We start from the raw sequence: 97,576 nt of genomic DNA on the forward strand, positions 1-97,576 counted from the left end.
CGAACGCTGTGCTTCGGCCTCCGGCGTCAGCTGAATTACCGCGCCTTTCAGCATCACCTGGCGAACCTGGAGCTGATGAGACAGCAGTGGGATCAGCGCCACGTCAAGGCGCATATTTTCCGCGCTCACCATCGGCTGGCTGGCGCCCGGCGCGGTCAATGACATACGGCCGGAAAGAATACTCAGCTGCGGCCAGACGTGCCAGCGCAGCGGCCCTTCGAGCTCAAGGTTATAGCCGCTACGGGCCTCAACCTGACGAACCATATAACCACGGAAGTCGTTAGGGTTAACCAACAACACAAGTGAGGTCAGGCCGGCTATCAGCACAACCAGCAGAATCATCAACGTGGTTAAAAGTCGTCTCATAGCATTCTCCATGTCGCTCGCCGCAGGGCGAGCAATGCACAACGATTTAGTCTTTATCGATACGGCTTGCTACCGCACCCTGCTGATCGCGGTACTTTGCGTCCTGCCGACGGTTATATGGCCGCGCGGCTGGCCCGGAAAGCGGCTCAAAGCTTAACGCCCCAATCATCATGCCCGGACGCAGCGCCAGCGGCAGCTTACCTGAATTGTAGAACTCAAGGACGATGCAGCCATGCCAGCCCGGATCGATTCGATGGGCGGTCACGTGCACCATCAGGCCAAGACGGGCTAACGACGAACGGCCATCGAGCCAGCCGACCAGATCGTCCGGCAGCGTGACGGACTCCAGCGTCACCGCCAGCGCCAGCTCACCCGGGTGTAAGAAGAAGGCTTCTCCTTCATCCAGCACGATCTCGTCGCTCATGACGCGTTCAAGCGCTTCGGAAACTTCATCCTTAGGGCCGCTGAGATCGATGAAAGCCGCGGTATGGCCGCTAAAGGTGCGGAATTTATTGCCAAGGCGGACGTCTACGGTTGCGCCGTTGATGCGTTCAACCGGAGGGCGAGGGGTAATCGCTAAACGGCCGTCATCCAGCCAGGCTTCGATATCACGATCGCAAAGGCGCATCGCAGATTCTCCTTATCAATCTCAATTTTACACACACTGCCACAGAGCGCCGACGATAGCCAATGAGCAATGGATGAGGGATTCAACGTAAAAGCGAGCGGCTTACGCGCGCTCGCAAAGAGTGTTATTCAAAGAACTGGCTGATTTTGGCTTTCAGGATATCGATGGCAATGCGGTTTTTCCCGCCGCGCGGCACGATAATGTCGGCATACTGCTTGGAAGGTTCAATAAACTGCAGGAACATCGGGCGTACCGTTTTCTGGTACTGTGCCATCACGGAATCCATTGAACGCCCGCGCTCGTTAACGTCGCGCTTCATGCGGCGCATCAGGCAGATGTCCAGCGGCGTATCAACGAAGATAGAAAAGTTCATTTCCTGGCGCAGGCGCGCATCGGTCAGCAGCAGAATGCCTTCCAGAATGATAACTTTCTTCGGCACCAGATGAACCGTCTGGCCGGTACGGGTATGCTCAACGTAGCTGTACACCGGCAGCTCAATAGCGTTACCTGATTTCAGCGTTTGTAGATGCTGGAAAAGCAGGTTGTGATCCATTGCGCTCGGGTGATCGTAGTTGGTTTTTACACGCTCTTCCATCGACAGATGGCTTTGATCTTTGTAATAACTGTCTTCTGGAATGACACCAATGTGTTCATCGCCGACTTGCTCGCGCAGTTCACGATACAACGTGCTGGCAATGAGGCTTTTCCCTGAAGCCGATGCGCCGGCTATCCCGATGATGACGCATTGATGAGACTGATCGGTCATATTATTTACGGCCTGAATACGAAAAGTGTTGGAAGGACGACGCGGAGGCGTCAAACGCCGCAATTATAGGGACAACCGCCGTTTGATTCCAGCCTCTTACCCGCTGCAATCGCGAAATTGCGCTGCGGGTGCGTGATAAAGTGGCAACGGCATGACCGAGCGTTATCCCCTGAAGCCCCGTTAAAGTGGAATTATTTAATTACGTGATTTGACTACGCAATTTCTGACGCTCTGTAGGTAAATTCTGACAAGCGAGCATAGGAATTGTAAATTGTTTGTACTAGCATAAACCGATTCTTTATTTATATGCATCCGGGCATTGCTCCTGGCGGCAGTGTCTAAGCGGATTTGCGGTAATGATTATAAAAAACAGACAAACAGAAACCGCCTTCCATTCGCTGATACTGCTGGTGGGCTTAGGGTTACTCAGCTTTATTTTTACCCTCTATTCCATGGAGTTGACGCTAAAGGGTACCGATTTGGTGCCTATCTGGTTTACCACCGCGTTAATCATGGCGGCGTTTTTCCGTACTCCCATTCGCCAATGGCCGTTAATTGCCGCAGCCTGTGCGCTGGGCAGCATTGCGGCAAGTTCCGCCCTTTTTCCCTTTAACTGGCTGAACGTCACGCTAACTGCGATAAACCTGGTTGAAGCGCTGCTGGGCGCGGTGCTTTTGCGCCGTTTTTTACCGCGAAAGAACCCCTTACAAAACCTCAATAACTGGGCAAAGCTGGCTATTTGCAGCGCAATCGTCCCGCCACTTGCCGGCGGCCTGCTGGTCACGATGTTGCCGGTACCGGTTGACTCGTCGGCGCTGAAAACCTTCTTAATATGGATGCTCTCGGAGTCCATCGGTGCGCTGGCGCTGATGCCGGCAGGGCTGTTGTTCAAGCCTTATTATTTGCTGCGGCACCGTAAAGCGTCCCTGCTGTTTGAAACCATCGCCACGTTTGCCGTAACCCTGGCGCTAAGCTATTTCTCATTAATTTATCTGCCGTGGCCGTTCACCTTTATCATCGTCATTCTGATGTGGAGCGCTATCAGGCTGCCGCGCCTGGAAGCCTTTATTATCTTCCTGGCCACGCTAATGATGGTGTCCGCGATGATAGCCATCGGTAAGTTCCCGATGGTGACCCCGCACCCGCGCGTGCTGGAATATGCGCCTTGGCTGCCGTTCCTGCTGATCCTGCTGCCGGCTAACGTGATTACGATGGTCATGTACTCCTCTCGTAAAGAGCGCAAGCACATCACCGAGAGCGAAACGCGTTTTCGTAACGCCATGGAATACTCGGCTATCGGGATGGCGCTGGTGTCAACCGAAGGCAACTGGCTGCAGGTGAATAAGTCCCTGTGTAAATTCCTGGGCTATTCCGGCGAAGAGTTGCGCAACCTCACCTTCCAGCAAATCACCTGGCCCGAGGATTTAAACCTTGATCTCCAGCACCTGAGCAAGCTGGCATCAGGCCGCATTAATAGCTATTCGATGGAAAAGCGCTACTACACCAGCGCGGGGAATGTCGTGTGGGCCATGCTCACCGTTTCCGTCGTGCGCCATACGGACGGTAGCCCGCTCTATTACATCGCCCAGATTGAAGACATTAACGACCTGAAACACACCGAGTGGATTAACAAGCGGCTGATGGAACGCATTACGCTTGCCAATGAGGCCGGCGGCATCGGTATCTGGGAGTGGGATCTGACCAACGATGTCATTAGCTGGGATAAGCGAATGTTCGAGCTTTATGACGTTCCGCCGCACACCAAACCCACCTACCAGCTGTGGCTGGACAGGCTGCTGAAAGAAGATCTGGCGCACTCGGAAGCGGTCATTCGCGAGTCGTTAAAAAATCGCCTCCCCTTCAAGCTTGAATTCCGTATCCACGTTAAGGACGGCATACGCCATATTCGCTCCCTGGCCAACCGCGTGCTGAATAAGAACGGCGACGTGGAAAGGCTGCTCGGCATTAATATGGACATGACCGAGGTCAAGCAGCTAAACGAAGCGCTGTACCAGGAGAAAGAGCGGCTGCACATCACGCTGGACTCTATCGGTGAAGCGGTTATCTGTACCGATGTCGACATGAACGTCAGCTTTATGAACCCGATTGCCGAGAAACTTAGCGGCTGGGCGCAGGAGGCGGCCATTGGGCAGCACATCCTGTCGATTCTGCGCATTACTTTCGGCGATAACGGCCCGGTAATGGAAAACATTCACAGCGGCGATTTCTCCCGCAGCGCCATTGAGCAAGATGTTGTACTGCACTGCCGCAACGGCGGCAGCTACGACATCCATTACACCATTACGCCGCTCACCACGCTCGACGGCCAGAGTATTGGCTCGGTGCTGGTTATTCAGGACGTAACTGAATCGCGGAAAATGCTCAAGCAGCTGAGCTACAGCGCCTCGCACGATAGCCTGACGCATCTGGCGAACCGGGTAAGCTTTGAAAATCACCTTAAGCGTCTGCTGCAGGGCGCGATTGAGCACCGTCAGCATCACGCGCTGGTGTTTATCGATCTCGATCGTTTTAAGGCCGTGAATGACTCTGCTGGCCATGCCGCAGGCGATGCTCTGCTGCGGGAGCTGGCGGCCATGATGCTGAGCATGCTGCGAACCGGTGATTTCCTTGCCCGCCTCGGCGGGGACGAGTTTGGCCTGCTGCTGCCGGATTGCTCCACCGAAAACGCGCGCTATATCTCTGAGCGAATCATTCGCAGCATCAACGACTATCACTTCATGTGGGACGGCCGCCTGCACCGCATCGGCGCGAGCGCGGGGATCACGCATATTGACGGCGATAATGCCATTGCCTCTGAAGTGCTCTCACAGGCCGATATTGCCTGCTACGCCTCTAAAAATAACGGCCGCGGCCAGGTCACCGTGTATGAACCGCACCGCCATTATATGGAACAAGGGCGCGATACCATGCCGCTCGACGAGCAGTGGCAGGTTATCAAAGACAACCCGATCCTGATGATAGCGATGGCCATTGCGCCGCCGCGTATCCCTGAGTCCACCTGTTTCTATCTGCTCACCCTGCGCTTCTGGGGCAGCGAAGGTGACGTCATCAACGAACCGGCGTTCCGTGCAGGCCTGGCCGACCCGTCGCTGCACCACGCGCTGGATCGCCGCGTATTTAGCGAGTTCTTTGATAAATTTGCCGGGCAAGTGGCGAGGAAAGGCTTTGGCGTGGCGCTGCCGGTGTCCGGCGCCGGGCTGGTCAGCGATACTTTTGTTAATGAGCTGCTAGACCAGCTTTCCACCAGCAGAATGCCGCCTCGCCTGCTGCATCTGACCATTCAAAGCAGCGACCTGCTGACTGAACCACAGCGTGTCTATGCCAACCTGAAGCGGCTGCGTAAAGCCGGTTGCCGCATGGTGCTGAGCCACGTGGGGCGCGATCTGGAACTGTTTAACACCCTGAGCCACCATCTGTTTGACTACGTGATGCTGGACCCTGATCTGATCCTCAACGTGCACTGCAATCTGATGGACGAAATGATGGTGACAATTGTTCACGGTCACGCCCAGCGTATGGCGCTGCAAACCATCGCTGGCCCGGCAGATATGCCGCTGGTCATGGATACGCTGTCGGGCATCGGGCTGGATCTTATCTATGGTGAAACTATCGTCCAGCCGCAGCCTCTGGAGCTGCTGCTGCACAACAGCTATTTCGGCATTAACTGACCGGAGTCCAGCCGTCACTGTACCAGATATGCAGCAGCGCATAAGAGCGCCACGGCTGCCAGCGCTCGGCATAACGGCGGATTTGTGCGGTAGTCATATCGGGAAAGCGCCGTTTAATCAGGTAGTCATCAGGCAGGAAAACATCGCTGGCCTGCCAGCCGCGCAGGGCGAAGTAGTTCGCCGTCCAGCGCCCGATTCCCGGTAGCGTAATCAAGGTTTTCACCCCCTGCTCCACGTCATCCGGTAACAGCAGCGGGAACTGTCCCTTCGTCACCTCTCCAGCCAGATGCACGATGGCCTCTGCCCGTTTGAGCGACATCCCCAGAGACTTCAGCCGTTGAATATCTCCGTTCGCCAACGTCCCGGCATCCGGGAACAGATACCAGCCGTCCTGCCCCTCAAGCTTCGTGCCGTAGGCTCTGGCCACTTTGCCCGTAAGCTTTGCCGCCATCGCCACGCTCACCAGTTGCCCGAGGATCGCCCGGATAGCCTGCTCAAAGGGATCCATACATCCCGGCAGACGCAGGCCCGGGCGCGCAGCCGCCAGCGCCCCGAGGCTGCTCAGAACCTGCTGCGGGTCTCTGTCCAGGTCCAGTAAGTTTCTCACGCGCTGCAAAACCGCCTCTGCCACAGGCAGCAGCCCGTCGCTCAGCGTCACGTTGAGGCAAAGGTTTTCTTCATCTGGCTCAAGCGTAACCAGCCCGGCATGCTCACCCAGCGCGAAGCTGCGCTGATAGCAATTCCCGGTGACAATTTCCACGCCCTCAACGGCACGCCCCTGTAAAAAACCGAGGATCCAGGGCCAGTCATAAGGCGGTTGATAGCTAAGGGTGTACATAAATAATCCTGAAGAGAATGAGGGCATTAGGCGAACAACGTTGCACATTTAGCATACCGCTAAATACAGATTTCTGCCTTGCTTTGATATTCAGTTGCCCGCGGCTCGTCATTGGGCTAAAGTCGCCCCCCTTCTCACTGGCATGGGGATAATTAAAGAAAATGAAAATCGGTTTTGACTACGGGACGGCGAACTGTTCTGTCGCCATTATGCGCGACGGTAAGCCACAGTTGTTAGAGATGGAAAACGGTTCATCGCTGCTGCCTTCTATGCTTTGCGCGCCTACGCGTGAAGCGGTGAGCGAGTGGCTTTTCCGCCACCATGAAGTCCCGGCTACGGGAAGTGAGACCCAGGCGCTGCTGCGCCGGGCGGTGAGCTATAACCGTGAAGAAGATATCGACGTGCTGCCCGGCAGCGTGAAGTTCGGTCTGAATTCGCTTAGCCAGTACATGGAAGACCCGGAAGAGGTTTACTTCGTTAAATCGCCGAAGTCCTTCCTGGGCGCCACCGGCCTGAAGCCGCAGCAGGTCGCGCTGTTTGAAGACCTGGTCTGCGCCATGATGCTGCACATTCGCAAGCAGGCAGAAAGCCAGCTTAACGGGACTATCGATCAGGCGGTGATTGGCCGGCCGATTAACTTCCAGGGGCTCGGCGGCGAAGAGGCCAACCAGCAGGCTCAGGGTATTCTGGAGCGCGCCGCGCACCGCGCTGGCTTCCGCGACGTTGTGTTCCAGTTTGAACCTGTTGCCGCAGGGCTTGATTTTGAAGCCACGCTGCAGGAAGAAAAACAGGTGCTGGTAGTCGATATCGGCGGCGGCACCACCGACTGCTCGGTGCTGCTGATGGGGCCAGAATGGCACCAGCGCCGTGACCGGGAGCAAAGCCTGCTCGGCCACAGCGGCTGCCGCGTGGGCGGTAACGACCTGGATATTATGCTGGCCTTCAAACAGCTGGCCCCGCTGCTCGGTATGGGCGGCCAGACGGAGAAAGGCATCGCGCTGCCGGTATTGCCCTGGTGGAACGCGGTGGCGATTAACGATGTTCCGGCGCAGAACGACTTCTACAGCACGGCTAACGGGCGCTCTCTTAACGAGCTTGTGCGCGACGCGCGTGAGCCGGAAAAAGTGGCTTACCTGCAAAAAGTCTGGCGTCAGCGCCTGAGCTATCGTCTCGTCCGTGCGGCAGAAGAGAGCAAAATTGCGCTGTCCAATAGCCAACAGGTTGCCACCATGCTGCCGTTTATTGCCCATGAAGTGGGCTGCGACATCAGCCAGCAGGCGCTGGAAACCGCCATCAGCCAGCCGCTGCATCGCATCATGGAGCAGGTCACGCTGGCAATGGAAAACAGCAACGCCAGGCCCGAGGTTATCTACCTGACCGGCGGCAGCGCACGTTCTCCGCTGCTGCGCCATGCTCTGGCCCAACAGTTGCCGAATATCCCGATTGCCGGAGGCGATGACTTCGGCTCTGTAACCCAGGGGCTTGCCCGCTGGGCAGACGTCGTGTTCAGATAATCATCTCAAAACTCAACTCATTAACTAAACCGCAGGTAACCTGCGGTTTTTTTATATCTGAAAACGCCTGTGCTTTTCCGGAAATTCCAGATGCAGCGAAAGTTTGCCGCCCAGGGCCTCAACGTAGCGCTTGAGGGTAAGAACCTTAAGATCGTTACCGCGTTGTTCGATGGCGGCTATCGCCGGCTGCGAAATACCCATTTTTTGCGCTACTTGCTTTTGAGAAAGTCCCTGCTCTTCACGCACCAGCTGCAGGCCAGTTTCCAGAATCAGGACTTCGGTCATTTTTCGGATCTCTGCCTGGTCTTCCGGCGAGAACCCGGCAATCACTTCAGTTAAGGTTTTCATATTCACTCTCCAGTTCTGCCAGGTGGTGCGCCAACTGCGTATCAGCCACTTTTATCAAAGTCTCATAAAACCGTTTGTTACCTGATTTATCTCCACCGCACAGCACAACGGCCCTGCGCCTTGGATCAAAAGCAAAAAATATTCGATACGGCTTCCCCCGCCACAGCAGGCGCAGCTCCTTCATATTGGGATAGCGGGAGCCTTTTACTGTATCAGCCTGCGGACGGCTCAACTCAGGCCCCCAGAACTCAAGATTTCCGAAGGCTGCCGCGAGCCGTTTGCGGAGATCCAAAGGCTGCGCCTGATACCAAAAATAGAAATAGTCGGTAAAAATTACGGTCCATGTCATCACTCACCTCATAAACTATAGGTTATATTTAATGCATAAACCACAGTTTATTTTTCATTTCGTGAGGCGGCTATCTTTTACGCAAGACTATGCGCAACACCTCGGAAAAAGTATCGAGGTGAACGAATTTATTTGGCCACGAAAACAGCAATTACCCGCGATATGTTGCTAATCTGACAGTACTTCATATTTCCTCCATCATTACGGGGCTATTGATTACTAAACTAGTAACATTAAGCCTAATCGTTTCAGGAAGAGAACACGTCATTTATGAAAGGCACACAGACTTCTCGCTGGTTGTGGATTGCAGCATTTATTTTGGTGGTAATTGCCGCCGCCTGGTTCTGGCGAAGCCATAATTCCTCCCCGGAGAACCAGCCACAGGCGAAAGCTGGCCAGACGCAAGCCCAGGGCGGCCGTCGCGGGATGCGAGGCGGTGCGCTGGCCCCGGTTCAGGCCGCAACTGCAACCAGTGAAGCCGTGCCGCATTACTTAACCGGCCTTGGTACCATCACCGCGGCCAATACCGTGACCGTGCGCAGCCGCGTTGACGGGCAGCTGCTTGCTATTCATTTCCAGGAAGGTCAGCAGGTAAAAGCCGGTGACCTGCTGGCTGAAATCGACCCTAGCCAGTTTAAAGTTGCCCTGGCGCAGGCGCAGGGGCAGCTCGCTAAGGATCAGGCCACGCTTGCTAACGCTCGTCGCGACCTGGCCCGTTATCAGCAGTTGGTGAAAACTAACCTGGTTTCCCGCCAGGATCTGGACACTCAGCAGTCGCTGGTTGAATCCTCGCTCGGCACGGTTAAGGCCGATGAAGCAAGCGTTGCCAGCGCCCAGCTGCAGCTAAACTGGAGCCGCGTTACCGCGCCAATAGACGGCCGCGTTGGCCTGAAGCAGGTCGATATTGGCAACCAGATTTCCACCGGCGACACCAACGGGATTGTCGTGCTGACGCAAACGCACCCGATAGACCTTATATTCACCCTGCCGGAAAACGACATTGCCACGGTGATTAAAGCGCAGAAGGCCGGTGAAACGCTGAGCGTTGAAGCCTGGGACCGCACCAACACCACAAAACTTAGCGCCGGCAAACTGCTTAGCCTTGATAACCAAATCGATACCACCACCGGCACCATCAAGCTCAAAGCCCGTTTTGATAATCAGGATGATGCCCTGTTCCCGAATCAGTTTGTGAACGCACGTATGCTGGTGGATACGCAGCAAAATGCGGTCGTGATCCCTGCTGGCGCGCTGCAAATGGGTAACGAAGGCCACTTCGTCTGGGTGTTGAACGCCGAGAATAAGGTCAGCAAACATCTGGTTACGCCGGGGATTCAGGACAGCCAGAAAGTGGTCATTACCGCCGGGGTTTCCGCTGGCGATCGCGTAGTTACCGACGGCATCGACCGCCTGACCGAAGGTGCGCAGGTTGAAGTGGTGGAGCCACACAACGCGGCTGCCGACGAGGTGAAACCGGAGGCGCAGGCGAAGTCCGGTCACAAACACAACGGAGCACGCTCCTGATGCAGGTGTTACCTCCTGGCTCAACCGGCGGCCCTTCCCGCCTGTTTATTCTCCGTCCGGTCGCCACCACGCTATTGATGGTGGCTATCCTGCTGGCGGGGATCATTGGCTATCGCTTTCTGCCTGTTTCGGCGCTACCGGAAGTAGACTATCCGACTATTCAGGTCGTCACTCTCTACCCTGGTGCAAGCCCGGATGTGATTACGTCAGCCATCACGGCGCCGCTCGAGCGCCAGTTTGGGCAAATGTCCGGCCTGAAGCAGATGTCATCGCAAAGCGCCGGTGGCGCGTCTGTCATCACCCTGCAATTCCAGCTCACGCTGGCGCTCGACGTTGCCGAGCAGGAAGTGCAGGCGGCAATTAACGCCGCCACAAACCTTCTGCCAACCGACCTGCCAAACCCGCCGGTTTACAGCAAAGTTAACCCGGCAGATCCGCCTATCATGACGCTCGCCGTGACTTCCAGCGCCCTGCCGATGACGCAGGTTGAAGATATGGTGGAAACGCGCGTGGCGCAGAAAATTTCCCAGGTGTCCGGCGTGGGACTGGTCACGCTTGCGGGCGGCCAGCGTCCTGCCGTTCGCGTTAAGCTGAACGCGCCTGCGATTGCCGCGCTTGGCCTGACCAGCGAAACCATTCGCACCGCCATCACCAGCGCCAACGTCAACTCGGCTAAAGGCAGCCTTGACGGCCCTGAGCGTGCGGTCACGCTCTCCGCCAACGATCAGATGAAGTCTGCCCAGGAGTACCGCGATTTAATCATCGCTTACCAGAACGGCGCGCCTATCCGCCTGGGCGAAATCGCCACCGTCGAACAAGGGGCAGAAAACAGCTGGCTTGGCGCATGGGCTAACAAGCAGCAGGCCATCGTGATGAACGTTCAGCGCCAGCCTGGCGCGAACATCATCGACACGGCGGACAGTATCCGCCAGATGCTGCCGACGCTGACCCAGAGCCTGCCGAAGTCGGTTGAAGTGAAGCTGCTGAGCGACCGCACCACCAACATTCGCGCCTCCGTGACGGACACCCAGCATGAGCTAATGCTGGCCATCGCGCTGGTGGTGATGATCATTTATCTGTTCCTGCGTAATGTCCCGGCAACCATCATCCCTGCCGTCGCCGTGCCACTCTCGCTGGTCGGCACCTTTGCGGTGATGGTCTTTCTCGATTTCTCCATCAACAACCTGACGCTGATGGCGCTGACCATCGCCACCGGGTTCGTGGTGGATGACGCCATCGTGGTTATCGAGAATATCTCGCGCTACATCGAAAAAGGCGAGAAGCCGCTGGCCGCCGCGCTAAAAGGCGCAGGGGAAATAGGCTTTACCATTATCTCCCTCACCTTCTCGCTGATTGCCGTGCTGATCCCGCTGCTGTTTATGGGCGATATCGTGGGGCGTCTGTTCCGCGAGTTTGCGGTCACGCTGGCGATTTCCATTTTGATCTCCGCCGTAGTTTCGCTGACGCTCACCCCGATGATGTGCGCCAGGATGCTGAGCCACGAGTCGCTGCGTAAGCAAAACCGCTTCTCACGCGCCAGCGAAAAGATGTTCGATAACATTATTGCCGCCTACGGTCGCCTGCTGAGCAAAGTGCTGAACCATCCGTGGCTGACGCTTGGCGTGGCGTTTGGCACGCTGGCGCTGACCGTTGTGCTGTGGGTGTTCATTCCCAAAGGCTTCTTCCCTGTTCAGGATAACGGCATTATTCAGGGCACCCTGCAGGCGCCGCAGTCCGTCTCCTTCGCCAGCATGGCCCAGCGCCAGCAGCAGGTGGCTGACGTGATCCTGAAGGATCCGGCGGTGGAAAGCCTGACCTCGTTTGTCGGCGTTGACGGCACCAACCCATCGCTGAACAGCGCCCGCCTGCAAATTAACCTTAAGCCGCTGAGCGAGCGTGACGACCGTATCCCGGTGGTTATCGACCGCCTGCAGCAAAATGTCGCCAGCGTACCGGGCGTGCAGCTCTATCTGCAGCCGATTCAGGATCTGACCATCGACACCACGGTGAGCCGCACCCAGTATCAGTTCACCTTACAGGCTACCTCGCTGGACGAGCTCAGCACCTGGGTGCCGCAATTAGAGAACAAGCTCAAAGAACTGCCGCAGCTCTCCGACATCAGCAGCGACTGGCAGGACCAGGGGCTGATGGCCTATGTCAACGTCGACCGCGACAGCGCCAGCCGCCTCGGCATCACCATGTCAGCGGTGGACAGCGCGCTGTATAACGCCTTCGGCCAGCGCCTGATTTCGACCATATACACCCAGGCAAACCAGTACCGCGTAGTGCTCGAGCATGACACCAGCACCACGCCGGGGCTGAGCGCGCTCGACAACATTCGCCTGACCAGCAGCGACGGCGGCAGCATTCCGCTCAGCTCAATCGCAAAGGTGGAGCAACGGTTCGCCCCGCTTTCTATCAACCACCTGGACCAGTTCCCGTCCACCACGTTCTCCTTTAACGTGCCGGAAGGGCAGTCGCTGGGCGACGCCGTGAACGCCATTACCTCAGCGGAAAAAGCGCTGGAGATGCCGTCCGATATCACTACTCAGTTCCAGGGCAGCACCCTCGCCTTCCAGGCCGCGTTGGGCAGCACCATCTGGCTGATTATTGCCTCAGTCGTGGCGATGTACATCGTACTTGGCGTGCTGTATGAGAGCTTTATTCACCCGGTGACGATCCTGTCAACGCTGCCCACGGCGGGCGTTGGGGCGTTGCTCGCGCTGATGCTGGCGGGTGCGGAGCTGGACGTTATCGCGATAATCGGCATCATTTTGCTTATCGGTATCGTGAAGAAGAACGCGATCATGATGATCGACTTTGCGCTGGCCGCCGAGCGCGAACAGGGTATGGCACCTTACGAAGCCATTTATCAGGCCTGCCTGCTGCGCTTCCGCCCGATTCTGATGACCACGCTAGCCGCGCTGCTCGGCGCGCTGCCGCTGATGCTTTCAACCGGGGTTGGCGCAGAACTTCGCCGCCCGCTGGGCATCGGCATGGTCGGCGGCCTGCTGGTCAGCCAGGTGTTAACGCTGTTTACCACGCCGGTGATTTACCTGCTGTTCGACCGCCTGTCTCATTACACGCGACGTCGTTTTGGCCGACAGCATGAGGAGGCGTAAGTGAAGTTCTTTGCCCTCTTCATTTATCGCCCGGTAGCGACGATTTTATTGACCGTTGCCATTACGCTGTGCGGCGTGCTGGGCTTTCGTTTGCTGCCGGTCGCACCGCTGCCGCAGGTGGATTTCCCGGTCATTATGGTCAGCGCCTCGCTGCCCGGTGCTTCGCCGGAAACCATGGCGTCGTCCGTGGCTACGCCGCTGGAACGCTCGCTGAGCCGCATTGCCGGGGTCAACGAAATGACCTCGTCCAGCTCGCTGGGCAGCACCCGCATTATTCTGGAGTTTAATTTTGACCGCGACATCAACGGGGCCGCGCGTGACGTACAGGCGGCAATAAATGCCGCCCAAAGCCTGCTGCCAAGCGGTATGCCGGGGCGCCCCACCTACCGCAAAGCCAACCCGTCCGATGCGCCAATCATGATCCTGACGCTCACCTCCGACACGCTGTCGCAGGGTGAGCTGTACGATTTCGCCTCTACCCAGCTGGCGCAAACCGTGTCGCAGATTGACGGCGTGGGCGATGTTGACGTCGGCGGGAGTTCGCTCCCGGCGGTACGCGTTGACCTCAATCCGCAGGCGCTGTTTAACCAGGGCGTGTCGCTTGACGCCGTCCGCACCGCCATCAGCAACGCCAACGTTCGTCGCCCTCAGGGCGCGGTAGAAGACGACACGCGTCGCTGGCAAATTCAGACCAACGATGAGCTGAAAAAAGCGGCGGAATATATGCCGCTCATCGTGCACTACAACAACGGGTCGGCGGTGCGGCTGAAGGATGTCGCTAACGTCACCGACAGCGTGCAGGACGTGCGTAACGCCGGGATGACCAACGCTAAACCGGCCATTTTGCTGATGATCCGCAAATCGCAGGAAGCGAACATCATCGAAACCGTCGACCGCATTCGCGCCAAAATTCCTGAATTAAGAGAGACCATTCCGGCCTCCATTGATCTCCAGGTGGCTCAGGACCGTTCACCGACCATTCGCGCCTCGCTGGAAGAAGTTGAGCAGTCGCTGATCATCTCCGTTTCACTGGTTATCCTGGTTGTCTTCCTGTTCCTCCGTTCAGGACGAGCCACCTTTATTCCCGCAGTGGCGGTGCCGGTTTCGCTGATCGGCACCTTTGCCGCCATGTACCTGTGCGGCTTCAGCCTGAATAACCTGTCGCTAATGGCGCTGACCATCGCCACCGGCTTCGTCGTCGATGACGCCATCGTGGTGCTGGAGAACATTTCACGCCACCTTGAAGCGGGCATAAAACCAATGCAGGCGGCGCTGCAGGGCGTGCGCGAGGTCGGCTTTACCGTGCTGTCCATGAGCCTGTCACTGGTCGCGGTCTTCCTGCCGCTGCTGCTGATGGGCGGGCTGCCGGGGCGCTTATTCCGCGAATTTGCGGTCACGCTTTCGGTGGCTATCGGCATTTCGCTGGTGGTTTCGCTCACGTTAACCCCGATGATGTGCGGCTGGCTGCTGAAAAACCGTCCGTCGGAAAAAAGAAACAAAAACCGGGGATTTGGCCGCCTGCTAATCGCCATGCAGGGCGGCTACGCGCGCTCGCTGAAATGGGTGCTAAACCATACGCGGCTGGTGGGCGTGGTGCTTTTAGGCACGATTGCGCTGAGCATTTGGCTCTATATCGCGATTCCAAAAACCTTCTTCCCGGAGCAGGATACCGGCAGGCTGATGGGCAATATTCAGGCCGATCAGAGCATCTCTTTCCAGGCGATGCGCGGCAAGCTGCAGGACTTTATGAAAATCATTCGTGAAGATCCGGCGGTAGACAACGTCACCGGCTTTACCGGCGGCTCCAGGGTGAATAGCGGCATGATGTTCATCTCCCTCAAACCGCTGAGCGAACGCAGCGAAACCGCCCAGCAGGTCATTGACCGGCTGCGGGGCAAGCTCGCGAAAGAGCCGGGGGCCAACCTCTACCTGATGGCGGTGCAGGATATTCGGGTCGGCGGCCGCCAGGCCAACGCCAGCTATCAGTACACCCTGCTTTCGGATGATTTAAGCGCCCTGCGCGAGTGGGAGCCCAAAATTCGTAAGGCGCTGGCGGCGCTGCCCGAGCTGGCGGACGTTAACTCCGACCAGCAGGATAATGGCTCGGAAATGGACCTGATTTACGACCGCGAAACCATGGCCCGGCTGGGCATCAGCGTCTCTGATGGCAATAACCTGCTGAACAACGCCTTTGGTCAGCGCCAGATTTCCACCATCTACCAGCCGCTAAACCAGTACAAAGTGGTGATGGAGGTAGACCCGCGCTACACCCAGGACATCAGTTCGCTTAACCAGATGTTCGTGATTAACGGCGAAGGCAAATCCATTCCCCTGTCCTACTTTGCCAAATGGCAGCCGGCAAACGCGCCGCTGTCGGTCAACCATCAGGGGCTGTCCGCCGCGTCGACCATCTCGTTCAACCTGCCGGACGGGGTTTCGCTTTCCGAAGCCAGTGACGCCATCGACAGGACGATGACCTCGCTGGGCGTGCCGTCCACCGTGCGTGGCAGCTACGCCGGGACGGCACAGGTGTTCCAGCAGACCATGAACTCGCAGGTGATCCTGATCCTGGCGGCGATTGCCACGGTGTATATCGTGCTCGGCATGCTGTATGAAAGCTACGTTCATCCGCTGACCATCCTCTCGACGCTGCCTTCCGCAGGCGTTGGGGCACTGCTGGCGCTGGAACTTTTCAGCGCCCCCTTCAGCCTGATTGCGCTAATCGGTATCATGCTGCTGATTGGCATCGTGAAGAAAAACGCCATCATGATGGTGGACTTCGCGATAGAGGCGCAGCGTAAGGGCGAATTAACGCCGGAAGAGGCTATTTTCCAGGCCTGCCTGCTGCGCTTCCGCCCGATTATGATGACCACGCTGGCCGCGCTGTTTGGGGCATTACCGCTGGTGCTGACCAGCGGCGACGGCGCAGAGTTGCGCCAGCCGTTGGGGATAACCATCGTCGGTGGACTGGTGGTGAGCCAGCTGCTGACGCTCTACACCACGCCGGTGGTTTACCTGTTCTTCGATCGACTGAGATTGCGCTTTAGCCGCAAGCCCCGTGAAAGTAAGGCTCTGTCCGTATGACTGATTTGCCCACCGCCGTCCGCTGGCAGTTATGGATTGTCGCTTTTGGCTTCTTTATGCAGGCGCTGGACACCACGATTGTTAACACCGCCCTCCCCTCGATGGCGCATAGCCTGGGCGTAAGCCCGCTGCATATGCACTCGGTGGTGGTGGCCTACGTTTTAACGGTCGCGGTGATGCTTCCGGCGAGCGGCTGGCTGGCGGACAGGGTGGGCGTGCGCAATATCTTCTTCACCGCGATTATTCTTTTCACCCTGGGCTCCCTGTTTTGCTCTAACGCCTCCACGCTTAACGAGCTGGTGCTGGCGCGCGTGGTTCAGGGGATTGGCGGCGCAATGATGGTGCCGGTGGGGCGGCTGACGGTGATGAAAATCGTGCCTCGTGCGCAATACATGGCGGCGATGACCTTCGTGACGATTCCGGGCCAGGTTGGTCCGCTGCTCGGCCCCGCGCTCGGCGGCGTGCTGGTGGAGTACGCTTCATGGCACTGGATTTTCCTGATCAATATTCCAGTCGGCATCGTCGGGGCGATTGCCACCCTGTGGCTGATGCCGAACTACACCATGCAAACCCGCCGCTTTGATATCTCCGGCTTCCTGATGCTGGCGTTCGGCATGGCGGCGCTGACGATTGCCCTCGACGGTCAAAAGGGTCTGGGCATTTCCAGCGAAATGCTCGGGCTGCTGATCCTCGGCGGCGTTATCGCCATCCTGCTTTACCTGTGGCATGCGCGAGGCAACGAAAACGCGCTGTTCAATCTCAATCTGTTCAGCACTAAAACCTTTTCTCTTGGCCTGCTAGGCAGCCTCTGCGGGCGCATAGGCAGCGGCATGTTACCGTTTATGACGCCGGTGTTTTTGCAGATTGGGCTGGGTTTCTCCCCGTTCCACGCAGGGCTGATGATGGTCCCGATGGTGCTCGGCAGCATGGGCATGAAGCGTATTGTGGTGCAGGTGGTCAACCGATTCGGCTACCGCAACGTGCTGGTCGCCGCCACGCTCGGCCTGGCGCTGATCACGCTGATGTTTATGGCCACCGCCCTGATGGGCTGGTTCTGGCTACTGCCGGTGGTGCTGTTTGTGCAGGGCATGGTCAACTCTATGCGCTTCTCTTCGATGAATACCCTGACGCTAAAAGATCTGCCGGATGACCTCGCCAGCGGCGGCAACAGCATGCTGTCGATGGTGATGCAGCTCTCAATGAGTATCGGCGTCACCGTAGCCGGGCTGCTGCTGGGCATGTTCGGCAACCAGCAGCTTCCGGTGGGCGGCGAACAGGCCCACGGCATCTTTATGTATACCTATTTCTGTATGGCGATGGTGATTGCGCTCCCGGCGCTGCTGTTTGCCCGCGTCCCTAATGAACGTTCGGAAAATGCGGTGATTAGCCGTCGCAAAAGGAGCGAAACATGAAACTCTGGCGCTCCGGTATTACCGGTAAGTTATTTTTAGCGATTTTCTCTACCTGCCTGCTGGTGCTGGCCATCATGCACTGGGGCGTGAGGTTAAGCTTTGAACGCGGCTTCATCGACTACATCAAGCGCGGTAATACCCAGCGTATTGAGATGCTGAGTGATGCCCTGGGCGAACAGTATGCGCTGCATGGAAACTGGCGCTTCCTGCGGCACAACGATAGGTTTGTCTTTCAGATTTTACGTTCGTTTGAGCGCGACGGTGATGAAGCACACGGCATGCCGCCCCAGGGTTGGCGCACCAAGTTTTGGGTGGTCGATCAAAACTCTCAGGTACTGGTTGGCCCACGAGAGAAACTCCCCCACGACGGGATGCGCAAAGCGATTAACGTCAACGGCCAGGACGTTGGCTGGGTGATAGCCTCCCCCGTTGAGAGGCTTACGCGCAACACCGATATTAACTTCGATCGCCAGCAGCGGCGCACCAGCTGGATAATCGTCGCGCTGTCCAGCCTGCTTGCCGCAGCGGCAACGTTCCTGCTCGCCCGAGGCCTGCTGGCGCCGGTAAAACGCCTGGTTGAGGGCACGCACAAGCTTGCCGCCGGTGACTTTACTACCCGGGTTACGGTCAGCAGTCAGGATGAGCTGGGGCGGCTGGCGCAGGACTTTAACCAGCTCGCCAGCACGCTGGAAAAGAACCATAAAATGCGCCGGGCCTATATGGCGGATATTTCCCACGAGCTGCGAACGCCGCTGGCCGTCCTGCGCGGCGAGCTGGAGGCGATTCAGGACGGCGTGCGACAGTTTACGCCGGACTCCGTGACCTCGCTGCAAATGGAGGTTGCCACCCTGACCAAGCTGGTCGACGACCTGCACCAGCTTTCCATGTCGGACGAAGGCGCGCTGGCCTACCAGAAGAAACCGCTGGATATTATTACGCTGCTGGAGGTCGTTGCCGGAGCATTCCGATCCCGTTTTGATTCGCGCGGGCTGACAATACGCCTCGATTTACCCGACTCGGCCGTGATTTTTGGTGACGGCGACCGCCTGATGCAGCTATTCAACAACCTGCTGGAAAACAGCCTGCGCTACACCGACAGCGGCGGACAGCTGGTCATCAGCGGCAAAGTCGTGAATCAGCAGTTTGTGATGAGCTTTGACGACAGCGGGCCCGGCGTCTCGGACGAGCAGCTAGGCCAGCTGTTTGACAGATTCTACCGCGCCGAAGGCTCCCGCAACCGCGCCAGCGGCGGCTCCGGCCTCGGCCTGTCTATCTGCCAGAATATCGTGACCGCCCACGGCGGAACGCTCACCGCCAATCATTCGCGCTTTGGCGGCGTTAGCATTACAGTTGAAATTCCTCTGGAAACAGAAACGTCGAGGACACTATGACCGAGCTACCGATTGACGAAAACACGCCGCGCATTCTGATCGTGGAAGATGAACCAAAGCTTGGGCAATTGCTCATCGACTACCTCCGCGCGGCAAGCTACGCCCCTATCCTGCTGAGCCACGGCGATGAAGTGCTGCCGTTTGTTCGCCATACGCCGCCAGACATGATTCTGCTGGACCTTATGCTGCCGGGCACCGACGGCCTGACGCTGTGTAAAGAGATTCGCCGCTTCTCCGAAGTCCCGATTGTAATGGTAACGGCGAAGATTGAAGAGATAGACCGCCTGCTGGGGCTGGAAATTGGCGCAGACGACTACATTTGTAAACCCTACAGCCCGCGTGAAGTGGTGGCCCGCGTCAAAACCATTTTGCGCCGCTGTAAACGCCAGGTCGCTATATCCTCAGGCTCGGAACAAAGCTCGCTGGTCATTGATGAAGGCCGTTTTCAGGCTATCTGGCGCGATAAGCTGCTGGATCTCACGCCCGCTGAGTTTCGCCTGCTCAAAACCCTTTCTCATGAGCCGGGAAAAGTGTTTTCACGCGAAATGCTGCTGAATCATCTGTATGACGATTACCGCGTGGTCACCGACCGCACCATCGACAGCCATATCAAAAACCTGCGCCGCAAGCTTGAGGCGCTGGATGCCGATCAGTCATTTATTCGCGCCGTTTACGGGGTGGGTTACCGCTGGGAAGCCGACGCGGGGCGGGTGATTTAACCTGCCGCCACGGAAGAGAAACAGCCGCTCATCGCCTGAATCCGCAAGACGGTTTACTCCCCCGTCTTGCGGCGCTACAATTCCCGCCCTTAAATTGTGGTAATCCACTCGACTTTAGCCGCTTCACCAGGTGGAGCGGTTCTGACCTGATATCAGACCGAGAACTTCATGTTTAAACCAGAACTCCTTTCCCCGGCGGGAACGCTGAAAAACATGCGTTACGCTTTCGCCTATGGCGCGGATGCCGTCTACGCGGGCCAGCCTCGCTACTCGCTGCGCGTGCGCAATAACGAATTCAACCACGAAAACCTCCAGCTCGGGATCAACGAAGCCCACGCGCTGGGTAAAAAATTCTACGTGGTGGTGAACATTGCCCCGCATAACGCCAAGCTGAAGACCTTTATTCGCGACCTCAAGCCGGTCATTGATATGGGCCCGGATGCGCTGATCATGTCCGATCCAGGCCTCATCATGATGGTGCGCGAGGCGTTCCCGGCAATGGACGTTCACCTTTCGGTGCAGGCTAACGCCGTTAACTGGGCGACCGTGAAGTTCTGGAAACAAATGGGGCTGACGCGTGTGATCCTTTCCCGCGAGCTGTCGCTGGAAGAAATCGCCGAAATCCGCGAGCAGGTTCCTGAAATGGAGCTGGAGATCTTCGTCCACGGCGCGCTGTGCATGGCGTATTCCGGCCGCTGCCTGCTGTCCGGCTACATCAACAAGCGCGACCCTAACCAGGGGACCTGCACCAACGCCTGCCGCTGGGAATATAAAGTTCAGGAAGGCAAAGAGGACGACATCGGCAACATCGTTCACGTGCACAAGCCTATTCCGGTGCAAAACCTCGAGCCTACGCTGGGCGTCGGCGCCCCGACTGACAAAGTGTTTATGGTGGAAGAAGCCAAACGTCCGGGCGAATACATGACCGCCTTTGAAGACGAGCACGGCACCTACATCATGAACTCGAAAGATTTGCGCGCCATCGAGCACGTAGAACGCCTGACCAAAATGGGCGTCCACTCGCTGAAAATCGAAGGCCGTACTAAGTCCTACTACTACTGTGCGCGTACCGCCCAGGTCTATCGCCGTGCGATTGACGACGCCGCAGCGGGCAAACCGTTTGACCCAACGCTGCTGCAAACGCTGGAAGGACTGGCGCACCGTGGCTATACCGAAGGTTTCCTGCGTCGCCATACTCACGACAGCCACCAGAATTATGAATACGGCCACTCCGTTTCCGAGAGCCAGCAGTTTGTGGGTGAGTTTACCGGCGAGCGTCGGGGTGACCTCGCGGCCGTGGCGGTGAAAAACAAATTCCTGCTGGGCGACAGCCTGGAGATGATGACCCCGCAGGGCAACATCTCCTTCACGCTGGACACGCTGGAAAACGGTAAGGCCCAGCCGATAGAGGTTGCTCCGGGCGACGGTCATACCGTATGGATGCCTGTCCCTCAGGAGATAGCGCTGGATTATGCTCTGCTAATGCGCAATCTCGCTGGTCAGACAACCCGTAAACCGCACGCAAACTAGTGAATCAGGGTTATTTTTCCGCGCTAAGACCATTCTTAGAAACCGATCACATTCGGTTACACAAGATAGCGTTATTATCCGCGAGCTGAAAAACATAACCCATAAATGCTAGCTGTACCAGGAACCACCTCCTTGGCCTGCGCAATCTCCCTTGCGCAGGCTTTCTTTTTTCTGCTGTTTCAGCCAGTTCTTACTCCCCCGGCCCCGCTTTGCTCTACACTTTGATAATGCTCATTTTTCTGAGGTAAGTCATGGAGACATCCCCGCTTTCATTTTTGATACTTAACGGCAAGGGTGCCGGTCATCCGCTGCTGCGTGAAGCCGTGCATACCCTGCGTGAGGAAGGTTACACGCTGCATATCCGCGTGACCTGGGAAAAAGGAGACGCGGAACGCTACATCAAGGAAGCCCTGAGCCTTGGCGTGGACACCGTAGTTGCCGGAGGTGGAGACGGCACGATCAATGAGATTGCCACCTGCCTGGTAAAACTTGCCCCCGCCAGCCGCCCGGCGTTGGGTATTTTGCCCTTAGGCACGGCCAACGACTTTGCCACCAGCGCGGGTATTCCGGAAGATTTTGAAAAAGCGCTGCGCCTGGCGCTGTTCGGCAAAGCCGCCAACATCGACCTGGTGCAGGTAAACGAAGATGCCTACTTCATCAACATGGCGACCGGTGGATTTGGCACACGCATCACCACCGAGACGCCGGAAAAACTCAAAGCCGCACTCGGCGGCGTCTCTTATTTTATTCATGGGCTGATGCGCATGGACATGCTGAAGCCGGACCGCTGTGATATTCGTGGGGAAGGTTTTAGCTGGCAGGGTGATGCGCTGGTGATAGGCATCGGCAACGGCCGCCAGGCCGGCGGCGGGCAGCAGCTTTGCCCGGAAGCCCTGATTAACGACGGGCTGCTCGAGCTAAGGATTTTTACCGGTGAAGACCTGCTTCCCGCGCTGTTAACTACGCTGACGCGCCCGGATGAAAACCCTAACATCATTGAAGGGAAGTCGGCCTGGTTCGAGATTTCCGCCCCGCACGATATTACTTTTAATCTGGACGGAGAACCGCTGAGCGGCCGGCATTTCCGGATTGAAATCCACCCTAATGCGCTGGCCTGTCGTTTGCCGCCTAATTGCCCGCTGCTGGGGTAGCTTGTTTCCCCCTCACCCTCCGAGGGGGTAAACAATGTCTGCTACTTTCTCCCCTCTGCGCACTCTAATAGCTACATTTTCCCTTCAAATCTTCCGGGAGATATATATCACTCCGCAGTTATTCCGTTCACCCGTAGATCTGTTTTCCCCTACACGTTCAGAGTACGGTGAACGTGTCCGGGGGTGACATGTGAAGCAGGACTGGAGGTGAACGGAACTTTAGCCGATCCTTCATGGAGCATATTTATAGCTAAGAGACGGCGCATGCAAGAAGAATACCGGGATGATGGCAATCACCCAACCGCAAAAAACTCCTATAAAAAAGTCCACCAATAGGGGCAGCCCATATCGGAGGACTTTTTTAGATTACGCGATAATTTACGCGATGGTCACTTTCTCATTCAGGTAAACATCCTGCACCGCGTTAATCAGCTTCACGCCGTCAACCATCGATTTCTTGAACGCCTTACGCCCCAGAATCAGCCCCATGCCGCCCGCTCGTTTGTTAATAACCGCCGTACGCACCGCATCCGCCAGGTCGTTTTCACCGCCTGCAGCACCGCCGGAGTTGATAAGGCCCGCGCGACCCATATAGCAGTTGGCCAGCTGGTAGCGCACCAGGTCGATGGGGTTATCGGTGGTCAGCTTGCTGTAAACTTTTTCATCGGTATAGCCAAAGTTCACCGCTTTATAGCCGCCGTTATTCTCCGCCATTTTCTGCTTCACGATATCGGCTCCGATAGTCGCCGCAAGGTGGTTCGCCTGGCCGGTTAAGTCGGCGCTGACGTGGTAATCCACCCCGTCCTTTTTGAAGGCAGAGTTACGCAGATAGGCCCAAAGCACGGTCACCAGACCGAGTTCGTGCGCACGCTCGAAGGCGGCGGAGATCTCTTCAATCTGACGGCGGGATTCAGGTGAGCCAAAATAAATGGTCGCGCCAACCGCCACAGCACCCATATTGAAGGCCTGCTCAACGCTGGCATACAGCGTCTGGTCGTAGGTGGTCGGGTAGCTCAGCGTTTCGTTGTGGTTCAGCTTCACCAGGAACGGAATGCGGTGGGCATAGCGGCGTGAAACCGAAGCCAGTACGCCATAGGTGGAGGCCACGCAGTTACAGCCCGCCTCGATGGCCAGCTCAACGATATTTTTGGGATCGAAGTACAGCGGATTCGTGGCAAACGACGCGCCCGCCGAGTGCTCAACGCCCTGATCCACGGGAAGAATAGAGAGGTAACCGGTACCGGCCAGACGCCCGGTATTGTAAAGCGTCTGCATGTTTCGCAGCACCGCAGGCGGGCGGTTATTGTCGACCATTACCCTGTCAACGTAGTCCGAGCCGGGCAGATAAAGCTGATCTGCCGGAATAGTCATACAACGATGCTGTAACAAGCCGTCGGCATCTTTGCCAAGCAACTGCGCAATATCAGTCATAATACGCTCCCGTAAGGGCAGCGAGCACCCTGCCCGCTGCGCATGAATAATCCTGTTCTGCCGGGTCAAAAAACCGGGCAGCACTAAGCCTGGTACCCAAGGCGCGGATTCGCCAGTTCAGGCGCACTTTTGCACCCTTTCCAGGAGTAAAGCCAGGTGGCCACCCCGGCTATTTTTGCAAGGGCGATCATAGAATCGACCCAAAGGTATTTAAAAGGTATTATTCATTGGTATGGTTAAGGCACACCCTACACCTGTCATGAAGGTCCTGAGCATGAAACGTACAACGATTAGCCTTTCGTTCATGATGTTTATCGAATGGTTTATCTGGGGCGCCTGGTTTGTGCCCCTGTGGCTGTTCCTCAACAAAAGTGGTTTTACCGCCGGTGAAATCGGCTGGTCCTACGCCTGCACCGCCATCGCTGCTATTTTGTCGCCTATCCTGGTTGGCTCGCTGACCGACCGCTTCTTTGCCGCCCAGAAAGTGCTGGCGCTGCTGATGTTCGTCGGCGCCGGGCTGATGTATCTGGCCGCGCAGCAAACGGAGTTTGTCTACTTCTTCCCGTTGCTGCTGGCCTACTCGCTGACCTATATGCCGACCATTGCGCTCACCAACAGCATCGCGTTTTCCAACGTTGACGACGTGGAACGTGACTTCCCGCGTATTCGCGTGATGGGCACCATCGGCTGGATTGCCTCAGGGATCGTGTGCGGTTTCCTGCCACAGATGATGGGCTTCAGCGATATTTCTCCGACCAACGTGCCGCTGTTGATTACCGCTATCAGCTCGGTTGTTTTAGGCGTGTTCGCCTTCTTCTTGCCAGATACGCCGCCAAAAAGTACCGGTAAATTAAGCCTGAAGGTGATGCTGGGCCTCGACGCGCTGGTGCTGCTCAAAGACAAAAATTTCCTGGTCTTCTTCTTCTGTTCGTTCCTGTTTGCTATGCCGCTGGCGTTTTACTACATCTTTGCCAACGGCTACCTGACCGAAGTCGGCATGCACAACGCCACCGGCTGGATGACCCTCGGCCAGTTCTCCGAAATCTTCTTTATGCTGGCGCTGCCGTTCTTCACCAAGCGTTTTGGTATTAAAAAGGTCTTACTGCTTGGTCTGGTCACGGCGGCCATTCGCTACGGCTTCTTTGTTTACGGCGACGCGTCACACCTGTTCACCTACGGCCTGCTGTTCCTCGGCATCCTGCTGCACGGCGTGAGCTACGACTTCTACTACGTCACCGCCTACATTTACGTAGACAAGAAATCACCGGTGTATATGCGTACCGCGGCGCAGGGGCTGATCACCCTTTGCTGCCAGGGCTTCGGTAGTCTGCTGGGCTACAGCCTCGGCGGCAAAATGATGGAAAAAATGTTTGCTTACTCCTCGCCGGTGAACGGCCAGACCTTTAACTGGGCGGGGATGTGGGGCTTTGGCGCGATAATGATTGCCGTCATCGCCGTGCTGTTCATGGTCTTCTTCCGCGAGTCGGACAAAGAGATTGCTACCATCGCCGTTGCCGGGGATGAATCTGAAAAAGTATTGAAGGAAGCGTAAAAATGGAAAATCGTATTCTGGGAGCCTTTTACGGCCAGATGTTAGGTGATGCAATGGGCATGCCGTCCGAACTTTGGCCGCGCTCGCGCGTGAAGGCGCACTTCGGCTGGATAGACCGGTTCCTGCCTGGCCCGGCAGAAAACAACGCCGCCTGTTACTTTGCCCGCGCTAAGTTTACCGACGATACCTCGATGGCGCTGGCGCTGGCGGATGCCATCATCGAGCACCACGGCGCGATAAACCCGGACGCCATCGGCCGCCATATTCTGGCCTGGGCCGAAGGGTTCGATGCGTTTAACAAAAACGTGCTCGGCCCGACGTCGAAAATAGCCCTGAATGCGATTAAACAAGGCACGCCGGTGAGCGAGCTGGAAAACAATGGCGTCACCAACGGCGCGGCAATGCGTGCCTCCCCGCTGGGCTGTATGTTGCCTACGGCCAATCTCGATCAGTTTGTGGCCGAAGTGGCGCTGGCCTCAAGCCCAACGCACAAGTCGGACTTAGCCATCGCCGGTGCGGTGGTGATTTCCTGGGCAATTTCCCGCGCGATTGACGGCGCAAGCTGGCAGACAATTTGCGATGAACTGCCTTCCGTTGCCCGCCACGCGCAGGAAAAACGGATCACGACGTTTAGCGCTTCCCTCGCGGCACGCCTGGAATTAGCGCTGAGTGTGGCAAGAAAAGCACGCGGTACCGAATCCGCCATGGAGGAGATTTACCAACTGGTCGGCACCGGCACCAGCACGGTTGAGTCCGTACCGGCCGCCATCGCGATGGTCGAACTGGCGAAAACTGACCCTAACCGCTGCGCGATCCTGTGCGCAAACCTCGGGGGAGATACCGACACCATTGGCGCTATGGCAACCGCCATCTGTGGCGCCCTTAACGGCGTGGAAAGCATCGACCCGGCGTTAAAGCAGGAGCTGGATGAAGAGAACCAGCTCGACTTCACGCGCTACAGCCGAATCTTTATGGCTTACCGCCAGCAAAGAGAGGCCAGTCATGAAGCCAAATGAGCTGCTAAGCAAGCTGCCCCGGCTTAACGCTCAGCGCCCGGTTTGCGTGCTCGGTTCGGCGGTGATTGACGTCATCGCCGACGCCTACGCCCTGCCGTGGCGGGGCTGTGATATTGAGCTGCACCAGCAGGGGGTGAACATCGGCGGCTGCGCGCTGAACATCGCCATTACGCTGTCGCGCCTGGGCATAACCTCGCAGAACGCGCTGCCGATTGGCCAGGGTACCTGGGCCGACATTATTCGCAACAGCCTCGAAAAACAGCAAATCCGTAGCGAAATTCATACCGATGCGGGGGATAACGGCTGGTGCCTGGCGCTGGTTGAGCCCGACGGAGAACGTACCTTTATGTCTTTTCGCGGCGTGGAGCATCAGTGGAATCAGGCCTGGCTTGATGCCCTGGTTATCTCGCCCGGCACGCTGCTGTCGCTTTCCGGCTACCAGCTCGCCGGGCCGGGCGCTGAACTACTCGTCCGCTGGCTGGAATCACTTCGCGACATCACGCCGTTTATCGACTTTGGCCCGCGCATTGCCGATATTGCCCAGCCGCTGCTGGCGAGGATCATGGCCTGCAGGCCGATTGTTTCGCTGAATCGCCAGGAAGCCGCCATCGTTGCGGAGTGGCTTGAGGTTGATCCTGACAATATCGAAGCTATCTGCCACGCCTGGCTGGCCCGCTACGCCAGCCCGCTGATCGTTAGGTTAGATAAAGAAGGCGCCTGGTTCGCCGACGGCAAACAAATGGGCATCGCCGCACCGTTCCCGACCATCGTCGTCGATACTATCGGTGCGGGCGACAGCCACGCGGGCGGCACGCTGGCAGGCCTGGCGGCAGGCTGGAGTCTGGAAGAAGCGGTTAGCCTGGGTAATGCGGTTGCCAGCTATGTGGTTGGCCATCGCGGAGGCGACTGCGCGCCTGAACTCGAGCAGCTCGAACAGTCCCTACTCTTCGCAGACGAAAACGTATAAATCGCTGCGGCAGTGGCTGATGCTGTACTCAATGGGCCGGTTTTGCGGATCGAACGCCACCTGTTTGATGACCAAAACCGGCACCGGCGTTTCCAGCTTGATATGCGTCTGGAATTCGCTGTCCGGCATTCTGGCGCTGACCCTGCTGCGCGTGCGCTGCGGAATAATATTCTGGCTGCGGAAGTAGTCGTACAGCGAGACGCCAATCTCATCCGGATCGGCAATTAAGCCTGTCGGCACGTAAGACTCCTCGATAGACACCGCATCTTCGTCCACATAGCGAATACGCTTGAGTAAAAAGACTTCGCTTTCCGCCGGGATCGCCAGCTGCTCCGCAACGTCCGCCGGGCATTTCACCACCCGCTTGTTAACCCACAGCGTGTCCGGCTTTTTGCCCCGCAGCACCACCTGCTGCGAAAACCCTCGGGCCTCTTTCAGCGAATACTCAAGCGTCGCATTAATTTGCGTGCCATAGCCGCGCGAACGCGTCACCACGCCCTCATCTTCCAGCGCCTGCATCGCCTTGCGCACCGTAATCCGTGAAACCCCGGTAAGCTGGCTGAGGTCGCGCTCGCCCGGCAGGATATTGCCCTGAGGCAGTTGACCAGAGCGCACGGCGTTTTTCACCGTTTCGACAAATTTAAGGTACAGAGGGACGTTATCCGGGGCGGCAAAGCGCTGTTTTAGCTGTTCAACTAACTGGTGATGGGCCTGTTCCATGGTACGCAATTGTCCGGCAAGGAAGATGAAGCCAGTATAGTACCATTGGTATTATGCTGGCTAAAAACTTCTCGCTTAACCGACAGTTACCACCATTCGTGGAAATGATGCACCGGGCCAATGCCGTGCCCGACTTCGAGAGAATCGGCCTGCGCCAGCGCTTTGGACAGCCAGACTTTTGCAGCGGCTACGGTTTGCGCCCAGTCGTCATGACGAGGGCGTAGCGCAGCCAGCGCGGCAGATAAAGTACAGCCGGTGCCGTGGGTGTTTTTCGTCTGTACACGAGGCGCGGTAAAACGCTGCACATCATGGCGGGTGAAGAGCCAGTCCGGGCTTTCCTCATCATCCAGGTGCCCGCCCTTCATCAACACCGCCTCGCAGCCCATCGCCAGCAGGGCTTCACCCTGTTCGCGCATCTCTTTTTCGCTGCGCGCGTGAGGTGCATCCAGCAGCGCCGCGGCCTCCGGGAGATTAGGCGTAATCAACGCAACGTGCGGTAACAGCCTGCGGCGTAAGCTTTCTATCGCAGATGGGGCCAGCAGCGAATCACCGCTTTTCGCCAGCATCACCGTGTCCAGCACCACGTTCGGTGCCTTGTAAAACGCCAGACGTTCCGCGACGGCCTCAACAATATCGGCCTCTGCCAGCATGCCAATTTTTGTGGTGTCTATACGCACATCGCTGAGTACCGAATCGAGCTGCGCCGCCACAAACGCAGGCTCGATGCGGTAAACGGACTGCACGCCACGGGTGTTTTGCGCCACCAGCGCGGTGATCACGCTCGTGCCGTAAGCGCCGAGCGCGGAGAAGGTTTTCAGATCGGCCTGGATCCCCGCGCCGCCGCTTGGATCGGTTCCGGCGATGGTCAGAGCATTAATTCGCTTCATGCCAGCACCTCCGCATTCAGATGATAAAGCGCGTCGAGGAAAGCGGGCGTAAAGCTTCCCGGCCCGCGGCTGGCAGCGATGGCCTGCTCACCGGCCAGCGACATAAAACGGCAGGCGCTGGCAACGTTGTCCAGCCTGTCGCCCGGTAAAGCACAACAAGCAGCAACCACGGCGGAAAGTGCGCAACCGGTGCCGACTACGCGCGTCATAAGCTCTCCGCCGCCGTTAACGGCAAGCGTTCTCTCTCCGTCTGTGACGTAATCAATTTCGCCGGTCACGGCAATCACCGCCCCGGTTTCCCGCGCCAGCGTTTGCGCTGCCGGAATAGCAGAAAGCGCATCGTCGGTGCTGTCCACGCCGCGCCCTCCGGCCTGCTCCCCCGCTAACGCCAGGATTTCAGAGGCGTTGCCACGAATAGCGGCCGGTTTGAGTTGAATTATCTCGCGAGCAAAACGTGTGCGGAAAGCAAGACCTCCGACAGCGACCGGGTCGAGCGCCCATGGCGTTCCGGCATTATTGGCGGCATGAATGGCAGCCAGCATTGCAGCTGCACGCTCTGAAGTCAGCGTGCCGATGTTGATCAGCAGCGCGCTCGCCAGCCCGCTGAACTGCGCCGCTTCTTCGGCCTCAATCACCATGGCCGGGGCAGCGCCCAGCGCCAGCAGCACGTTGGCGGTAAAGGTTTGCACCACGTCATTGGTCATGCAGTGAACCAGCGGAGAATGCTGACGGAGTTGGTGTAAAACAGAGGCGGCAGTCGCGCCGGGTAGCAGGTCAGGTTGCATCAAGGTAAGGCTCCTGTCCGGCGTGAAAGAAGGGATACCGGACAGGCATCTGACTTCCCTACGCTGGCATTATCCAGATCAGGTGGTACGGGTATTTCTCAGCCTTCACAAGGAAGGGCACCCCGAGTCATTTAAATCAATGTGTTGTGATTAACTCTACAGGTTAACCACGCTAAGAATGATGCCAGCCCCCCTTGTTTTAAACAAGCCCGAAACTTGTTCCGAGGCAACATTTACTTCGCTAAAACCGCTGCTAAGCTCTATTTCAGCGCCTTTGCAAAGGTGCGTTTATGGCAGTCTGGGCCTTTCGCCCGGCAGGGATGTTCAAAATCATAGTGGTTAGATAAAACAATATGAAATATATCATTTTGCTCATCATTATTATTTCAGTGGCCTATGTGCATTATCGCGGCCGGGTTCGCTTTCGCTTCTGGCGGCAGCTGTCGGACCACTCTACGTTTACCGCCCCGCTCAACGGCTTTATGTACCTCTTTTCCCGAGTACCGAATACGCCTTACTTAACGCCGGAAACGTTTCCCGAACTCGTCACTTTACGTGATAACTGGGAGGTTATTCGCGAAGAAGGTATTCACCTGCAAAAGCTGGAGCAGATAAAAGCCGCCGACAAATTTAACGATGCCGGCTTTAACTCCTTCTTTAAAACCGGCTGGAAACGCTTTTACCTGAAGTGGTATGAAAACGCCCACCCGTCGGCCAGCCTGCTGTGCCCAAAAACTACCGAACTGCTGCATGCGATTCCGTCCATCAAGGCCGCGATGTTCGCCACCCTGCCCGACGGCAGCCGCCTGCCGCGTCACCGCGACCCGTACGCCGGTTCGCTGCGTTTCCACCTGGGGCTGGCAACCCCCAATGACGATCGCTGCTTTATTGAAGTGGACGGCAAGCGTTATAGCTGGCGAGATGGCGAAGGCGTGCTGTTTGACGAGACCTATATTCACTACGCGGAAAATACCAGCGGTGAGAATCGCCTGATCCTGTTTTGCGATGTGGAAAGACCGATGCGTTACCGCTGGGCCCAGGCGGTCAATCACTGGCTGGGACGCAATTTGATGAGCGCCGCGTCGGCGCCTAACGATGAAAATGACCGCATCGGCGGCATTAACCGCGCGTTCCGTTACATCTATCAGATTCGTATCGTCGGCAAGAAGCTCAAAAGCTGGAATAAGACGGTGTACTACATCGTTAAATGGCTGCTGTTTGGCGGGATTGCGGTGCTTATCTGGCGGGCGTTTTAATCAAAGCGTAAGGCCCCATAATTGAGGCCTTACGTTAAACGAGTTACCGCAACTGACGCTGCAGGCGGCGCGTATCAAAGCTCAGGGAGGTCGCCCCCAGCGCTGAGATTTGCAGCAGGCCCGAAGCAATCATCAGGTTCTTCAGGAAGTGCAGCAGGGTGTTCTGGTCGGCAAAGTTGTGGTGGAAAAACACCGCTGTTGCTACGGTGAACACGGCAAGCAAGGCCGCAATCAACCGCGTACGGTAACCCACCAGCAGCAGAACGCCGCCTCCCACCTCAGCCGCCAGGGCAATAAGATACCCGAGTAACGGGAACGGCAGCCCTACCGAGGCAATATAGCCCTGCGTCGCCTCAGGCGTAGCAATTTTCCCCAATCCGCTGACGATAAAAATCGCAGCAATCACGATGCGACCCAAGGTCGCGAAGTTAGTAGCGTATCTGTCCATCCGGATTTCCCGTTAAGTTGATTGATGCGCGTTGTCGCTATCAGGACAGCGCGGCAATCTGGCCTTTGGCATCGGCGAGCGCGGCATTTTTCGCGTCATCGCCACGGCTTAAGTTTTCAGCGCGGATAATCGTCACGTCGGTCAGGCCTATGAAGCCCAGAACCGCTTTCAGATAAGACTCCTGATGCTCCAGGAAGGCCGCCGGGCTGTCGCCGGTGTACTGACCACCGCGTGAAGAGGCGATGAACACTTTTTTGCCTTTTGGCAGCAGGCCTTCCGGGCCGTTGGCGCCGTACTGGAAGGTACGCCCGGCCACGCAAACGCGGTCAATCCACGCCTTGAGCTGGGAAGGAATGGAGAAGTTGTACATCGGCACGCCAATAACAATCACGTCGGCAGCGAACAGATCGTCGATGAACGCCCCCCCGGCGGCCAGGTCTTCGCCCAGCGCCGCGTCGGTCACTTCAGCCCCCTGGAAAGCGGCAATGTGTTTATCCGACAGGTGCTGAGCCGGGGCCTGAACCAGGTCCCGGTAAATCACGGTCGCGCCGGGGTGCAGCGTTTTCTGGCGGGCAACAATCTCCGCCGACAGCTGGCGGCTGACGGAATAACCGCCCAGAACACTGGTATCAATATGCAGAATAGTCGACATGGTTTTGGCCTCAGAAATAGAGCTTTGTTTAGGGGATAAGCGCGTAAAAAGTTTTTTAAAAGCCGTTAACATAGCGGAGCTCAATCTTCAGGATTCGCTGAACATGGCAGTCACTATGCCACCGCCTTATCCACCCGAATAGCCGTTATATTTCGATGCAACCCATCGACCCAGCCGATACATCATCGCCGATGACAAAGCCAACGCGAGGCGCTATATTGCGCTTCACCCCTTCACAGTCAGGCAGGAATCACAATGCTGGACGGTATTTCGCTGGACCAACTTCGCACGTTTATTGCCGCCGTCGACGAAGGCAGCTTTTCCGCGGCCGCCCGCAAAATGTATCGGGCCCAGTCGGTGATAAGCGATTTGATCAGGGGGCTGGAGGCGCAAATTGGCGTGCAGCTGTTCGACCGTTCTGGCCGGTATCCGAAGCTCACGCCCGAGGGTGAAGTACTGCTGGCCGACGCCCGTGGCATTGTCTCTCGCGTTGATTTTATGAAGGCCCGCGCACGGGGCATGTCGTCAGGGCTGGAATCGGAACTCTCGGTGGTGGTGGACGTTTTCTTTCCGCTGGAGGCAATGACTTCGGCGGCAAAAGCTTTCCGCGAACAGTTTCCTGGCACGCCGCTGCGCCTGTTTGTTGAGGCGCTTGGCGGCGGCTATAAGCCCGTGCTTAACGGCAGCGCGGGCATTGGCATTCTCGGTTCACTGCCGGATATGCCCGCATCGTTAACCGGAGAGCGCCTGACCGGGGTCTCGCTGGTAATGGTCGCCGCTCCCGACCATCCGCTGGCACAGTTCGAAGGCATCGTGCCAAAGTCAGAACTGACCAAACACGTACAGCTGGTGCTGACCGACCGCTCCGAACTTTCCAAAGGCAAAGAGTTTGGCGTGATGTCCCCTTCCACCTGGCGACTGGGCGATCTGCTGGCCAAACACGCCTTTTTGCTCGACGGCCTGGGCTGGGGCAGCATGCCGTCACACGTTGTGGAGCGGGATATCAGCGAAGGACGGCTGGTGCGGTTGAACATTGAGGACGTACCGCCGGGCGGCCTCGCGCTGCCGATGTTTGGCGTCTACCCCATTGCCTCTCCGCCAGGCCCGGCCGGACGCTGGCTGATAGAGCGGCTTAAAAACCTCTGCCCGGCTAAGCTGGCCGCCAGCCGGCTTAAAGACTAGCGGCGAACGATCGGCCGGTGGGCCCCCTTTGGTAACCAGAAAAATTCCTGCCGCCCCGTTCCAAACATCATGAGATCGATTATCATTCCCTTCCTAAATTTTCCCGTTCTGAAGGTCATCCATGTTCACAGTGTTTACCGCCAAAGCTCGCTGGCTGCTCGCTGCCGTTGCGTTGCTGAGCTGTGCTGCCCAGGCCGCACCGATTGTTGTTACCGACGTAGCGGGTCGGGAAGTTACGCTGCCGCATCCGGCCAAACGCGTGATGCTGGCGGATGCACGAGCCCTGCTAGCGCTCAACATTATTCATCCGAAGGATCCGCTGGAAAATATTATTGCCTGGGATAACTCGCTGAAAACCAAAGCGCCTGACCTGGCGGATGCCTACGCGAGAAAATTCCCGCAGGTGAGTAAAATCACGATGTTTGAAAATCCGTACTACACGGATTTCAGCGTCGAAAAAGCGGTTACCTTACAGCCTGATCTGATCATTTTTGACATCGGCGTGCTGGCTAAGCTGAAGAACAGCGGCGTGCTGAGCCAGCTGGAAAAAGTCGGCATTCCGGTACTGATTATCGACTTCCGCCAGCAGCCGCTGACCAATACCCTGCCGAGCATCGAGCTGCTGGGCAAAGTGTTTGATGAGCAGAAAAACGCGGACGCCTTTATTCAGCACTACCAGCAGCGGATGAACCTGGTGCGCGAGCGTGTGGCCACGCTGAAACCAGAGCAGCGTCCGAGCGTGTTTATTGAGCGTGCGGCAGGTATTCGCGGCGATGAATGCTGCCAGACCTTCGGTAAAGGCAGTTACGGCCAGTTTATTGATACCGCCGGCGGCAACAACGTGGGCAGCAAACTGTTCCCGGAAATGAGCGGCCAGGTAAATACCGAGCAGGTTATCACCAGCAACCCGGACTTCTACCTGATGACCGGTGCCGACTGGAACCGTGGCAACCGCGCGCCTAAAGCGGTACCGCTGGGTTATATGGCCGACAAAGCCGTGGCCGAGCAAAAGCTTAAAGGGCTAATGAACCGCACCGGAATTAACGTGCTGACGGCAGTCAAAGAGAAACGCGTCATGGCGATTTACCACCAGTTCTATGACTCCCCGCTGAACTATATTGCGGTAGAAACTATTGCTAAGTTCCTGCACCCGGACCTGTTCAAGGACATCGATCCACAGGCCGACATCGAGCAGGTTCACAAGCAGTTTACCGCCCTGGACTACAGCGGCGTCTTCTGGGTTACCCCATAAATCAAAAACATGCCGGGCTGAATCAACAGCTCGGTTTTTTTTGCTTACTTTTTGCCTTATCCCGAATTATTCCGCAACAAAACTATTTACTTGAAAATAATTATCATTAAGATTGTCATTTCCAAAAAAACTGATAACAACAACCCCATATTCTATAGGAATGATGATGCGCCCCCTTTTTCGTGTCTCTCTCCTGGCAAGCGCGATAGCATTTGCGCTGCCAGCTCTCGCGGCTGACAAAACCCAAACAGATAAAGCTCCCGCAGAAAAACCTGCTGACGACATTACCGTGGTCGGCAACTGGCTGGATAATCCTGACACCAGCACCGTGCTGCTTAACCACCCAGGCGCACGCTCAATCGTCACCGAGCAGCAGCTTCATGAGCAAGGCTCAGAGACGCTTGCCGATGCGTTGAAGGGCATTCCAGGCGTCCAGGTCCGTGACAGCAACGGTACCGGCGGCAGCGACATTTCTCTCAACGTGGGCATTCGTGGCCTGACCTCTCGCCTGTCTCCACGTTCCACTATCCTGATGGACGGCGTTCCGCTAGCGGTTGCGCCATACGGCCAGCCACAGCTTTCCATGGCGCCATTGGGCACGGGCAATATTCAATCCATTGACGTGGTTCGCGGCGGCGGCGCAGTGCGTTATGGACCGCAAAACGTGGGCGGCGTGATTAACTTCGTTACCCGCGACATTCCAAAAGAGTTCGGCGGCACCGTTAGCGCGCAGACTCAGGGCGCCAGCCACGGCGGTCTGAAGACGCTGACCAGCGCGTCCGTGGGCGGCACGGCGGATAACGGCTTTGGTGCAGAGCTGCTTTACTCCGGCCTGCACGGCCAGGGCTACCGCGAGAGCAACGACAATACCGACATCGACGACTTCATGCTGAAGACGAAATATAACTTCACCGATCGCGATGAGCTGCAGGCTAACTTCCACTACTATGAAGCGCAGTCCGGCATGCCGGGCGGCCTGACTACCGCGCAGTATGCGCAGGATCCTTTCCAGTCTGACCGCCGCTGGGACCGTTTTGAAGGCCGCCGCAAGGACATGTCCTTCAAATACAAGCACACCGAAGACGACAAAAAGCTGGAAGTCCTGACCTACTTCACCGACAGCTACCGCAGCAGCGACCTGGAGTACTTCAAGGGCAACAAACGCACGCTGAACTCCGCGCCGCGTAACTACTCGACCTGGGCGATTGAGCCAACCTATTCCCAGCTGTTCCGCTTCTGGGATATGTCTCACGAGGTCACCCTGGGCTACCGCTACCTGAACGAAACGTCGGACGAGAAGGGTTACCGCACGCCAAAAGCGTATGACCCGGCGACAACCTTCACCAAACCGGACATGAGCGAGTACTACCAGCACAGCTCCGGCGGTACCGCGGCTAACGCCTTCTATATTGATGATGCGATTAACGTCAGCAACTGGACGATTACGCCGGGCCTGCGCTATGAAAGCATCAAAACGCACACCAGTGATTCCTTCCAGAACATCGACCGCGAGAAGACCTACAGCGAGCCGCTGCCTTCTATTAGCGTGATGTACCATATGTCTGACGCCTGGAAACTGTTCGCCAACGCCAGCACTTCCTTCGGCAGCATGCAGTACTTCCAGCTGACCCGTGGCGGCAGCGGCAACCAGCCGGCAGCGGGCCTGACCCCGGAAAAAGCGCATACCTATGAGTTCGGTACCCGCTATGACGATACATCGCTGAAAGCCGAAGCAACGCTGTTCTACATCGACTTCAACGATCAGCTGCAGTACATCAACAATATCGTGGGCTGGACGAACCTCGGCGCAACCAAGCATCAGGGTCTCGAACTGGCGCTGAATTACGACCTGAGCGAAGTAAACCGTGCGCTGGACGGCGTGAGCGTGTACACCACCTACACCTATACCAAAGCCACCAGCGACAAAGGCGACTTCGCCGGTAAAGACCTGCCGTTCTACTCTCGTCAGGTTTACACCGTGGGTACGCGCTACGCGACCGGAAACTGGGTGTGGAATCTGGACAGCTTTGCTCAGTCTAAACAGAGCTCTCCGGGTACCGGGCCGAACTACATCACCGACGAAAGCGCGGACGGGCAGTTTGGTAACATCGCAGGTTATATGGTGTGGAATATGCGCGGCGAGTACGACTTCGGGCCGTCGCTGTCTCACCTGAAGCTGGGTGCCGGGATTAAAAACCTGTTCGATCAGCGTTATTACACGCGTTCAAACGACAATAACTCCGGTAAATACGTAGGCGAACCGCGCACCTTCTTCGTGCAGGGTTCTCTGGCGTTCTGATAAAGACCCTCACCCTAACCCTCTCCCTGGAAGGGAGAGGGGATTAATAGGTACGACGCTCTCACGCTTTGGTGGGAGGGGAAAACTACTCCAGATCCCCGCCGTTGCTGGCAATCACCTTCTTATACCAGTGGAACGACTTCTTCGGCGTACGCGCCAGCGTCCCCTTTCCTTCATCATCACGGTCAACGTACACAAAACCGTAGCGCTTGCTCATTTCGCCGGTTGAAGCCGACACCAGGTCAATACAGCCCCACGAGGTGTAGCCCATGACCGGAATACCGTCCTCAATTGCCTCGCCCATCGCTTTAATGTGCTCGCGCAGATAGCTGATGCGGTAGTCGTCGTTGATTTCCCCTTTCGCATTCACTTCATCCTTCGCGCCCAGTCCGTTTTCCACCAGGAACAGCGGCTTCTGATAGCGGTCGTACATCATGTTCATGGTGATGCGCAGGCCGAGCGGGTCAATGCCCCAGCCCCACTGGCTGAAGGTAATGTGCGGGTTTTTGAGCGATTTAATGATGTTCGCCGGATTGGTGTTGCCCTCGTTCATGTCTGCCGAAGCGCAGCGTGAGGCGTAATAGCTGAAGGAGACAAAATCGACGGTGTTCTTCAGGATTTCGTTGTCGCCAGGCTCGGTGACAATCTCAATGCCTTTCTCACGGAACATGCGCGCGGCATAGGCCGGATAAGCCCCACGCGCCTGCACGTCAATAAAGAACAGGTTCTCGCGATCTTTCTCCAGCGCCGCCCAAACGTCTTCGGGTTTGCAGCTGTACGGATAGAAATTACCGCCCGCCAGCATGCAGCCAACCTGGTTTTGCGGGTTAACTTCGTGCGCAATTTTGGTGACCAGCGCGCTGGCGACCAGCTCATGGTGCGCGGCCTGGTACATCACCTGCTCTTTGTTATCACCTGCCTCAAACACCAGCCCGGCGCCGGAAAACGGGCTGTGCAGCATGATGTTGATTTCGTTGAAGGTGAGCCAGTATTTCACCAGGCCGTCGAACGCTTCAAAGCAGGTGCGCGCGTAGCGGCTGAAAAACTCCACCATTTTACGGTTACGCCATGAGCCGTATTCCTGCACCAGATGCATCGGCACGTCGAAGTGGCACAGCGTGACCAGCGGTTCGATATTGTGCTTTTTGCACTCGGCGAACATATCACGGTAAAACGCGATGCCTTCCGCATTCGGCGTGGTTTCATCGCCTTTAGGGAAAATACGGCTCCACGCGATAGAGGTGCGGAAAACGGTAAACCCCATTTCAGCCATCAGCGCGATGTCGTCTTTGTAGCGATGGTAAAAATCTATGGCCTGGTGGCTGGGGTAGAACTCATCGGCGCGCAGCTCAAACCGCTTGTCCACCCCGAGTTTAACCCCAAGGCGGTTTTCGCCATGCGGGATCATGTCGACGGTACTCAGCCCCTTCCCGCCTGCCTGATACGCGCCTTCAGCCTGATTAGCCGCAATAGCGCCGCCCCATAAAAATCCTTTTGGAAAAGCTGTCTCAGCCATTTTTACCTCTGTTTAAAGTGTTTTTACTGCATTATCTGGTGGTACAAATGCCGCGCTGCTGCCCTGCTCTTTTGCTTTAGCGTCCTCAACGGGAATGTCTTCAAACCCAAGAATAAGCGTAGTAATAAACGAGAGCACCACGGCCAGAATCATTACCGCCACAACCCAAACGATGCTCATCGGGTTGGCCGGGTCAAAAAACTGCACGCTGGTGAAAAGCCCCGGAGAGGCCATGGAATGGCTGGCAAGGCCGCCGATACCGGCTACGGCACCGCAAATAAAGCCGCTAATCAGGCAGGCAATCAGCGGGCGTTTCAGCCGCACCGCCACGCCGTAAAGTGCGGGTTCAGAAATGCCGGCCACAATTGCCGACGCGGCGGCAGCAAGCGCTGTCTGACGCAGTTCCGGGTTTTTAGTCCGCCAGGCAACGGCCAAAGAGGAGCCGCCGAGCGACAGGTTGGCACCAATTTCAGACGGCATAACCATACCTTCTTTGCCGGTTTCAGCGATGGTCTGGATAATCGTCGGCGTAAACACGCGGTGCATACCCGTCATCACCAACAGCGGCCATATCGCGCCCATAATGGCAACGGAAAGCCAGCCCAGGTAGCCGTGCACGGTATACACCAGCGAAGAAATCCCGCTACCGATCCAGATCCCTAAAGGCCCAATCAGTAAAATCGCTATCGGGGCGGAAACCAGCACGATCAGCATCGGCTTAAGGAAGTTTTTGGTCACCGCAGGCGTAATATGGTCAATCCATCGTTCGATGTACGACAGCAGCCAGGTCATCACCAACGCGGGAATAACGGTATAGGTGTACTTCACGGCAGTCACGGGAATACCCATAAAATCAACCGCCTGCCCCTGCGCCGCTTTTGCCATCAGGTCAATAAATGCCGGATGCACCAGCACCCCGGCGATAGCAATCGCCAGCGACATATTGGTTTTAAACTTCACGGCGGCGGAAGCCGCCACCATCACCGGCAGGAAGAAGAAAGCGCCGTCGCCGATGAGGTTCAGAATAATCAACGTGGAGGAGGTCTTTTCAAACAGCCCGGTCATCGCGAGAATCATCGCCAGCAGCTTCACCATTGAGCCGCCGATAATGGCCGGGATAAGCGGAGACATGGTGCCAATCAGCGCGTCCAGAATACCGGCCCCGATACGTTTCAGGGTCAGCTTGCCTTTTGCCCCTGCCTGCGGCCTGTCTCCGGCCCCTTCCGGCAAATGCTTCAGCACTTCGGCGTAGGCCTGAGAAACCGTATTACCGATGATGACCTGGCACTGCTGGTCGTTCTTTACCACGCCCAGCACGCCGGAAATCGCCTTCAGCCTGGCGCTATCGACGCTCGCGTCGTCCCGCAAAACAAAGCGCAACCGCGTCATGCAGTGGGTCACCGCCACCACGTTTTCCGCCCCGCCTAAAGCCTCGACAATCTGTCGGGATACTGCCTCGTACTTGTTCGCCATGAGGTGAAACTCTCTTGTTATGATTTCGTAGGTAACCGGTTCCACATAATCATGTTTAGTTAAAAATCAGATCACAATGATTATTTTTTTGGTGATCAAATTTTGTGATTCATGTCGAAATACAGCCTACGCTGCGTCCCGACGGTGAAATGTGTAAAATGGTCAGAAATGACGAACTTACGGGAAGCCCTCATGTCGACAATGCAGGAAGTGGCGAAAAAAGCAGGCGTGTCAAAGGCGACCGTTTCGCGCGTGCTGTCCGGGAAAGGCTACGTGAGCGAGGCCACCAAAACGCAGGTTTACCAGGCGATTCAGGAAACGGGCTACCGGCCAAACCTGCTGGCGCGTAACCTGGCGACCAGCAAATCAGGCTACATTGGCCTGGTGGTGACCAACACCTTGTACAGCGGGAATTATTTTAGCGAACTGCTTTCCCAGGCCGCGCTAAAGCTGGAGGCCAGCGGGCGGCAGCTGATCCTCGCCGACGGGAAACACAGCGCCCACGAAGAGCAGGCGGCGGTGCAGTTCCTGCTCGATTTACACTGCGATGCGGTAATCGTTTATCCCCGTTTTCTCAGCGTGGACGAGATGGACGAGCTGATTGAACGGCACAGGCAGCCGATCATGGTGATGAACCGTAAGCTGCGCAAACACCAAAGCCACTGTATTTGCTGCGATCATAAAGGCTCCAGCTTCAACGCCACGCGTTATCTGATTGAGCAGGGCCACCGGGACATTGCTTTTATTACCGGCGTGCTTGATTCTCCGACGGCAAGAGAGCGCCTTGCTGGCTACCGCGAGGCGCTTGAACAGGCGGGGCTGCCGGTGCGAGAAGCGCTGATTGCCACCGGGAAATGGACGCCCGCCAGCGGCGCTTCTGGCGTTGAACACCTGCTCTCCACGAAGCAGCGCTTCAGCGCCCTGGTCGCCAGCAACGATGAGATGGCTATCGGCGCCATCAGCAGGCTCGGTCAGGCTGGCCTGTCGGTGCCAGGCGATGTTTCCGTTATCGGCTTTGATAATGTCCCGACCGGGGCTTTTCTCTCCCCCCCGCTGTCGAGCGTGAAAGAGCCGGTGAGCGAGATGATCCATGAGGTAATTAACCGCCTGACGGCGATGCTGGACGGAGGGTATTTTTCAAAAGATAACTTGTACAGTTCAGAGATGATCGTGCGCGAATCCGTAGGGAAAGGTCCTTATTTTCAGCAAAAATGAGTCAAAGAAAAAGGAGCGAAATTCGCTCCTTTTGATCATTTAAACACGGCTACCTGACACTGCCTCCACCGCAAAAGCCGCGATTTGCCCATCCTGCTCTTTGGTGGCGCCCGACACGCCAATAGCGCCGATAACCACGCCCTCAGCGTTTCGCAGCGGGATACCGCCGGCAATGCCCACCAGCCCGCCGTTGCTGTTCTCGAGCGAATAGGCAGGGCCGTTCGGATGCAAATTCATGCCCACGTCTTCGCTGTTGGCCTGGAACAACACCGCCGTACGTGCTTTGCGCATGGCGATATCAATGGTGGCCAGGAAAGTCCCGTCCATACGGGCAAGGGCCGTTAGATGGCCGCCGCCGTCCAGCACCACGGCTGAAACGGGTGGAAAGCGGTGAGTTTCTACCGCCGTTTTTACGCTGGCGAGCAGCGCTTCTGCAAGAGCTAAACTGACCGTCACGATAGAAACCTCAATGGGCTAACGGGGGATGTTTTTTGGCGTCCATAACCGCCCAGGTGTGAATAAGCAGGCCGAAGACCGCCAGAATCGCACCGACCCAGCCGGTGGACTCCCAGCCAAACCCGGCTGAAATAGTCACCCCGCCAAGCCAGGCGCCCAGCGCGTTGGCAATGTTAAACGCCGAGTGGTTCATCGCTGCCGCCATGGTTTGCGCATCACCGGCAACGTCCATCAGGCGAATTTGCAGCACCGAGGAGAGCGACACCATGGTGCCCACCAGCATCACGGTTACCGCACCAAGCCACGGATAATGCGAGGTATAAACGTATGCGCTGAGCACCAGGATCGCCCAAATCAGCAGCAGGCGAACGGTTTTCTCCAGCCCGCGATCCGCCAGGCGACCGCCGACAATATTGCCGACTATCATACCCAGGCCAAACATCGACAGGATCACCGGGATCATGCCCACCGACTGGTGCGCCAGCTCCAGCATCGTTGGCTTGACGTAGCTGAAGACGGAGAACATCCCGCCGCTGCCAATGGCGCCGATAGCCAGCGTCAGCAGTACCTGCTTACGGGTCAGCGCGGTCAGCTCACGCAGCGGACTGGCATCTTTATCCCCGGCACGCCAGGGAACCCAGGCCCACACCAGAATCAGCGTCAATACGGCAAGACCACCCACGATAGCAAACGCGCTGCGCCAGCCGAACAGCTGCCCGATGGCCGCCACCGCCGGTACGCCCAGTAAATTGGCGATTGTCAGGCCCAGCAGCACCATCGACACCGCCTGCGCACGCTTCGAACGTTCAACAAGGCTTGCCGCCAGCAATGCTGCCACGCCAAAGAACGTGCCGTGCGGGAAACCGGCCAGAAAACGCGCCAGCATCATCGAGTAGTACCCGGGCGCAAAAGCACTCAGCAGGTTGCCGACGGCGAACATTGCCATCAAGGCAATAAGAAAATCTCGCCGCGCCATGCGTGCGCCAAGCACAGCCAGTAGCGGAGCACCGACCACCACGCCCAGCGCGTAAATGCTGATCAGGTGGCCCGCAGAAGGAATGGAAACGTGCAGCCCGTTAGCGGCATCGGGCAGCAATCCCATGATAACGAATTCGCCGGTACCGATGGCGAAGCCGCCCATGCCGAGCGCGAACAGCGCTTTCAGCAGCCCCGAACGCGACAGGGAAACCGTATCGGCCCTTCGTTCCTGGGCCTGTTCATTAAGTGATGACATAGTTTTTTAACTTGTGCAGGTGAACAACAAAATACGCCCCGGGCGCGGATTCGCTCGGGGCGCGAGAGAGTACTAAAGCGATGTTTTACGGTGCGGGGGCGCCATAAATTCGGCCCCCAGCGGCGTGCTAATGTGCTCAGCTAAAATGGCGTCGATGTCGCGTTTGTCTTCGGCGGTCAACGTCCAGCCGGAAACCTCTTCCACCCCGTTTAGCTGTTCCGGACGGCGAGCGCCCCACAGCGCGATGGTTGGACCCGCATCGAGAACCCAACGCAGCGCCAGCGCCATCACACTCTTGCCGTAACGCGCTTCAGCAAAGGCCTTCAACGCTTCGACCGCCGCCAGATACTGCGCAAAGCGCGGCGGCTGGAATTTAGGATCGAAGCTGCGCAAGTCGCCTTCACCAAATACGGTTTCCGGCGTCATTCGGCCTGACAGCAGGCCACGGCAAATCGCGCCATAGGCCAGCACGACCATCTGGTGATATTTCGCATACGGCAGCAGCTCCGTTTCTGTTTCGCCACGTTCAAACAGGTTCAGCGGCGGCTGCATCGTCGCCAGCGGAGCCACGCTGCGGAACCGATCCATCTGTACTGGCGAATAGTTGCTGACGCCCAGCGCGCGGAACTTCCCCTGCTGGTGTAGCGTTTCGAGCACGCGTGCGGTTTCCTCAATCGCCACCAAATCGTCCGGCCAATGAACCTGGTACAGGTCAATGTAATCCGTTTGCAGGCGGCGGAGCGAGTCTTCTATTTCCTGACGAATGCGCTGCGGCGTGGAATTGCGCGAGACGCGGCCTGCATCGTCCCAGTCCAGCGCCACCTTGGTGGCAATAATGGCCCTGTCACGGCGGCCTGCCAGCGCTTTGCCCACCACCTCTTCCGAATGCCCGAAGCCATAAACGGGCGCGGTGTCGATAAGGTTGATGCCGCGCTCCAGCGCCTCATGCAGCGTGGCAATCGACTGCTCGTCGTTGCTGCCGCCCCACATGCTGCCGCCAATGGCCCACGTTCCCAGGCCGATACGGCTGACCGGCTCGGTGATGCCCGCAATGTGAATCGTTTCGATTGCCATGATTTACCCCTGTCTGTTCTGTGAACTTATAATAACTCATGTTAAGTTGAATTAATTTCAACGAACCCTTGATGACGAAGGCCACTTTTATGCCTGCTCCGGTCCGCGGCGAGCTTGCCGATCTCAACGTTTTTTTAACTATTTGCCGCCGCAAAAGCTTCCGCCTGGCGGCCTCCGAGCTGGGCGTTTCCACCTCGGCGCTGAGCCATACCATGCGCGGGCTGGAAGAACGACTCGGGGTTCGCCTGCTCAACCGCACCAGCCGTTCCGTGGTGCCAACCGACGCCGGCGAAGCCCTGCTTGGCCACCTGGAAACCGGTTTTTCCCATATCCGCATGGCGCTCGATGAGCTCGATCATTACCGTGAATCCCCGGTCGGGCGGCTGCGAATTAATATTCCGCGAGACGCCGCGCAGCTGCTGTTTGCCCCGGTGCTGGCGAAATTTATGTCCCTGTATCCACGGCTTCAGATGGAAATAACCGTCGACAACACTCTGGTCGATATTATCGGCAGCGGCTATGACGCCGGGATTCGCTACGGCGAGAGCGTCCCCAAAGATATGATTGCCATGCCGGTGACGCGCAAGCTCCGGTGGATTGTTGTCGCCTCGCCCGAGTATTTGAAAAATAGCGCTCACCTGCCCCTGTCTCACCCGAACGATCTCTTTGGGCATCAGTGCATCCGCATGCGGCTCGGCAACGGCACGCTTTACAAGTGGGAGCTTAACCGGGGCAAAGAGGCGCTGGCGCTGGATGTGCCCGGTTCGCTGATTCTTAACGAAAGTGAAATGATCATCGACACCGCTTTAAACGGCTTTGGCCTGGCGTATTGCCTGGACGTACGAGTTCGCCCTCTGCTGGAAAGCGGCCAGCTGGTGCAGGTTATCCCGGAATGGGTCTGTGAAGACGAGCCGATGGTGATGTATTACCCGAGCCGCAGGCAGCTTCATCCTGGCCTGAGAAGGCTTATCGAGATGATGCGCGAGGCCACGCTGTACTGACATAAATATTTCATGTTAATAATCAATTACTAAACATTCTCCTTCGTGCTACCGGAATTAAATAGCTTGCAATAACATAGCGCACTATTTAAATTCATCCGCAGTCAGCGCCACATTACGGCGCTTCAGCCCCAATTAAATAGCGCGCGATACAATCGCAAAGGAGATAATATGTCACGCTCATTACTGATAGCCATGGGTTTAACCGCCTCAAGCCTTACCTCTGCTTTCGCCGCCGATGCGCCTGCCCCGACGGTTGGCGTGAGTAAATTCCTCTCCGTTTTAAACAGCGGTGGCGGTAAACCCATCGAGCAGCTCACCCCGCAGGCCGCGCGTCAGGTACTGATCGGCGCCCAGAAAGGGGCCAAACTGCCCGCCGCCGAGGTCTCTGAAAAGACAATTACCGTTGGCGGAAAACCCCTGACGCTGACCATCGTTAAGCCGGAAAACGCCAGCGGCACGCTGCCGGTATTTATGTTCTTCCACGGCGGCGGCTGGGTGCTGGGCGACTTCCAGACCCACGAGCGCCTGGTGCGTGATTTAGTCTCTGAGTCAGGCGCGGCGGCGGTGTTCGTGAACTACACCCCGTCGCCGGAAGCGCATTTCCCTGTTGCCATCAATCAGGCCTATGAAGCCACCCGCTGGGTTGCCGAACACGGCAGCGAAATTGGCGTAGACGGCAGCCGCCTGGCGCTGGCCGGGAACAGCGTGGGCGGGAATATGGTTGCCGCCGTAGCGCTACAGGCCAAAGCCCAGCATACCCCGGCGATTCGCTACCAGGTTATGCTGTGGCCGGTGACCGATGCTCGCTTTGATACCGGCTCCTATAACCAGTTCTCAAACGGCTATTTCCTGAGTAAAAACATGATGAAATGGTTCTGGGATAGCTACACCACGAAAGAGAGCGATCGCCGCAATATTCTCGCCTCTCCGCTGCAAGCCAGCCGCGAGCAGCTGAAAGGCCTGCCGCCAACCTTGATTCAGACGGCGGAACTCGACGTACTGCGCGATGAAGGCGAAGCCTTTGGTCGCAAGCTTGACGCCGCAGGCGTACCGGTGACCGTCACCCGCTATAATGGCATGATCCACGATTACGGCCTGCTGAACGCAATTAGCGAAGAGCCGACCGTGCGCACCGCTCTTGCCCAGGCCGCAGGCGAGCTTCGTGCCCACCTGAACTAAGCCCAGCGCGGTAGAATTGGGGGTAACGGCAGTTATCCCCTTTGGACTTCAGCTGCCATCATCGATCGTGCAAAAAAATTCATCTGCCGACATTGACCTGGTTGATTCACGTCAAGGTGGCGCTCCGCCGAAAGCGCAAGATATCTGTTCGCGAATAATAGAAATTGTATTATTCCGCGATGAAATTAATTACTAATAAGACAGATGAGTGAATGACTGATGAGCAAGCTGAAAAAGTTGATTCTGCCGCTGGGCCTGGTCAGCGGCCTGGCAAACGCCGCCCTGCCGCTGTTCAACGGGCACGGTGCGCCGGGGGATGTGCATATCGATAACGGGGGGCCGGTCTTTCTCAACGGCAAGCAGATGGTGTTGAAGAAGGTCAACGATAACTTCTATGAGGCGCATGGTCAGGGCGTGGTGTTATCCATTGCGGTGATGCCTGACGGCAGTCCTTCCGTCAGCTGGACCGGTAAACACCGGGCTCACGGGGAAATTATTCCGACAGAAAAGTAACGCATCAAGGCTTTTATCTGGCGGGTGAGAGAGCCTCACCCGCGCATCGTCTTATTCCGCTTTCGCAGGCTTCAGACGCTGGGTCAGGCCGCGCAGGAAGTAGCGCAGGAACTGATCGCCGCACTCGCGGTAGTTTTTATGATCCGGGTTACGCATCATGGCGGTAATTTCCGGCATAGAGATGCGGAACTGCTGGGCGGTCAGGATCTCCAGCACGTCGTCGGACTTCAGCTCAAAAGCGATACGCAGCTTTTTCAGGATAATGTTGTTGGTCATCCGACGCTCAAGCTTCGGCTCCGGTTTGCTTTCATCTTTGCCGCGTTTGAAGTAGATCAGACCGTTGAGAAAGTTTGCCATGATCAGATCCGGGCAGGCTTTGAAGCCCTCTTCGTCCTCTTTCTTCAGCCACGGAACGATTTGTTCAGCGGGGACGTCGGTGCCGGTCAGGGCAAGGATCTTAACGATTCCATCGTTATTCAGGTTCAGCATATAGCGAACGCTTAGCAGTACGTCATTATTCAACATGGGGCAATCTCAGGGTCCAAAAGCGGGCAGTATATAGAGAAGCGACCGCGTTGTAACATAAACCAGGCGGATTTATCCGCTTGTCCCGTCATTGGCGGCCGTTTATTGGCAACGCTCAGGCTTAAGGGTAGACTCGATGGGCGAATTTTCCTCATAAAAGGCAACCATTTGATACTACGACTTTGGCAAGAATCTGACCGTCCCTTCCTACGTACCCTTTATCTCCACGCCCGCCGAAAAGCCTGGCCCTGGCTGGACAGCAGCGCCTGGCAGCTTGAAGACTTTGACAGTTCCACTCAGGATGAACGCATCTGGGTAGCCGAAGAAAACGGGCACCGCATTGGCTTCGCTTCCGTCTGGGTACAGGACAACTTTTTGCATAACCTGTTCGTCAGCCCGGAATCTCAGGGGACGGGTGCGGGCAAGGCACTGCTGGAGAAAGTGCAGAGTGAATTTACCGGCACGGGATCGTTAAAGTGCCTGGCGAAAAATGAACACGCGATTGAGTTTTATCGGCGTAACGGCTGGCATATAGAAGCGCCGGGAGACGGGCCCGACGGCGAGTATTATTTACTGCATTATGTGCTGAAGTAGCCCCTCATCTCCTGAAAATAATCTCTCCCCCTCACCCCGGCCCTCTCCCAGAGGGAGAGGGGGAAAGCAAGAATGGGCCCTCTCCTAAAGGGAGAGGGGGAAAACAAGAATGGAGCTGCGTCTAAATTTTCACACCGCTCTGAAGGCGATCTCGCTCGGGATCACTTCCCCGTTCCAGTAAAGCTGAGCGGCCACGCGGCCGGCCAGCTCACGGTACAGCGTGGTGATGTCGCTTTCCGGGCGGTTGATGACCGTCGGCTTACCGGCATCCAGGTCTTCACGCAGCGTAATGTGCAGCGGCAGCTGGCCCAGCAAAGTCGTGTGATACTGCTGCGCCAGCTTCTCAGCGCCGCCCGTGCCGAAGATAGGCTCCTGATGGCCGCAGTTGCTGCAAATATGAATGCTCATATTCTCTACAATGCCCACGACCGGCACCTCAACTTTCTCGAACATCACGATCCCTTTGCGGGCGTCAATCAGCGCGATGTCCTGCGGCGTGGTGACCACCATCGCCCCGGTAACCGGGATATTCTGCGCCAGCGTCAGCTGGATATCACCGGTGCCCGGCGGCATATCGATGACCAGGTAATCCAGGTCAGGCCACAGGGTTTCCTGCAGCATCTGCATCAAAGCCTTGCTGGCCATCGGGCCGCGCCAGACCATGGCGTTTTCGTCGGTGACGAGATAACCAATCGAGTTGGTCGCCAGGCCATGCGCCACGATCGGCGCCATGTGCTTGCCGTCCGGGGACGTTGGGCGTTCGTGCTCAGCGCCCAGCATGGTTGGGATAGACGGGCCATAAATATCGGCATCGAGAATACCGACTTTGGCCCCTTCAGCCGCCAAAGCCAGCGCCACGTTTACCGCAGTGGTCGATTTCCCCACGCCGCCTTTGCCGGAGCTAACGGCAATGATATTTTTTACGCCGTTAACGCCGGGCTGGTTCTTAACCCGCTTAAGCGTGGCAATGTGGTGATGCAGCTTCCAGTCCACCGCTTTCGCGCCGGTGATCCGCAGCAGGTCTGAACTGCAGGTCTCTTTCAGGGCGTCAAACCCGCTTTGCCAGGCGAACGGCATCTGCAGCTCGACGTGCAGCGTGTCATCAAGCATCGCCACATGGTGCAGCGCCTTCAACGCGGTGAGATTGTGCTTCAAGGTAGGGTGCTGAAAATTGGCCAGGGTCCCGGCGACCATCGCGCGTAGCTGTTCCGGGGACTTGCTGGACGGGGATTGCGAATTCATCCCGACTCCTTATGTTTTTATCGGACATTGCAATCCGCTAAGCATACCAGAAACCGCGCCGCCTATTCATGTGCGGTTATTGCGGGCTTTGGGGTTACTAAACAATTGCCAATCCGGTAATATCGAATCCCCTTTTTTAAATCAGAAGATGCAATTCCCACTATGACTCAACCCGCGAAAAAAATATTGGTAACGTGCGCCCTGCCGTACGCAAACGGCTCAATCCACCTCGGTCACATGCTGGAGCATATTCAGGCTGATGTCTGGGTCCGTTACCAACGAATGCGCGGCAACGAGGTTAACTTCATCTGCGCAGACGACGCCCACGGCACGCCTATCATGCTGAAAGCTCAGCAACTGGGAATTACCCCGGAGCAGATGATTACCGAAATGAGTCAGGAGCATCAGACTGATTTTGCAGGCTTTAACATCAGCTATGACAACTACCACTCCACGCACAGCGACGAGAACCGCGAGCTGTCGGAGCTGATTTATGGCCGCCTGAAAGAGAACGGTTTTATCAAGAACCGCACTATTTCTCAGCTCTACGATCCGGAAAAAGGCATGTTCCTGCCGGACCGTTTTGTCAAAGGCACCTGCCCGAAATGTAAAGCCCCGGATCAGTACGGCGATAACTGCGAAGTGTGCGGCTCAACCTACAGCCCAACCGAACTTATCGATCCGAAATCCGTGGTGTCCGGCGCGACGCCAGAAATGCGTGATTCCGAGCACTTCTTCTTCGACCTGCCGTCCTTCAGCGAAATGCTGCAGGCGTGGACCCGCAGCGGCGCGCTGCAGGAGCAGGTGGCTAACAAGATGCAGGAGTGGTTCGAGTCCGGCCTGCAGCAGTGGGATATCTCCCGCGATGCGCCTTACTTCGGCTTCGAAATCCCGAACGCACCGGGAAAATATTTCTACGTCTGGCTGGATGCGCCGATCGGCTACATGGGCTCCTTTAAGAACCTGTGCGATAAGCGCGGCGACACCACCAGCTTCGACGAATACTGGAAGAAAGATTCCAGCACCGAGCTGTACCACTTCATCGGCAAAGACATCGTTTACTTCCACAGCCTGTTCTGGCCAGCCATGCTGGAAGGCAGCAACTTCCGCAAGCCGACCAACCTGTTTGTGCACGGCTACGTGACGGTAAACGGCGCGAAGATGTCCAAGTCTCGCGGTACCTTCATCAAAGCCAGCACCTGGCTGAATCACTTTGATGCCGACAGCTTGCGCTACTACTACACCGCGAAACTTTCTTCCCGCATCGACGATATCGACCTTAACCTGGAAGACTTCGTGCAGCGCGTGAACAGCGACATCGTCAACAAAGTGGTGAACCTTGCCTCCCGTAACGCCGGCTTCATCGCCAAACGTTTTGACGGCATGCTGGCGGCAGAGATTGCCGATGCCGAGTTGTACAAAACCTTTACCGACGCGGCAGAAAGCATCGGTGAAGCATGGAATAGCCGTGAGTTTGGCCGTGCCGTTCGCGAGATCATGGCGCTGGCGGATATCGCTAACCGCTACGTGGACGAACAGGCTCCGTGGGTTGTGGCTAAACAGGAAGGCCGCGATGCTGACCTGCAGGCTATCTGCTCCATGGGCATCAACCTGTTCCGCGTGCTGATGACCTACCTGAAGCCGGTTCTGCCGTCGCTGACTGAACGTGCAGAAGCGTTCCTGAACGCCGAACTGAGCTGGGACAGCATCGCCACGCCGCTGCTGAACCACAAAGTGAGCAGCTTCAAGGCGCTGTATAACCGTATTGAAACCAAACAGGTGGAAGCGCTGGTAGAAGCGTCTAAAGAAGAAGTGAAGGCGCTGAATTCCACGCCGGTAACCGGCCCGCTGGCGGACGATCCGATTCAGGAGACCATCACCTTTGATGACTTCGCGAAGGTGGATATGCGCATCGCGCTGATTGAGAAAGCGGAATTCGTAGAAGGCTCCGACAAGCTGCTGCGCCTGACGCTTGACCTCGGGGGCGAGAAACGCAACGTCTTCTCTGGTATTCGTACCGCTTATCCTGACCCGTCGAAGCTGGAAGGTCGCCTGACCGTGATGGTGGCCAACCTCGCCCCACGTAAGATGCGCTTTGGTGTCTCTGAAGGGATGGTGATGGCCGCAGGTCCTGGCGGGAAAGATATCTTCCTGCTGAGCCCGGACAGCGGTGCCCAGCCGGGCATGGCGGTTAAGTAAGCCCCTCACCCCGACCCTCTCCCCACAGGGGAGAGGGTGCAAAACAATTTAACTGCCTGTCTTTATCCCTGCCCTTTTAGGCAGAGGATGCAAAGCAATCGAACTACCTTGCCTTTATCCCCTCGCCCTTTTAGGGAGAGGGTTAGGGTGAGGGTAAAATCAGGCGTCTCGCGCCTGCCCGACGGTTTTATCCTTCAGGAACACCACCATTAAGCCAAGCCAGAGCACGCCGCCCAGCAGGTTAAACAGGCTGAACAGCCCGTTGCCGCCGAACTGATAAATATGCTTGCTCAGCTCAATACCGACCGTAAAGATAAGCATCTGTAGCATCCCCATCGCCGCCGACACCGTACCTTTACTCATGTCGCTGGCAAACAGCGTCAGGCGCACCAGGCCGGCGTTCGCCAGGCCGATACCGAAGGCATAAAGACTCAGGCCCGCGGTCATCCACAGATAAGCGTGGGAAGAAACCACCGTTGCCACCGCGGCCACAATCAGGCCGGGTACAATCCACCAGCCGCCCATAATAATCAGGCTTCGCACGCTGCGGCGGGACGTAAGCTTCGCCAGCACCAGGTTACCGAGGATCAGCGCGCCAAAGATAGGCACCTGCAGCAGGCCGTATTCATAGGTGCTGAGATTTTCCCCGCTGATGATAATCACCGGCGACTGGGCAATCCACGCCAGCAGCGGCAGGCTCACAAAGCCCGTCGCCAGCGCACCCGAGACAAACCGCAGGTTTTTCAGCACCAGCTTATAGTCATGCCCAAGCTCTTTCAGAGAAAGCTTCTCGCCGAGGCGCGTTGCAGTTTCCGGCATGGCCTTGTGCAGCCCGAAGAAAGAGATAGCGGCCAGCAGTGCAAACAGGATGAACATTGTTTCCCAGGGAGCAACGTGTATCCACGCCGCGCCCACCAGCGGCCCCAGCAGAGGCGCTATCAGCGCCACGTTCGCCATCAGCGCCGTTATCTTGATACAAACCGACTCTTCGAACGATTCCTGAATAGCGGCGTAACCCACCGCGCCGATAAAGCACAGGCTGACGCCCTGCAGGAAGCGCAGGAAGGTGAACTGCTGAATATCCTGCGCCAGCAGCGTGGCAAGGCAGGTGACAATAAACCAGACCACGCCGGTCAGCATCACCGGACGGCGGCCAATACGGTCAGACAGCGGCCCGAGCAGCCACTGCAGGAACATGCCGCCGGCCAGGTAAGCCGTCATCGAGGTCGGTACCCATTCCACGCCCGCCTGGAACTGGTCCACGACGGCCAGCATCCCCGGCTGGATCATGTCATTGCCGATATAAGTTGAGAATTCGTAGAGCACCAGGCAGAGCGGGAACAGCAACGCCTGACGGCCTAACGATTTGTTAGCTATCGTATTATTTTGCATTAGGAACTCAGAAGATAAAGAAACGCGCAGAGTGTATTCAATTGCCCGTGCCAGCGGTAGTCAAAGGCTGACAAATAGCACGGGCTGTAAATGCGCGCCCATGATAACTCAATTCTATTAAGGATTTCTTAATCTGCGATGAATATTCTGCTGCCATTATATTAAGGTCAGTACGGTATTCGCCATTTACATGATGACAAGTTTTCCTAAACCAACGGTAAATAAGACAAAACTGCTTTACCGACTGCCACCCCGCTTCTATCTTTTCCAGCTTTGCATCCTGATAATACTGGCTGTCGTTTTTAGCTGGCTTTCGCGGGATGAAGGGCTCGACCGCTGGCTGACCGGCTACTGGTTTGACGCCGCAAGCCGTAGCTTTCCGCTGCAAAACGACCGGCTGTTGGATCTGCTGAACCACCGCCTGTTGAAGGATTTAGTGATTGCTGGCGGCGTTATCGCGCTGCTGTGGGGGCTCTGGCGCCGTCAGCCTCGGCTGGTCGTGGTGGCGCTGCTTATCGGGCTGGGTGCATTAACGGTCGGCATCCTGAAAGGGTTTAGCCACCATTCGTGCCCGTGGAGCCTGATGGAGTACGGCGGCAATGCGGCATCTTACCCACTGTTCGGGGCCGCACCGGCAGACAGCGGGCCGGGAAGATGCTTCCCCGGCGGCCATGCTTCCAGCGGCTTTGGCGTGATGGCGCTGTTTTTCTTGTTTTACCGTGAACGCCCGCGCCTGGCGTGGTTTTTCCTCGGCTTTGGCTTGTTTCTTGGCTTGAGCATGGGATACGGCCAGGTGATGCGCGGCGCGCACTTTTTCAGCCACAACCTGTGGGCAGGTTGGTGGGTATGGGTAACCCAGGTGGCGCTTTACGGCGCGATTTCCACCTGGTTAGTTAAGGAACAGGACAAGTTATGATGGAAACGCTCAACCAGAATCTTTTTTTGCTCATTAATGCCACGCCGTCTTCACCGGAGTGGATGGTTAAGCTGGCAATATTCTTCGCTCGCGATCTGATCAGCATCGTCCCGCTGCTGATCGTCGTGCTCTGGCTGTGGGGCCAGCGCAAACAGATGTCCGCTCAACGTCAGGTGGTTATCAAAACGGGGATGGCGCTGGTGATTAGCGTGGCGCTCTCGTGGGTCATCGGGCACCTGTTCCCGCATCCCCGGCCTTTCGTTGTCGGGCTTGGCTACAACTTCCTGCACCACGCGCCGGATGATTCCTTCCCGAGCGACCACGGCACGGTAATTTTCACCTTTGCGCTGGCGTTCCTGTGCTGGCATCGCATCTGGTCCGGCGTGGTGTTGTTTGCCATCGGCTGCGCGATTGCCTGGTCCCGCGTTTACCTTGGTGTGCATTGGCCGCTGGATATGCTGGGCGGCCTGCTGGTCGGCATGAGCGCCTGCCTGCTGTCGCAGATTGTCTGGAACCTGCGCGGGCCGCAAATCCACCAGCGCCTGCATCAGATTTATCGCTACTGCTTCTCACTGCCTATCCGCAAAGGCTGGGTGCGTGACTAAGCGTTTTTCCACAGGTAAGATGCGTTAACTTAATTTCCTCCTGCCCCTTTCCCCACCGGGGCGAGGGGATAAAAACGCAGAAGGCCTATGGAAACCCGCCGTGACGAGCGCATTAACCGCCTGCTACAGGCGCTGAAGCGCAGCGATAAAATTCATCTAAAAGAAGCCTCGCAGCTGCTTGGCGTGTCAGAAATGACCATCCGCCGCGACCTTAACAGCGAGCCGGGCCAGGTCGTTCTGCTGGGCGGCTATGTGATGCTGGAGCCTCGCAGCGCGGGGGCCAGCCACTATCTGCTGAGCGATGAAAAAACGCGTCAGGTTGAAGAAAAGCGCCACGCCGCAAGACTTGCCGCGCAGCACGTTGAGCCGCATCAAACCGTGTTCTTCGACTGCGGCACCACCACGCCTTATATTATCGACGCCCTTGACGATGAGCTGCCGTTTACCGGCCTGTGTTATTCCCTCAACACCTTTCTGGCGCTGCAGGATAAGCCCAACTGCCGGGTGATTTTAAGCGGCGGCGAGTTTCACGCCAGCAATGCGATTTTCAAGCCGATCAACTTTCAGGAGTGTCTGGGGAATATCTGCCCGGATATTGCGTTCTTATCGGCGGCAGGGGTGCATCTGCGCCACGGCGCGACCTGTTTTAATCTTGATGAGCTGCCAGTGAAGCATTGGGCTTTGAGCATGGCCCAGCGGAATATTCTGGTGGTGGATGATACCAAGTTTGGCAAGGTACGCGCCGCCTGCATGGGGCCGCTGACGGCGTTTGAAACGATTATCAGCAACCGGCCTCCCGCCGCGGAGTTTATTGACTTCGCCGCGGCGGAAAACCTGACGCTGAAGTGGTAGCGCTTAAGAGAACCAGCTCCCGAACCAGCCGTGGAATTTCATCAGCACGAAGTCCCACATGCGGCTGAAGAAACCGCCCTCTTCTACCGGCTCCATCACCAGCAGCGGACGCTGTTCAATCGATTTGCCGTTAAGCTGGAAGTCGATGGTGCCTACAGCCTGGCCCTTTTTCAGCGGAGCGGTCAGCTGCGGCTCGTTCAGCGTAAAGCTTGCCTTGAGGTTTTTCAGCTGGCCACGAGGAATGGTCACCGAGCCGCCTTCCCCCGCGCCAAGATTAACCTCGCTCTTATCGCCAAACCAGACGCGCTGGGTCACGAAGGTGGCATCCGGCTTAATCGGCGTCACGGTTTCGAAGAAGCGGAAGCCCCAGGTCAGCAGCTTTTCACTTTCGTTAAAACGGATACGGTCGGTTTTGGTACCCAGCACTACGGACACCAGGCGCATATCGCCGGACGTTGCCGAAGCGACCAGGTTATAGCCCGCCCCTTCAGTGGTGCCGGTTTTCATGCCGTCGACGTTAAGATTCGAGCTCCACAGCAGGCGGTTGCGGTTCGGCTGCTTGATATTGTTGAAGGTGAACTCTTTTTCTTTGTGAACCGCGTACTCGTCCGGCACGTCATGAACCAGCGCACGTCCCAGCAGCGCCATATCGCGAGCGGTACTGAACTGGCCCGGCGCATCCAGGCCGTGCACGGTTTTAAAGGTGGTGTTGGTGAGGTTGAGTTTCTGCGCATAGTTGTTCATCAGGCTGACGAACGAATCCTGGCTGCCCGCCACATAGTCGGCAATGGCAATGCTGGCGTCGTTCCCGGACTGAATGATAACGCCCTTGTTCAGGTCTTCCACCGAGACTTTATCGCCCGGCTTCAGGAACATCAGCGAAGAGCCGCGCAGCACCGGGTTGCCGGTAGCCCAGGCATCTTTCCCGATGGTGACCATATCCGTCAGGTGAATTTTGCCTGCTTTTAGCGCCTGGCCCACCACGTAGCTGGTCATCAGCTTGGTCAGACTTGCCGGATCGAGCTTGTCGTCGGCATTTCCTTCCGCCAGCACTTTCCCACTGGCGTAATCCATCAAAATCCAGGCTTTTGCATCGACCTGGGGAGCATCTGCGGTCTGCTCAGCGCTCAGCGCAGGAGCCGCTATCAGCAGCAGGGTTGTCCCTGCGACTAAACCACGTAGTGTTGCAGGCATTTGCAAGCTCTTCATAAAACCACCTGAGTATCCATTCTTAAAAAATTCACGGTGCGCACCGCCACCCGTATGTCAGGGTGTGAGTAATAACGCACGAATCCACTTAAAGAAACATAGAGTTGGTAAAGTTTTTTAAGTTTATTCGATATCTGCACGAGTTGCCGCCGTCACGCTGATTTTTTTAGCTTTGGTTGAGAAACAGTGGTGTTTTCGTGACCGGAGCCGGGCATACTCGATGTCCACCTGCAAAAAAAGGAACCATCATGATTACCGTTTGGGGCAGAGATAATTCCACCAATGTCAAAAAAGTGCTGTGGTGTCTGGAAGAGCTGAACTTGCCATACCGTTCCGTTCCCGCAGGCGGAAAATTTGGCCTGACGCACGACGCAGAATACCTGGCGATGAACCCGAACGGGCTGGTGCCGTGTATTCATGATGACGCGCACGGGCTGACGCTTTGGGAGTCCAATACCATTGTGCGTTACCTGGCCGCAGAGTATGGCCGTGACTCGCTGTGGGTGAACGCCCCCGCCGATCGCGCCAAAGGGGAAAAATGGATGGACTGGTCTGCCACGGCAGTGTCCGGCCCTTACCGCGACGTCTTCTTCAATATGGTACGTCTGCCGCCTGAACAGCGGAGCCAGGAACAAATTGAGCGTGGCATCGTCGCCTGTAACAAGCTGTTTGCCATTGCCGATGCCGGGCTGGCAAAACAGCCGTGGCTCGGCGGAGACGCATTCAGCACCGCAGATATTGCCTTCGGCCCGCAAATTTATAGCCTGCTCAACCTTGATATTCCGTGGGATGCGGTGCCAAACCTCCAGCGCTGGTATCAGCAACTGACCCAGCGCCCGGCGTTCCAGAAAGTCATTATGATCCCGCTAAGCTGACGGGCTGAGTTTCAGCAACTCGCCGTCAGACTCGTCGGTCAGGACGTACAAATAGCCGTCCGGGCCGACGCGCACGTCGCGGATGCGCTTATTACGATCGTCCAGCAGCCGCTGCTCGCCCGTCACCTTGTCGCCGTTCAGCGTCAGCTCAATCAGGTTCTTTTCTTTCAGCGCGCCGATAAACAGCTTGCCTTTCCACTGCGGGAACGTATCGGCCTGATAAAACGCCATCCCGCTTATTGCCGGGGAAACTTTCCAGTAATGCGCCGGCTGTTCAGTGCCTTCGACCTTCCCACCCTTCGCTTCAGGAATTTTAAGCCCGCTGTAATTAATGCCCCACGTGGCGAGCGGCCAGCCGTAGTTTTTCCCGGCGGCCGGGATATTGATTTCGTCCCCGCCTCGCGGCCCGTGCTCGTTTAACCACAGCTCACCGTTGGCCGGGTTAATCGCTAACCCCTGTGGGTTGCGGTGACCGTAAGACCAGATTTCCGGCCGGACGCCCTGCTTGCCCACAAACGGGTTGTCCTGCGGCACAGAGCCGTCGGCATTAAGGCGCACGACTTTGCCCTGCAGCTTATCGAGATCCTGCGCGGTGGCGCGTGCGTTGTTTTCACCGAGGGCGATAAAGAGGTGACCTTTCCCGTCGAACGCCATCCGCCCGCCGAAGTGATTTCCGGTGGAGAGTTTTGGCGCCTGGCGGAACACAACTTTAAAGTTCTCCAGCCGCTTCATGTCCTGACTCAGAGTGCCGTATCCCACGGCGGTACCGGCTTTATTGTCGCTACCGCCTTCGGCAAAGCTCAGCCACACGCGGCGGCTGCTGGCGAAATCAGGCGCAAGCGCCACGTCAAGCAAACCGCCCTGCCCGTGAGCCCAAACCACAGGCACGCCGCTAATCGGCACGGATAACCCTTTCCCCTGCTGCCAGCGATGCAGCTCCCCGCCGCGAAGGGTAATCAGCATGCCCTGGTTATCGGGCAGAAAGTCCAGCGCCCACGGATGAGGCAGGTTGGTTTGCAGCACGTCGACTTTGGTTTCTGCGGCGAGAGTATAAGAGGATGAGAAAAGCAGCGTGGCGGCAATAAGCGTACGGAGCGGGAACGGCGTCATGACAATCTCCTGGTTTTGGCTATCCGTTAAGGGTAGCCGCCGGGGAAAATGGGACGCTCGCTTTTACATAACATTAAAAACGGGGAGCATGATGGGCTCCCCGCGATCGGTTTGGTCAGGCTTTAAGCTTCGCCGCGTCTACCGAGATGTACGCCGGGCCATCTTTGCGCCCGCTCATTTTACATTTGCCCCTCGCCTACTCGCGCAGCCGGTTGATATGAATCGTTAAAAACATGGTTTCATCCAGCGTCAGCGGGCAGGCGTAGTTCTTACTGAGATAGTCATTGATCTTCAGCGCGCAGTGCCAGGACTGGGTCATCGCTTCTTTGATCCCGTCATAGAGGCTTTTATCTTTATGATTGACGGGGCTTTTGTTCATCATCCGCAGGGTGAAAAACTTAAGATGGGTAATCATTCTCTGGTAATTAACCGAGTTTTCGTCATATTTTATTTTGAGTTCGTATTTAACGATCGACAGAATATCTTTGATTATCGTGGCGCTTTGCAGGGTACTTTGCATATCGTTCACTTTGGCATTGGCCAGGTGTAAAGCAATAAATCCGGCTTCATCCTCCGGCAGGTCGACCTCCAGCCTGCGGTTAATTAACTCGACCGCCTCCTGCGCCAGAGCAAACTCGGGCGCATAGAATTTTTTGATGTCCCACAGCAACATATTCTTGATTGCGTGGCCCTTTCTGTGGCGCTGGACGGCGAAGTTTATGTGATCGCTAAGCGCAAAAATTAGCGACTCCTGCACGTCAATGGCGAGTCGCTGCTGCGCCAGCTGCAGCACCGTTTGCGTAATCAACAGGCATTCCAGTGGAATGGAGCTGACCAGTTCGCTTAACAGCGCGTTGACCCCGCCGCTTTGCTTGACGAACTGGCTCTCAATGCCTTCGGTTGGAAGCGGATCGCCTTCCCGTTTGCCAAAGCCAATGCCCCGCCCCAGCGCCACAATTTCACCGTGTTTAGCATCTAAGGCAATAACGGCGTTATTGCTCAAAACTTTTAGAACGGTAATCACCGTAACCTCGCTGGTTATCAATTCAGGGCGGCCGCTTTGCAGCGCTGCCGCCCATGTCCGGTCAGTCCGATAAACCGTTATTTTTCATCACCTCGGAGTACCAGCCTGCGCTTTTCTTCGGGATACGCCGCAAATCTTTCAGGTCAAACTCATCGCGATTCACATAGATTAGACCGTAACGTTTTGAACATCCCTGATGCGTGGAGATAAGATCAAGCGCCGACCAGGGCGTATAGCCAAAGACCTTCACGCCGTCGGTTATCGCCAGCTGCATCTGTTCAATGTGCAGCCGCAGATAATCGATACGGTAGTCGTCCTGAACTTCCTCATTTTCATCAAGCTTATCAAATGCCCCCAGCCCGTTTTCCGTAATCAGCAACGGCAAATGGTAGCGATCCCAGATTTCACGCAGCGTATTGCGGAACCCTACCGGGTCAATCTCAGTGCCGAACTGGGTACGGGGCAAATGTGGATTCGCTGCCCCGCGGTGGACGCCGTCCTCTCCCGACTTCAGGAGCTTATTCCCCCCGCGCACCACTTCGTCATTGCCGTCACCGCGGCTCGCTTCTACGGCCTGAGTGGTGTAGTAATTAAAAGCGATAAAATCGGGACGACCGCGCTTCAGCACCTCGGTATCGCCGGGCATCATCTCCGGGGTATACCCTTTCTCTTCCATATAGCGCCAGGCCAGCGTGTTGTATTCCCCTCTCGCCGCCATATCCAGGTACAGCCAGTTGCGAATGGCATTGTAGTTAAAGGCGGCCTGAACATCTTCCGGCTTACTGGTGGCCGGGTAAATCACCGCAATATTCGGCGCGGGACCAATCTTCGAATGAGGGTATTTGGTGTGCAGGTCACGCATCGCCATCGCCTGGGCCACCATCATGTGATGGTTTTGCTGATAAAGATTCTTCTTTTTGTCCGCCTGCGTCGAAAGCTTTGGATCCAGCGTACCCAGCGCCTCGCCCTGCAAAATCATTAAGTTCTGTTCATTGATGGTCAGCCAGTACTTTACCTTGTCGCCAAATTCATCGAACAGGACGTTGGCATAGCGGGCAAAAGCATCGACGCTGGCGCGGTTATACCAGCCGCCTTTTGCCTGTAACGCCTGGGGCAAATCAAAGTGGTACATCGTGACAATCGGCTCAATATTATGCAGCCGAAGCTCATCGATCACCTTGTGATAAAAGGCGATACCGGCCGCGTTAACTTCACCGTTGCCGTCGGGAATAATGCGCGTCCAGGCAATCGAGAAGCGATAGGTTTTGAACCCCAGCCTGGCGAAAAGCGCGATATCCTCACGGTAGCGATGATAGTGATCGCTGGCGACCTTAAAATCCGTAGTCCCATCCGGGTAGCTTTCACGTGCATCAATGACCGACAGCCCCTTTCCGTCCTCGTTCCAGGCACCTTCAACCTGATAAGCAGACGTTGATGCCCCCCACAGGAAGCCTTGTGGGAAAGGTTTTAGTTCGCGATATCTCATAGGTAGCTCCTTAATGGCTCAGGATAAAGAGAGAAGCATTTCGCCGACCCGCGCCTGCGATTGCGTCTGTTTTTGCAGCTGGTGATAGCTGTCGGCGTTGGCAACGATGACCGGCGTAATGGTGTCGTAGCCCGCCTTTTCTATGGCTTCGCGATCGAATTCGAGCAGCAGATCGCCGCGTTTGACCTGCTGGCTTTCGCGAACGTGAATGCGGTAGTGCTCCCCGTTGAGCTGAACGGTATCGAGCCCAACGTGAATCAGTACCTCCGCGCCGCTGCTGGAGAGAATTTGCAGCGCATGACCGGAGTCAAAGGTGGCCGAGATGGTGCCATCCACGGGCGAGAAGACCTGATTACCGTCCGGGCGTATCGCCAGCCCGTCGCCCACAACGCCGCTCGAAAAGACCTTATCGTTAACCTGTTCGAGCGGAACAATTTCCCCGCTCATAGGCGCAGTAATCTGCTCTGCGTTGACGGCTGGCGCCTGCGTAAGGGTGGGTTTTATTGCAGCGTCGCTAACCTGCTGCTCATCTTCAGGAATATCCTCAAAACCGACTATCCAGGTCAGGACGGCGGCGAGGACAAAGGAAACACAGATGCCCAGAATCAGGCCGCCAAAACCTTCGCCATAGAAGATAGGCAGCGTCAGCAGGCTTGGGATCCCGGTTGAGATAGCCGCGCTGTTAAAGTAGCCCACGATCCCGCCGCCCACGGCAGCGGCAATCACGGCGCAGACAAAAGGTCTTTTCAGCTTGAGCGTTACGCCGTAAACCGCAGGTTCAGTAATCCCGAACAGCGCGGTAATAAACGTACTGCCCGCCAGCGCCTTCATTTTCTTATTTTTTGTTTTCAGCATGACAGCCAGCACCGCCCCCGCCTGGGCGAAGACGGCAGGCACGGTGGCCGCCTTCAGCGTGCTGCGCCCAATAGTCGTGATGTCGTTGATGATGACCGGCGTAAAGGCCCAGTGCATGCCGAAAATGACCAGGATCTGCCATACCGCGGCAATCAGCGCCCCGGCCAGGATAGCGTTGAAACCAAAGACGATGACAAAGAAGCTGGCCGCATATTCGCTGGTGTAAATACCAATCGGCCCGATGGTGATAAGCGTCAACGGCACCATAATCACCAGCAGCAGGAACGGCGTCACGATGCTGCGTACCGTTTCATGGATGTACTTATTGAACAGCCGCTCCAGCTGGCACATCACCCAGACGGCCAGAATAATCGGGATAACCGTCGAGGTGTACTTCATCAACACCACGGGGATCCCCGCGAAGCTCACATCCGCTTTGGTGTTGAACAGTTCGATAATCGACGGATAAATTAACGCCCCGGCAATGGAAACGGCGACGTAGATATTGCCCTGAAATTTTCGCGCGGTGGTAATAGCCAGCATGATTGGCAGGAAGTAAAACAGGCTGTCTGCCGCCGCCGCTAAAATGATGTAGGTGCTTTCCGTTTTGCTCATCCAGCCTTCGCTTAACGCGATGCTGAGCAACCCTTTCAGTACGCCCGAGGCGGCCATCGCCCCCAGCAGCGGGGTGAAAATCGACGAAATAATGTCGATCATTTTGCTGAAGATATTGGTGCGGCTCGACTGGCTGCTTTGCCGCTCGGAACGGCTGTCGTCCAGCAAAGACGAAATCTCGCCTATCTGGCGATAAACCTCCGCGACCCGGTTACCGATAACCACCTGGAATTGCCCGGAAGCCTGCATCGTGGTGATAACCCCGTCCAGACGTTCAAGCGCCGCGATATCCACATGCCCGATATCGCGCAGAGAAAAACGTAGCCGGGTCGCGCAGTGCACCACCGTGACGACGTTGCTCTCGCCGCCGACCAGCCGTAAAACATCTTCAGCTAATGCTTTGATATTCATATTTTTTACCTTTCACTCAGCGAGTCTTGTTATATCCGGGCCAAAAAAAAACCTGACCAGCAGCATGTCGGCGTAATGCAACATGCTGCTGGTCAGGTTTCGCTCAGGTCTGGCCCGATGACGTCCTTAATGTGAGTTCGTTATATAAAACAAAATTCGGGGCCACAATCCTCAATGGCTGAATCTGTGACCCGGTGCAGAAAATTGTTACCGGGAACAGTTTTAATCGTCAGCGCCGGGAAAGTAGAAGCTCGCAGTGGCTAAAGTGGACCGGTCGATATTGCCCCTGCACCGCCCAGACCCCGGCTTTGCTCAGCATGCCGTGATACTGCCGGGAGGAGACCGGCACGATTATCTTCTTGCAGTGACGCCGAACGTTTTCCAGCAGCACGGGGAAAATAGCCCGGCTAATATTCAGCTCGGTAAAAGATTTGTTGAAGCGAACGCATTCGCAGCCCTCGGTAAACAGAGGCAGCGCGCTGCTGTTTCTGCCGCCCATATCATCAACCCAAAATCCCGATGACGGGTGCTCTGCACGAGAGTTGCTAAAAAATTTCATAAACGGCAACGCGTGTTCGAGACAGCCGGGCTCTCCCTTCACCACGCAAAAAAGATTGTTATCGGTAAACCAGCCGGCTTTTTTCTCGAGCCAGTCGCTTTGCGCCTCACGCAAAGAGTGGTGGAAAATCGTTTCTTTCATTCCGTGAGCGATTAACATCCGACAGCCGTTAACTTCAACGCGGGTTTCGAGCTCAACGCCTAAAAGTTGCCCATCCAGAGTGGAAATCGGCAGCGCCCAATGCTGCATGTTCATTTATATTCCCTTATTTTTGTAACTTACTGATAATTGATCGTTTTTATCAATCAATCAAATAAAAACGATCGTTATCACAAAACCTACCAATTTTAGTGGTATGTTCAGGTAGTTGATTTAAGGAGAAATTAAAATCTGCAATGGGATTAATCGGAGTGATAAAACGGGGTTTATGGCTGGATAACTTTCACACAAAGCCGATGGTTAAAGGGATGTCCGCCGACGACGCTAAAAAAGCACAAAATGCGAGCTGCAATTCTCCAGTACAAATTCCCGACTAACCTCTGTAGAATCGCTGCCCTAATCTTTCTAATAATTGAACACTTTTTAAGCTATGAGCAATGTAACCCAACAGCCCCGTATCGGGTTTGTCTCCCTCGGCTGCCCGAAAAATCTCGTGGACTCCGAACGCATCCTGACTGAACTGCGCACCGAAGGTTATGACGTGGTGCCAAGCTACGACGACGCCGACATGGTTATCGTCAACACCTGCGGCTTTATCGACAGCGCCGTGCAGGAATCTCTGGAAGCCATCGGCGAAGCGCTGAACGAAAACGGTAAGGTGATTGTCACCGGCTGCCTGGGTGCCAAAGTGGATCAGATCCGTGAAGTGCATCCGAAAGTGCTGGAAATTACCGGCCCGCACAGCTACGAGCAGGTTCTGGAGCATGTTCACCACTACGTGCCAAAACCTCAGCACAACCCGTTCCTGAGCCTGGTGCCGGAACAGGGCGTGAAGCTGACGCCGCGCCACTACGCGTATCTGAAAATTTCCGAAGGCTGCAACCATCGCTGCACCTTCTGCATTATCCCGTCCATGCGTGGCGACCTGGACAGCCGTCCAATCGGTGACGTACTGGCGGAGGCAAAACGTCTGGTGGAAGCCGGCGTGAAAGAGCTGCTGGTTATCTCCCAGGATACCTCAGCCTACGGCGTGGACGTTAAGCACCGCACCGGTTTCTGGAACGGCGCGCCGGTAAAAACCAGCATGGTTAGCCTGTGCGAGCAATTGGCTAAGCTTGGCGTCTGGACTCGTCTGCACTACGTTTACCCGTACCCACACGTCGACGATGTGATCCCGCTGATGGCGGAAGGCAAAATCCTGCCGTACCTCGACATCCCGCTGCAGCACGCCAGCCCGCGCATTCTGAAGCTGATGAAGCGCCCTGGCTCTGCGGACCGTCAGCTGCAGCGCATCAAGCAATGGCGTGAAATCTGCCCGGATCTGACCCTGCGCTCAACCTTTATCGTTGGCTTCCCGGGTGAAACCGAAGAAGACTTCGAGATGCTGCTCGATTTCCTGAAAGAAGCACGACTGGATCGCGTAGGCTGCTTCAAGTACAGCCCGGTTGACGGCGCGACCGCCAACGAGCTGCCGGACCAGGTACCGGAAGAGGTGAAAGAAGAGCGCTGGAACCGCTTTATGCAGCTGCAGCAGAAAATCTCCGCCGAACGCCTGCAGGAAAAAGTGGGCCGCGAGATTCTGGTGATGGTTGATGAAGTAGACGAAGAAGGGGCTATTGGCCGCAGCATGGCGGACGCACCGGAAATCGACGGCGCGGTTTACCTGAACGGCGAAACGAAGCTGAAGCCAGGCGACGTTGTCCGCGTGAAGGTTGAGAACGCGGATGAGTACGATCTGTGGGGTTCAGTGGTTTAATTTTTTTTGCCTGCCGGAACCGTACCTCGCTTCTTATTTTTACCCTCACCCTAACCCTCTCCCTGGAAGGGAGAGGGAATAAAAAATGTTCCCCATCGTCTGTTTTCCCCCTCTCCCTCTGGGAGAGGGCTGGGGTGAGGGGAAGATTTGTTCCCGGCTCTCATAGCCGGTGGGTTTACCGCTTCACCGGCGCAGTGACTGCATATGAAACTGTACTGGAAGTGAACGGAATTTTATCCGGGTTTGCATAATCGTGGGTATTTATAACGATGAGATAATCACCGAGCAATCGCCTAAAACGTATAACTCATCCCCACCGTCAGCTCCCGCAGGTTGTTCTTATTCACCATGGGGCTGTCACTAATCGTGTTCGGGTAAAAACGCTGCGTGAACTGCGCCCAGGTGTTCCACAGCGGCGTCCAGGCGTAGTTCATTGCCAGCTGTGCGTAAGGCACAATGCTGCTTTGCGGACGCCATGTCGCCAGGCCCGTTTTGACCGACTCTTTCTCAGAGATGCCGTAGTAGTAACGCGTATTTTGCGCATTAGAAAAGTCCATGCCGGCTTCCGGCACCAGCGTGAAATCTCCCCACTGCACCATTGCGATATAGGCCGAATTGGCGACCACGCCGTTGCTGACGCCCAGAGTATCGCCCGCGATCGTGGCGCTTAATGCCCCCACCGGCGTGGTGTATTGCATCGTCATGCCGCCCATCATCGTGCTGTTGCGGTTGCTCAACCCTCGCAGCGCGGGCGTTTGCCCGGTATCCGCACGGTACAACGTGTCGTAGTAATAAACCTTAGCGCGCAGCAGCAGCGTATCGGTATTGATGAAGTTATAGCCCGCCTCGGTCCCGTCAAGATACCAGGTTTTGCCGTCGTAGCCGACGTATGGCAGCGCCCAGCGCAGCTCATGGCGGGTTTGATAAGGGGTTTGATACAGCCCGCCCTGCGCGCCAAGCGACCAGTTGGCCGCCGGGCAGGAGGTGGCAATCAGCAGCGGGCTGAGCAGAAGCGCCCCGGTTATTTTTCGCATGTTTTTACTCCAGGGCGATGAAGGTTTTGCCGCAGCTTAACCTTTAATTTTGGGATCCAGCGCGTCCCGCAACCCATCGCCCAATAAGTTGAACGCCAGCACGGTAAAGAAGATGGCGAGACTCGGGAAAATAGCCACGTGCGGGGCAATGACCATATCCGCCCTCGCCTCGTTCAGCATCGCGCCCCACTCCGGCGTAGGAGGCTGAGCGCCCAGGCCAAGAAACGACAGGCTTGCGGCGGAGATAATAGAGGTCCCGATACGCATGGTGAAATAAACCACGATCGACGAAACGGTTCCCGGCAGAATATGCCGGAAGATAATAGTCGCATCCGGGGCGCCAATACTACGAGCAGACTCAATAAAAGTTTGCTGTTTCAGCACCAGGGTGTTGCCGCGAACCAGACGGGCAAACGCCGGAATACTGAAAATAGCCACCGCAATAATCACGTTGGTCATGCCGCTGCCCATCACCGCCACCACCGCTATCGCCAGCAGAATGCCGGGGAAGGCGAACAGGACATCGCAAATGCGCATGATAATGCGGTCCCACCAGCCTTCGTAATACCCCGCCAGCAGGCCAAAGAAGGTGCCGATCAGCGCGCCAATAAGCACCGAAAAGACCCCGGCGGCCAGTGAGATTTGCGCCCCAACCAGCACGCGGCTAAAAATGTCGCGCCCCAGCGAATCAACGCCAAACCAGTGCAATGCCGACGGCCCTTCGTTCAGCCTGTCGTAATCAAAATAGTTTTCCGCATCAAAGGGCGCTATCCACGGCGCTATCAGCGCTACTACTATCAGTAAAAGCACGAAAAGCCCGGCGGTCATCGCCACGGGCTGCTGCCGAAAACGGCGTAAGAACTCGCTCCACGGCGTTCGGATTTGCCCGGCGCGAACGGCGGGCATCGCGCTGACTATGGCCTGGCGTCGCCAGTTTAAAAGTCGCATCCTTATTTGTACCTGATGGCCGGGTTAATGGCGGCATACAGCAGATCCACCACTAAGTTGATTACAATAAACTCCAGCGAAAACAGCAGGACTTCCGCCTGAATAACCGGGTAGTCGCGCATTTCCACCGAATCCACCAGCAGGCGCCCTAATCCCGGCCAGTTAAACACTTTTTCCACCACAATTGAGCCACCAAGCAGGAAGCCGAACTGTAACCCCATCATGGTGATCACCGGGATCATGGCGTTACGCAGGCCGTGTTTCACCACGATCAGCGTTTCGCTCACGCCTTTCGCCCTGGCGGTACGCATGTAATCTTCATGCAGCACATCCACGAACGATGCGCGGGTGAATCTCGCCATCACCGCAGCCACCGCCGCACCAAGGGTAATAGACGGCAAAATGTAGTGCTGCCAGCTGTCTGCCCCCACCGTGGGGAGCCAGCCTAACTCAACCGAGAAGACCTGCATCAGCAGCATTCCCAGCGCGAAGGCCGGGAAGGAAATACCGGACACGGCAATCGTCATGCTCAGGCGATCCGGCCAGCGGTTGCGCCAGACGGCGGCCACTATCCCGGTAACCAGGCCAAACAGCGTCGCCCAGGCCATGCTGGTCAGCGTCAGCCACAGCGTGGGCATAAAGCGGCTGGCAATCTCTTCGGATACCGGGCGGCGCGAAACCAGCGAGGTGCCAAAGTCCCCCTGCACCACGTGAGTGATGTAATGCAGGAACTGCCGCCACAGCGGCTGATCCAGCCCGAGCTGTTTGCGAACAAGCTCAATGACCGTGGCATCGGCCTCCGGCCCGGCAATCAGACGCGCCGGGTCGCCGGGCAGCAGGTGCACAAACAAGAACACCAGCACCGCGACGATAAACAGCGTGGGGATCAGGCCCAGGAGGCGTTTGAGGAAATAGTTAAACATCGCGGCCCCTCACCCTAACCCTCTCCCCAAAGGGGAGAGGGGATAAAGAGGTGGAGCAACAAATACAGACTTAGCTTTTCCCCCTCTCCCTTTTAGGGAGAGGGCCGGGGTGAGGGTCATTATCACGCTACTTCAGATCCGCATTATCAAAACTAAACCCGGTATCCGGCATCACGTAGAATCCGGTGAGGTTTTTGCTGTGGGCAGAAACCAGTTTTTCCACCACCAGCGGCACCCACGGTGACTCTTTCCAGATAATGTCCTGCGCGTCTTTATACAGCTTCGCTTTCTCTTCCGGCTTGGTGGTTTTCAGCGCCTCAGCCAGGTCTTTATCCACCTGAGGATTGCTGTAGAACGCGGTGTTAAACAGCGTTGGCGGCCAGTTTTGGGAAGCAAACAGCGGTGACAGAGACCAGTCTGCTTCACCGGTTGAGGCCGACCAGCCGGTGTAGAACATTCTCACGCCGCTCTCTTTCTGGCTTTTGGCTTCCACTTCTGCCGCACGCTGCCCGGCGTCCATCGCCGTCACTTTCACCTTGATACCAACCTGCGCCAGCTGCTGCTGGGTAAACTGCAGTACTTTCTGCGCGGTGCTGTGGTTATGGGACGACCAGAGCGTGGTTTCAAAGCCGTTCGGGAAGCCCGCTTCTTTTAGCAGCGCTTTGGCTTTGGCCGGATCGTAAGGCCAGGGTTTGAATTTTTCCGAATAGGCGATGGACGGCGGCACGACGCCTTCCGCAGGCGTGGCAAAGCCGGAGAACGCCACTTTCACCAGCGCCTGGCGGTTAATCGCGTAGTTGATCGCCTCGCGAACCTTCGGGTTATCAAACGGTTTTTGGGTCACGTTCATGCTGATGTAGCGCTGCATGATGGACGGGGAAGCAACCAGCTCAAGCTTGCTGTTTTTCTCCAGCACGCCGGCCTGCTCGTAAGGAATCGGGAACGCAAACTGCGCTTCGCCGGTTTGCAGCATCGCCGCACGGGTGTTGTTATCCACGACCGGACGCCAGGTAATGCTGTCCAGCTTCGGCAGGCCAGCCTGCCAGTAACCAGTGAATTTTTTCACCTTCACAAAGTCGGTCTGGTTCCAGGTATCCAGCTGATACGGGCCGGTGCCCACCGGGTGGAAGCCAATATCTTTGCCGTACTTTTGCAGCGCCGCCGGGGAGATCATCGCCGTCGCCGGGTGGGCAAGAATATTGATAAACGCCGAGAACGGCTGTTTTAAGGTGATTTTTACCGTCGCAGGATCGACCGCTTCGGTTTTCGCGATGGCTTTATACAGGTTATAGCGCTTGAGGTGGTTATCCGGATTGCTGGCGCGGTCGAGGTTAGCTTTTACCGCATCGGCATTGAAGTCGGTGCCGTCCTGGAACTTCACGCCCGTACGCAGTTTGATGGTGTACACCAGGCCGTCGTCAGAGACCTTATAGCTCTCCGCCAGCACGTTCTGCAGCTTCATGTCTTTATCAAGCCCGAACAACCCCTGATAGAACGACTTCGCCACCGCCTGCGACAGCGTGTCATTCGCATCATACGGGTCGAGCGTCGTGAAGTTTGAGGCCACCGCTACGACGACATCTTTAGCAGCGAAAGCGGGCGTGGCGATAACGGCGGAGGCCAGTCCCGCCGCCAGAAGCCATTTTTGCGTTGTGTTAGCTGTCATTATTGTTTTCCTTTAAAGGCGATTTTCACTGCTGCCGATGGGATGCCGGGCGACAAAATGCCCCGGCCCCACCGCAACCAGCGGTGCTACGTGCGGTTCATCCCCCAGGCTGCGTGTGGCGCTGGGGATCTCGTCAGACACTAAAACGGGCTTGCGTCCCTTACGGGTTGGGTCAGCCACCGGCACCGCCGCCATGAGCTTGCGGGTATACGGATGCTGTGGGTTTTCAAACACCGCGCGGCGCGGGCCAATTTCAACAATCTGGCCCAGATACATCACCGCCACGCGATGGCTGATACGTTCCACCACGGCCATGTCGTGGGAGATAAACAGGAAAGCGATGCCAAACTCACGCTGCAGGTCGAGCAGCAGGTTAACTATCTGCGCCCGAATCGACACATCCAGCGCCGAAACGGACTCATCGGCAATCACCACCTTCGGGTTAAGGGCCAGCGCGCGGGCAATACAAACCCTCTGCCGCTGGCCGCCGGAGAACTCATGCGGGTAGCGCCAGGCGTGTTCCGGCTGCAACCCTACGCGCTCAAGCAGCCAGGCTACGCGCTCTTGAGCCTGCTCTTTGGGCATCGCCTGATGCACCAGCAGCGGCTCCATGATGGAGTAACCGACCGTCTGGCGAGGATCCAGCGAAGCATACGGATCCTGGAATATAAACTGGATGTCTTTGCGGACGTGCTGCAGTTCGCCGTTAGGCAAATTATCAATACGCTGGCCGTTAAAGGTGATGGTGCCGCCCTGGGTTTCCACCAGCCGCAGCAGCGAGCGCCCGGTGGTCGATTTACCACAGCCGGACTCGCCTACCAGCGCCAGGGTTTCGCCGGGCAGTAAATCGAAGCTCACCTTTTCAACAGCATGTACCTGGCGCGTCACCCGGTTGAATATCCCGCTACGTAGCGGAAAACGGGTGACCAGGTCACGCACTTCAAGCACTGGCTTAGCGCCGTGGGGAATGGTGTCCTGCTCGACTTCAGGCTCTTGCTGATTCGATTGCCCCGGCACGATAAGCGGAAACTTGCGCGGTAAATCGCTGCCGTTCATGGCGCCCAGACGCGGCACGGCGGCCAGTAAAGCCTGCGTGTAGGCGTGCTGCGGGTTTTCGAATATTTGCTCGACGGTGCCGGTTTCCACCGCTTCGCCCCGATACATGACCAGCACCCGGTCGGCGATGTCGGCCACCACGCCCATATCGTGGGTGATAAAAATCACCCCCATCTGCATTTCATCCTGCAGGACGCGAATAAGCTGCAGGATCTGCGCCTGAATAGTCACGTCGAGGGCGGTCGTCGGCTCATCGGCGATCAGTACCGCCGGGCGACAGGAGAGCGCCATGGCGATCATCACCCGCTGGCGCATCCCGCCGGAAAGCTGGTGCGGGTAGCGGTTCAGAATGGCCTGGGCTTCAGGAATGCGCACGCGTTCAAGCATGCGTTTTGCCTCATTCAGCGCCGCCCGGCCGTCAAGCTTTTGGTGTAAACGAATAGATTCGGCAATTTGCTCCCCCACGGTAAACACCGGGTTGAGCGAGGTCATCGGCTCCTGGAAAATCATCGCCACGTCCGCGCCACGCACGCGACGCATCTGCGCGCTGTTCAGCTCGGGCAGATTAAGCACTTCGTTATTACGGCGGCGCAGCAGCAGTTTCTCGCAGTCGACCAGCCCGCCGCTCTGTTCCAGCAGGCGCATCAATGCCATCGCCGTCACCGATTTCCCGGAGCCCGACTCGCCGACAATCGCCAGCGTTTCACCCCGGTTAAGCGTCAGTGACAGGTGACGCACCGCCTCGGTGATCTGCTGCTGTTGGCGAAAGCGAATATTGAGGTCGCTAACGGCAAGCACCTGCTCGTCCGGCAGTTCATGACTGTGCGGCATTAACTCTCCTGGTCACGATAAATTCCTACATTCGGGGCATCGCCCACAAAGCCAAAGCCGCGGTACATCCCTTCGCTGTTAAACGGCAGCGCGACGTTGCCCTGATTATCAATGGCAATCATGCCGCCGCTGCCGCCCAGCGCGGGCAGTTTTTCCAGCACCACACAGTCGACGGCCTGCTGCAGACTTAGCCCGGCATACTCCATCAGGGCAGCAATATCGTAGGCCGCGAGCGTGCGTATAAAGACTTCACCCGTGCCGGTGCAGGACACCGCCACGTTGGCATTGTTGGCATAGCAGCCCGCGCCGACGAGGGGTGAATCCCCTACCCGGCCCGGCAGTTTATTGGTCATCCCGCCGGTGGAGGTTGCCGCCGCCAGATTACCGAGTTTATCCAGCGCCACTGCGCCAACCGTGCCAAATTTCTTATCGGCATCAATCGGCTCGGCCCCGTCATGATCCAACAGCGTTTGCTGGCTTTCACGGGCGCGCAGCAATTGCTGATAGCGTTCTTCGGTCGAAAAAAGTGTTTCATCTACCGGCTCAAGCCCTTGCTGAGCGGCAAAACGTTCCGCTCCTTCGCCAATCATCAGCACGTGTGGGCTGTTTTCGAGCACCAGCCTCGCCGCAAGAATCGGGTTGCGAATATGGCTTACGCCCGCCACCGCCCCGGCATCCAGGCTGTTGCCGTCCATCACGCAGGCGTCGAGCTCATGTTTGCCTTCACTAGTGAACACAGAACCAATCCCGGCGTTAAACAGCGGGCATTCTTCCAGCAGGCGAACGGCCTCGGTTACCGCGTCCAGCGCGCTGCCGCCGTGCTCGAGGATCTGCTGCCCGACCTCCACTATTCTGGATAGCGCGCTGATAAACTCCTGCTCTTTTTCCGGCGTCAGGTGGGCGCGGGTCAGGGCTCCGGCCCCGCCATGAATAGCGATAACGGCTTTGGTCATTCGGCATTGCCTGTTGAATGTGATATCTGGCGCGTTTTTTCTATAAATATCAGAATCGTTGCCAAACATTGATACGATTTTTGAATATAGAAAGACGTAAAAGTGTTGTAAAGAAAATTGACTTTCCTCTGCGAGCCTTACGCCGCCCGGCGGGAAGGAGAAATAGCGGCCAATAAAACCTGAACCGCTATTTCTTTGGTGATAACAAAAAGTTAGAACTTCGCGCTGATACCCACGTTGTAGCTGGTCTGGTTCCCGTCGCTTAGCCCGGCCGTTTGCGCCACTGCCGCAAAGGCTGACACGGTATCCGAAAGCGGCATATCGGCCCCGACGGCGATATCGGCCCAGTTTTTATCCAGCTGTTCACCGCTGCGGCTGAAGGTCAGCGCCGTGGATTTTAAGCCGCCGTTCGCACGGTAATTGTCGTCGCCAAACTGATGCCGGTAGCTGGCCTGCGCCCAGGGATTAATCACCCCCAGCTTCGTGTCCACGCGCCAGCCCGCGCTGCCGATTTGCGAATGGCCGTTCTGATCGCCGAAGCGCATAGCGGTGCTGCTGCTGCCGTTTTCGCTGTAGCCGTTCACGTGGCTGTAATCCCAGGCGTATTGCAGCACCGGCCCCGTGGTCAGCCAGTTCGTTATCGCGAGGTCATAACCCGCAGTAAGTCGCGCGCCATACAGCCTCCCGTCGGTATCGCCTTTTTCAGTGCGGGTCAGCTGTCCGAGCGTGATATCGCGCTGAATATTCGTGAAGTCCGCAGAGAGATAATGCACGTCCCCGTTCAGCCAGGCCTGGCCCGCGCGAAGCTGGCCAAAGAGCGCGGCCTGGAAACCTCGGGTGTCATAGCGGTAGTTATCATCCGGGCGCTGGTTATCCAGAGAGCCGGCAATCAGCCCGCCCAGCACCACGTTTTCATTGAGCTGGTAATCCAGGCCAACGGTCAGGTTATTGGTGTTCCCTTTGCCGTCACCGGTTCCACCGTGCCCGCTATACCGCTGATAGCCCCCGCCGTAGCCGCCAAACACGCCCAGTGAACCGGCGGCGTTTTCGCCCTGACGCAGCTGCTGGTAGCGGCTGTCGAGGGTGGCCCGGCTGCCCCGCACCATCGCCTGCGTGCCCTGATTCAGACGAGTCACCTGAACAGGCGCGGCGATAATCGACTCAATGTATTGGGCAATGATGCTGTGTACCTGCGGGCCAGGGTGGAAATGATCGGCAAACAGATAGTCCTGAGAGGCATTAAAGCCGGGCGTCGAGCTGGTGCAGTCTGTCGCCGCCACGCCCGGCGGACAGGCCATCCCGGCGGTGTTTGTCAGGCCGAACGCCTGAGGGTTGGCCAGGATTTCCTGGAAAACGCCGTTGATATCCGCCCGGGCAATGTTGCCGCCGTGTTGCAGCAGAGCCTGATCCTCAGCGCTGTTGTAGAAGGTGGTGAGTAAAGAAGCCTGCTGCACGGCTTGATCGTAGGCAGCAATAAGCTGAGCGGCTACGCCCTGCTGAATGAGTGGATTCGTACTGACGACTGATGCCGCCGCCTGTAAAGCCTGATGAATTGCCTGCTGGCGGCTCGCCAGGTCAGGCGTTTGCGCCGCATCCAGAGAAGCATAAGCAGCCTGAATGGCTGGCGTGGCCGCCGCGCCAAGCCCTGCGCTAAGCACCAGCTCCATCAACGTTGGCGTCGCGCCAATATTTGGGACATTAGGTACCACCACCAGTCCGGCTCCGGCATCAAGCAAAGCCCCAACCTGAGCCGCTGCGTTGGCCGCGCTGTTAGCGGCGATTCCCTGCGCCAGCGCTGGCTGGGTGGCGGCCGCGGCCAGATCGTTGCCGCCTATCCAGTGAATGTATAACCCGTTGCCGTCCGCTCGCCCGCCGGTCTGGCTAAGGTAGCGTTGAACCTGGCTTTGGGTATTATCGGCCAAATTGAGCGCTGGCACGGCGGTGCCCCCGCCTGCGGCATAGTTGCTACCGCCCTCGCGGGAAGGCGTCAGCGTCAGGCCATATTGGTCGGCCAGCTGTTCGTCATAAAGTTTGTTCTGGCTGCTGTTCCAGGTCCAGCGCCCGTTGTTGCCGGTGTCGCTGAGGCTGTCGCCAAAAACGGTGAGGGAATCAAAGGCAAATGCGGATGAGGTGAAGCCCACAGCGACGGCCAGCATACTGAATTGAAACACTTTTTGTTTGCTTATCATCAGTTCTTCCTTGCAGAGGTTTTTTATTAGCCACAATGACTATAGCCAATGGCGGTTTACGCGCAGGCCGAGCGTAAAGAAGAAACGTGACAACGTGATGTAACGCATAGCCCCGCGCTGGCGGGAGGATTTTGCTGATCCCAGACATGCCGCCAGACGGCGTTTTCTGCCATACTAAGCCCTTATTTTGTCCCTGCTCCAGGAGCCACGAATGGAATTTACCGCCGGGCTGATCCCGCTTGAAACCGCGCTTGAACAGATGCTGTCCCGCATTAACCCACTGTCCGAAACGGAAGCCCTGCCGCTGCTGCAGGCCACGGGCCGCATCACCGCCGCACCGGTCATCTCTCCGCTGGATGTCCCTGGCTTCGACAACTCAGCGATGGACGGGTACGCGGTGCGGCTGGCGGATATCAAAGCCGGTGGCGCGCTGCCTGTCGCAGGTAAAGCATTTGCCGGGCAGCCGTTCAGCGGCGAATGGCCCGCTGGCACCTGCGTGCGCATCATGACCGGCGCACCGATCCCTGCCGGGGCCGAAGCAGTAGTCATGCAGGAAGAGACAGAAGTCACCGAAAGCGGCGTGCGCTTTAACGCCGTCGTGAAGAACGGGCAGAACATTCGCCGCCGCGGCGAGGATATCCATCAGGGCGCCAGCGTACTGGCCGCAGGCGTGAAGCTGACCGCCGCCGAGCTGCCGCTGGTTGCCTCTCTCGGCATCCCGGAAGTGAAGGTCTACCGCAAAGTGCGTGCAGCGGTGTTTTCCACCGGCGACGAGCTCCAGCTTCCCGGCCAGCCGCTGGCCGAAGGCCAAATCTACGATACCAACCGCCTGGCGGTTCACATCATGCTGGAGCAGCTGGGCTGCGAAGTTATCGACCTCGGCATCGTTCGTGATGACCAGGATGCCCTGCGCGCGGTGTTTAACGAAGCGGACAGCCGCGCGGACGTCGTCATCAGCAGCGGCGGCGTTTCGGTGGGCGAAGCAGATTACACCAAACAAATCCTTGAAGAGCTGGGCGAAGTCGGCTTCTGGAAGCTGGCGATTAAGCCAGGCAAACCTTTTGCCTTTGGGCGACTGAAAAATAGCTGGTTCTGCGGCCTGCCGGGTAATCCGGTTTCGGCGGCGCTGACGTTCTACCAGCTCGTACAGCCGCTGCTGGCTAAGCTGAGCGGTCAGCAAATCACCCCTCTTCCACCGAGAATGCGCGTGCGCACCGTCGGCAAGCTGAAGAAATCCCCGGGCCGCCTCGACTTCCAGCGTGGCATTTTGCGCCGCAACGAGCAGGGTGACCTTGAAGTATTAAGCACCGGGCACCAGGGCTCGCATATTTTCAGCTCCTTTAGCCAGGCCAACTGCTTTGTGGTGCTGGAGCGCGAGCGCGGCAACGTAGAAGCCGGAGAATGGGTTGAGGTCGAGCCGTTTAACCCACTGTTCGGAGGCTGAGATGATCGAGCTTAGCGATGAGGAAATGCTGCGCTATAACCGCCAGATTGTGCTGCGCGGCTTTGACTTTGACGGCCAGGAGAAGCTGAAAGCCTCGCGGGCTCTCATCGTCGGGCTGGGCGGGCTGGGCTGCGCGGCTGCGCAGTATCTGGCGGCGGCGGGCGTGGGGCATCTCACGCTGCTCGATTTCGATACCGTTTCGCTCTCCAACCTTCAGCGCCAGACGCTACACGGCGATGCGACCATTGGGAAGCCAAAAGTTGATTCCGCCAGGGATTCACTGGCGGCGATCAATCCGCACATCCGGCTTGAGACCGTCAATGCCCAGCTTGACGAACCACAGCTTGATGAGCTGGTAGCAAAGCATGATGTCGTGCTGGACTGCACCGATAACGTCACCATCCGCAATCAGCTCAACCGCTGCTGTCACCGGCACAAAACGCCGCTGGTGTCCGGGGCGGCGATTCGCATGGAAGGCCAGATAAGCGTATTCACTTATCAGGAGAATGAGCCCTGCTACCGCTGCCTGAGCCGCCTGTTTGGGGAGAGTACACTGAGCTGCGTGGAGGCAGGTGTTATGGCGCCGCTGGTCGGGATTATCGGCTCGCTGGAAGCGATGGAAGCCATCAAGCTGCTGGCAAATTACGGTTCGCCGGCGCGCGGAAAAATCGTGCTTTACGATGCGATGACCTGCCAGTTCAGAGAGATGAAGCTGGCGCGTAACCCGCAGTGCGAAGTGTGCGGGTAGAAACGAAAACGGGGATATCGCTATCCCCGCTATTTTTATACCGCCAGGTCAGTAAGCATCACTTTGGCGATTTCGAAGTAAATCAGCAGCCCGGTTCCGTCGATCAATGTCGTAATAAACGGCGCGGACACCACGGCCGGATCGATATTCACCTTACGCAGCAGCATCGGAATAATCGAGGAAACAATCGCACTCCAGACGGTGATGGCGATAAGCGTCAGGCTCACCACCATCATCACTTCCATCCCCACGCCCAGCATCCACGCCCGGATAAATCCGGCGGTGCCAATCGTTAAGGCAATGAGCACCGAGGCCGAGATCTCCTTGCGCAGAATAGCGCCCAAATCCTTTAGCCCCACCTCGCCGAGCGCCATCGCCCTGACCAGCGTGGAGGTGATCTGCGTGCCGGTATTGCCGCCGGTGCCAATCAGTAGCGGAATAAAGAACGCCAGCGCAATCGCCGCCTCAAGCTGCTCCTCAAAGGATTTAATCACCGAACTGGTGTAGGCCTCGGCCACGAACAGCAGCAGCAACCAGACCGATCTTTTGCGCCACAGCGTAAAGACGCTGCTTTGCAGATAAGGCGTTTCCAGCGGTGAAGAAGCCCCCTGCAGCTGGCTATCGAGCGTGTTTTCGTCTTCCAGCAGCTGAGCGATTTCCTGCGGGCCCAGCACGCCTTTCAGCTTGCCGTAGCTCAGAACGGGAATGTAGTTAGAAGCCGACTTTTTGATCTCCACGCAGGCTTCATGGCGCGTTTTTTCCGGCGTTAATGAAAACGCAACGGGCCTCATCAAATCACTGAGCAGCGCGTCTTTGTCCGCCTGCAGCAGCGATTTTACCGGCACCAGACCAAACAGATGGTCATCGTCGTCCACGACAAATATTTGCGACGGGATCTGCTCATTTTTAATGCCCGAACAGAACAACGCCTGCGCATCTTGCACCGAAGTGCCCGGCGGTAAAGCGATGTAATCCTGGCTCAGATAAGCCAGCACGGTGTTTTGTGAGTCTGAGGATGGCAGTTTGACGGACACGGCCAGTGAAGCGCTGGAGTGCGCTGAGGTATTAGTTGAAAAGGTCATGATTTTTCCCCGGTTACTGTTTTAAAAATAAACAGTCCTCATCCTGGGGCGAAGCAAGATATGAGAGTGCTGACGCTATCTCCATGTCTCGGTTTTAGCACTGTACAACGTATCCCCAAAAGCGGGGGAAGTTACCTGGGATTATACCTTCGCTCGATATAACCTGTCCTAATCTTGGGCGTCTCTCGACGTCGTCAGATCAGCAACCTATGTTTGTACAGGAGCCTCGCCTAACGAGATACTGCAAGTCTTCCGCGGCCTATAGTAGGGATTTAAACGCCGGGCGCAAGGCAAAGAACCTGCGTTGTTTAGGGTTTATTTATGCTTTATTTCTGCTCAATCGTAGAGTTTATCGCTGCTCACCGCCGGGCGCCCTTTGCCCGCGCCTACTCGCCGCACTGACGCCTGTACCTTCAACGTACCGGCCAACAGGATATTCACCACCGGGGCTTCCGGACGCATCAGGCGCTGCTGCAGCAGCTGAACCGCCTCTTCGCCCAGCTCATCCCTGGGAACATGAACCGAGGTTAAAGGCACGTCATGGATTTCGGCCAGGTTAAAGCCGTCGATGCTCATCACCGACATATCCTGCGGCACGCGCAGCCCGGCCTTTTGCAGGGCACTCACCGCCCCTGCGGCCATAAAGTCACCGCCGACTAAGAGCGCGCCTGGCCAGGCCGGCCTCGGCGTAGCAGCCAGATAGTCGCTAATTAAGGCCTCGCTCTCTTTGGCGCCAAAGCTTTGGGCGACTAACAAATGTCGGGTCTCATCAAACGACAAATTTCGGCAGTCCCACGCGTCCCGAATGCCGGCCAGACGTTGCTCCATGGTGTAGCGACGCAGGCACATCAACGTCAGCACGCCTTTATGTCCCATGTCGAACAGGTAGTTTGCGGCAAAGCGACCGGTCATCAGGTGATCCGGGGCGACGCCTGAAAGACGCATTTTGCGATCCTGGCAGTTGATCAGCACGCAGGGTTTGCCCAGATCCGCCGCCAGATCGTGGATATGCGTATCATCAATCCCCAGCAGAATGGCCGCTTCAGTTTCCGGCTCGCTCATTTTGCTGAGAAACAGCCCGACGTCGCTGTCATTTTCCTCCAGCGCGCAGAAACGAAGCCTGGCGTCGTGAGGCACCAGCGCCTCGCCGATCCCCTGCATCACCCGGTAGTAAAAGACATCCAGCCGCTCATCAAATGCCCTTCGAGGCGCAAAGACCACCAGGCTGTTGATCAGCAATCTGCCGGCCGCAATCCCCTGTAATACCCCTTTCTCTTTGGCGCAGGCAAGGACCTGCTGGCGGGCCGACTCGCTGGTGTTCCCCTTGCCCGCAAGCACGCGGGAAACGGTGCTTATCGACAGCCCGGTTTGCGCGGCAATTTCGGTGATTTTTAGCGTTTTACTCATTTTGTGATCGACGCCCGTTTGTAAAATGAAAAAATTTTCATGGCTGCAGATAAGCCATGGTGCCGCAAATACGGCATCGTTTCTTCGCTCCAGATCGAAGTAGTGAAAATGTTTGCAAAAATTGCGCTATTGGTTGGCTGATAACTCAATTACGCTCTGATTTGTTGACCAATAAGATTCACACTGAAAGCAAAATAAAAAATAAACACATAAAAATCAAATAACTAAAAAAGATCCCTCGCCCAAAAATAGTGGCATACCAATTCTACTAATTACCCTACAAGGTGGAGTGAACTATGAGTCATGGCATCGACCAACCGATAACCGCCGTTAAGGCAGGACGCGTTTTCCGGCATTTGCGCTGGTGGGTTCTGGTTCTGTTCTTACTTGGCGTCACCGTCAACTACATCACGCGTAATGCGCTGGGGATCCTGGCGCCTGAGCTGAAAACCTCCCTCGGGATTACCACCGAACAATACTCCTGGATCGTCGGCGCTTTTCAGCTGGCCTATACCCTGTTCCAGCCGCTCTGCGGCTGGCTGATAGACGTGATTGGCCTGAAAATCGGCTTTCTGATCTGCGCCAGCATCTGGGCGGTGATGTGCATGCTGCATGCCGGAGCCGGGAGCTGGTTACAGCTGGCCATTTTGCGCTTCATGATGGGCGGCGCGGAAGCCGCAGCCACGCCCGCCAACGCCAAAACGCTGGGCGAATGGTTCCCGAAAAAAGAGCGACCGATTGCCGCAGGCTGGGCCGGGGTAGGCTTTTCCATCGGCGCGATGCTGGCTCCGCCGATTATCTATTTCGCCCACAGCTTTTTTGGCTGGCAGGGTGCCTTTATGTTCAGCGGCGCGCTGGCAATGGTGTGGGTCGTTTTATGGTGGCTGTTTTATCACAACCCGGAGCAGCACCCGAACCTGAGCAAGGAGGAGCTGGCCTTCATCAAGCAGGATAACGAACCGCCTGCCGTGAAGCTGCCGTTTTTCACCTCGCTGAAAACCGTCTCGAAAAACAAACGTTTTTACGGCATCGCCATTCCGGCCTTTATGGCAGAACCCGCCTGGGCGGTGCTGAGCTTCTGGGTTCCGCTTTATCTGGCCAATGAACGAGGCATGGATCTGAAGCAAATTGCCATGTTCGCCTGGCTGCCGTTCCTGGCCGCCGATATCGGTAGTATTGCCAGCGGCTATCTGACCAAAGTCTACACGCGACTTTTCGGCTGCTCGCGCACCAACTCCGTAGTTGCCAGCTCGGTCACCGGCGCGTTTTTGATGCTTTCTCTGGCGCTGGTCGCCGTCACCAAAGATCCCTGGATTGCCATCCTGCTTATCTCCATCGGCGGCTTCGGGCACCAGATTATCTCCTGCATGCTCAGCGCGCTGGTGGTGGACTCGTTTGATAAAGGCCAGATGGCCACCGTCAACGGTATGCGCGGCTCCGCGGCGTGGATTGCCAGCTTTATCTTCTCCCTGATTATCGGCGTCACCGCCGACAAGATTGGCTTTAACCCGCTGTTTATCGCCATGGGCTTTTTTGATCTTATCGGTGCGGTGTTCCTGGTGGCGTTTATCGCCGAACGCCGCGCAAAACGTAGCTGAATGGATGGTCACTGATGAAAACACTTAAGAACTGGACGCTCGCAAAACAAGATGACAGCCAGGTTATCCTGACCCTCGACGGCAAGCATTCGCTGCACCTGTACGTGCTGGAAGAGAAGCTGTTTCGCGTATTGATCAAGCGGCAGCAGGGCCTGGCGCTGGACCGCAGCTGGAGCATCGCCCCGCAGCATGATGTGCCGTGGGAAGGCCGCGAGCGCGAAAGCCTCGCCGGATTTACCCTGCCCGGCTTCACGCTGGAACAGCAGGCCGATTGCCTCATCATCAGTAGCCAAAGTATGCGCGTGACCGTGCATCAGCCGCTTTATCTGGAATGGGAATACAAAACCGAGCGTGGCGAATGGCAGCCTCTCGCCTGCGATCGTCCCACCAGCGCGTACCAGCTTAACGCTCACGGCGATGGCGTGGCGCACTATCAGCGGCGTTTTGCCGGCGAGCGTTTTTACGGCCTGGGGGAAAAAGCCGGGCCGCTTAACCGCACCGGCAGGCGCTATGAGATGCGTAACCTGGATGCGATGGGGTACAACGCGGCGTCCACCGACCCGCTTTACAAGCATATCCCCTTCACTATTACGCGCCGCGACGACGTTAGCTTTGGCCTGTTCTACGACAACCTGAGCAATTGCTGGCTGGATCTGGGCAACGAGATAGACAACTATCACCTGGCCTACCGACGCTGGCAGGCGGAAGCCGGAGACCTCGACTACTACATGTTCCTCGGCCCGCGCGTGCTGGACGTCACCAAAGCGTTCGTGCGGCTGACAGGTAAAACCTTCTTTGGCCCCAAATGGAGCCTCGGCTACAGCGGGTCAACGATGCATTACACCGACGCGCCGGACGCCCAAAACCAGCTGATGAACTTTATCCGCCTGAGCCAGCAGCACGCGATTCCGTGCGACTCTTTCCAGCTTTCGTCGGGCTACACCTCGATCAATAACAAGCGCTACGTGTTTAACTGGAACTATGAAAAAGTGCCGCAGCCGAAGGTGATGAGCCGGGCGTTTATGGCGGCCGGGATCCGCCTTGCGGCCAACATCAAACCCTGTCTGCTGCAGGATCATCCGCGCTATGAGGAAGTCGCCAAAGGCGGGCTGTTTATCAAAGATTCGGAATCTGATGCGCCGGAACGTTCCAGTTTCTGGGACGATGAAGGCTCTCATCTGGACTTCACCAACCCGGCCACGGTGAAATGGTGGCAGGCTGGCGTTACCACGCAGCTGCTGGATATGGGCATCGGCTCCACCTGGAACGACAACAACGAATATGAAGTGTGGGACGGGGAAGCTCGCTGCTACGGCTTTGGCAAACCGATAGCCATCAAGCACATTCGCCCGGTTATGCCGCTGCTGATGATGCGCGCCTCGATGGAGGCTCAGCAGACGTTTGCCCCGGAAAAGCGCCCGTATCTGATTTCCCGTTCCGGCTGCGCCGGGATGCAACGCTACGTTCAGACATGGAGCGGCGACAACCGCACCAGTTGGGAGACGCTGCGCTACAACACGCGCATGGGCGTTGGCATGAGCCTGTCCGGCCTGTTTAACGTCGGGCATGACGTCGGCGGTTTTTCGGGCGATAAACCCGACGCCGAGCTTTTCGTTCGCTGGGTTCAGAACGGCGTGATGCACCCGCGCTTTACCATCCACTCATGGAATGATGACCACACCGTAAACGAACCGTGGATGTATCCGGCGGTCACTCCCGCTATCCGCAGCGCAATCGAGCTGCGCTACCGCCTGCTGCCCTATTTCTACACGCTGCTATGGCAGGCCCATACGGATGACGAACCGATGCTGCGCGCAACGTTCCTCGACCATGAACACGATGAGAAGACGTTTGACGAGTGCGATGAGTTCCTGCTGGGCCGGGATGTGCTGGTGGCTGGCGTGGTGGAGCCGGGACAGCGTGAGCGCGCTTTATGGCTGCCGGCCAATGAGCACGGCTGGTACGACTATTATACCGGCGAGTGGTTCAGCGGCGGGCAGACAATCACCCTGCCCGCGCCGCTTGAACGCTTGCCGCTGCTGGTTCGTGCCGGGGCTGCACTGCCCCACAGCGAACGCATCAGCTATGTATCCCCTCAGGATGATACCGTTCGTGAGCTGAAGATTTACCCGCTGCAGGGCGCGGGCGTTTCTCACGGCTCGCTGTTTGAGGATGATGGAGAATCCTGGGGCTATAAAGAGGGCAACGCGCTCTGGCTAAGTTGGGAAATAACCTGTTCGGCCAATGAGATTGACGTGGCCTTTAGCCGCAAGGGGGATTATCAACCTGCCTGGCGCGAGATTAAGCTGTCTCTGCCTGAGGGAGAGAAGCGTCGGCTGCTGGTGAATGGCGTGGAATGCGGGGTGTGGGCGTTGTAATTGCCCCTCACCCCGGCCCTCTCCCCAAAGGAGCGAGGGGGAAAACAGGTGGGAGCAATACCTATAATTCGATCTGTCCCCTCTCCCTTTTTAGGGAGAGGGTTTGGGTCAGGGTAAAATTACCCGTCGATCCCTTTGCTGCGCAGGTAATCTTCGTAGCCGCCGGTGAAGTCAATCACGCGCTCTGGGGTGATTTCCAGCACGCGGGTTGCCAGCGAGCTAACAAACTCACGGTCGTGAGAAACGAAGATAAGCGTGCCCTGGTACATCTCCAGCGCCATGTTCAGCGACTCGATGGATTCCATATCCAGGTGGTTCGTCGGTTCGTCCATGATCAGGATATTTGGTTTTTCCATCATCAGCTTGCCGAACAGCATGCGGCCCTTTTCTCCCCCGGACAGCACTTTAGCAGGCTTTTTGATGTCGTCCTGGCTGAAGAGTAAACGGCCCAGAATGCTGCGCACCGCCTGCTCGTCGTCGCCTTCCTGCTTCCACTGGCTCATCCAGTCGAACACGGTCAGGTCGTTTTCGAACTCGTATTCATGATCCTGCGCGTAGTAGCCAATCTGAGCATTTTCAGACCACTTCACGCCGCCGTTATCCGGAGCCAGTTCACCGACCAGGGTTTTCAGCAGCGTGGTTTTACCGATGCCGTTAGCCCCCAGCACCGCTAGTTTTTCACCGACTTCCAGCAGCAGATTAACGCCTTTGAACAACGGACCGTTTTCAAACCCTTTGGTCAGCGCCTCGACTTCAAGCGCATTACGGAACAGTTTCTTATCCTGCTCGAAGCGAATGAACGGGTTCTGACGGCTGGAGGCCTTCACTTCGTCCAGCTTGATTTTATCAATCTGACGGGCACGAGAGGTCGCCTGACGAGATTTGGAGGCGTTGGCGCTGAAGCGGCTCACGAAGGATTGCAGGTCAGCAATCTGCGCTTTTTTCTTGGCGTTATCGGACAGCAGGCGCTCGCGAGCCTGGGTCGCCGCCGTCATGTATTCGTCGTAGTTGCCCGGATAAACGCGCAGCTCGCCGTAGTCCAGGTCAGCCATATGGGTACAGACCATGTTCAGGAAGTGACGGTCGTGCGAGATAATAATCATCGTGCTGTTGCGTTCGTTGAGCACGGTTTCCAGCCAGCGAATGGTGTCGATGTCCAGGTTGTTCGTAGGTTCATCGAGCAGCAGGATGTCCGGGTTAGAGAACAGCGCCTGCGCCAGCAGCACGCGCAGTTTCCAGCCTGGAGCGACTTCGCTCATCGGGCCGTAATGCTGCTCCAACGGAATGCCCACGCCAAGCAGCAGTTCGCCCGCACGCGCTTCTGCGGTGTAGCCGTCCATCTCGCCGTATTTCACTTCGAGGTCGGCAACTTTGTAACCGTCTTCTTCGCTCATCTCCGGCAGGGCATAAATGCGGTCGCGTTCCTGCTTCACTTCCCACAGCTCGCCGTGGCCCATGATGACGGTGTCGAGCACGGTGAATTTCTCGAACGCGAACTGATCCTGACGCAGCTTACCGATGCGCTCGTTTGGATCGAGAGAAACGTTGCCCAGCGTCGGCTCTAAGTCCCCGCCGAGAATTTTCATGAACGTGGATTTGCCACTTCCGTTAGCGCCGATCAGGCCATAACGGTTGCCGCCGCCAAATTTGACGGAGATATTTTCGAACAGCGGTTTGCTGCCAAACTGCATGGTAACGTTGCTGGATACAAGCACTGGTATGTCCTGGAGAAATAAGTTGTCGAGATTTTGGAATGTGATTTCAGCCACATTATGCCATAACTATGATAAAGGGTCGCCCCGCATCTTCACCGTACAATAGTTAATCAGTGTGAAAAAATTGTGATTTCATCCACATCTGATTTCCCAGATGAATGTAATGCACATATAATGCGCGGCTAAATCATCCATCAACACTCACTAGCTGGCCCGTCTGGCATAACACTTCGCACAACATGAATATAAAATTACGCTCGCTCTTACTGGCTTTTGTGGCTGTCGCGTCTTTCTCAGCTTCCGCCGTGACCTATCCGTTACCGACCAACGGCAGCCGCCTGGTTGGTGAAAATCAGGTTATCACTATTCCTGAAGGCAGCACCGCGCCGCTGGAAGAGTATGCCGCACAGTACCAGATGGGACTGTCTAACATGCTGGAAGCTAACCCAGGGATTGACCCATACCTGCCGAAAGCCGGGACCATCCTGAACATTCCTCAGCAGCTGATCCTGCCGGACACCGTGCATGAAGGGATTGTGATTAACAGCGCCGAAATGCGCCTCTACTATTACCCGAAAGGCACCAACACCGTTATCGTGCTGCCAATCGGTATCGGCCAGCTGGGTAAAGATACCCCGATTAACTGGACCACCAAGGTAGAGCGTAAGAAAAATGGGCCAACCTGGACCCCTACCGCGAAAATGCATGCCGAATACGCCGCAGCCGGTACGCCGCTGCCGGCCGTTGTGCCAGCTGGCCCGGATAACCCGATGGGCCTGTACGCGCTGTACATCGGTAATCTGTATGCGATTCACGGCACCAACGCCAACTTCGGTATCGGCCTGCGCGTCAGCCATGGCTGCGTGCGTCTGCGTAACGAAGACATCAAGTTCCTGTTCGACAACGTGCCGGTCGGCACTCGCGTTCAGTTCATTGATGAGCCGGTAAAAGCCACCACCGAGCCGGACGGCAGCCGCTACATCGAAGTTCACAACCCGCTTTCTACTACCGAAGCGCAGTTCAACTCCGGTGAAATCGTGCCAATCAAGCTGACCAGCAGCGTACAGAAAGTCACCGCTCAGTCCGACGTTGATACCACCGTTGTTGACCAGGCGATTCAGAACCGTTCCGGCATGCCGGTTCGTCTGAACTAAGCTAAAAGTAATCGAATCAAGGCGGCCTCCGGGCCGCTTTTTTATTGCCTAAAATCAGCCGGGCAACCTTCACGCAGGGAATGTTTGTTATGCTCATAATTCATGTTGTGATGGATAGCACAATTTCGAGTTTAATTGTATGATGAATGCGTTTCTTAAAGGGTAACCTCCATGCGCAACTCGTTCACCGTAATCTGGCAGTATCTTCGCGCTTTTGTCTTAATTTACCTGTGCTTATATGCCGGTATTTTCGTCGCGTCGCTGCTGCCCATCGTCATCCCTGGCAGCATTATCGGCATGCTGATTTTGTTTGTGCTGCTGTCGCTACAAATCCTGCCGGCGAAGTGGGTAAAACCCAGCTGTCACCTGCTGATTCGCTATATGGCCCTGCTGTTCGTGCCTATTGGCGTGGGCGTGATGCAGTATTACGACGTGCTGAAAGCCCAGTTTGGCCCGGTGGTGGTTTCCTGTTTAATCAGTACGCTGGTGGTGCTGGTCATCGTGAGCTGGAGCTCGCACCTGGTCCATGGCGAAAGAAAAGTGATTGGTGAAGGCGAGGCAGAGAAAAAATGATGCACTATATATGGTGGTCTTTACCGTTAACTCTGGTGGTGTTTTTCGCCGCCCGCAAACTGGCTGCCCGGCTGAAATCCCCGCTGCTAAACCCGCTGCTGGTTTGCATGGTGGTGATCATTCCTTTTCTGCTGCTCACGGGTATTCCTTACGACCACTATTTTAAAGGCAGCGAAGTGCTCAACGACCTGCTGCAGCCTGCCGTTGTAGCCCTGGCCTTTCCGCTTTACGAGCAAATTCACCAGATTCGCGCCCGCTGGAAGTCGATTATCACCATCTGCTTTATTGGCAGTATGGTGGCGATGTCCACCGGCACCTCAATTGCTTTATTAATGGGCGCATCCCCGGAAATTGCCGCCTCGGTTCTGCCGAAATCCGTTACCACGCCAATTGCGATGGCGGTAGGCGGTGGCATTGGCGGTATCCCGGCCATTAGCGCAGTGTGCGTTATCTTCGTCGGTATTCTCGGCGCCGTGTTTGGCCACACGCTGCTGAATATGATGCGCATCAGCACCAAGGCGTCACGCGGCCTGGCAATGGGGACGGCTTCTCACGCGCTGGGCACCGCCCGCTGCGCGGAACTCGACTTCCAGGAAGGCGCTTTTAGCTCGCTGGCGCTGGTTATTTGCGGGGTCATGACCTCACTCATCGCCCCGTTTTTATTCCCGGTGCTGCTGAAGCTCTTCGGCTAAAACTTGCGAGAGATCGCGCATTTTCATATTTGTTTTCATAAGTTGCACAAACAATTAGAAGTTGATCACATATTTGGCCTATACAGATCCGTAAACTACGTTTCCGTTACCCTTTATGAGGCTTTAACATGCGTTCACGTTTTGATGCCGCCGTTGTGCAACTCCCCGCCGCGCTGCAAACCGCTTTGCAACCCCTGCTTGCCGACGCACACTTCCCGGCAATGTTTACAGCGGCCGAAGTTGAAGCGCTAAAACATCAAACCGGGCTGGGCGACGACGACCTGGCTTTCGCTCTGTTGCCGCTGGCCGCAGCCTGCGCGCGTGCAGACCTCTCCCATTTTAACGTCGGGGCCGTGGCCCGGGGCGTAAGCGGTAACCTCTATTTTGGCGGCAATATGGAGTTTCTTGGCGCCACCATGCAGCAAACCGTGCACGCCGAACAAAGCGCCATCACCCACGCGTGGATGCGCGGCGAAAAAGGCCTGGTCGATATCACCGTCAACTACACGCCCTGCGGCCACTGCCGCCAGTTCATGAACGAGCTGAACAGCGGCACCGCGCTGCGCATTCATCTGCCAGGCCGCCAGCCGTCCACGCTTGGCGAATACCTGCCGGACGCCTTTGGCCCGCGCGACCTGGAAATCAAAACGCTGCTGCTGGATGAAGAGAACCACGGTTTCGCGTTGAAAGGTGATGCCCTCACTCAGGCAGCTATTGCAGCGGCCAACCGCAGCCATGCGCCTTACAGTAAAGCTCCGGCGGGCGTTGCGCTGGAAATGGTCGACGGCAGAATCTTTACCGGCTGTTATGCGGAAAACGCCGCGTTCAACCCTTCCCTGCCGCCGCTGCAGGCCGCGCTGAACCTGCTTTCCCTGAATGGTTATGACTATCCGCAAATTAAGCGCGCCGTACTGGCAGAAAAATTCGATGCGCCGCTGCTGCAGCGGGACGCCACCTCCGCCACGCTGAAAGCTCTGGGCTGTGAAGCCGTTGATCGCGTTAATATTGCTCAGTAATTCTCTGTTGCGAGTGTACCCACACTCGCATTGTTGAAATTTGCCCCAACTGAACCCGCGTTTCTTGCTCTTGAGGGCCGGGTAAAGTAGCCTTGGATGAAATTTCACCCCGCGAATGAGTCTGCAAGTTCATGTTGAAGCGCCTGTTTTACGGCCTGCTTATTATTATCGGCTTAACGCTGGCGGCTGCGCTCGGGCTCGACCGCTGGATCAGCTGGAAAACCGCGCCTTACGTCTACGATGAACTGCAGGATCTGCCCTATCGCCAGGTCGGTGTGGTGCTCGGCACCGCCAAGTATTACCGCACCGGCGTCATCAATCAGTACTACCTGTACCGCATTCAGGGCGCCCTGAACGCCTATAACAGCGGCAAGGTGAACTACCTGCTGCTGAGCGGCGATAACGCGCAGCAAAGCTACAACGAGCCGATGACCATGCGCAAAGACCTGATTGCCGGCGGCGTCGATCCGGCGGATATCGTGCTGGACTACGCGGGCTTCCGCACGCTGGACTCGATTGTTCGCACCCGTAAAGTCTTTGATACCAACGACTTCATCATCATTACACAGCGATTCCACTGCGAGCGCGCGCTGTTTATCGCCCTGCATATGGGGATTCAGGCGCAGTGCTACGCGGTACCTTCCCCGAAAAATATGCTCACCGTGCGCACGCGTGAATTTGGCGCTCGCCTGGGCGCACTGGCAGATTTATACCTGTTCAAGCGCGAGCCGCGCTTCCTCGGCCCGTTAGTGCCTATCCCATCGCTGCAAGAAGTGCCGGAGGACGCACAGGCCTACCCGGCCGTCACGCCGGGGCAGCTGCTGGAAATACAGAGAAAAGAGAAGAAGTGATATCTGAGCACAAAAAAAGCCCGCACATGATATGGCGGGCTTTCTTGTACACTGCTTAGATTATTTCTTACGCGCGTACTTCAGGGAGTCCAGCGCCACGGCAAAGATAATAATGCCGCCCTTGATGATGTACTGCCAGTAAGGGTTCACGCCGATATAGGTCAGGCCGTAGTTGATAACCGTGAAGATGATTACCCCGGTAACCACGCCGACAACTGTCCCTACCCCGCCGCTGAATGACACACCGCCAACCACGCACGCCGCAATCGCATCCAGCTCGTACATAAAGCCGAGGTTGTTGGTGGCGGAGCCGATACGGCCCGCTTCCAGCATCCCGCCAAAGGCATAGAACACGCCGGACAGGGCATAAATCATGATCAGGTTCAGCGCCACGTTAACGCCGGAGACTTTCGCCGCTTCAGGGTTACCGCCGATGGCGAAGATGTTTTTTCCGAAGCGAGTTTTGTTCCACAGCACCCAGACGAACAGCACCGCAAACAGGGCATAGAATGTAATGTACGACAGGCGGAAACTGCCCAGGGCAATAAAGCCCTGCGTGAAGGTCGAGAAGTGGGAGTCAAAGCCGGAAATCGGCGATGCGCCTACAAAGTCGTAATACAGGGAGTTAATCCCGTACACGATAATCATGGTGCCCAGGGTGGTAATAAACGGCGTCACGTTCAGGTAAGCGATAATAATCCCGTTCACCAGGCCAATGACCGCACCCACGGCACAGACAATCAGCAGCACCACCGGAATTGGCATGGTGTGCATGTCCGGGAACACCTTGTTGACGTTGTCCATCGACTGCAGCAGCGTCGCCGCGACAACCGCCGCCAGGCCAACCTGGCGCCCTGCGGACAGGTCGGTCCCCTGGGTGACAATCAGCCCGGCCACGCCCAGCGCGATGATAATACGCACCGAAGACTGTGTCAGAATGTTACTCAGGTTAAGCAGGCTTAAGAACGTCGGATCCTGGAAAATAATGATCGCCAGCAGCACCAGCAGCACCACGTAGATGCCGCCCTCTTTTAGATAAGTTAGAAAACTCTTCTTATTTAACGCACTCATTTTTAATAGCCCCTAAATCATCACAGGTGCACAGACGCAAGACGTAAGATTTCGTTCTGCGTTGTTGTTTTGGTGTCTACAATTCCGGCCACGAGCCCGTTGCTCATCACCAGAATACGGTCTGTAATCCCTAACAATTCCGGCATCTCGGACGAAATGATAATGATCCCTTTTCCTTTTTTAGCCAGTTCAGCAATCAGCTGGTAAATCTCAAACTTGGCGCCAACGTCAATGCCGCGCGTCGGTTCATCCAGCATCAGAATTTCCGGCTGAGTCAGCAGCCAGCGGCCGATGATCACCTTCTGCTGGTTACCGCCGGACAGCGAGCCGATGGAGGTGCGGTGCCCCGGCGTTTTCACGCGCATGGAGTCGATAACCCACTGGGTATCGCTTTTCATGCGGGAGTTATCCAGCAGACCGACCTTGTTTTTGTAGTTACGAATATTGGAAATGAGTGAGTTAAAGCCGATATCCAGGTAGGCGTAGATCCCGGTTGAGCGGCGCTCTTCGGTGACCAGCGCAAAGCCGTGATTGATCGCTTCGTTCGCGTTGCTGTTATTGATCTTTTTGCCGTGCAGCTTAATGGTGCCGCCAGATTTTTCGCGGATACCAAACAGCGTTTCCACTATATCGGTACGCTTCGCGCCGACGAGGCCCGCAATGCCGAGGATTTCACCTTTATGTAAATCAAAGGAGATATCGCGAATCGACGGCTGGCGCAGCGAGGTCAGGTTGCGTACTTCGAGGATAACTTCACCCGGCACGTTGGATTTGTCCGGGAAGCGCTGGTTCAGCGAGCGGCCCACCATCATGGCGATGATTTTGTCCATATCCAGCCCTTCCAGCGGCTGGGTGGCAATCCACTGCCCGTCGCGCAAAATAGTAATTTCATCGCACAGCTGGAATATTTCTTCCATTTTATGGGAGATATAAACAATGCCGCAGCCGCGATCTTTTAATTTGCGAATAATTTTAAAAAGATGATTAACTTCTTTTTCCGTCAGCGAGGACGTTGGCTCATCCATAATAACGATTTTGGCGTTATAGGAGAAAGCCTTGGCAATTTCAATCATCTGCATTTGAGAAACGGACAACGTACCGACGCGGGCTCGCGGGTCGATATCAATATCCAGCTCGTCAAAAATCTCTTTGGTGTCGCGGTACATTTTATCCTGATCGACAAACACGCCTTTGGTCGGGTAACGCCCGAGCCACATGTTGTCCATCACGGTGCGCTGCAGGACCAGGTTAAGCTCCTGATGCACCATAGAAATACCGTTTTCCAGCGCCTCTTTGGTGCTGCTGAAATTGACCTCTTTTCCCTGAAAAAGGATGCTGCCGGAATCTTTGCTGTAGATCCCAAAAAGGCATTTCAATAATGTCGATTTGCCCGCACCGTTTTCACCCATCAGGGCATGAATAGAGTGTGGACGCACTTTTAAATTAACATTATCCAGTGCCTTAACGCCGGGGAAGGATTTATTAATGCCGGTCATTTCCAGCAAAAATTCCGACGGCGTAGCTGAGTTATTGTCGACCATAATTATACCTGTGTCGCTGAGTAACCTGCCTAAAGCCGGGCGCAGGTATCTGCGCCCGTGTACAACTAAAATATGACGGGTATTTATTTGCCGATAAACTGTGCGAGATTATCTTTATCCACGCCTACATACGGTACGCGTACAATTTTGTTCTCGATTTTCCAGTTAGTGCCTTCAGCGGCTGGTTTACCGTCGGCCAGGTTTTTCGCCAGGTCAAAGGTCGCTTTCGCCTGGTTGTTGGCGTCGTTCAGCACGGTACCTGCCATTGCACCGGATTTCACCAGCGCCAACGCTTCCGGCAGGGCATCTACGCCAAATACTGGAATAGAAGATTTGTTGTGTGCTTTCAGCGCTTCTACCGCACCCATTGCCATCGCATCGTTGTTGGCAATAACCACTTCGATTTTGTTAGCGTTCGGGCCAGAGAGCCAGGCGTCCATTTTGTCTTTAGCCTGAGCGGTATCCCACATGGCGGTATCCAGCTGCAGCTGCTGGGTTTTCAGACCTTTGTCGTTCAGCTCTTTGATAACGTAAGTGGTACGCGCTTCGGCATCCGGGTGGCCCGGTTCGCCTTTCAGCAGCACGAACTGCACCTGGCCGTCTTTGTTCAGGTCCCACGCCGGGTTAGCCGCCCAGTGTTTGGCAATCAGGTCGCCCTGAATAATACCGGACTCTTTGGAGTCTGTGCCCACATAGTAAGCTTTGTCATAGCTATCCAGCGCTTTGCGGGAAGGTTCTTTGTTGAAGAACACAATCGGCACGTTTTGCGCGCGTGCTTTTTCGATTACGGTGCCCGCTGCGGCCGGGTCAACCAGGTTGATGGCCAGCGCTTTCACGCCTTTTGCCAGCAGAACGTCAATCTGGTCGTTCTGTTTGGACTGGTCGTTCTGGGAGTCGTTCATCAGCAGCTGCACGTCCGGTGACGCTTTAGCATCTTTCTCGATGGCCTTACGAACCACTGACATGAAGTTGTCGTCGTATTTATAAATCGTCACACCAATACGGTCAGCGGCGTTCGCAGCGGCACCAAACAGCATGCAGGACATCACGGCGGACAGGGTCAAAACCTTCTTATTCATGGTATCTCCGGTTTTTATTTTGCAGGGTAGTTCGCGTTCGAAACCAGGCAGGACAGTAATGTTATGAAAAGGTTACTGAATGCCGAAGTTATCCTAAAATAATTGCACTTCCGTGTTCGGTAACAATCCAATACTGCGTTTTTATGGTCGTCTTTGGCCTTATCGCTATGCTAAAAGTGAGAAGTCACCGTTACATAGTGTTTCAGCTGATAAAACGCTGACATAATAGTCAGCGCAATGTTAATTAACTGTGAATTTACTCACAGATTGAAACCGGTTACATCTAACTCTTTGACAGCGGAGTGATCGACGCCACATTTTGCTTTATCGCCACCGAATGACGGCGGACTAAAGTCGGCATAAAACAGTGCGTTACATCACGATCCAGCTGGCCTGCCGCGCCCTGTAACGCCAGTTCGGTCGCCAGACGGGCCATCGAAACTACCGGATAGCGCACCGTTGTCAGCTGCGGGTCGGTGTAGCGGGCAATGGGAATATCGTCGAAACCGATGATGGAAACATGCTGCGGCACGGCAATGCCGTTGTCCTTCAGCGCCGTTAGCGCGCCGGCGGCCATGCTGTCGTTATAAGAGAAGACCGCGCTGAGCTGCAGGTTGCGCCCCAGCAGCTCAACCATTGCCGCCTCTCCGCCTTGCATGTCCGGCGTGCCCATTCCGACCCAGGCCTCCGGCGGCGCGATGCCGTGCTCCGCCAGCGCCTGCAGCCAGCCCTGATGGCGCTGGTCGTTATCCTCAATCTGATGGCTGGAGGCCAGATAACCGATACGCGAATGCCCCTGATTCAGCAGCATGCGGGTGGCCATCACCGCGCCGCTGACGTTATCGAGGCAAACGCAGCGGTGTGCGTAGCCGGGCACCAGACGGTTGATCAGCACCATGCCGGGTACCTGCTCCAGGAATGCGGCCAGCTCCTCGTCGCTCAGCGCCTTGGCGTGCACAATCAGCGCGCTACAGCGCTGGCGAATCAGCACCTCAATGGCATGGCGCTCTTTTTCTTCCTGGTGATAGCTGTTACCGATCAGCAAATATTTATTGTGCTGCTGGGCAACCATATCCACGGCTTTGACCAATGCCCCGAAGAAGGGATCGGAGACGTCCATCACCACCACGCCGATGGTGTCGCTAACCTGGGTGGCCAGCGCTTGCGCATTGGCGTTTGGACGGTAGCCCAGCTCAGCAACCGCCTGCATGACGTTTTCGCGCGTTTCCGGGCTGACCAGCGCGCTGTTATTTAATACTCGGGATACTGTCGCTACTGAAACCCCGGCGATACGGGCAACGTCACGAATGGTAATCGGCGTTGGGGGAGTCGGTCTCATAGGTGCACCCTGTTTTAGGCAAGGTGGCTATTTTGCGGGGAGTGAGGGGCGGCGTGGCGTGAAGTCGATCACAGTGATGAAAGCGGTTACATACAATTCGTTAACCTTTGTGACGAATATCATTATCTCTGTGCTTTGCGTAACGCATCCCCTGAAGCACGAGCGGTTAGCTGTCGCCACAGCCATTCCACCGGCCCCTGGCGGAAATAGCGCAGCCAGATAACCGACAGCAGGATATTCACAGCCCACACGGCAGGGACAAAGGCCAGCAGCGAAAGACGGTCAAATTTCATATATAAACCAAAGCGATAGAACAAGGTTGTGCAGATGATTGTTTGCAGCAGGTAGTTCGTCAACGCCATCCGCCCGACGCAGGCAATCCACCCCACCAGCCTGAAGCGCGAAAGCTGCGGCCAGAATCCCCACGCCAGCGCGGCGTAGCCAATGGACTGAAACGGCGCGCTCAGCTCGCGCGGGGCCTGTAACAGCAACGCACACCAGCGCGAATCCCATGCAAGGTGCCACTGGGCAATAATCGCCGGCAGGTTGATGGCCATCCCGATGACGATAAAAATCGCGGCGGTTCGGCGGTAATGCTTCAGGCTAAACTCCCCTTTCAGCCAGCCGCTGCGCATTAGCGCCGCGCCGATGAGCATCATGCCCGCCAGCTGCCAGCCGTACTGCGCGCCCAGCGCCACCAGGTTTGAAGAGAGTAAATCCGCACGATTGCTGATGGCCTGAATGCCGCCGCCCAGCTTCCACCATTGCTCATACTGCAAATTAGCCGCATCCGGCACCCAGGAACGGTTAAGGCCGTCACCTGAAATCACGCCGAGCAGCACCAGCACGCCAATGCCGATGAGGTACAGCACTACGCCGGTCTTAAAGAGCTGATTTTGCCCCGTTGCCTCACGAATCAGCCGCCAGCACACCAGCCCTGTCAGGCCGTAAGCCAGCAGAATGTCACCATCCCACAGCAGCAGCGCGTGGATAAAGCCCAGTAATACCAGCAGCGTCAGCCGCGACTGTATCCAGCGTGAGCCGCGAGCCAGCAGCATTTGCAGGCCAGCCCCGAACAACAGCGCGAAAAGCGTGAGGAATTTAACTTCGGCAAACAGGTCCATGACCGCCCAGGTCCAGGCGTCACGGGAGGTTATCTCGCCATACCAGGCCGGGTTTAGGTATGCCGCCTTCGGCAGGCCAAAGGCGACAATATTGAGCAGCAGAATGCCCAGAATGGCGGTACCGCGGACGAAGTCAAGGGTGATATTTCTCTCCACGGATACCTGCCTGGGGAATTAATTGTGGCGTACTGCGCGCAGGAACTCCTGACGCGTATTCTGGCTGGACTTAAACAGGCCACCGAGTGACGTGGTGGTGGTCGCGCTGGTAGCGTCTTTCACGCCACGCGCTTTCACGCAGTAATGCACGGCATCAATGGAAACCGCCACGTTGTTGGTGCCCAGCAGCGTTTGCAGCGCGGTCAGGATCTGCTGGGTCAGGCGTTCCTGAACCTGCGGGCGCTGAGCAAAAAACTGCACGATGCGGTTAATTTTAGACAGGCCAATCACGGTGTCTTTGGGGATATACGCCACGGTTGCTTTACCGTCGATAGTCACGAAGTGGTGCTCGCACGTGCTGGTCAGGGTGATATCGCGCACGGTGACCATTTCATCGACCTTCATTTTATTTTCAATGACGGTGATTTTCGGGAAGTTCGCGTAGTCCAGGCCAGAGAAAATCTCATCGACATACATTTTGGCGATGCGATGCGGCGTTTCAATCAGGCTGTCGTCACTCAAATCGAGATTAAGCAGCTGCATGATTTCCGTCATATGGGCGGCAATCTGGCTTTTACGAGTTTCATTATCCAGTTCACGTAACGGCGGACGCAGCGGCGTTTCCAGACCGCGCGCAAGCAGCGCCTCATGAACCAGGGCGGCTTCTTTTGAGAGTGATGACATGCTGTTTTCTCCTGCAGGTGTGGCTGACCTCTGCCCTTCATGGGGCAAAGTGTCCGCTTATTGTGCGGCAGCACGTGCTTAGAATCCAGTAGTGCCGGGCATAATTATTGAAATCGAAATAACCGTTCATCGCCTGAGCGGGCGGAACAATACCGTTGCGGCCATAATGCGGGATGGCTAGACTCAGGTGAAGTGAAAGTTGTTCATAACTATTGAAAATATGTAAGGAGCCTCTGGATGGAATTACTGGAAGAACACCGATGTTTCGAAGGCTGGCAGCAGCGCTGGCGCCACCCGTCCACCGTGCTTAACTGCCCAATGACATTCAGTATTTTTCTCCCACCTCCGGCTGGCACCACGCCGCCGCCGGTGGTTTACTGGCTTTCCGGGCTGACCTGCAACGATGAAAATTTCACGACTAAAGCAGGCGCGCAGCGCGTTGCCGCCGAGCTTGGCATTGTCCTGGTGATGCCGGACACCAGCCCACGCGGCGAAGAAGTGCCAAACGACGCGGGCTATGACCTGGGCCAGGGCGCAGGCTTTTACCTCAACGCGACGCAGCAGCCGTGGGCCACGCACTTCCGCATGTACGATTACCTGCGCGATGAACTGCCTCAGCTGATTGCGGATAATTTCAGCGTCAGCGAGAAAGCCTCAATCTTTGGCCACTCCATGGGCGGCCACGGCGCGCTGATCATGGCGCTGAAAAACCCCGGCCGCTTCCGCTCGGTTTCTGCTTTTGCGCCTATCGTTAACCCGACCCGCGTCCCGTGGGGGCAAAAAGCATTCAGGGCCTATCTCGGTGAAGATGAATCTTTGTGGCAAGAATGGGACAGCTGCTGCCTGCTGGGTAAAGCCGGGGCGTCCGCACAGCTGCCAACGCTCATCGATCAGGGGGATGACGATCAGTTCCTGGCCGACCAGTTAAGGCCGGAAGAGTTTGAAAAAATCGCGCAGGAGAAAGGCTGGCCGCTGACGCTGCGCATTCAGCCGGGCTGCGACCACAGTTACTATTTCATCGCCACGTTTGTGGAGGATCACCTTCGTTTTCATGCGGAGCATTTGCGGGGATAGGGAGTTAGCCTGGGAGCTGTCTCTTAGTAAGAAATTGCTCCAGGAAGAATCTGCTAAGTTTCCGTTCACTTCCAGTCCTGTTTCAGATGTCACCACTGAACCGGTGAACGTCTTAGGGGAGTCACCGTCACTCCCCTAAGAACCCGGACTCCCGGCCAAATAAATCGACCGCTAAAGCGGCAGACCTCCGTTTTATCTCCCAGTCCTGGGTCGGCTGAGATGCGTTCCCGACGCTCTCAGCCTCCGGCCGCTCCCGACGTCCGGACCCTGGCCAGTCGGAGAGAAAACGGAGGCGATTTAAGCCGGAACCGAGCCTCGCTTCTT

The 97,576-nt window shown here is 56.6% G+C and carries 80 protein-coding genes and 2 riboswitches (1 of these 82 running past the window's edge); of the genes, 38 read left to right on the plus strand and 42 right to left on the minus strand.

Annotated elements, in window-relative coordinates; genetic code table 11:
• The 3 genes from asmA to udk form a co-directional block, all read right to left on the minus strand.
• Positions 1–366: the 5' end (the start) of an outer membrane assembly protein AsmA gene (gene asmA, locus ACE38U_RS02465; RefSeq protein ID WP_375529101.1), read on the minus strand. The gene continues 1,488 nt to the left of window position 1, outside the view; only the first 366 of its 1,854 coding nucleotides appear in the window; it begins with the start codon at positions 364–366; its stop codon lies off the left edge, out of view.
• 46 nt (positions 367–412) lie between these two features.
• Entirely contained in the window at positions 413–994 is a 582-nt protein-coding gene (dcd, locus tag ACE38U_RS02470; protein ID WP_038481220.1) for a dCTP deaminase, read from the minus strand.
• A 124-nt stretch (positions 995–1,118) separates the two neighbouring features.
• Complete coding sequence (gene udk / locus ACE38U_RS02475; protein WP_038483361.1) at positions 1,119–1,760, minus strand: uridine kinase; 642 nt, start codon at positions 1,758–1,760, stop codon at positions 1,119–1,121.
• Between the two features lie 356 nt (positions 1,761–2,116).
• Between udk and ACE38U_RS02480 the strand changes: the two genes are divergently transcribed.
• Positions 2,117–5,449, plus strand: coding sequence for a diguanylate cyclase (locus ACE38U_RS02480; RefSeq protein ID WP_375529102.1), 3,333 nt, complete (start codon positions 2,117–2,119; stop codon positions 5,447–5,449).
• On the opposite strand, the gene alkA is transcribed toward ACE38U_RS02480, so the two are convergent.
• Positions 5,442–6,287, minus strand: a complete 846-nt coding sequence (gene alkA, locus ACE38U_RS02485) for a DNA-3-methyladenine glycosylase 2 (protein ID WP_375529103.1) — start codon at positions 6,285–6,287, stop codon at positions 5,442–5,444. The genes ACE38U_RS02480 and alkA overlap by 8 nt on opposite strands.
• Before the next feature lie 161 nt (positions 6,288–6,448).
• Here alkA and yegD point away from each other — a divergent pair, with 161 nt between their 5' ends.
• Complete coding sequence (yegD, locus tag ACE38U_RS02490) at positions 6,449–7,801, plus strand: molecular chaperone (protein WP_038481212.1); 1,353 nt, start codon at positions 6,449–6,451, stop codon at positions 7,799–7,801.
• A 51-nt stretch (positions 7,802–7,852) separates the two neighbouring features.
• Here the strand turns inward: yegD and ACE38U_RS02495 are convergent, their stop codons facing one another.
• Positions 7,853–8,149 carry a helix-turn-helix domain-containing protein gene (locus ACE38U_RS02495; RefSeq protein ID WP_375529104.1) on the minus strand — a complete coding sequence of 99 codons (297 nt, stop codon included), beginning with the start codon at positions 8,147–8,149 and terminating at the stop codon, positions 7,853–7,855.
• Entirely contained in the window at positions 8,133–8,498 is a 366-nt protein-coding gene (locus ACE38U_RS02500; RefSeq protein WP_176982847.1) for a type II toxin-antitoxin system RelE/ParE family toxin, read from the minus strand. Before ACE38U_RS02500 ends, ACE38U_RS02495 begins: the two co-directional genes overlap by 17 nt.
• A 270-nt stretch (positions 8,499–8,768) precedes the next feature.
• Between ACE38U_RS02500 and ACE38U_RS02505 the strand changes: the two genes are divergently transcribed.
• The 8 genes from ACE38U_RS02505 (at position 8,769) to yegS (ending at position 22,431) form a co-directional block, all read left to right on the plus strand.
• A complete protein-coding gene (locus ACE38U_RS02505) occupies positions 8,769–10,022 on the plus strand; it encodes an MdtA/MuxA family multidrug efflux RND transporter periplasmic adaptor subunit (RefSeq protein ID WP_375529105.1) in 1,254 nt (417 codons plus the stop codon).
• Positions 10,022–13,144 carry an MdtB/MuxB family multidrug efflux RND transporter permease subunit gene (locus ACE38U_RS02510; RefSeq protein ID WP_375529106.1) on the plus strand — a complete coding sequence of 1,041 codons (3,123 nt, stop codon included), beginning with the start codon at positions 10,022–10,024 and terminating at the stop codon, positions 13,142–13,144. The genes ACE38U_RS02505 and ACE38U_RS02510 overlap by 1 nt, the downstream gene beginning before the upstream one ends.
• The gene (gene mdtC / locus ACE38U_RS02515; RefSeq protein ID WP_375529107.1) at positions 13,145–16,228 is read left to right on the plus strand and encodes a multidrug efflux RND transporter permease subunit MdtC; all 3,084 of its coding nucleotides are present in this window, start codon (positions 13,145–13,147) and stop codon (positions 16,226–16,228) included.
• Positions 16,225–17,640: an MFS transporter gene (locus ACE38U_RS02520; protein WP_375529108.1), complete on the plus strand. Its 1,416-nt coding sequence runs from the start codon at positions 16,225–16,227 to the stop codon at positions 17,638–17,640. The genes mdtC and ACE38U_RS02520 overlap by 4 nt, the downstream gene beginning before the upstream one ends.
• Positions 17,637–19,031: an envelope stress sensor histidine kinase BaeS gene (gene baeS, locus ACE38U_RS02525; RefSeq protein WP_375529109.1), complete on the plus strand. Its 1,395-nt coding sequence runs from the start codon at positions 17,637–17,639 to the stop codon at positions 19,029–19,031. The genes ACE38U_RS02520 and baeS overlap by 4 nt, the downstream gene beginning before the upstream one ends.
• Positions 19,028–19,750: an envelope stress response regulator BaeR gene (gene baeR / locus ACE38U_RS02530; RefSeq protein ID WP_038481191.1), complete on the plus strand. Its 723-nt coding sequence runs from the start codon at positions 19,028–19,030 to the stop codon at positions 19,748–19,750. Before baeS ends, baeR begins: the two co-directional genes overlap by 4 nt.
• Positions 19,751–19,918: 168 nt before the next feature.
• Positions 19,919–21,280 (plus strand): prephenate-dependent tRNA uridine(34) hydroxylase TrhP, encoded by a 1,362-nt coding sequence (gene trhP / locus ACE38U_RS02535; RefSeq protein WP_375529110.1) that lies wholly within the window; start codon positions 19,919–19,921, stop codon positions 21,278–21,280.
• Positions 21,281–21,531: 251 nt separating this feature from the next.
• Positions 21,532–22,431, plus strand: coding sequence for a lipid kinase YegS (yegS, locus tag ACE38U_RS02540; protein ID WP_038481185.1), 900 nt, complete (start codon positions 21,532–21,534; stop codon positions 22,429–22,431).
• 378 nt (positions 22,432–22,809) lie between these two features.
• Here yegS and fbaB read toward each other — a convergent pair whose 3' ends face one another.
• Positions 22,810–23,862 carry a class I fructose-bisphosphate aldolase gene (gene fbaB, locus ACE38U_RS02545; protein WP_038481182.1) on the minus strand — a complete coding sequence of 351 codons (1,053 nt, stop codon included), beginning with the start codon at positions 23,860–23,862 and terminating at the stop codon, positions 22,810–22,812.
• Positions 23,863–24,121: 259 nt separating this feature from the next.
• Here fbaB and ACE38U_RS02550 point away from each other — a divergent pair, with 259 nt between their 5' ends.
• The 3 genes from ACE38U_RS02550 to ACE38U_RS02560 are packed head-to-tail and all read left to right on the plus strand — an operon-like array spanning position 24,122 to position 27,397.
• Positions 24,122–25,414: a nucleoside permease gene (locus ACE38U_RS02550; RefSeq protein WP_176981646.1), complete on the plus strand. Its 1,293-nt coding sequence runs from the start codon at positions 24,122–24,124 to the stop codon at positions 25,412–25,414.
• A gap of 2 nt (positions 25,415–25,416) precedes the next feature.
• Positions 25,417–26,430, plus strand: coding sequence for an ADP-ribosylglycohydrolase family protein (locus ACE38U_RS02555; RefSeq protein ID WP_176981628.1), 1,014 nt, complete (start codon positions 25,417–25,419; stop codon positions 26,428–26,430).
• Positions 26,417–27,397 (plus strand): PfkB family carbohydrate kinase, encoded by a 981-nt coding sequence (locus ACE38U_RS02560; protein WP_176981629.1) that lies wholly within the window; start codon positions 26,417–26,419, stop codon positions 27,395–27,397. The genes ACE38U_RS02555 and ACE38U_RS02560 overlap by 14 nt, the downstream gene beginning before the upstream one ends.
• Here ACE38U_RS02560 and ACE38U_RS02565 read toward each other — a convergent pair.
• The 3 genes from ACE38U_RS02565 to thiM all read right to left on the minus strand — a co-directional run bounded on the left by ACE38U_RS02565 (position 27,371) and on the right by thiM (position 29,789).
• The gene (locus tag ACE38U_RS02565) at positions 27,371–28,117 is read right to left on the minus strand and encodes a GntR family transcriptional regulator (protein ID WP_176981630.1); all 747 of its coding nucleotides are present in this window, start codon (positions 28,115–28,117) and stop codon (positions 27,371–27,373) included. The two genes, ACE38U_RS02560 and ACE38U_RS02565, sit on opposite strands and share 27 nt — an antisense overlap.
• An 86-nt stretch (positions 28,118–28,203) precedes the next feature.
• Positions 28,204–29,004, minus strand: a complete 801-nt coding sequence (thiD, locus tag ACE38U_RS02570) for a bifunctional hydroxymethylpyrimidine kinase/phosphomethylpyrimidine kinase (RefSeq protein WP_176981631.1) — start codon at positions 29,002–29,004, stop codon at positions 28,204–28,206.
• Positions 29,001–29,789: a hydroxyethylthiazole kinase gene (gene thiM, locus ACE38U_RS02575; RefSeq protein ID WP_176981632.1), complete on the minus strand. Its 789-nt coding sequence runs from the start codon at positions 29,787–29,789 to the stop codon at positions 29,001–29,003. Before thiM ends, thiD begins: the two co-directional genes overlap by 4 nt.
• Positions 29,790–29,827: 38 nt before the next feature.
• Positions 29,828–29,924, minus strand: a riboswitch (TPP riboswitch).
• A gap of 218 nt (positions 29,925–30,142) precedes the next feature.
• On the opposite strand from thiM, the gene lpxO reads away from it, so the two are divergent.
• Positions 30,143–31,045: a lipid A hydroxylase LpxO gene (gene lpxO / locus ACE38U_RS02580; protein WP_038481175.1), complete on the plus strand. Its 903-nt coding sequence runs from the start codon at positions 30,143–30,145 to the stop codon at positions 31,043–31,045.
• Between the two features lie 43 nt (positions 31,046–31,088).
• Here the strand turns inward: lpxO and ACE38U_RS02585 are convergent, their stop codons facing one another.
• Together ACE38U_RS02585 and ACE38U_RS02590 are read right to left on the minus strand one after the other, a co-directional pair.
• Positions 31,089–31,493, minus strand: coding sequence for a DoxX family protein (locus ACE38U_RS02585; protein WP_038481174.1), 405 nt, complete (start codon positions 31,491–31,493; stop codon positions 31,089–31,091).
• Positions 31,494–31,533: 40 nt separating this feature from the next.
• Complete coding sequence (locus ACE38U_RS02590) at positions 31,534–32,145, minus strand: FMN-dependent NADH-azoreductase (RefSeq protein ID WP_326979621.1); 612 nt, start codon at positions 32,143–32,145, stop codon at positions 31,534–31,536.
• 255 nt (positions 32,146–32,400) lie between these two features.
• On the opposite strand from ACE38U_RS02590, the gene ACE38U_RS02595 reads away from it, so the two are divergent.
• The 3 genes from ACE38U_RS02595 (at position 32,401) to ACE38U_RS02605 (ending at position 36,878) form a co-directional block, all read left to right on the plus strand.
• The gene (locus ACE38U_RS02595; protein ID WP_038481170.1) at positions 32,401–33,327 is read left to right on the plus strand and encodes a LysR family transcriptional regulator; all 927 of its coding nucleotides are present in this window, start codon (positions 32,401–32,403) and stop codon (positions 33,325–33,327) included.
• 121 nt (positions 33,328–33,448) lie between these two features.
• Positions 33,449–34,579: an ABC transporter substrate-binding protein gene (locus tag ACE38U_RS02600; RefSeq protein ID WP_176981633.1), complete on the plus strand. Its 1,131-nt coding sequence runs from the start codon at positions 33,449–33,451 to the stop codon at positions 34,577–34,579.
• Between the two features lie 166 nt (positions 34,580–34,745).
• Positions 34,746–36,878 carry a TonB-dependent receptor family protein gene (locus ACE38U_RS02605; RefSeq protein WP_375529111.1) on the plus strand — a complete coding sequence of 711 codons (2,133 nt, stop codon included), beginning with the start codon at positions 34,746–34,748 and terminating at the stop codon, positions 36,876–36,878.
• Positions 36,879–36,963: 85 nt separating this feature from the next.
• Here the strand turns inward: ACE38U_RS02605 and ACE38U_RS02610 are convergent, their stop codons facing one another.
• Positions 36,964–38,394 carry a 6-phospho-beta-glucosidase gene (locus tag ACE38U_RS02610; RefSeq protein ID WP_038481167.1) on the minus strand — a complete coding sequence of 477 codons (1,431 nt, stop codon included), beginning with the start codon at positions 38,392–38,394 and terminating at the stop codon, positions 36,964–36,966.
• A 12-nt stretch (positions 38,395–38,406) separates the two neighbouring features.
• Positions 38,407–39,867 (minus strand): PTS cellobiose/arbutin/salicin transporter subunit IIBC, encoded by a 1,461-nt coding sequence (ascF, locus tag ACE38U_RS02615; protein WP_176981635.1) that lies wholly within the window; start codon positions 39,865–39,867, stop codon positions 38,407–38,409.
• Positions 39,868–40,035: 168 nt separating this feature from the next.
• On the opposite strand from ascF, the gene ACE38U_RS02620 reads away from it, so the two are divergent.
• Entirely contained in the window at positions 40,036–41,082 is a 1,047-nt protein-coding gene (locus tag ACE38U_RS02620) for a LacI family DNA-binding transcriptional regulator (protein ID WP_255483359.1), read from the plus strand.
• A 39-nt stretch (positions 41,083–41,121) separates the two neighbouring features.
• Here ACE38U_RS02620 and ACE38U_RS02625 read toward each other — a convergent pair whose 3' ends face one another.
• From ACE38U_RS02625 to ACE38U_RS02635, 3 genes are all read right to left on the minus strand, one after another.
• Entirely contained in the window at positions 41,122–41,538 is a 417-nt protein-coding gene (locus ACE38U_RS02625; RefSeq protein WP_375529112.1) for a GlcG/HbpS family heme-binding protein, read from the minus strand.
• A gap of 10 nt (positions 41,539–41,548) precedes the next feature.
• Positions 41,549–42,772 carry an MFS transporter gene (locus ACE38U_RS02630; protein WP_176981637.1) on the minus strand — a complete coding sequence of 408 codons (1,224 nt, stop codon included), beginning with the start codon at positions 42,770–42,772 and terminating at the stop codon, positions 41,549–41,551.
• Positions 42,773–42,844: 72 nt separating this feature from the next.
• The gene (locus tag ACE38U_RS02635; protein WP_176981638.1) at positions 42,845–43,846 is read right to left on the minus strand and encodes an aldo/keto reductase; all 1,002 of its coding nucleotides are present in this window, start codon (positions 43,844–43,846) and stop codon (positions 42,845–42,847) included.
• Between the two features lie 71 nt (positions 43,847–43,917).
• Here ACE38U_RS02635 and ACE38U_RS02640 point away from each other — a divergent pair, with 71 nt between their 5' ends.
• The 3 genes from ACE38U_RS02640 (at position 43,918) to ACE38U_RS02650 (ending at position 46,542) form a co-directional block, all read left to right on the plus strand.
• Positions 43,918–44,847: a LysR family transcriptional regulator gene (locus ACE38U_RS02640; RefSeq protein WP_144244069.1), complete on the plus strand. Its 930-nt coding sequence runs from the start codon at positions 43,918–43,920 to the stop codon at positions 44,845–44,847.
• Between the two features lie 171 nt (positions 44,848–45,018).
• Positions 45,019–46,029, plus strand: a complete 1,011-nt coding sequence (locus ACE38U_RS02645; RefSeq protein ID WP_038481161.1) for an alpha/beta hydrolase — start codon at positions 45,019–45,021, stop codon at positions 46,027–46,029.
• A 219-nt stretch (positions 46,030–46,248) separates the two neighbouring features.
• The gene (locus tag ACE38U_RS02650; protein ID WP_235212887.1) at positions 46,249–46,542 is read left to right on the plus strand and encodes a hypothetical protein; all 294 of its coding nucleotides are present in this window, start codon (positions 46,249–46,251) and stop codon (positions 46,540–46,542) included.
• Between the two features lie 51 nt (positions 46,543–46,593).
• Here ACE38U_RS02650 and ACE38U_RS02655 read toward each other — a convergent pair whose 3' ends face one another.
• Positions 46,594–47,067, minus strand: coding sequence for a YehS family protein (locus ACE38U_RS02655; protein WP_008455188.1), 474 nt, complete (start codon positions 47,065–47,067; stop codon positions 46,594–46,596).
• A 168-nt stretch (positions 47,068–47,235) separates the two neighbouring features.
• On the opposite strand from ACE38U_RS02655, the gene ACE38U_RS02660 reads away from it, so the two are divergent.
• Positions 47,236–47,661 carry a GNAT family N-acetyltransferase gene (locus ACE38U_RS02660; protein ID WP_081948202.1) on the plus strand — a complete coding sequence of 142 codons (426 nt, stop codon included), beginning with the start codon at positions 47,236–47,238 and terminating at the stop codon, positions 47,659–47,661.
• A gap of 129 nt (positions 47,662–47,790) precedes the next feature.
• Here ACE38U_RS02660 and apbC read toward each other — a convergent pair whose 3' ends face one another.
• Complete coding sequence (gene apbC, locus ACE38U_RS02665; protein WP_038481160.1) at positions 47,791–48,903, minus strand: iron-sulfur cluster carrier protein ApbC; 1,113 nt, start codon at positions 48,901–48,903, stop codon at positions 47,791–47,793.
• 162 nt (positions 48,904–49,065) lie between these two features.
• Here apbC and metG point away from each other — a divergent pair, with 162 nt between their 5' ends.
• Positions 49,066–51,102, plus strand: a complete 2,037-nt coding sequence (metG, locus tag ACE38U_RS02670) for a methionine--tRNA ligase (protein WP_375529113.1) — start codon at positions 49,066–49,068, stop codon at positions 51,100–51,102.
• A 159-nt stretch (positions 51,103–51,261) separates the two neighbouring features.
• Here the strand turns inward: metG and ACE38U_RS02675 are convergent, their stop codons facing one another.
• Positions 51,262–52,494 carry an MFS transporter gene (locus tag ACE38U_RS02675; protein ID WP_038481156.1) on the minus strand — a complete coding sequence of 411 codons (1,233 nt, stop codon included), beginning with the start codon at positions 52,492–52,494 and terminating at the stop codon, positions 51,262–51,264.
• A gap of 193 nt (positions 52,495–52,687) precedes the next feature.
• On the opposite strand from ACE38U_RS02675, the gene ACE38U_RS02680 reads away from it, so the two are divergent.
• The 3 genes from ACE38U_RS02680 (at position 52,688) to deoR (ending at position 54,867) form a co-directional block, all read left to right on the plus strand.
• On the plus strand, positions 52,688–53,410 hold the full coding sequence (locus ACE38U_RS02680; protein WP_375529135.1) for a phosphatase PAP2 family protein: 723 nt from the start codon (positions 52,688–52,690) through the stop codon (positions 53,408–53,410).
• Positions 53,407–54,015 (plus strand): undecaprenyl-diphosphate phosphatase, encoded by a 609-nt coding sequence (gene ybjG, locus ACE38U_RS02685; protein WP_038481155.1) that lies wholly within the window; start codon positions 53,407–53,409, stop codon positions 54,013–54,015. The genes ACE38U_RS02680 and ybjG overlap by 4 nt, the downstream gene beginning before the upstream one ends.
• A gap of 87 nt (positions 54,016–54,102) precedes the next feature.
• Entirely contained in the window at positions 54,103–54,867 is a 765-nt protein-coding gene (deoR, locus tag ACE38U_RS02690; protein ID WP_038481154.1) for a DNA-binding transcriptional repressor DeoR, read from the plus strand.
• Between the two features lie 3 nt (positions 54,868–54,870).
• On the opposite strand, the gene dacC is transcribed toward deoR, so the two are convergent.
• Entirely contained in the window at positions 54,871–56,076 is a 1,206-nt protein-coding gene (gene dacC, locus ACE38U_RS02695) for a serine-type D-Ala-D-Ala carboxypeptidase (RefSeq protein WP_038481153.1), read from the minus strand.
• 248 nt (positions 56,077–56,324) lie between these two features.
• Here dacC and ACE38U_RS02700 point away from each other — a divergent pair, with 248 nt between their 5' ends.
• On the plus strand, positions 56,325–56,951 hold the full coding sequence (locus ACE38U_RS02700) for a glutathione S-transferase family protein (RefSeq protein ID WP_038481152.1): 627 nt from the start codon (positions 56,325–56,327) through the stop codon (positions 56,949–56,951).
• Here ACE38U_RS02700 and ACE38U_RS02705 read toward each other — a convergent pair.
• The 5 genes from ACE38U_RS02705 to ACE38U_RS02725 form a co-directional block, all read right to left on the minus strand.
• Positions 56,943–58,061 (minus strand): PQQ-dependent sugar dehydrogenase, encoded by a 1,119-nt coding sequence (locus ACE38U_RS02705; RefSeq protein WP_375529114.1) that lies wholly within the window; start codon positions 58,059–58,061, stop codon positions 56,943–56,945. The genes ACE38U_RS02700 and ACE38U_RS02705 overlap by 9 nt on opposite strands.
• Before the next feature lie 196 nt (positions 58,062–58,257).
• A complete protein-coding gene (gene licT, locus ACE38U_RS02710) occupies positions 58,258–59,082 on the minus strand; it encodes a BglG family transcription antiterminator LicT (RefSeq protein WP_375529136.1) in 825 nt (274 codons plus the stop codon).
• Between the two features lie 64 nt (positions 59,083–59,146).
• Complete coding sequence (locus ACE38U_RS02715) at positions 59,147–60,571, minus strand: glycoside hydrolase family 1 protein (RefSeq protein ID WP_375529115.1); 1,425 nt, start codon at positions 60,569–60,571, stop codon at positions 59,147–59,149.
• A gap of 18 nt (positions 60,572–60,589) precedes the next feature.
• The gene (locus ACE38U_RS02720; protein ID WP_038481149.1) at positions 60,590–62,452 is read right to left on the minus strand and encodes a beta-glucoside-specific PTS transporter subunit IIABC; all 1,863 of its coding nucleotides are present in this window, start codon (positions 62,450–62,452) and stop codon (positions 60,590–60,592) included.
• A gap of 229 nt (positions 62,453–62,681) precedes the next feature.
• The gene (locus tag ACE38U_RS02725; protein WP_176981645.1) at positions 62,682–63,266 is read right to left on the minus strand and encodes a hypothetical protein; all 585 of its coding nucleotides are present in this window, start codon (positions 63,264–63,266) and stop codon (positions 62,682–62,684) included.
• Positions 63,267–63,600: 334 nt separating this feature from the next.
• Here ACE38U_RS02725 and rimO point away from each other — a divergent pair, with 334 nt between their 5' ends.
• A complete protein-coding gene (gene rimO / locus ACE38U_RS02730; protein ID WP_038481148.1) occupies positions 63,601–64,926 on the plus strand; it encodes a 30S ribosomal protein S12 methylthiotransferase RimO in 1,326 nt (441 codons plus the stop codon).
• A 293-nt stretch (positions 64,927–65,219) separates the two neighbouring features.
• Here rimO and ACE38U_RS02735 read toward each other — a convergent pair whose 3' ends face one another.
• The 7 genes from ACE38U_RS02735 to ACE38U_RS02765 form a co-directional block, all read right to left on the minus strand.
• On the minus strand, positions 65,220–65,960 hold the full coding sequence (locus ACE38U_RS02735; RefSeq protein ID WP_375529116.1) for a MipA/OmpV family protein: 741 nt from the start codon (positions 65,958–65,960) through the stop codon (positions 65,220–65,222).
• 36 nt (positions 65,961–65,996) lie between these two features.
• Positions 65,997–66,908 carry a glutathione ABC transporter permease GsiD gene (gsiD, locus tag ACE38U_RS02740; RefSeq protein ID WP_038481146.1) on the minus strand — a complete coding sequence of 304 codons (912 nt, stop codon included), beginning with the start codon at positions 66,906–66,908 and terminating at the stop codon, positions 65,997–65,999.
• A 2-nt stretch (positions 66,909–66,910) separates the two neighbouring features.
• Positions 66,911–67,831, minus strand: a complete 921-nt coding sequence (gene gsiC, locus ACE38U_RS02745) for a glutathione ABC transporter permease GsiC (protein ID WP_166872389.1) — start codon at positions 67,829–67,831, stop codon at positions 66,911–66,913.
• 127 nt (positions 67,832–67,958) lie between these two features.
• Positions 67,959–69,497 carry a glutathione ABC transporter substrate-binding protein GsiB gene (gene gsiB, locus ACE38U_RS02750; protein WP_038481142.1) on the minus strand — a complete coding sequence of 513 codons (1,539 nt, stop codon included), beginning with the start codon at positions 69,495–69,497 and terminating at the stop codon, positions 67,959–67,961.
• 12 nt (positions 69,498–69,509) lie between these two features.
• Positions 69,510–71,384 (minus strand): glutathione ABC transporter ATP-binding protein GsiA, encoded by a 1,875-nt coding sequence (gene gsiA / locus ACE38U_RS02755; RefSeq protein WP_375529117.1) that lies wholly within the window; start codon positions 71,382–71,384, stop codon positions 69,510–69,512.
• Positions 71,384–72,337 carry an isoaspartyl peptidase/L-asparaginase gene (locus tag ACE38U_RS02760; protein ID WP_375529118.1) on the minus strand — a complete coding sequence of 318 codons (954 nt, stop codon included), beginning with the start codon at positions 72,335–72,337 and terminating at the stop codon, positions 71,384–71,386. The genes gsiA and ACE38U_RS02760 overlap by 1 nt, the downstream gene beginning before the upstream one ends.
• Positions 72,338–72,549: 212 nt before the next feature.
• Positions 72,550–74,493 carry an autotransporter outer membrane beta-barrel domain-containing protein gene (locus tag ACE38U_RS02765; RefSeq protein WP_375529137.1) on the minus strand — a complete coding sequence of 648 codons (1,944 nt, stop codon included), beginning with the start codon at positions 74,491–74,493 and terminating at the stop codon, positions 72,550–72,552.
• Positions 74,494–74,737: 244 nt separating this feature from the next.
• Between ACE38U_RS02765 and moeA the strand changes: the two genes are divergently transcribed.
• Positions 74,738–75,970, plus strand: a complete 1,233-nt coding sequence (gene moeA / locus ACE38U_RS02770) for a molybdopterin molybdotransferase MoeA (RefSeq protein ID WP_375529119.1) — start codon at positions 74,738–74,740, stop codon at positions 75,968–75,970.
• Position 75,971: 1 nt separating this feature from the next.
• Positions 75,972–76,718 (plus strand): molybdopterin-synthase adenylyltransferase MoeB, encoded by a 747-nt coding sequence (moeB, locus tag ACE38U_RS02775; RefSeq protein ID WP_375529120.1) that lies wholly within the window; start codon positions 75,972–75,974, stop codon positions 76,716–76,718.
• A 35-nt stretch (positions 76,719–76,753) separates the two neighbouring features.
• On the opposite strand, the gene ACE38U_RS02780 is transcribed toward moeB, so the two are convergent.
• On the minus strand, positions 76,754–77,800 hold the full coding sequence (locus ACE38U_RS02780; protein ID WP_038481136.1) for a magnesium transporter: 1,047 nt from the start codon (positions 77,798–77,800) through the stop codon (positions 76,754–76,756).
• A 72-nt stretch (positions 77,801–77,872) separates the two neighbouring features.
• A riboswitch (M-box (ykoK) riboswitch) is annotated at positions 77,873–78,045 on the minus strand.
• Positions 78,046–78,136: 91 nt separating this feature from the next.
• The gene (locus ACE38U_RS02785; RefSeq protein ID WP_038481135.1) at positions 78,137–79,207 is read right to left on the minus strand and encodes a LacI family DNA-binding transcriptional regulator; all 1,071 of its coding nucleotides are present in this window, start codon (positions 79,205–79,207) and stop codon (positions 78,137–78,139) included.
• A gap of 296 nt (positions 79,208–79,503) precedes the next feature.
• On the opposite strand from ACE38U_RS02785, the gene ACE38U_RS02790 reads away from it, so the two are divergent.
• The gene (locus ACE38U_RS02790) at positions 79,504–80,805 is read left to right on the plus strand and encodes an MFS transporter (protein ID WP_375529121.1); all 1,302 of its coding nucleotides are present in this window, start codon (positions 79,504–79,506) and stop codon (positions 80,803–80,805) included.
• Positions 80,806–80,819: 14 nt separating this feature from the next.
• The gene (locus ACE38U_RS02795; RefSeq protein ID WP_375529122.1) at positions 80,820–83,183 is read left to right on the plus strand and encodes a glycoside hydrolase family 31 protein; all 2,364 of its coding nucleotides are present in this window, start codon (positions 80,820–80,822) and stop codon (positions 83,181–83,183) included.
• 119 nt (positions 83,184–83,302) lie between these two features.
• Here ACE38U_RS02795 and ACE38U_RS02800 read toward each other — a convergent pair whose 3' ends face one another.
• Complete coding sequence (locus tag ACE38U_RS02800; RefSeq protein ID WP_038481131.1) at positions 83,303–84,898, minus strand: ABC-F family ATPase; 1,596 nt, start codon at positions 84,896–84,898, stop codon at positions 83,303–83,305.
• Between the two features lie 239 nt (positions 84,899–85,137).
• Here ACE38U_RS02800 and ldtB point away from each other — a divergent pair, with 239 nt between their 5' ends.
• The 5 genes from ldtB (at position 85,138) to sanA (ending at position 89,184) form a co-directional block, all read left to right on the plus strand.
• Positions 85,138–86,052 carry a L,D-transpeptidase LdtB gene (gene ldtB / locus ACE38U_RS02805; protein WP_038481128.1) on the plus strand — a complete coding sequence of 305 codons (915 nt, stop codon included), beginning with the start codon at positions 85,138–85,140 and terminating at the stop codon, positions 86,050–86,052.
• Between the two features lie 171 nt (positions 86,053–86,223).
• A complete protein-coding gene (locus tag ACE38U_RS02810; RefSeq protein WP_038481125.1) occupies positions 86,224–86,625 on the plus strand; it encodes a CidA/LrgA family protein in 402 nt (133 codons plus the stop codon).
• Positions 86,622–87,317, plus strand: coding sequence for a CidB/LrgB family autolysis modulator (locus ACE38U_RS02815; RefSeq protein ID WP_038481122.1), 696 nt, complete (start codon positions 86,622–86,624; stop codon positions 87,315–87,317). Before ACE38U_RS02810 ends, ACE38U_RS02815 begins: the two co-directional genes overlap by 4 nt.
• Positions 87,318–87,445: 128 nt before the next feature.
• Positions 87,446–88,333, plus strand: a complete 888-nt coding sequence (cdd, locus tag ACE38U_RS02820) for a cytidine deaminase (protein ID WP_375529123.1) — start codon at positions 87,446–87,448, stop codon at positions 88,331–88,333.
• A gap of 131 nt (positions 88,334–88,464) precedes the next feature.
• Positions 88,465–89,184 (plus strand): outer membrane permeability protein SanA, encoded by a 720-nt coding sequence (gene sanA, locus ACE38U_RS02825; protein WP_176983183.1) that lies wholly within the window; start codon positions 88,465–88,467, stop codon positions 89,182–89,184.
• Between the two features lie 60 nt (positions 89,185–89,244).
• Here the strand turns inward: sanA and mglC are convergent, their stop codons facing one another.
• The 6 genes from mglC to folE all read right to left on the minus strand — a co-directional run bounded on the left by mglC (position 89,245) and on the right by folE (position 96,178).
• On the minus strand, positions 89,245–90,255 hold the full coding sequence (gene mglC, locus ACE38U_RS02830) for a galactose/methyl galactoside ABC transporter permease MglC (protein ID WP_038481113.1): 1,011 nt from the start codon (positions 90,253–90,255) through the stop codon (positions 89,245–89,247).
• A gap of 20 nt (positions 90,256–90,275) precedes the next feature.
• Entirely contained in the window at positions 90,276–91,796 is a 1,521-nt protein-coding gene (gene mglA / locus ACE38U_RS02835) for a galactose/methyl galactoside ABC transporter ATP-binding protein MglA (protein WP_038481110.1), read from the minus strand.
• An 83-nt stretch (positions 91,797–91,879) separates the two neighbouring features.
• Complete coding sequence (gene mglB, locus ACE38U_RS02840) at positions 91,880–92,875, minus strand: galactose/glucose ABC transporter substrate-binding protein MglB (protein ID WP_038481107.1); 996 nt, start codon at positions 92,873–92,875, stop codon at positions 91,880–91,882.
• A gap of 283 nt (positions 92,876–93,158) precedes the next feature.
• Positions 93,159–94,214, minus strand: coding sequence for an HTH-type transcriptional regulator GalS (galS, locus tag ACE38U_RS02845; RefSeq protein ID WP_038481104.1), 1,056 nt, complete (start codon positions 94,212–94,214; stop codon positions 93,159–93,161).
• 122 nt (positions 94,215–94,336) lie between these two features.
• Positions 94,337–95,494, minus strand: coding sequence for a DUF418 domain-containing protein YeiB (gene yeiB / locus ACE38U_RS02850; protein ID WP_038481101.1), 1,158 nt, complete (start codon positions 95,492–95,494; stop codon positions 94,337–94,339).
• An 18-nt stretch (positions 95,495–95,512) separates the two neighbouring features.
• Positions 95,513–96,178 carry a GTP cyclohydrolase I FolE gene (gene folE, locus ACE38U_RS02855; protein WP_038481098.1) on the minus strand — a complete coding sequence of 222 codons (666 nt, stop codon included), beginning with the start codon at positions 96,176–96,178 and terminating at the stop codon, positions 95,513–95,515.
• Positions 96,179–96,415: 237 nt separating this feature from the next.
• Here folE and fghA point away from each other — a divergent pair, with 237 nt between their 5' ends.
• The gene (gene fghA / locus ACE38U_RS02860) at positions 96,416–97,252 is read left to right on the plus strand and encodes an S-formylglutathione hydrolase (RefSeq protein WP_038481095.1); all 837 of its coding nucleotides are present in this window, start codon (positions 96,416–96,418) and stop codon (positions 97,250–97,252) included.
• Positions 97,253–97,576: the final 324 nt, after the last annotated feature.

Source organism: Cedecea selenatireducens (assembly GCF_042138895.1).
Classification (GTDB): domain Bacteria; phylum Pseudomonadota; class Gammaproteobacteria; order Enterobacterales; family Enterobacteriaceae; genus Cedecea; species Cedecea selenatireducens.

What these genes read in the sequence shown, in the direction of transcription:
- ACE38U_RS02555 (WP_176981628.1), top strand. Translation starts at nt 25,417, where the DNA reads ATGGAAAATCGTATTCTGGGAGCCTTTTACGGCCAGATGTTAGGTGAT.
- ACE38U_RS02760 (WP_375529118.1), bottom strand. Translation starts at nt 72,337, where the DNA reads ATGACCAAAGCCGTTATCGCTATTCATGGCGGGGCCGGAGCCCTGACC.
- ACE38U_RS02520 (WP_375529108.1), top strand. Translation starts at nt 16,225, where the DNA reads ATGACTGATTTGCCCACCGCCGTCCGCTGGCAGTTATGGATTGTCGCT.
- mglA (WP_038481110.1), bottom strand. Translation starts at nt 91,796, where the DNA reads ATGGTCGACAATAACTCAGCTACGCCGTCGGAATTTTTGCTGGAAATG.
- ACE38U_RS02675 (WP_038481156.1), bottom strand. Translation starts at nt 52,494, where the DNA reads ATGCAAAATAATACGATAGCTAACAAATCGTTAGGCCGTCAGGCGTTG.
- ACE38U_RS02635 (WP_176981638.1), bottom strand. Translation starts at nt 43,846, where the DNA reads ATGGCAATCGAAACGATTCACATTGCGGGCATCACCGAGCCGGTCAGC.
- ACE38U_RS02605 (WP_375529111.1), top strand. Translation starts at nt 34,746, where the DNA reads ATGCGCCCCCTTTTTCGTGTCTCTCTCCTGGCAAGCGCGATAGCATTT.
- thiM (WP_176981632.1), bottom strand. Translation starts at nt 29,789, where the DNA reads ATGCAACCTGACCTGCTACCCGGCGCGACTGCCGCCTCTGTTTTACAC.
- rimO (WP_038481148.1), top strand. Translation starts at nt 63,601, where the DNA reads ATGAGCAATGTAACCCAACAGCCCCGTATCGGGTTTGTCTCCCTCGGC.
- yegS (WP_038481185.1), top strand. Translation starts at nt 21,532, where the DNA reads ATGGAGACATCCCCGCTTTCATTTTTGATACTTAACGGCAAGGGTGCC.
- ACE38U_RS02715 (WP_375529115.1), bottom strand. Translation starts at nt 60,571, where the DNA reads ATGAGATATCGCGAACTAAAACCTTTCCCACAAGGCTTCCTGTGGGGG.
- ACE38U_RS02810 (WP_038481125.1), top strand. Translation starts at nt 86,224, where the DNA reads ATGCGCAACTCGTTCACCGTAATCTGGCAGTATCTTCGCGCTTTTGTC.
- ACE38U_RS02815 (WP_038481122.1), top strand. Translation starts at nt 86,622, where the DNA reads ATGATGCACTATATATGGTGGTCTTTACCGTTAACTCTGGTGGTGTTT.
- ACE38U_RS02765 (WP_375529137.1), bottom strand. Translation starts at nt 74,493, where the DNA reads ATGCTGGCCGTCGCTGTGGGCTTCACCTCATCCGCATTTGCCTTTGAT.
- apbC (WP_038481160.1), bottom strand. Translation starts at nt 48,903, where the DNA reads ATGAATTCGCAATCCCCGTCCAGCAAGTCCCCGGAACAGCTACGCGCG.
- ACE38U_RS02550 (WP_176981646.1), top strand. Translation starts at nt 24,122, where the DNA reads ATGAAGGTCCTGAGCATGAAACGTACAACGATTAGCCTTTCGTTCATG.
- dcd (WP_038481220.1), bottom strand. Translation starts at nt 994, where the DNA reads ATGCGCCTTTGCGATCGTGATATCGAAGCCTGGCTGGATGACGGCCGT.
- ACE38U_RS02720 (WP_038481149.1), bottom strand. Translation starts at nt 62,452, where the DNA reads ATGAATATCAAAGCATTAGCTGAAGATGTTTTACGGCTGGTCGGCGGC.
- ACE38U_RS02780 (WP_038481136.1), bottom strand. Translation starts at nt 77,800, where the DNA reads ATGACCTTTTCAACTAATACCTCAGCGCACTCCAGCGCTTCACTGGCC.
- gsiB (WP_038481142.1), bottom strand. Translation starts at nt 69,497, where the DNA reads ATGACAGCTAACACAACGCAAAAATGGCTTCTGGCGGCGGGACTGGCC.
- ACE38U_RS02505 (WP_375529105.1), top strand. Translation starts at nt 8,769, where the DNA reads ATGAAAGGCACACAGACTTCTCGCTGGTTGTGGATTGCAGCATTTATT.
- ACE38U_RS02645 (WP_038481161.1), top strand. Translation starts at nt 45,019, where the DNA reads ATGTCACGCTCATTACTGATAGCCATGGGTTTAACCGCCTCAAGCCTT.
- gsiC (WP_166872389.1), bottom strand. Translation starts at nt 67,831, where the DNA reads ATGTTTAACTATTTCCTCAAACGCCTCCTGGGCCTGATCCCCACGCTG.
- alkA (WP_375529103.1), bottom strand. Translation starts at nt 6,287, where the DNA reads ATGTACACCCTTAGCTATCAACCGCCTTATGACTGGCCCTGGATCCTC.
- ACE38U_RS02705 (WP_375529114.1), bottom strand. Translation starts at nt 58,061, where the DNA reads ATGACGCCGTTCCCGCTCCGTACGCTTATTGCCGCCACGCTGCTTTTC.
- thiD (WP_176981631.1), bottom strand. Translation starts at nt 29,004, where the DNA reads ATGAAGCGAATTAATGCTCTGACCATCGCCGGAACCGATCCAAGCGGC.
- ybjG (WP_038481155.1), top strand. Translation starts at nt 53,407, where the DNA reads ATGATGGAAACGCTCAACCAGAATCTTTTTTTGCTCATTAATGCCACG.
- mglB (WP_038481107.1), bottom strand. Translation starts at nt 92,875, where the DNA reads ATGAATAAGAAGGTTTTGACCCTGTCCGCCGTGATGTCCTGCATGCTG.
- ACE38U_RS02655 (WP_008455188.1), bottom strand. Translation starts at nt 47,067, where the DNA reads ATGTTGAATAATGACGTACTGCTAAGCGTTCGCTATATGCTGAACCTG.
- baeR (WP_038481191.1), top strand. Translation starts at nt 19,028, where the DNA reads ATGACCGAGCTACCGATTGACGAAAACACGCCGCGCATTCTGATCGTG.
- galS (WP_038481104.1), bottom strand. Translation starts at nt 94,214, where the DNA reads ATGAGACCGACTCCCCCAACGCCGATTACCATTCGTGACGTTGCCCGT.
- ldtB (WP_038481128.1), top strand. Translation starts at nt 85,138, where the DNA reads ATGAATATAAAATTACGCTCGCTCTTACTGGCTTTTGTGGCTGTCGCG.
- gsiA (WP_375529117.1), bottom strand. Translation starts at nt 71,384, where the DNA reads ATGCCGCACAGTCATGAACTGCCGGACGAGCAGGTGCTTGCCGTTAGC.
- ACE38U_RS02700 (WP_038481152.1), top strand. Translation starts at nt 56,325, where the DNA reads ATGATTACCGTTTGGGGCAGAGATAATTCCACCAATGTCAAAAAAGTG.
- fghA (WP_038481095.1), top strand. Translation starts at nt 96,416, where the DNA reads ATGGAATTACTGGAAGAACACCGATGTTTCGAAGGCTGGCAGCAGCGC.
- ACE38U_RS02790 (WP_375529121.1), top strand. Translation starts at nt 79,504, where the DNA reads ATGAGTCATGGCATCGACCAACCGATAACCGCCGTTAAGGCAGGACGC.
- ACE38U_RS02495 (WP_375529104.1), bottom strand. Translation starts at nt 8,149, where the DNA reads ATGAAAACCTTAACTGAAGTGATTGCCGGGTTCTCGCCGGAAGACCAG.
- ACE38U_RS02590 (WP_326979621.1), bottom strand. Translation starts at nt 32,145, where the DNA reads ATGTCGACTATTCTGCATATTGATACCAGTGTTCTGGGCGGTTATTCC.
- fbaB (WP_038481182.1), bottom strand. Translation starts at nt 23,862, where the DNA reads ATGACTGATATTGCGCAGTTGCTTGGCAAAGATGCCGACGGCTTGTTA.
- udk (WP_038483361.1), bottom strand. Translation starts at nt 1,760, where the DNA reads ATGACCGATCAGTCTCATCAATGCGTCATCATCGGGATAGCCGGCGCA.
- dacC (WP_038481153.1), bottom strand. Translation starts at nt 56,076, where the DNA reads ATGAAGAGCTTGCAAATGCCTGCAACACTACGTGGTTTAGTCGCAGGG.
- ACE38U_RS02610 (WP_038481167.1), bottom strand. Translation starts at nt 38,394, where the DNA reads ATGGCTGAGACAGCTTTTCCAAAAGGATTTTTATGGGGCGGCGCTATT.
- ACE38U_RS02630 (WP_176981637.1), bottom strand. Translation starts at nt 42,772, where the DNA reads ATGTCATCACTTAATGAACAGGCCCAGGAACGAAGGGCCGATACGGTT.
- sanA (WP_176983183.1), top strand. Translation starts at nt 88,465, where the DNA reads ATGTTGAAGCGCCTGTTTTACGGCCTGCTTATTATTATCGGCTTAACG.
- ACE38U_RS02795 (WP_375529122.1), top strand. Translation starts at nt 80,820, where the DNA reads ATGAAAACACTTAAGAACTGGACGCTCGCAAAACAAGATGACAGCCAG.
- folE (WP_038481098.1), bottom strand. Translation starts at nt 96,178, where the DNA reads ATGTCATCACTCTCAAAAGAAGCCGCCCTGGTTCATGAGGCGCTGCTT.
- ACE38U_RS02600 (WP_176981633.1), top strand. Translation starts at nt 33,449, where the DNA reads ATGTTCACAGTGTTTACCGCCAAAGCTCGCTGGCTGCTCGCTGCCGTT.
- ACE38U_RS02510 (WP_375529106.1), top strand. Translation starts at nt 10,022, where the DNA reads ATGCAGGTGTTACCTCCTGGCTCAACCGGCGGCCCTTCCCGCCTGTTT.
- deoR (WP_038481154.1), top strand. Translation starts at nt 54,103, where the DNA reads ATGGAAACCCGCCGTGACGAGCGCATTAACCGCCTGCTACAGGCGCTG.
- yegD (WP_038481212.1), top strand. Translation starts at nt 6,449, where the DNA reads ATGAAAATCGGTTTTGACTACGGGACGGCGAACTGTTCTGTCGCCATT.
- ACE38U_RS02620 (WP_255483359.1), top strand. Translation starts at nt 40,036, where the DNA reads ATGACGAACTTACGGGAAGCCCTCATGTCGACAATGCAGGAAGTGGCG.
- lpxO (WP_038481175.1), top strand. Translation starts at nt 30,143, where the DNA reads ATGAAATATATCATTTTGCTCATCATTATTATTTCAGTGGCCTATGTG.
- ACE38U_RS02595 (WP_038481170.1), top strand. Translation starts at nt 32,401, where the DNA reads ATGCTGGACGGTATTTCGCTGGACCAACTTCGCACGTTTATTGCCGCC.
- ACE38U_RS02725 (WP_176981645.1), bottom strand. Translation starts at nt 63,266, where the DNA reads ATGAACATGCAGCATTGGGCGCTGCCGATTTCCACTCTGGATGGGCAA.
- gsiD (WP_038481146.1), bottom strand. Translation starts at nt 66,908, where the DNA reads ATGCGACTTTTAAACTGGCGACGCCAGGCCATAGTCAGCGCGATGCCC.
- metG (WP_375529113.1), top strand. Translation starts at nt 49,066, where the DNA reads ATGACTCAACCCGCGAAAAAAATATTGGTAACGTGCGCCCTGCCGTAC.
- ACE38U_RS02680 (WP_375529135.1), top strand. Translation starts at nt 52,688, where the DNA reads ATGACAAGTTTTCCTAAACCAACGGTAAATAAGACAAAACTGCTTTAC.
- cdd (WP_375529123.1), top strand. Translation starts at nt 87,446, where the DNA reads ATGCGTTCACGTTTTGATGCCGCCGTTGTGCAACTCCCCGCCGCGCTG.
- ACE38U_RS02480 (WP_375529102.1), top strand. Translation starts at nt 2,117, where the DNA reads ATGATTATAAAAAACAGACAAACAGAAACCGCCTTCCATTCGCTGATA.
- ACE38U_RS02650 (WP_235212887.1), top strand. Translation starts at nt 46,249, where the DNA reads ATGAGCAAGCTGAAAAAGTTGATTCTGCCGCTGGGCCTGGTCAGCGGC.
- ACE38U_RS02785 (WP_038481135.1), bottom strand. Translation starts at nt 79,207, where the DNA reads ATGAGTAAAACGCTAAAAATCACCGAAATTGCCGCGCAAACCGGGCTG.
- moeB (WP_375529120.1), top strand. Translation starts at nt 75,972, where the DNA reads ATGATCGAGCTTAGCGATGAGGAAATGCTGCGCTATAACCGCCAGATT.
- ACE38U_RS02500 (WP_176982847.1), bottom strand. Translation starts at nt 8,498, where the DNA reads ATGACATGGACCGTAATTTTTACCGACTATTTCTATTTTTGGTATCAG.
- ACE38U_RS02560 (WP_176981629.1), top strand. Translation starts at nt 26,417, where the DNA reads ATGAAGCCAAATGAGCTGCTAAGCAAGCTGCCCCGGCTTAACGCTCAG.
- baeS (WP_375529109.1), top strand. Translation starts at nt 17,637, where the DNA reads ATGAAACTCTGGCGCTCCGGTATTACCGGTAAGTTATTTTTAGCGATT.
- ascF (WP_176981635.1), bottom strand. Translation starts at nt 39,867, where the DNA reads ATGGCGAACAAGTACGAGGCAGTATCCCGACAGATTGTCGAGGCTTTA.
- moeA (WP_375529119.1), top strand. Translation starts at nt 74,738, where the DNA reads ATGGAATTTACCGCCGGGCTGATCCCGCTTGAAACCGCGCTTGAACAG.
- ACE38U_RS02735 (WP_375529116.1), bottom strand. Translation starts at nt 65,960, where the DNA reads ATGCGAAAAATAACCGGGGCGCTTCTGCTCAGCCCGCTGCTGATTGCC.
- ACE38U_RS02585 (WP_038481174.1), bottom strand. Translation starts at nt 31,493, where the DNA reads ATGGACAGATACGCTACTAACTTCGCGACCTTGGGTCGCATCGTGATT.
- ACE38U_RS02565 (WP_176981630.1), bottom strand. Translation starts at nt 28,117, where the DNA reads ATGGAACAGGCCCATCACCAGTTAGTTGAACAGCTAAAACAGCGCTTT.
- ACE38U_RS02640 (WP_144244069.1), top strand. Translation starts at nt 43,918, where the DNA reads ATGACGAAGGCCACTTTTATGCCTGCTCCGGTCCGCGGCGAGCTTGCC.
- trhP (WP_375529110.1), top strand. Translation starts at nt 19,919, where the DNA reads ATGTTTAAACCAGAACTCCTTTCCCCGGCGGGAACGCTGAAAAACATG.
- mglC (WP_038481113.1), bottom strand. Translation starts at nt 90,255, where the DNA reads ATGAGTGCGTTAAATAAGAAGAGTTTTCTAACTTATCTAAAAGAGGGC.